The following is a 112,075-nucleotide window of genomic DNA, read 5'->3' on the forward strand; positions in this document are numbered from 1 at the left end:
ACCGACCTGGTGGTGGGCGAGGGGCACGTCTTCCGCCCGCCGACCGGCGGGCACGCCCACCACGGCGCGGCGGCCGGGGCGTCCGGCTGGACCCTGCACCAGGGGTTCCGGGACTACGCCTACCCGCTGGACCAGCCGGCCGCCACGCTCTGGTACCACGACCACCGGATGGACTTCACCGCGCCGCAGGTCTGGCGGGGCCTGGCCGGGTTCGCGATCGTCGAGGACGACGAGGAGGACGCCCTCCCGCTGCCCGGGGGCGAGCGGGACGTGCCGCTGATGATCTGCGACCGGGCCTTCGCCGAGGACGGCTCCTTCCGCTACCCGTCCAAGGACCCCGGCCTGCTGGAGAGCCCCGGGGTCGAGGACGCCTACATGGAGGGCGTCGAGGGCGACGTGATCCTGGTCAACGGGGCCCCCTGGCCGGTGCTGGAGGTCTCGGCCACCCGCTACCGGCTGCGGCTGCTCAACGCCTCCAACGCCCGCCGCTACCGGCTGCGGCTGACGCCCGGCGGCCGGTTCACCCAGATCGGCAGCGACGCCGGCCTGCTGGCCGCGCCGGTGACGCACGAGGCGATCACGATCGCCCCGGGCGAGCGCTTCGACGTGGTGGTGGACTTCTCCGCCCACCCCGTCGGCACCGACGTGACGATGGTCAACACGCTCGGCTCCGGCCGCACCCGCGACGTGATGCGCTTCCGCGTGGCGCGCCGGGCCCGCGAGGACGCCACGGTGCCCGCCCGGCTCGCCGGGTCCGCACCGGCCGGACCGGCCCTTCGCCCCGCGTCCGCGACCACGCGCCGCTTCGACTTCCGGCGGACCGGGCAGGGGGCCGGGGCCGCCTGGACGATCAACGGGGTGCCGTTCCGCCCCGGCACGCCGCTGGCCCGGCCCCGCCTCGGCAGCACCGAGGTCTGGCGCCTGACCAGCGACTTCCACCATCCGGTGCACGTCCACCTGGCCCACTTCCAGGTGCTCTCGCGCAACGGCCGCGCCCCGGCGGCGACCGACGGCGGCTGGAAGGACACCGTCGACGTCCGGCCGTACGAGACGGTGGACGTGCTGGTGCGCTTCGAGGGGTTCCGCGGGCGCTACATGATGCACTGCCACAACCTCGAGCACGAGGACATGGCGATGATGGCCGACTTCGAGGTGGTCTAGGGGCGGTACGGGGAGTCGTTCGAACACCTCCGGACGGGGAAGCCGTACCATCGGCGGTCTGCGGCGGAGGCGGGGGACGATGACGGAACGACTGGTGGTGATCGGCGGCGACGCCGCGGGGATGAGCGCGGCCTCCCAGGCCCGCAGGAGGCGAGGGCCGGACGACCTGCGGATCGTCGCCTTCGAGAAGGGCGCGCACGCCTCCTACTCGGCCTGCGGGATCCCCTACCTGGTGGGCGGCGAGGTGGCCGATCCCGAGGAGCTGGTCAGCCGCCGCCCGGAGGTGTTCCGCGACGAGTTCGACATCGACCTGCGGCTGCACAGCGAGGTCGTCGAGATCGACCTGGACCGGCGCGCCGTGGCCGTCCGCGACACCGACACCGGGGCCGGGGGCGGGGGCGGGGGTGCTCCCCGGTGGGAGCCGTTCGACCGGCTCGTGGTGGCCACCGGCGCCGTCCCGAACCGCCCGGACGTGCCCGGCGTCGAGACGGAGGGCGTGTACGGCGTGCAGACCCTGGACGACGGCACCGCGCTGCTGGACGCGGTGGCGGAGAAGCCGGAGCGGGCGGTGGTGGTCGGCGGCGGCTACATCGGCCTGGAGATGGCCGAGGCCCTGGTCCGGCGCGGCATCCGGGTCTCGCTCGTGGACCTGGCCGGGCAGCCCATGAGCACCCTGGACCCGGACATGGGCGCCCTGGTCGCCGACGCCCTGCGCGACCTGGGCGTGGAGCTGCACCTGGGCGAGCGCCTGGAGGGGTTCGAGGAGTCCGGCGGCCGGGTCTCCGCGGTCCGCACCGAGAACCGGACCCTGCCCGCGGACCTGGTGGTCCTCGGTCTCGGGACCCGGCCGAACAGCGCGCTGGCCGAGGCCGCGGGCATCCCGGTGGGCGAGACCTCGGGCATCAGGACCGACCGCAGGATGCGGACGGCGGCGGAGGGCGTCTGGGCCGCCGGTGACTGCGTGGAGACCTTCCACCTGGTCTCCCGGCGGCCGGTCGCGATCGCGCTCGGCACCCACGCCAACAAGCAGGGCCGCGTGGCGGGCATCAACATCGGCGGCGGGTACGCCGCCTTCCCCGGCGTCATCGGCACCGCGATCTCCAAGGTCTGCGAGTACGAGGTGGCGCGCACCGGCCTGTCGACCACCGAGGCGCTCAGGGCCGGGTTCGAGCCGGTCGGCGTGGTCGTGGAGTCGACCACGCGGGCCGGCTACTACCCCGGAGCCCTCCCGATGAAGACCAAGATGATCGCCGACCGGGCCACGGGCCGCCTGCTGGGCGCGCAGATCGTCGGGCGGGAGGGATCGGCCAAGCGCATCGACACCCTGGCGATCGCCGTCTGGCACGAGATGACGGTGGAGGAGATGACCGGGCTCGACCTGTCGTACGCTCCCCCGTTCTCGCCCGTCTGGGACCCGGTGCTGATCACCGCGCGCAAGACCGCCCAGCGCCTGGAGGAACTGCGCGGGCGGGACTGACCCGGGGGCCGGACCGGCGGGACCGGGACGGCCGCCAAGCAGGGGTCGTTCTCACGGGGCCGTTCTCACGGGAGCGGGGACGGCAGGGGCAGGGCACGGTCGGGGCACGGTCGGGGCACGACCAAGGCACGGTTGGGGCCGGTGAGAGCGGGCAAGGGCGGAGAACAGCGCCGACCCGACAGGGAGGAACAATGCTCACATTGACGGACACCGCAGCCCAGGTAATCCGGGATCTCAGCGCGCAGGTGCCGGACGCTCCCGAGACCGGCGTGCGCATCTCGTCCGAGAGCGACGGCACCGGCTCGCTGGTGCTCTCCATCGCCGAACGCCCCGAGTCGGCCGACCGGGTGGTGGAGTCGGACGGGGCACGGATCTTCCTCGACCCGCAGGTGGTGGACATGCTGGACGACAAGTCCCTGGACGCCGACGTCGACGAGGAGGGCGGCGTGGAGTTCCTGGTCACCGATCGGCCCGGATGACCGGCCGGACCGAGCGAACGACCGACACGAGCGAACCGGCCCGGGTCACCGGCCCGGATGACCGGACGGACGCGGCCGGTCCGGAACGCCGGCGGCCCCGGCCCCCGTGGGGGGCCGGGGCCCGTCCGTCTGCGGCCCGAGCCTCCGCGGGCCCGCCCGGCTCGCCCGCCGTCCGGACCGCGGGCCGCGCGGGCCGCCGTACCGGGACCGTGGGGTCCGGGCGGAGGCGTCACGCCTTCGCGCTGCTCAGCGCGAGCGGGTCACGCGGCGCGTCGGCCTTGGCCTTGGCCATCTGCTCGCCCAGCTCCTGGAGCCTCTTGCGTCCCATGGCCTCGCGCACCTGCGGGAACCACTCCTCTTCCTCCTCCTCGACGTGGTGACGGACGTTCTCCATCAGCACGCTGACCTTGGCGTCGAAGCGCTCGTCCTTGGGGTCGAGGCGGGTCAGCTCCGAGAGCATCCAGACCACCACGTGGTGCTCCTCGACGCTCTCCAGGATGTGGTCGGAGGTGTCCGGGGCGCCCTCGCGGGCGGCCGGGTAGAAGATCTGCTCCTCGATGTAGGCGTGCGTGGTGAGCTCCTCGACGATCTTGGCGACGATCTCCTGCTTCGTCTTGTACGCCTGCTCGCCCGCCTTCTCGAACTCCTTGAACAGCTTCTCCACCGTCTTGTGGTCGTCCTTCAGCAGCACGATCGCGTCCATTGTCGTCCTCTCGTCGTCTGTTCCGTGGGTCAAGGGTTGAGCAGGACCTTGACGGCCCCGTCCCGTTTCTTCTGGAAGATCTCGTAACCGTGCGGGGCCTGGTCCAGCGGAAGGCGGTGGGTGGCCAGGTCCATGACACCGAGCGGGTCGGCGTCGTCGGTCACCAGCGGCATCAGGTCGTCGATCCAGCGCTTGACGTGGGCCTGGCCCATCCGGATCGTGATGCCCTTGTCGAACATCCTCAGCATCGGCATCGGGTCGGCCATGCCGCCGTAGACGCCGCTGATGGAGACCGTGCCACCCCGGCGTACCGTGTCGATCGCCTGGTTGAGCGCGGCGAGCCGGTCGACGCCCGCGCTGGTCATCAGCGGGGCGGCGAGCGCGTCCGGCAGCAGGCCGGTGACGGCGTGCGCGAACTTGGCCACCGGGGAGCCGTGCGCCTCCATGCCGACCGCGTCGATCACCGAGTCGGTGCCGCGTCCGCCGGTCATGTCCCTGACCGCCTGGGGGATCCCGCCGGTCACCGCCGCGTCGAGGACCTCGATCCCGTGCCTGCGGGCCATGGCCAGCCGCTCCTGGACGCCGTCGACGCCGATGACCCGGTACCCGAGGTGCTTGGCGATGCGGCAGCACATCTGCCCGATCGGCCCGAGGCCGAAGACCGTGACGCTCCCGCCCTCGGGCACGTCGGCGTAGGCCACCGCCTGCCAGGAGGTGGGGAGCACGTCGGACAGGTAGACGAACCGCTCGTCCGGCGGCCCCTCGGGGACCTTGATCGGGCCGAACTGCGCCTGCGGGACGCGCAGGTACTCCGCCTGCCCGCCCGGCACCTCGCCGTACAACTTGGTGTAGCCGAACAGGGCCGCTCCCATGCCCTGGTCGCGGACCTGGGTGGTCTCGCACTGGGCGTACAGCTGCATGCCGCACATGTGGCAATGGCCGCAGGAGATGTTGAACGGGATGACGACCCGGTCCCCCGGCACGAGGCCGGTGACGTCCGGGCCGACCTCCTGCACCACGCCCATGGACTCGTGGCCCAGGATGTCGCCCTCGCCCAGGAACGGCCCCAGCACCTCGTACAGGTGCAGGTCCGAACCGCAGATCGCGGTGGTGGTGACCTTGATGATCGCGTCGTTCGGTTCCTTGATCACTGGATCGGGGACCTCGTCGACGCGCACGTCGCGCTTGCCGTGCCAGGTGAGGGCCTTCATCGCGTACCTCCGTGTGGAGTTCCGGGGCGTAGGCCCCGGAGAGGTGTCCGGGTGTTCCTCCTGTTCGACCTGCCGCGGGGTACGGCGGGGGGCGGGCCCGCCCGGCGGGACCGGGCGGGCCCGTCGGTCAGCGGAGCCGGGGCAGGACCTTCTCGGCGTAGAAGTCGAAGAAGGCGTCCTGGTCCTGGCCGATCTGGCTGATGTAGACCTCGTCGAATCCGGCGTCCACGTACTCCTGGATCGCCTTGATGTGGACCTCGGGGTCGGGACCGCAGGGCGAGCCGACCTCGTCCTCGCTCACCATCTCGGCGAGCTCCTCGAAGTGGCGGGGCAGCGGCAGGAGCTGCGACGCCTCGCCCTGGATGCCCTGGGTCGGCCACAGCTTGTGCACGGTCTTGCGGGCCTCGGCCTCGTCGAGGGCGTAGCAGACCTTCATGCCGGCCTGCGAGGGCTTGCCCGCGCCACCGGCCTTGTGGAACTTGTCCACCAGCTCGGCGCTGGGAGAGGTGCAGATGAAGCCGTCGGCGATCTTCCCGGCCAGCGTCACCGCCTTCTCCCCGAACGCGGACATGTACACCGGCGGCGGCTCGTCGGGCAGGGTGTACAGCCGCGCGGTGTCGACCCGGTAGTGGGTGCCCCGGTGGGTGACCAGCCGGCCGCTCCACAGGTCCCGCATGAGCTCGACCGCCTCCTCGAGCATCTCCAGCCGCTCCGCGGCCGGGGGCCAGCGCGAGTCGAGGATGTGCTCGTTGAGCGCCTCACCGGTTCCCACGCCCAGCGTGAACCGCCCGCCGGTCAGCGCCGCGGTGGTCGCGGCGGCCTGCGCGATGATCGCCGGGTGGGTGCGGACCAGCGGGCAGGTGACGGCCGTGGTGATCGGCAGCGAGGTCGCCTGGGCCACCGCGCCGATCACCGTCCAGACGAAGGGGCTCTGCCCCTGCACGTCCAGCCAGGGATGGAAGTGGTCGGAGATCCACAATCCCTCGAAACCCGCCCGCTCGGCGAGCTTGGCCTGCCGTACGAGCTCGGCAGGGCCGTGTTCTTCACTCGACAGAAAATATCCGAATCTCGTCATGTTCGTCCTAACTCCATCCCCTGAGCTGCGGCAACGACCTCCTACCCCGTGCGCGGAGGTCAAACGACCCCGTCGCGGCCCGGCCGGGCCGCGGCACAGCAGGGGTCAGTACGGCCAGGTCCAGTCGCGGATCCCGGCGGGGTCCTCGCCGAACGCGCGGGTGTGCGCGCGGGCCGCGAGCCGGGAGTCGACCATGTGCTGGCGCAGGTACGCCGCCCGCTCGGCCAGGCCGGGCACCCGGTCGATGACGTCGATCACCAGGTGGAAGCGGTCGATGTCGTTGAGCATGGCCATGTCGAACGGCGTGGTGGTGGTGCCCTCCTCCTTGTAGCCGCGCACGTGGATGTTGGCGTGCCCGGTACGGCGGTAGGTCAGGCGGTGGATCAGCCAGGGGTAGCCGTGGAAGTTGAAGATGACCGGCTTGTCGACGGTGAACAGCGTGTCGAACTCCGCATCCGACATGCCGTGCGGGTGCTCGCCGGCCGGCTGCAGCCGCATCAGGTCCACCACGTTGACCACCCGGACCTTCAACTCGGGCAGGTGCTCGCGCAGCAGCGCGACCGCGGCCAGCGTCTCCAGCGTGGGCACGTCTCCCGCGCAGGCCATGACCACGTCGGGTTCGGTGCCGGCGTCGTTGCCCGCCCACGGCACGATGCCCAGGCCGCGGGTGCAGTGCGCGATCGCCTCGTCCATGGTGAACAGGTCAAGGATCGGCTGCTTGCCCGCCACGATCACGTTGACGTAGTCGCGCGAGCGCAGGCAGTGATCCGCCGTCGACAGCAGCGTGTTGGCGTCCGGCGGCAGGTAGACCCGCACCACCTCGGCCTTCTTGTTCATCACCACGTCCAAAAAGCCCGGGTCCTGGTGGGAGAAGCCGTTGTGGTCCTGGCGCCACACATGGGAGGACAGCAGGTAGTTCAGGGACGCCACCGGGCGCCGCCAGGGAATCTTGCGGGAGGACTCCATCCACTTGGCGTGCTGGTTGAACATGGCGTCGATGATGTGGATGAACGCCTCGTAGCAGTTGAACAGGCCGTGGCGGCCGGTCAGCAGGTAGCCCTCCAGCCAGCCCTGGCACAGGTGCTCGCTCAGCACCTCCATGACCCGCCCGCCCGCGCCCAGATGATCGTCGCCGTCCAGGAGCTCGGCGTTCCAGGCGCGGTCGGTGGCCTCGAACACCGCCTGCAGCCGGTTGGAGGCGGTCTCGTCGGGGCCCATCAGCCGGAAGGTCTCGGGGTTGGCGGCGATGACGTCGCGCAGGAACGTGCCCAGCACCCGGGTCGGCTCGCTGGAGTGCGCGGCCGGGGACTTGGTCTCGACCGCGTAGGTGCGGAAGTCGGGCAGCACCAGCGGCCGCAGTAGTTCCCCGCCGTTGGCGTGCGGGCTGGCGCTCATCCGCCGCGTCCCCGCCGGCACCGTCGCCAGCACCTCGGCCACCGGGCGGCCTTCGGCGTCGAAGAGTTCCTCGGGGCGGTAGGAGCGCATCCACTCCTCCAGCATCGCCAGGTGCTCGGGGTTGTCACGCATCCCCGACAAGGGCACCTGGTGGGCGCGCCAGGTGCCCTCCACCGGCACGCCGTCGACCTCCTTGGGGCCGGTCCACCCCTTCGGGGTCCGCAGCACGATCATCGGCAGCCGGTCGGCGCGCCCGGCCCGGTAGTCGGCGATCTGCTCGAACACGACATCCAGGGTGCGGGCCATCAGCGGGTGCATGACCTGTGGGTCGTCGCCGGAGACGATGTGCGGACGGTAGCCGTAGCCCTCCATGAGCTTGACCAGCTCTTCTTCGGGGATGCGGGCCAGCACCGTCGGGTTGGCGATCTTGTAGCCGTTCAGGTGCAGGATCGGCAGCACCACCCCGTCCCGCTCCCGGTCGAGGAACTTGTTGGAATGCCAGCTGGCCGCCAGCGGACCGGTCTCGGCCTCACCGTCGCCGATGACGCACGCCACCACCAGGTGAGGGTTGTCGAACGCCGCCCCGTAGGCGTGCGCCAGCGCGTACCCCAGCTCGCCGCCCTCGTGGATCGAGCCGGGCGTCTCCGGCGCCACATGGCTGGGGATGCCGCCGGGGAAGGAGAACTGCCTGAACAGCCGCCGCATCCCCTCGGCGTCCTGGGAGATCGCCGGGTAGCGCTCGGTGTAGGAGCCCTCCAGCCAGGCGTGCGCCACCGCCGCCGGACCGCCGTGGCCCGGACCCGCGATGTAGATCATGTCCTGGTCGCGTTCGGCGATGATCCGGTTCAGGTGCGCGAAACAGAAGTTCAGCCCCGGCGTGGTCCCCCAGTGGCCCAGCAGGCGCGGCTTGATGTGCTCGGGCTTGAGCGGCTCGGCCGGCAGCGGGTTGTCCAGCAGATAGATCTGTCCCACCGACAGGTAATTGGCCGCCCGCCAGTACGCATCGATTCTTTGAAGTTCATCCATACCCCGACAGTTCCCCCCTGGGGCGTTCGAATCGGAACCCGGCGTAAAACCCCGGGGAACTCGGCGGACACGGGCCCCACCGGGCGCGCCGCCGGACGCGCCGCCAGGCGTGCCGGGGCCGTGCCGGGGCCGCGCCGGGGTCGCGCCACGCGGTCGTGGCCATCCGGCTCCCGCGCCCGGGACGCCGTCCCAGGCGGATCACCGGTCCCAATCACCCCTCTACCGTTATGGAGGGCGATATAGGAAGATCTCCGGATGATCCGGCGAACGATCTGATGACGCCGTGATGATTCGAGGCGCGGTGGGCCCCATCGCGGGAACGTCGGGAGTGAGCGATGAGGTTCGTCGGGTTCCGGGACGGCCGCCAGGTTCGGATCGGGGTGCTGACCGGCGGTGGCCGGGTGGCACCGCTGGCCGAGGTGGGCGAGTTCTACGAGGACCTGCCCGGCTGGAGCGCACGGGCGCGCGAACTCGCCGACAGTGCCGCCGGTGCCGCCGGTGCCGCCGGTGGGCTCGTGCCGGGCGAGCTGGAGGCGGCCCCGGCCGTGCCGGACGCGGCGCGGGTGGTGTGCGTCGGGCTGAACTACCGGGCGCACGCCGCCGAAGGCGGGTTCCCGATCCCGGAGACCCCCGCGATCTTCGGTCGCTGGACGGCGTCGCTCGCGGTGGACGGCACACCGGTGCCGGTGCCGCCGGACGAGGCCGGCCTGGACTGGGAGGTCGAGCTGGCCGCGGTGGTCGGGACGACCCTGCGGTGCGCGGACGAGGAGACCGCCCTCGCGGGGGTGTTCGGCTACGCCACCTTCAACGACCTGAGCGCCCGGCGGGCGCAGCGGCTGACCGCCCAGTGGACGCTCGGCAAGAACTCCGACCACAGCGGGCCCATCGGGCCGATCGTGACCGCCGACGAGGTGGGCGACCCCGCGGACGGGCTGCGCCTGGTCACCCGGGTCAACGGCGAGATCGTCCAGGACGGCGACACCAAGGACATGATCTTCTCGGTGGGGCGGGTGCTGGCGCACCTGAGCCGGACCATGACGCTGCGTCCCGGGGACGTGGTGGCGACCGGCACCCCCGCCGGGGTGGGTCACGCCAGGACCCCGGCGTGGTTTTTGCGGCCCGGTGACGTGGTCGAGGTGGAGATCGACCGGCTGGGCACGGTGCGCAACCCGATCGTGGCCTGGCCGGAGGACTGAACGATGCCGCAGGCGGATCACGCGCACTCTTCCTCCCCGGGTCCGGGTCCGGAGCCGGGCCCGGGATCGGTCCCGGGTCTGGGATCAGGTCCGGGTCCGGGATCAGGGCCGGGATCAGGGCCGCCCCTGCCGGGGCACGGGTCCGGGGAGACCGGCCGTCCGGGCGTCCACCACCACGACCGGGACCACGACCGGGGCCACGACCACGGCCGGGTGCCGCGTTCCGGGCTGGAGGAGCGGCCCGGCGACTTCAACGTCACGCTGATCACCTTCGCGGCGATGGCCCTGTTCGACGCCCTGGACGGCGAGCAGCGCTCCCGGGTGCTGCTGCCCTTCACCGACGCCGACCGGTCGAACTGGAACTTCCTGCCCGCCTCGGGACGCGCCGGGCTGCCGCTGCGGGACCTGACCTTCGACCAGGGCATCCTGGCGCACCGCCTGATCGCCCAGTGCTGCTCGGAACGGGCGTACGCGCAGGTGGTGCAGGTGATCTCGCTGGAGCACGTGCTGCGCGAGCTGAACCTGGAGCGGTTCGGGCACGTGGCCCGGGAGTTCCGCAACCCGGGCATGTACTTCCTGACCTTCTTCGGCCAGCCCAATCCCGACTCCGTGTGGGGGTGGCGCCTGGTCGGCCACCACCTGTCGGTGAACTTCACCGTCGTCAACCAGGACCACCTGTCGGTCACCCCGTTCCTGCTGGGGTCGGAGCCGGCGCGCTTCGGCCCGTACCGGGTGCTGGGCGAGGAGGAGGACCTGGGGTTCGCGCTGCTGCGCTCGCTGGACGACGCGCGGCGGGCGAAGGCGATCATCCATCCGGTGCCGCCGGCGGACTTCGTCACCCGTACGGTGCCGAGGATCGGCGAGGTGGAGCTGCCCGACCTGCACGGGGTCGGGCGCAGGGACGCGATGATCACCGAGGCCGACCGGCAGGCCCTGCGCTACATCAGGTCCCACCCGCGCGGGATCGGCGCCGCCGAGCTGACCTCCCCGCAGCGGCGCGCCCTCGACGAGCTGCTGGAGTGCTACCTGCAGCGGGCCAGGCCCGGCCAGGTCGCCGCCGAGATGGACCGGATACGCGCCGCGGGCGACGACGGGCTGCACTTCGCCTGGGCCGGCGCCGACGATTACGGCCTCGGGCACTACTACCGGATCCAGGGCCCGGTCACGCTGATCGAGTTCGACAACACCGAGGACGAGGCCAACCACGCCCACAGCGTGTGGCGCGACCCTGCGGGCGACTTCGGCGAGGACCTCCTGATGAGGCACCTCGTGGACGAGCACCGCGGCGCGGCGCGGACGCCCTTCGAGGAAGGAACCCCCGAGTGAGGATCGCCATCGTCGGCGGAGGTCTGGGCGGGCTGACCACCGCGCTGCTGCTGAGACAGGCCGGTGTCGAGGCCGTCGTGTACGAGCAGGCCGCCGAGCTGCGCGAGGTCGGGGCCGGGATCGTGGTGGGCCCCAACATGGCCCGGCCGCTGGTGCGGGCCGGGCTCGGTGAGCGGCTGGCCTCCTTCGCCGTCGCGCTGGAGACCGCCTGGGAGTTCCGGCGCTGGCAGGACGGCCGGGTGCTGTCCTCCCAGCGGATGGGCGAGGAGTGCCGCCGGCTGTACGGCACCGACTGCTACGTCGCGCACCGGGCCGACCTGCTGGACATGCTGCGGGACGCGCTGCCGGACGAGGTGGTCGGGACCGACCGGCGGCTGCGGGAACTGCGGCAGGACGGCGACGGGGTCGAGCTGGTCCTGACCGACTCCGGCGGGCGGAGCACGACGGTGACCGCGGACGCGGTGATCGGCGCGGACGGCATCCACTCGGCCGTACGGCAGGCGGTCGTCCAGGAGGAGCCGCCGCGCTTCTCCGGCCTGTGCGCCTACCGCTGCCTGGTCGACGCCCGGCGGGCGCCGGAGCTGGCGCTGCGGCGGGTGCAGACGCTCTGGCTGGGTCCGGGCCGTCACTTCGTGCACTACCCCATCCGGGACAGGGAACTGATCAACATCGTCGCGATCGTCCCGGCCGGCGAGTGGCGCGTCGAGTCGTGGACGGCCGACGGCCGGCTGGAGGACCTGGCCGCCGAGTTCGAGACGTGGGACCCGCGCCTGGGAGGGCTGATCGCCGCGGCCACCGAGACCAAGCGCTGGGCCCTGTACGACCGCGGCCCCCTGGAACGCTGGACGTCCGGGCGGGTGGCCCTGCTCGGCGACGCCGCCCACTCGATGCTGCCCTTCTTCGGCCAGGGGGCCGCCCAGGCGGTCGAGGACGCGGTGGTCCTGGCCGGGTGCCTTCGCGAGGCCACGGCCGGGACCGTGGCCGGGGCGCTGGCCCGCTACGAGGAGATCCGCAGGCCCCGGGCCTCGCAGGTGCAGCTGATGAGCCGCGGGCGCGAGGTGCAGAACCACCTGCCCGACGGGCCCGCCCAGGTGGAGCGCGACGCCGCGCTGGCCGCGGGCGACCCGCTGCGGCAGAGCGCCTGGCTCTACGGCCACGACGCCGAGGCCGCCCTGACCGGCCGGGCGGTGCCGGAGCGGAGATAGGCTGCCGGGGTGGAGGCGTCGTTCACGCCCGTCCCGCGGTGAACGGCACGCCCGGCCCGCGGGGTCCGATCCGCACACCCGCACAGCAGGGAGATGTCGTACGTTGTCCGAGGAACGCGAGCACGCGGGCCCCGTCCCGGTCAGGGAACGCCGGGATCTGCGGGCCGACTGCGCCGACTGCTTCGGCCTGTGCTGCGTGGTGCCGGCCTTCGCGGCCTCGGCGGACTTCGCCATCGACAAGGGGGCCGGGCACGCCTGCCCCAACCTGGGGCAGGACTTCCGCTGCGGCATCCACACGCGCCTGCGGGAGAGCGGCTTCCGGGGCTGCACGGTCTACGACTGCTTCGGCGCGGGACAGAAGGTCTCGCAGGTCACCTTCGGCGGACGGGACTGGCGCCGGGCGCCGGACACCGCGAAGCGGATGTTCGAGGTGTTCCCGATCATGCGGGACCTGCACGAGCTGCTGTGGTACCTGACCGAGGCGCTGGCGCTGCCGGCGGCCCGCTCGCTCCGCGACGAGCTCGGCGCCGCGCTGGAGGAGACCGAGCGGCTCACCCGGGACGAGCCCGAGGCCCTCGTCGCGCTGGACGTGGAGGCGCACCGGCGGAAGGTCAACGCCCTGCTGCTGCGCGCGAGCGAGCTCGCGCGGGCCGGTGCCGGCAGGCGCAGGAAGGACCACCGCGGCGCCGTCCTCATCGGGGCCAGGCTCAAGGGCGCCGACCTGAGGGGGGCCAGCCTGCGGGGCGCCCAGCTCATCGGCGCCGACCTGCGGGACGCGGACCTGAGAGGGGCCGATCTCATCGGGGCCGACCTGAGGGGAGCCGACCTGCGAGGGGCCGACCTCACCGGGACGATCTTCCTGATCCAGTCCCAGCTGGACGCGGCCAAGGGCGACGCCTCGACCAGGCTCCCGGCCTCGCTCGTCCATCCGGCGCACTGGTGACCCGCCGGTCCCCCTTGTACCGCGGGCCCGTGCTCCGGTGACGTGCCGTCGGCGCCTGCTCCGGTGAGGTACCGGCGAGGACGCGTGAGGCTAGCCGCGTGCCTCGGCGCGCAGCTCGGCGAGCAGTTCTCCCTGCCCGGCCAGCAGCTCGGTCAGGATCGACCGCGCCGCGAACATCAGGTCGGCCACGTCCGGGGTGGACAGGGCGTACACGACGGTGGCGCCTTCCCGGGTGGCGGTCACGATCCCCGCGCGGCGGAGCACCGCCAGCTGCTGGGAGAGGTTGGAGGCCTCGACGCCGATGGCGCTCAGCAGGTCCCGCACCGGCAGGGGGCCGTCCTGCAGCAGCTCCAGCACCCGCACCCGTACGGGATGACCGAGGGTGCGGAAGAGCTCGGCCTTGGCCTGGTGCAGCGGCACCGGCATGTCACACCGCTCCGCCGCCGGGCCCGCCGCCCGCGTGGCGCACGTCGATGCCGTGCCGCTCGGCGATGCGCAGCAGGTTCTCCAGCCGCCCGGACAGCACCTCGATCGAGTGATCGTCGAAGGCCTGGCGCATGAGCTCCAGCTCGCCGTCGACGTCGGCGATGCGCGCTCGTAGCTCGGCCGCGAACTCGCTCATGCCCCCACCCCCCTGGTCGGACCGTCCCGTACTGACCGGTTTACCGATACACCGGTCCTCATCATGTGTCAAATTGCTTAATTCTTCAAATCATAATGACGTTGGCTATGATGGCGACGGCCGTTTTCCAACAGGACCCGCGACCGATTTGATCCCGACCGATGACGGATCAGCCGGGAAGCGGGATACTTGGTGCGGCTACCGCGGGCTGACCTGCGGCGTCAGAGCACGCCAGCCGGCGATGCGACAGTGACGAGAGGCCGAGCACGGCCTGCGCGAGGGAGTACAGCCAATGGGACGGGGCCGAGCCAAGGCGAAGCAGACGAAGGTTGCTCGCGAGCTGAAGTACAGCAGCCACGACATGGATCTTGACCGGTTGCGCAAGGAACTGGGCGCCGGTGACGATCCCGCGCCGGAGAGCGAGGCCGACGACATCGGCGAGCCCACCGGCAGGTAGCGCGCGGCCCCCGGCACGGCCGAGGGTCCGCACCACCGGTCGCGGGTTCGCGGCACCGGCCGGTCACCGTGCCCCGACCGGCCCCCGCGGCCCGGCCCCTCGTCAGGAGGGGACGTCCTTCCGCGGAGGGACGTCAGGAGGCCAGTGCCAGGGCGGCCAGCATGCCGCACCAGGCCGCTCCCAGTCCGGTGGCGATGCTCCCGGCGACGTTGAGGAACGCCGCCAGGCGGGCACCGGAGCCGGCCAGGCGCACCGTCTCGTAGCCGAAGGTGGAGTAGGTGGTCAGCGCTCCGCAGAACCCGGTCCCGGCCAGGGCCATCGTCGCGTCCCCGGCCGGAAGCGCGACCAGGAACCCCAGCAGCGCCGACCCGGCCACGTTGACGGCGAAGGTCCCCCACGGGAACCTCGTGCCGTACCTGGCCTGGAGCGCCCGGTCGACGAGGTAACGCAGCGGGGCGCCCACGGCGGCGCCCAGCGCGACCAGCAGCACGCTCACCGCTCGCCCGCCGCGCCGTCATCGCCGTCATCGCCGTCATCTTCGCCGCCCTCGCCCTCGCCCTCGCCCTCGCCGCCGTCACCGTCACCGTCGCTGTCGCCGGAGCCGGAGTCCGGGCCGGGACCGGGGCGGGGGCGGAGGACGAGTCGGCCCAGTGCGATGCCGGTCCAGGTCGCCGCGAGCGCCGCCGTCACCGTGCCGAACAGGTACCCGAGCGCGACCTGCGGGGCGCCCGCGGCCACCAGCCGCCCGATGTCGATCACGTAGGCGGAAAAGGTGGTGAAGCCGCCCAGCACCCCAACTCCCAGGAACGGGCGAACAAGCGGGTGGACCCCTCGGGTCTCGGTGACGAACACCATCAGCAGGCCGATGAGCAGGCACCCGGACACGTTGATCGCGAACGTCGCCCAAGGAGGGCCGTCCGGTGGGTGCGGGAAGGCGAGGACGAGCCCGTGACGGGCCAGCGCGCCGGCCGCCCCACCGGCCGCGATCACCCCCAGCGTCGCCCACGGGACCCGGCCGGGCCCGGACTCCGGCCCGGGGACGGCGGAATCGACGTCACGGTCGGGGGGCATGGCCGGACCAGAGGCGCGGACGGCCGGGCCCGAGGTTCCGGTGGGGCGACGGGCGGGCGGCTCGGACACGCTCTCCCCCTCCCCTCCGCACTCTGCCGACGCGGCGGAGGACACCCGGCGGGCCGGCTCGTTCACGATCACCGGCGGAGGATCCGCGGACCGGCGGACCTCGCCCGGCGAGGGCGACCTTCAGCATATCGACCGGCCGGCGGGGAACACCGTGCCCGTCCCCTCGCGCCCTTGGTCTTCGTGCCCGCCACCCCGGCCGCGTGTGACACGGCGGCGGGTTCCGCGCAACATCGTGCAACATCGTTGAAGGCGCCGCGGGCGGCTGTCTACCGTCACGACTAGTGCGCGCTCGGCCGGACGGCGGAACCGCGCGCTCCCAGCGCACGACGGAGAGCTCTGGCGGGTCCCACATCGTCTCACGGTGACCGGCTCCCATCCCTTCCCGCCGGCCACCGGGATCCGCCGGTCCACACGCCGTGGCCCCGGGACGAATGGCCGGTCCCGCGCGAGGCAGGGTCGTCTCGCCCGGACGGAAGGTCTCCCTGGGTCACGGCCACCATCCCGGCCCTCGTGCCCTTCGGCCTGTCACGCCCGGCGGCTCCCGGACGGGGATCAGCCGGATCGACGCGGATCAGCAGGGATCAGCGGGGATCAGCGGGGTCGACGCGGGTCGGGGGTCGTTGGGGCCCCCTGAGCGGCCGCTGCCGCGCGGTGATCCCCGGAAGGGCTACCTGGCCCTGGGGCGGTTTCCCCACCTGGGCTTGCGGAACAGGTCGCGCCGCTCCAGCAGGTAGACGAGCCTGGCGGCGGCGGTCCTGACGGCCTCCTCGTGCCGATGCCGCTTCTGCGGGACCGTGGCGCTCCAGCGTTCGAGCAGCAGGGCGATCTCCTCGGCGAGCTCGCCGATCACCCGATAGCGGGTGCTGAAAGCGTAGAGGTCGCCGTGCACCTCCTCCACCAGGTCCTCCTCGACCCGGTGGGCGAGCGGCCTGACCCTTCTGAGGATCCCGGCCTCCATCGCCGGGGTGACCGGTGCCCTGCGGGCGTCGCCCTCGGGAACCATGATCAGGGCGCGTACCCGTGCCACGGCCAGGGTGCGCTCGGCCTGCGGGGTCGAGGGATGCTCGGCGAGATCCAGCAGACGGCGCAGGGTCTCCTGCGTCTTGTCGTCGAACATGGAATCCCGTTCCGCCTTCGCGTCCGCGTCCCGCCGGGCCGGGAGGGGCCACGGCACCGGCACCCGCGCGCACCGCGCACGTGCCGTCACATGGTATTCGACCGCCGGGACGCGGCAGGTCCGGCCGAAGATGGTAAAGGGTGAGGAGCCGCGTTTCACCTGTTTCTTCGGATCCGGTATCCCACGGCCGTCCAGCCCGGCTTTTTACGCCAATAGCCTCACTTGGCCGTTTTTCTCCGAATACAGTCCGTCTTTGTCGGACGGCGCCCCTCCTTCGCGGCAGGGCGGAGGAGATGGACGGGGTGGCTCACGGCCATGGATCCGATCGGTGACGATCTGCTCAGGACCATCAAGACCGAGATCGGGTACCGGGAGGGACCGGGCCGGCAGAGCAAGTTCGGCGAGTGGTACTCGGTCAACGTGGTCAAGGACCCGCAGTACAGGACGGCCCCCTGGTGCGGGATGTTCATCGCCTGGGCCGCGGAGAAGGCGGGCGTGCAGCAGTACGTCGGGCAGTTCGCCTGGACCCCCTCGCACGGGCGCTGGTTCGAGACGAACGGCGCCTGGTCGCGTACGCCGGAGCCGGGGGCGCTGGTCTTCTTCGACTGGTCGGGCGGCAAGGACATCGGGGGGATCGATCATGTCGGCGTGGTGGAGCGGGTCGAGGGTGGAACGATCCACACGATCGAGGGCAACGTCGACCGGGTGTGGCTCAAGCGCAAGAAGCGCGACCAGGACAAGGTCGTCGGTTACGGCCTGCCGCGCAAGGTCAAGGAGCACCTGGCCGGCGCCGTACCCGGCGACGACGGCGCTCCCGGGCAGGTCGCGGATCGCATCGAGGTCCGCCCGGCGCTCGTCCGGGACGCGGTCGCCCTGACCGAGGTGCCCGGGGCCGCCTCCCCGGTCCCGGTGGAGACGGCCGTGATCGCCGGGCTGCTGACCCTCGTCCTGGGCATGACGTTCGTGCTGTCCAGGCGGCGTCCGCGGGTCTCGGCGGGGCGGCACCGCAGGAGGGACGGGCGCCGGAAGGCCGCGGACGCGCCGATCGAGGCCGCGGGCCCGCGCGAGCGAACCCCGGCCCGCGGGACCGGCCCGTACGAGACCCCGGCCCGCAGGACCGGCCCGTACGAAAGGGACTCGGCCGATGGGACCGGGTCGCGCGAGCGGGTGGCCCTGGCGCGACAGACGCCGCCCCTGGACCGGTCCGAGGGTCCGGCCGTACCGGCGCACCTGTACGAGGCGGTCCGCGTGACCAGGCCCGGCTGGGCCCACGACCCGTACCGGCCCGGAGCCCCCGTCGCGCCACGGGAACCGGCACGGAGAGCAGCGGCACGGAACCCAAGACGGAAAGCGGCACAGGAACCGGCGCAGAGATCGGCACCGAAGCCGATGCCGATGCCGGCGCCGGTGCCGGTGCCGGTGCCCGCGGGAACGGTGACGACCCCGCTCGCGGAGGGTCCTCACGAGGTGGAGGGTGCCCGGACGGCACGGGAGGCGCGGCGCGCAGCGTGACGATCGCGACATTCGAGACAGCCGAGAAGTTGATAATTAAGGTTAGGCAAAGCTAAGTTGCTGGGGACGACATCCCTCGGCGAAGGCGGCACGATGACAGCGGGCAGCGAGCAGACCCTTGAGCGCGCGGCGGAGGTCCCGGCCTACCGCTGCCACGATGTGAGGGTCGTGCGCGTCGCGCGGCTCAGCCCGAGCTTCCTGCGGATCACCTTCGGCGGCGAGGACCTGGCGGGCTTCGCCGACCACGGCTTCGACCAGCGGATCAAGGTGATCCTCCCGCTGCCGGACGGCGGCCTGACCCCCCTGGGCGACGACGCCGACTGGTACCGGCGCTGGAGGGCGCTGCCCGACGAGCTGCGCAACCCGATCCGTACCTACACCGCGCGCGCGGTACGGCCGCACCTGCGGGAGCTGGACGTCGACTTCGTCCTGCACGGCGAGAGCGGCCCGGCCTCGCGGTGGGCGACCCGTGCCGCGCCCGGCGACCGGGTCCTGGTGGTCGGCCCCAACGCCGCCCACCCCGGCCCCACCGGCGGCCAGGAGTGGGCACAGCCGGCCGGTGCCACGCACCTGCTGCTGGCCGGGGACGAGACGGCCGTGCCCGCCATCACCTCGATCGTCGAGTCGCTCTCCGGCGCGGTACCGGCCACGGCGCTGCTCGAGGTCCCCGAGGCCGCCGACGAGCTCCCGCTCGACCTCCCGCCGGGCGTGCGGGTCGTCTGGCTGCCGCGCGAGGGGGCCCGCCACGGCGACCTGCTCGTCCCCGCCGTCCACGAGGTCCTGCGGACGCTCGTCCCGCCGGTAGCCGCGCCGACCGGGCCCGCCGGGCCCGCCACCGGTGGCCTGGAGGACGTCGACGTGGACGCGGAGATCCTCTGGGAGGTGCCGGAGTCCTCGCCGGGTGAGGGCCTGTACGCCTGGCTGGCCGGTGAGGCCGCGGTGGTCAAGCTGCTGCGCCGGCACCTGGTCCAGGAGGCCGGGATCGACCGCTCCTCGGTGGCGTTCATGGGCTACTGGCGGCTGGGCCGCTCCGAGAACAACTGACCGTTCCGTCGCCGCCGGGCCGCTCCATCGGAGCGGCCCGGCGGGACCGGATCAGGCGCCGTCCTCCAGGTCCCCCTCGGACTTGAGGTAGACCTCCTGCAGGTCGCGCAGGACGTCCGGGTCGGGGTGTTCCCACATGCCCCGGTTCGCGGCCTCCAGCAGCCGCTCGGCGATCCCGTGCAGCGCCCAGGGGTTGGACCGGGCCATGAACTCCTGGTTCTCCGGGTCCAGCACGTAGGTCGCGGCCAGCTTGTCGTACATCCAGTCGGCGACGACGCCGGTGGTGGCGTCGTAACCGAACAGGTAGTCGACGGTCGCGGCCAGCTCGAAGGCGCCCTTGTACCCGTGCCTGCGCATGGCGGCCAGCCAGCGCGGGTTGACCACCCGGGCGCGGAAGATCCTGGAGGTCTCCTCCGACAGGGTGCGGGTGCGGACGGCCTCGGGCCTGGTGCTGTCGCCGATGTAGGCGGCCGGGGCCTTGCCGGTGAGCGCCCGGACCGTGGCGATCATGCCGCCGTGGTACTGGAAGTAGTCGTCGGAGTCGGCGATGTCGTGCTCGCGGGTGTCGACGTTCTTGGCCGCCACCGCGATCCTGCGGTAGGCGGTCTCCATGTCCTGCCTGGCCGGTACCCCGTCCACGCCCCGGCCGTAGGCGAAACCGCCCCAGACCGCGTACACCTCGGCGAGGTCGGCGTCGTCGCGCCAGTTGCGGCTGTCGATCAGCGGCAGCAGCCCGGCCCCGTAGGCGCCGGGACGCGAGCCGAAGATGCGCATGGTGGCCCTGCGCTCGTCGCCGTGCACGGCGTGGTCGGCGAGCACGTGCGCGCGCACGTAGTTGAGCTCCTCGGGCTCCTCCAGGCCGGCCGCCAGCCGTACCGCGTCGTCCAGCATGGCCACCACGTGCGGGAAGGCGTCGCGGAAGAACCCGCTGATCCTGACCGTGACGTCCACCCGGGGCCGGCCCAGCTCGACGGCCGGGATCGGCTCCAGGCCGGTGACGCGGCGCGAGGCCTCGTCCCAGACCGGCCGCACGCCCAGCAGCGCCAGCACCTCGGCCACGTCGTCCCCGGCGGTGCGCATGGCGCTGGTGCCCCAGACCGACAGCCCCACCGAGCGCGGCCAGTCACCGGTGTCGGCGCGGTAGCGCTCCAGCAGGGAGTCGGCCATCGCCTGCCCGGTCTCCCAGGCCAGCCTGCTCGGCACGGCCTTGGGGTCGACCGAGTAGAAGTTGCGGCCGGTGGGCAGCACGTTGATCAGCCCGCGCAGCGGTGACCCGCTCGGCCCGGCGGGGACGTAACCGCCGTCGAGGGCGTGCAGGATCGCGTCGATCTCGTCGGTGGTACGCGCCAGCCTCGGCACGACCTCCAGCGCGGCGAACCGCAGGATCTCCTCCACCGTCCGGGGGTCGGCGGCGCGGGCGCCGCCTGCTCCGGAGACACCCGCCGTACCGTCCACGCCGACGGGACCGGCAGGGTCGGCGGGGCCGGGGAGGGCCGTCGCCGGGTGCAGGACCGCGGCGGTCACCTCGGCGGCGGCGGACACCTCCCAGCCGCGTTCCTCCATGCCCTCGACCAGGGCGCGGGCCAGGGTCTCGGCCTCGTCGACGCCGATCCGCGCCGCGCTGCCGTCCTCGGCCAGGCCCAGGGCCTCGCGCAGGCCGACGAGCGCCTGGCCGCCGGCCCATATCTGCCGGGCGCGCAGCATGGCCAGCACCAGGTCCACGCGGGCCGCTCCCTCGGGGGCGGCGCCCAGCACGTGCAGGCCGTCGCGGATCTGGACGTCCTTGACCTCGCACAGCCAGCCGTCGATGTGCAGCAGGAAGTCGTCGAACTCGGCGTCGTGCGGCCGGTCGGCGACGCCGAGGTCGTGGTCCAGCCGGGCGGCCTGGATCAGCGTCCAGATCTGGGCGCGGATCGCGGGCAGCTTGGCCGGGTCCATCGCCGCGATGGAGGCGTGCTCGTCGAGGAGCTGCTCCAGCCGGGCCATGTCGCCGTAGCTGTCGGCGCGGGCCATCGGCGGCACCAGGTGGTCGACCAGGGTGGCGTGCGCGCGGCGCTTGGCCTGGGTGCCCTCGCCGGGGTCGTTGACCAGGAACGGGTAGACCAGCGGCAGGTCGCCGAGCGCGGCGTCCGGCCCGCAGGAGGCCGACAGGCCTGCGGACTTGCCGGGCAGCCACTCCAGGTTGCCGTGCTTGCCCACGTGGACCACGGCGTGGGCGCCGAAGCCGTCGGCCAGCCAGCGGTAGGCGGCCAGGTAGTGGTGGCTGGGCGGCAGGTCGGGGTCGTGGTAGATGGCGATGGGGTTCTCCCCGAAGCCGCGCGGCGGCTGCACCATCACCACCACGTTGCCGGCGCGCAGCGCGGCCAGCACGATCTCGCCCTCCGGGTCGGCCGACCTGTCGACGAACAGCTCCCCGGGGGGCGGCCCCCAGTGCCGCTCTATCCTCTCCCGCAGGTCCGCGGGCAGCGTGGCGTACCACTCGGCGTAGCGGGTCGCCGCGATGCGCACCGGGTTGCCGGCGAGTTGTTCCTCGGTGAGCCAGTCCCGGTCCTGACCGCCCGCGGCGATCAGCGCGTGGATGAGCGCGTCGCCGTCCTGCTCGGTCACCCCGGGCAGCTCGCCCTCGGCGCCGATGTCGTAGCCGCGCTCGCGCAGCGCCGCCAGCAGGCGCACCAGGCTGGCGGGGGTGTCCAGGCCGACGGCGTTGCCGATGCGGGCGTGCTTGGTGGGGTAGGCCGACAGCATCAGCACCAGCCGCCGCTCGGCGGGCGGCACGTGCCGCAGCGCGGCGTGGCGCACCGCGATGCCCGCCACCCGCGAGGCGCGTTCGGGGTCGGCCACGTAGACGGTCAGCCCGTCCTCGTCGATCTCCTTGAAGGAGAACGGCACCGTGATGATGCGCCCGTCGAACTCGGGGATGGCGACCTGGGTGGCGGCGTCCAGCGGGGAGAGGCCGTCGTCGTTCTCCTCCCAGGAGGCGCGGCTGCTCGTCAGGCACAGGCCCTGCAGGATCGGCACGTCCAGCTCGGCCAGCGCGCCGACGTCCCACGCCTCGTCGTCCCCGCCGGCCGACGCGGTCGCCGGGCGGGTGCCGCCCGCGGCCAGCACCGTCACCACCAGGGCGTCCACCGTGCGCAGCGCCTCCAGCAGGCCCGGCTCGGCGGTGCGCAGGGACGCGCAGTACAGCGGCAGCGCCCGTCCCCCGGCGTCCTCGATCGCCGAGCAGAGCGCCTCGACGAAGGCGGTGTTGCCGGCCACGTGGTGGGCCCGGTAGTACAGCACGCCGACGACCGGCCCGTCCTGGCCGCGCGCCTCGCGCTCCAGCGTCCCCCAGGTCGGGGTGGGGGCGGGTGCGGCGAACCCGTGCCCGGTGAGCAGCAGCGTGTCGGACAGGAAGCGGTACAGCTCGGTCAGGTTGGCCGGGCCGCCGTGCGCGAGGTAGGCGTGCGTCTCGGCGCACACCCCTCCGGGCACGGTGGACAGCTCCATCAGCTCGGCGTCCGGCGCCTGCTCGCCGCCGAGCACGACGACGGGACGGGGACCGGCGAGCAGGGCGTCCAGCCCCTCCTCCCAGGCGCGGCGCCCGCCGAGCAGCCGTACCACGACCACCTCGGCGCCCTCCAGCAGCGGTGGCAGGTCGGCGACGCCCAGGCGGGCGGGGTTTCCCAGGCGGTAGTCGGCGCCGCTCGCGCGGGCGCTCAGCAGGTCGGTGTCAGAGGTCGAGAGCAGCAGGATCACGCGCCACACTCCATCGGCGGGGTCGCACTGCGGTGGGGGAACGGCGAAAAGCGCACGGAGCATCCTCCCTCGGGGTCCTCGCCCCGGGTCGTCGTCGGCCGCGACGGCTGGAGTCTCCTGGCTCCCGGATCGGTGCTCGCCCCGGCCTTCCCGCCCGTCGCCGGGCAGTGGCCCGGTTGAGGTTCGCTCCCCGGTCACAGTGGCGGGACCGCGCCGGAATCACACCGGCTTCCTCCCAACGCCATCGCCACCGATGACACTACGGCAGTCCGGCTCCCCGCAAGAAACTGGCACTAGCATCCCGTGAGTGGACATTGCCGACTTTCACGGACGATCACGGCCTGACGCATGTCCCGGAGCGCTTCAGGTCCACGCCGCCGCCGACGGCGGCCTGGCCCGCGTCCGCGTGCCCGGGGGCCGGCTCACCCCCGCCCAGCTGCGCGAACTCGCCGCGGCGGCGCGCCGTCACGGTGACGGCGCCGTCGAGCTCACCTCCCGGGCCAACGTGCAGGTACGCGGCCTCGCCCACGACGACCGGACGCGGGACGTCTCCGGAGACGACCCGGCGACCGGCGCCGACGACGAGGGTCCCGGCGGTGACGACGGTGCCGGGAACGGCGTCCCGGAGGACGGGTTCGCCGCGCGGATGGCGCGGGCGGGACTGCTGCCCTCGGCCACCCACGAGCGGGTCCGCAACATCCTCGCCTCCCCGCTGACCGGCCTGGACGGTCCCGGTGGCGGCGGGGTCACCGACGTCACCCCGCTGATCGGCGAGCTGGACCGGCGACTGTGCGCCCGGCCCGCACTGGCCGCCCTGCCCGGCCGGTTCATGTTCGCCCTCGACGACGGACGCGGCGACGTGGCCGGGCTCGGCGCCGACGCGGCGGTCCTGGCCGCCGGGCCGGACCGGTTCGCGCTGCTCCTCGCCGGGACCGACACCGGCCTGCGCGTCGGGACGGACGAGGCCGTGACCGCCCTGCTCGCCGCCGCCGAGGCGTTCCTCGACGAGCTGGCCGCCCGGGACGTCACCGCCTGGCGGATCTCCGAGCTCCCCGACGGGCCCGCGCTGGTCGCCGCCCGCGTATCGGCCGCCCTCGGCCCGGACCCCACCGCGGATCGCACCGTGCAGGCGCCCCCCTCCGAGCCGGTACGGCCGCGGCCCGTGGCGCTCGGGCCCGTGGGGCTCATCGGCGCCGCCGCACCCCCCGGCACCGCCCGGAGCGATCCCGCGCGGGTCGCGCTCGGGGTGGCGGTGCCCCTGGGACGGCTGACCTCCGCCCAGGCGGAGGTGCTGGCCGACGTCGCCTCCGGCGGGGACATCCGCCTGACCCCCTGGAGAGGCGTGGTCCTGCCCGGCCTGACCCGTACCGAGGCCGTGGACGCGGCCGGCCGGTTGCGGGCCGCCGGCCTGGTCGTCGACCCCGGCTCGCCGTGGATCGGCGTCACGGCCTGCGCCGGACGTCCCGGCTGCGCCAAGTCCCTGGCCGACGTGCGGGCCGACGCGACCGCCGTCGTCGCCCTGGCCCCGCCCGCCCGGCACGCGTCCCGCACCGATACGCTCCCGGTGCACTGGGCGGGGTGCGCCAGACGCTGCGGCCGCCCGAAGGGGCGGGTCGCCGACGTGGTCGCCACCGGCCACGGCTACCGCCTGGAGCTGGACGGCACCGGCCTGACCTGCTCGGGCATCGAGGAGACCGCGGCCGCGGTGACGGCCGCCAGAGGGGAACTGTGATCGACTACGTCCGCGACGGCGCGGAGATCTACCGCCGCTCCTTCGCCACCATCCGCGCCGAGGCCGACCTGGAGGCGCTCCCCGCGGACGTCGCCCGGGTGGCGGTCCGCATGATCCACGCCTGCGGGATGGTCGACCTGGTGGACGACCTGCGCTGGTCGGCCGGGGTGGTGCCGGCGGCCCGCGAGGCGCTCCGCGCGGGCGCGCCGGTGCTCTGCGACGCCATGATGGTCGCCTCCGGGGTGACCCGTCGCCGCCTGCCCGCCGGCAACGAGGTGATCTGCACGCTCGGTGACCCCCGGGTGCCGGAGCTCGCCGCGGAGCTGGGCACCACCCGCAGCGCCGCCGCCCTGGAGCTCTGGCGCGACCGGCTCCAGGGGTCCGTGGTCGCGATCGGCAACGCGCCCACCGCGCTGTTCCGGCTGCTGGAGATGGTCGAGCAGGGTGCCGGGCGCCCGGCCGCCGTCCTCGGCGTCCCGGTCGGCTTCATCGGCGCCGCCGAGTCCAAGCAGGCCCTCGCCGAGCATCCGGCGAACCTGGAGTACCTGGTCGTGAGCGGACGCCGGGGTGGAAGCGCGATGACCGCCGCCGCGGTCAACGCGATCGCGAGCGAGGAAGAGTGAGCGACGACGTGACCGTACGCGCGACCGGACGGCTGTGGGGAGTGGGACTGGGGCCGGGTGACCCCGAGCTGGTGACCGTCAAGGCCGCCCGCCTGATCGGTGAGGCGGACGTGATCGCCTTCCACAGCGCCCGCCACGGCCGGAGCATCGCCCGCTCGGTGGCCGCCCCCTACCTGCGCGAGGGCCGGATCGAGGAACCCCTCATCTACCCGCTCACCACCGAGACCACCGACCATCCGGGCGGCTACCAGGGGGCGATCGACGACTTCTACGCCGACTGCGCCGAGCGCCTCGCGGCCCACCTGGACGCCGGTCGCGACGTGGTGGTGCTGTGCGAGGGCGACCCGCTCTTCTACGGCTCGTACATGCACATGCACAAGCGCCTGTCGCACCGCTACACCACCGAGGTGGTGCCGGGCGTGACCTCGGTGAGCGGTGCCTCGGCCGTGCTGGGACGCCCGCTGGTCGAGCGCGACGAGGTGCTGACCGTGCTGCCCGGGACGCTCCCGGCCGAGGTGCTCGCCGAGCGTCTCGCCGCCACCGACTCGGCCGCGGTGCTGAAGCTCGGCCGTACCTTCACCAAGGTCCGCGACGCCCTCGCCGAGGCCGGGCGCCTGGACGAGGCGTGGTACGTCGAGCGCGCCACCACCGGGCAGCAGCGCATCGCCCCGCTGGCCGAGGTCGACCCGGACGGCGTCCCGTACTTCTCGCTGGCGCTGATCCCCAGCCCGGTCAACGCGGCCCCTCCCGCTCCCGTCCCCGCCCCCGGGGCCGTCGCCGCGTCCCCGATCCCGATCCCGACGCCGTCCGTGGACACGGCACCGGTCGCGGGCCGGGCGCGCGGCGAGGTGGTGGTGGTCGGGCTCGGCCCGGCCGGGCGGCCCTGGCTGACCCCCGAGGCGCAGGAGGCACTGGCCGCCGTCGACGAGCTCGTCGGGTACGGCCCCTACCTCGACCGCGTCCCACCCAACCCGCGCCAGCGCCGCCACCCCACCGACAACCGGGTGGAGGCCGAGCGGGCCGCGCACGCGCTGGAGCTGGCCGCGGCCGGGTCGCGGGTGGCGGTGGTTTCCTCGGGCGATCCCGGGGTCTTCGCGATGGCCAGCGCGGTGCTGGAGGTGGCGTGCGAGCCGAGGTTCACCGGCGTGCCGGTCCGGGTGCTCCCCGGCCTGACCGCGGCGCACGCGGTCGCCAGCAGGGCCGGGGCTCCCCTGGGCCACGACTACTGCGTGCTGTCGCTGTCGGACCTGCTCAAGCCGTGGGAGGTGGTCGCCGGGCGGATCAGCGCCGCCGCGCGGGCCGATCTCGTCCTGGCGATCTACAACCCGGCCTCCCGGAGCCGTACCTGGCAGGTGGCCGCGGCCCGCGACCTGCTGCTGGAGCACCGCGCGCCGCACACGCCCGTGGTCATCGGCCGTGACGTCGGCGGCGCCGCCGAGAGCGTGACCGTCACCACCCTCGGCGACCTGGACCCGGACGCGGTCGACATGCGCTGCCTGCTGCTGGTGGGCTCCTCCACCACCCGGGTCACCGAACGGGACGGCGGCCGGGTGGTCTTCACCCCCCGGCGCTACCCGGCATGACCTCTTCCTCCGGTTCCTCCGGTTCCTCCGGTTCCTCCGGGAACGGCCGCGCCGTCCAGCCAGGCGAGCGCGGCCGGCACGTCCCCCACCGCGGGCACCCCCGCGGGCGCGGGCGGGCGGTCCACGACCACGACCGGCAGGCCGAGCTCGCGGGCGGCCCGCAGCTTCGCCGTGGTCATCTCACCGCCGCTGTCCTTGGTCACCAGCACGTCTGTCCGGTGGGTGCGCATCAGGGCCGTCTCCCCCTCCACGGTGAACGGCCCCCGGCTGAGCAGCACCTCCGTGCGGCGCGGCATCGGCGGCTCGGGCGGGTCCACCGACCGGGCCAGGAACCAGTGGTCGTCGAGGCCGGCGAAGACCGGCAGGCTCCTGCGGCCGGTCGTCAGGAAGACCCGCTCCCCCAGCGAGGGCAGCAGCGCGGCGGCGGCCTCCAGCGACGGCACCCGGCGCCAGTCGTCACCGGGCCCGGCCTGCCAGCCCGGCCTGCGCAGGATCAGCAACGGCAGGCCGGTCCGGGCCGTCGCCTCGACCGCGGAGGCGGTCATCCGGGCCGCGAACGGGTGCGTGGCGTCCACCACCGTGTCGATCCCCCGCTCCACCAGCCAGGTCGCGAGCCCGCCGGGGCCGCCGAAGCCGCCCTCGTGCACCTCGCCCACCGGCAGCCGCGGATCGCGCACCCGGCCCGCCAGCGACGACACCACGTGCGTGCCGTCGCGTCCGGCCAGCGCGGCGGCCAGCCTCCTGGCCTCGTCCGTGCCGCCCAGGATCAGGATGTTCGCCACCCCGCCCCCTCTCCCCGCCCGTACCGTCGGATGCTTGGACAATGAGCACTTCCCTGCGGCACGGCTGGACCACCGGCGCCTGCGCGACCGCGGCCACCGCGGCCGCCTACACCGCCCTGCTGACCGGCGAGTTCCCCGACCCGGTGCGGATCACCCTGCCCGGCGGGCGGCAACCGTCCTTCGCGCTGGCCACCGAGGAGCTCACCGGCGCCGTCGCGACGGCCGCGGTGGTCAAGGACGCCGGTGACGATCCCGACGTGACGCACGGCGCGCTGATCTCCTCGACCGTACGGCACGGAGTCCCCGGCACCGGGGTGGTCTTCGGCGCGGGCCCGGGGGTCGGCACCATCACCAAGCCCGGCCTGCCGCTGCCGGTGGGCGAGCCCGCGATCAACCCCGTCCCCCGCGCGATGATGCGCGAGCACGTGGCCCGGGTCGCGGCCCGGCACGGCGGGAGCGGCGACGTGTTCGTGGAGATCGCCGTGGAGGGCGGCGCGGAACTGGCGAAGAGAACCTGGAACCCGCGCCTGGGGATCCTGGGCGGCCTGTCGATCCTCGGCACGACCGGGATCGTGGTGCCCTACTCGTGCTCGGCCTGGATCGACAGCATCCGCCGCGGCATCGACGTGGCCAGGGCCGCGGGCCGTACCCATGTCGCCGGTTGCACCGGCAGCACCTCCGAGAGGGTCGCGGCCGAGCTGTACGGGCTTCCCGAGGACGCGCTGCTGGACATGGGCGACTTCGCCGGGGCGGTGCTGAAGTACCTGCGGCGGCACCCCGTTCCCCGGCTGACCATCGCCGGGGGTGTCGGCAAGCTCTCCAAGCTCGCCGACGGTCACCTCGACCTTCACTCCGGGCGCTCCCAGGTCGATCCCGCGATGCTGGCCGGGCTGGTGCGCTCCGCGGGCGGGGACGAGGACCTGGCCGGTCGCGTCCTGGAGGCCAACACGGCGCTGCACGCGCTGCACCTGTGCCAGGAGGCGGGCCTGCCGCTGGGCGACCTGGTCGCCGAGGGGGCCCGCCGCACCGCCGCGGGCGTGCTGCGCGAGGCGCCGGTGGCCGTGGACGTGGTGGTCATCGACCGTGCCGGCACCGTCGTCGGCCGCGCGGGCTGACCCTGCCCGCCTTCCGGCCCGCGTCCGCGTGGCCGCGATCGGTCCGGCCCCGTCCCGCACGACCGGGTCCCGCACGACCGGGTCCCGCCCGGTCCGCGCGGCCGTGATCCGTCCGGTCTCGTCCCGCACGGCCGGGTCCCGCCCGGCCCGCGCGGCCGGGCGGTCTGGAGCGGGTCAGTCACGGCGGCGCGCGGCCGAGTACAGGTGGCTGTCGGGGAACTCCGAGGCGGTCAGCACCCGGCCCACCACGATCACCGCCGTCCGCAGGATCCCGGCCCGGCGGACCTGGGCGGCGATGTCGTCCAGGGTCCCGCGCAGGATCACCTCGTCGTCGCGGCTGGCGCGGGCCACCACCGCCACCGGGCAGTCGGCGCCGTAGTTGGGCACGAGCTCGGCCGCCACCTCCTCGATGTGCTGCACCGCGAGGTGCAGCACCATCGTGGCCCGGCTCCGGCCCAGCGTGCCGAGATCCTCCCCCTCGGGCATCGGGGTGGCCCGCACCGACGTGCGGGTCAGCACGATCGTCTGCCCCACCCCGGGCACGGTGAGCTCGCGCCGCAGCGACGCCGCGGCGGCCGCGAACGCGGGAACCCCGGGCACCACCTCGTACGGCACCCCCTCGGCGTCCAGCCGCCGCATCTGCTCGGCCATCGCGCTGAACACCGACGGGTCGCCGGAGTGCAGCCGGGCCACGTCGTGCCCGGCCCGGTGCGCGGCGACCATCTCCGCGACGATCTCCCCCAGCGCCAGCCTGGCCGTGTCGACCAGCCGCGCGCCCGGCGGGCAGGACTCCAGCAGCTCCCGGGGGACCAGCGACCCGGCGTACAGGCAGACCGGCGCGGCCTCGATGGCCCGCTGTCCCCGTACGGTGACCAGGTCCGCGGCACCGGGCCCGGCACCGATGAAACGCACCGTCATCGCTCTTCCCCACTCCGCGAGCACGTCCAGATCGTGACCGGCATCATCGGCCGCCAGCCGGTGAACCCTCCCACCGGGGCGGCCCTGCTGACCGCCAGCCGCACCAGTTCCCCTCCCAGCTCGCCGTGCCGGGAGGCCAGCACCGCCTCCGACTCGACGGTCACCGCGTTGGCCACCAGCCTTCCTCCCGGCCGCAGCGCCTCCCAGCACGCCTCCACCACTCCCGGCAGGGTCACCCCGCCGCCGATGAAGACGGCGTCGGGCCGCTCCAGGCCGGCCAGTGCGGCGGGGGCGGCGCCGGTCACCACCTCCAGGCCGGGTACGCCCAGCGCCGCGGCGTTGCGGGCGATCGCCGCCGCGCGGCCGGGGTGGGACTCCACCGCGACGGCGCGGTTGTCCGGGTGCGCGCGCATCCACTCCACGCCGATGCTGCCCGCCCCCGCGCCGACGTCCCAGAGCAGCTCCCCGGGGGCCGGTGCCAGCCGGGAAAGGGTGACCGCCCGCACCTCCCGCTTGGTGAGCTGGCCGTCGTGCTCGAACGCCTCGTCCGGCAGGCCCGGCAGCCGCGGCAGCGCCACCGTCCCGGTATCCGCCCGGCACTCCACGGCCACCACGTTGAGGTCGTGGGCCGCCGGCAGGGACCATCCGGCGGCCGTGCCGGTGACCACCCGCTCCTCGGCGGCGCCGAGCCGCTCCAGGACCGTCACCGAGCTGGCCCCGTACCCGCGGGCGACGAGCAGGGCGGCGACCGTGGCCGGGGTGCGCCCGTCGGCGCCGAGGACCAGGACGCGCAGGCCGTCGTGGACGGCGGGGTGCAGCACCTCGGCCGGGCGCGCCACCAGGCTGACCACCTCGACCCGGTCGAGCGCCCAGCCCAGCCGGGCACAGGCCAGCGAGGCCGACGACGGGTGCGGCAGCACCCGGACCCGGTCGGCGCCGAGCAGCCGTACCAGGGTCGTGCCGATCCCGTGGAACATGGGGTCGCCGCTGGCCAGCACGCAGATCCTGCGGCCCCGGTGGGAGGCGATCAGGCCGGGCAGTGCCGGAAGCAGCGGCGAGGGCCACGTCACCCGTTCGGCACCGGATTCGGGAACGAGCGCGAGCTGCCGCGCGCCGCCCATCAGCACCTCGGCGGCGTGCAGCTCCCGGCGCGCCGCCTCCGGCAGGCCGGCCCAGCCGTCCGCCCCGATCCCGACCACGGTCACCGGGCCGGTCGCGGGGTCGGTGACGGCCTCGGTCACCGGGCCGGTGAGACCGGTCGCGGGGCCGGACACGGGACCGGTCGCAGGGCCGGTCACCGGGTCAGACATTGCCCAGCACCCGGGTGACACGGATCTCCACCACCACGCGGGCGGGGTTCTCCCTCGGCACCCGGTAACGCTCGGCATAGCGACGCTCGGCGTCCGCGACCGACTCCGGGTCGGTACGGATCACCGCCCGCCCCTGCAGCGTCGACCAGCGCCGCCCGTCCACCTGGCAGACCGCGACGGCCGCGCCTTCCTCACCCGCCGCCAGCACGTGCCGGACCTTGTGCGACCCGCCCGACGTGATCACCCTGGCGATCCCGGAGTCGGCGTCCAGCGTCACCCCCACCGGGACCACGTGCGGCGTGCCGTCGGCGCGCACGGTGCTCAGCGTGCACAGGTGACGCTCCCGCCAGAAGGCGCGGAGCTCCTCTCCGAGATCCTTCAACGCCCCGCCCCTCCCGACGCCGTTCCATCGGGCGACATGCTAGCCCTGCCCCCGCGGCATCCGTGGACCGCACCGGCCGACGCGCGGTCCACCGGCCCGTCGAGGACTCCCGTGACACCGGCGGACCGGCGTTCCGGCCGGTGCCCGGCTCACGGGCACTCCCGTGACGCCGACCGGACCGGCCCTCGGCCGGCGTACGGTTCACCGGTCCGTCAGGCACTCCCGCAGCGCCGCGACGAGCCGTGCGGCCCGGCCGTCGCCGTGGCCGATCATCCGGTTGGCGACATAGCCGAAGCCGACACCGTACTCGTCGTCGCCGAAGGCGAATTGGCCGCCCGCGCCGTCGTTGCCGAAGCTGCGCCGGCCGAGCATCGGCCGGAACCGGGGCGCGTGGAGCAGGAAGCCCGATCCCCACCGGGCGCCCAGGTCCGGGAACCCCGACCACGACGTCCCGGCCGACAGTTCCCGTACGGCGTCGGTGACGGTGTCCCGGGTGAGCAGCCGCCCCGCTCCGCCGACCCCGGTCGCGGCCGCGGCGTACAGCGCGGCCAGGCCGCCCGCCGAGGAGACCGCACCGGCCCCGGGGAACTCCGCGCCGAGCATCGCGGGGTCGTTCCAGCCGTGCGGCTCGTCCAGGCCCGGGAAGACGAGTGCCCCGTTCATCGTCACCGTGCGCATGATCAGCGTCTCCGGGCCGGGCATGGCGGGGCGCCCTTCGGCCTCGACGAGGCGGGCCAGGCTTCCTGTCTCGTCCCGCGGCAGGCCGATCCAGGTCCTCAGGCCCAGCTCGTCGCCGACGGCCTCGCGGAAGTACGCGCCCGGGGTGAGGCCGGTGATCCGCCGGATCACCTCGCCCAGGAGGAAGCCGAAGACGTGCCCGTGGTACTCGTGGGCGCCTCCTGGCTCCCACAGCGGCTCCTGCTCCTCGATCGCACGGATCACCGGTGTCCACCCGGCGATCTCCTCGAAGCTCAGCACGCGGTCCAGGACGGGGAGCCCGGCGCGGTGCCCGAGCACCATGCGCGAGGTGATCGCCTCCTTGCCGCCCCGCGCGAACTCCGGCCAGTACCGGCTCACCGGGGCGTCCAGGTCGAGCAGTCCCCGCTGGGCGAGAAGGTGCGCGCAGACGGCGACGACGCCCTTGGCGCAGGAGAAGACCGGGACGACCGTGTCCCGCTCCCACGGCCGGCCGTCGCGCTCGTCGGCGACGCCGCCCCACAGGTCGACGACCGCGCGCCCGCCGACGAACACGGTGACGGCCGCGCCCAGCTCGCCGTGGTCGTCGAAGTTCCGGCGGAACGCGTCCGCGACGGCCCCGAACCGTTCGTCGGCTCCCCCGTCGTGCTCCATGGTGTCTCCCCTCTCGCCGGGAGCGACCCGGCCTCCGGCCCGGACGCCGCCCGGACGCCGCCCGTCACGCCGTCCGTCACAGCCCTGTCACGCCGCTCGCACGGCGCGGAACGCTACAGTTCCTAGATATATTAAGCAAATACCTATACATCCTAGGAAAGCAGGAGCGGCGCATGGCGCGTGCGGGGCTGACGTCGGAGCGGGTGACACGGGCGGCCGCCGAGCTGGCGGACGCCGTCGGGTTCGAGAACATCACCGTGTCCGCGCTGGCGCGGAGTTTCGGGGTCAGGGATGCGAGCCTGTACTCGCACGTCCGCAACCTCCAGGACCTGCGGGAACGCATCGCCCTGCTGGCCGCGGGCGAGCTGGCCGACCGCATCGCCGCGGCGGTCGCGGGCCGCTCGGGGAAGGAGGCCATGGTCGCGTTCGCCGACGCGTACCGGGAGTACGCCCTGGCCCACCCCGGCCGCTACGCGGCGACCCAGGTCCGGCTGGACCCCGCCGTCCTCGCCCGATCCCCGGCCCACGCCCGCAACGTCGAGCTCACGTACGCGATGCTGCGCGCGTACCGGCTGGTCGAACCGGACCTGACCGACGCGGGCCGCCTGCTGCGCAGCACCTTCCACGGATACGTCACCCTCGAGGCCGGCGGCGGGTTCGGCCACTCCCGCGAGGTGCGGGCCTCGTGGGAACGGGGCCTGGACGCCCTGCACCTGCTGCTGGAGAACTGGCCCGCGGACCCGTCCGGCCGGCAGGCGGGAGCATCCCCGCCAGGCGGCATCCTTGAGGCATGAGCTATCACATATGCCTGGTGTGCCTGGGGAACATCTGCCGCTCCCCCATGGCCGAGATCGTGCTGAGGAAGACCCTGGCCGACCACGGGCTGGGGGATCTCGTCACGGTCGACAGCGCGGGCACCGGCGACTGGCACAGCGGCGGCCCGATGGACGCGCGGGCGGCCGCCATGCTCGCCGACCACGGCTACGACGGCTCGCAGCACCGTGCCCGGCAGTTCCTGCCCGACTGGTGGGAGCGGATCGACCTGGTGCTGGCCATGGACGCCCGCAACCTGAGCACGCTGCGCCACCTCGCCCCGGCGGGTGCGGACATTCGCCTGTTCCGCTCCTTCGACCCCGCGGCCCCGCAGGACGCCGAGGTGCCCGACCCGTACAACGGCGAGCGCGAGGACTTCGCCGAGGTGCTGCGGATGGTCCAGGCCGCCTCCACCGGTCTGGCCGAGCACCTGACCCGTACTCTCAGGTGATCCCCGGCCCCCTCGTCTCATGATCATGTGAACCCGGGCACCCGCCTTTACAAAGTAAGTCGCGTGGGGGTCGGCCCGGAGGATGACGTCCCGCGGGTGGAGGCGGGAGCGCGAGCCCGGAGGATACGGTTCCACCGTGGACCTCACCGGGGGCGACTCGCTCTTCCTGCGCCGCTGGAGCCGGAAACGGCTCGTCCGCCTCGACGCCCTCGCCGCCACCGGGTACGCGGCCGTCCTGCTGCTGATCAACGGCGGGCCCCCGGACCCGTCCGTGCCCGCGTGGGCCTGGATCCCGGCGCTGGCGGCGTTCACGCTGCCGCTGGCGGTGCGGCGGCTGTGGCCGCTCACCGTCTTCTGCGCCGTCCTCACCGCCTCGCTGACCTGCGTCGTCCTCGACCTGACGCACGACGGTTTCGTGGCGGCGGCCTTCGCGGCCTACATCGTGGCGCTCACCCGGCCGCGGCTCCGCCGGGACCCCACCCTCGCGATCGGCGCCTGCGGCGCGGTGGCCGTCCTGCTGCTCTCGGCGGTGGGCACCCCCGGCCCGTCCCCGGCGGCGCGCCTGCCCGGCCTGCTGCTGGGAGGGGTGGTGCTCCTGGGCGGCGCCTGGATCGCCGGCCGTGCCGTGCGCGAGCGGCGCGCCCACGCGGCACGGTCGGCCGAGCAGCTGGCCGGCCGGGCGGTCGCCGAGGAACGGCTCAGGATCGCCCGCGAGCTGCACGACGTGGTGGCGCACAGCATGAGCCTGATCGCCGTCAAGGCGGGCATCGCCAACCACGTCGCCGCGGCCCGCCCGGAGGAGGCCGCGGACGCGCTGCGCGTCATCGAGACCACCAGCCGGAGCGCGCTGACCGAGATGCGCCGCCTGCTGGGCGTGCTCCGCTCCGACCTCGACGCCGCGCCCGACCTTCTCCCCTCCCCCGGCCTGGCGGATCTGACCGCCCTGGCCGGCCGGGCGGAGACGGCCGGGGTCCGGGTGGAGCTGGAGGTGCGGGCCCGCGGGCTGCCCGAGGGGGTGGAGCTGTCGGTCTACCGGATCGTCCAGGAGGCGCTGACCAACGTCGTCCGGCACGCCGCCCCCGCCCGGTGCCGGGTCTCGGTCACGACGTCGCGCGGCGAGGCCGGGGACGAGGTCGCGATCGAGGTCGTCGACGACGGCCCGGGCGGGCCGGTGCCGCCCGCGGGCCCCGGGCACGGGCTGATCGGGATGCGCGAGCGGGTGGCCGTGTACGGCGGGAGCTTCACCGCCGGGCGCCGCCCGAGGGGCGGCTTCGGCGTCCTCGCCCGCATACCGTACGGGGAGGCGCCGTGATCCGGGTGCTCGTCGCAGACGACCAGGCGCTGGTCCGCGGCAGCTTCCGGCTGCTGGTGGACACCGCGCCCGACCTGGTGGCGGTGGGTGAGGCCGGGACCGGGGCCGAGGCGGTGGAGCTGGCCCGCGCCGAGTCGCCGGACGTGGTGCTGATGGACGTGCGGATGCCGGAGATGGACGGCATCGAGGCGACCCGGCGCATCTGCGGCCCGGCGGGCGTGCCCGGGGCGCACGTGCTGATGCTCACCACGTTCGACCTGGACGAGTACGTCTACGCGGCGCTGCGGGCCGGGGCCGGGGGTTTCCTGCTCAAGGACACCCCGCCGGCCGACCTGCTCGCCGCGATCCGGGTGATCGCCTCCGGTGAGGCCCTGCTCGCCCCCACGGTGACGCGCCGGCTCATCGCCGAGTTCTGCCGGCGCCCGGAACCCGCGCGACCCGCCGCGCACGGGCTGGAGGGGATCACCGGCCGGGAGCGCGACGTGCTGGAGCTGATCGCGCGCGGGCTGTCCAACACCGAGATCGCCGGCCACCTGACTTTGAGCCTGGCGACCGTGAAGACGCACGTGGGCCGCCTGCTCGGCAAGCTCGCCGCGCGCGACCGGGCCCAGCTCGTCATCGTCGCCTACGAGACGGGCCTGGTCACGGCGGCCCGGCCGCCCCGCTGAGGACCTCCCCGCGCCGTCGCCGCGTCGCCCGGGGGGCCGGCGCCGGTGGCCCGGGGCGGGCGGGGCGAGACCGGGCCGTGCTCGGCGGCGGCGGCCACGTTGCGCAGCATCCGGCCGAAGATCAGGGTGTGGAAGGGCGAGACCGACCACCAGTACAGGTGCCCGGACAGGCCGCGGGGATGGAAGACGGCCCGCTGCCCGTAGACGGTCGCGCCCTCGTGCTCGAGCACCCGCAGCTCCAGCCAGGCCAGGCCGGGCAGCCGCATCTCCGCGCGCAGCCGCAGCAGGCGGCCGGGCCTGACCTCCTCGACCCGCCAGAAGTCGACCGAGTCGCCCACCCGCAGGCGCCGGGGGTCGCGGCGTCCCCTGCGCAGCCCCACCCCGCCGACCGCGCGGTCCATGAGGCCGCGAAGGTGCCAGGCGATGGGCAGGGAGTACCAGCCGGCCTCGCCGCCGATCGCCTCGACGACCTCCCAGAGCTGCTGCGGGGAGGCGTTCACCCGGCGGGCCCGCGCGTCGAGGTAGAGACTGCCGCCCGCCCAGCCGGGGTCGGTGGGCAGCGGGTCGCTGGGCGCGCCCGGGGTGGAGGCCGAGGACCAGCGGGTGGCGACGTCGGCCTCCTTGATCTTCACCAGGGCCAGCTCGACCGCGCGCCTCAGCCCGATCAGGCCGCCGGGCGGGTCGGGGACGTAGCGGGCGACGTCGTGCTCGCCGCAGACCGCCTCGTTGCGCAGCGACTCCACCAGCGGGCGGGCGAGCCCGGCCGGCACGGGGGTCACCAGCCCCACCCAGTGGCTGGACAGGCCGGGGCTGAGCAGCGGGACCGGGATGATCAGGCGGCGGGTCAGCCCGGCGACGTCGGCGTAGACGCGCATCATGTCGGCGTAGGTGAGCACGTCCGGGCCGCCGATGTCGAAGGAGCGGTTCACCTCCTCCGTCACGCTCGCCCAGGCCACCAGGTAGCGCAGGACGTCGCGGATGGCGATGGGCTGGGTCCTGGTGGAGACCCAGCGCGGCGTGGTCATCACCGGCAGCCGCTCGGTGAGGTAGCGCAGCATCTCGAAGGAGGCGGACCCGGAACCGATGATCATCGCCGCCCGCAGCACCACCGCGGGCACCGCGCTGTCCAGGAAGATCTGCCCCACCTCGGTACGAGAGCTCATGTGCGGCGAGAGCTTCCCGTCGGGTGCCAGGCCGCCGAGGTAGACGACGCGGCGGATCCCGGCCCGCTCGCACGCGGCGGCGAAGGTGGTGGCCGCCTCGCGGTCGGCCGCGGCGAAGTCCCTGCCGCCGCCCATCGTGTGGATCAGGTAGTAGACCACGTCGACGCCGTCGAGGGCCCTGTCCACCTGCGCGGCGTCGGTCGCGTCGGCCTCGGCGACCTCGACCTGGGAGGCCCACGGCTGGTCGCGTACGCGGCCGGACGAGCGGACCATGCAGCGGACCTCATGACCCGCGTCCAGCAGTTCGGGGACCAGCCGCCCCCCGATGTACCCGGCCGCGCCGGTCACGAGACATCTCATTCATTCATCTTCGTACGGCTCCCCCCGCTGGTTGCGGCCGGACTCGCCGGGAGCCTTCAGGATCACCCGGGGACACCCGGGGGCACCGCGCCCGTCGGGACCGGCGGGGGGGCGTCCTCACCGGGAGCGGCGGTAGTCCTCGCGGATGCCCAGCAGGATCTCCCGGGTGCGCGTGACCGGCTCGGCCTCGATGCACAGCCGCTCCATGACCTCCAGGTAGCGGTCGACGTCGTCGCGCTTCTCCAGGTAGACGGCGCTGGTGAGCTGCTCCATGTAGACCACGTCGGGCAGGTCGGGCTGGGAGAACCGCAGGATGCTGAAGGGCCCGCCGGCCGCGGCGTGGCCGCCGACGCTGAAGGGCACGACCTGGACGGTCACGTTGGGCAGCTCGATCGCCCGCAGGATGTGGTCGATCTGCTCGCACATCGCCTCGGCCCCGCCGAGCGGGCGGCGCAGCACGGCCTCGTCCAGCACGGCCCACAGGTGGGGCGGGTCGGGGCGGTGCAGGAGCCGCTGGCGCGCCAGGCGCAGCCGTACCCGCCGGTCGACCTCGGCAGGGGAGGCGGAGGAGAAGCCGAGCTGGACGACGGCCCGCGCGTACCCCTCGCTCTGCAGCAGGCCCGGCACGAACTGGACCTCGTAGTTCCGGATGCCGGTGGCCGCCTCCTCCAGGCCCACGTACGTCTCGAACCAGGCGGGCAGTACGTCACCGTAGTTGTGCCACCAGCCTGCGAGGTTGGCCTTCTCCACCAGGGACAGCAGCGGCTCGCGCTCGGCCTCGTCGCTCACCCCGTACAGGGTGAGCAGGTCGGCCACGTCCCTGAGCCGGAAGCCGACCCTGCCGAGTTCCATGCGGCTGACCTTCGAGTGCGAGGCGCGGATGGCGTACCCGGCGTCCTCCAGCGTGATGCCGCGCTGTTCCCGCAGGCGGCGCAGCTGCGCGCCCAGAACGATCCGCAGCACGGTGGAACTGTCCCTCGGCGCGGTCATCGGGCGGGGCCCGGCCGGCCTGCCGGCGGCGTGAGGTGTGGTCATCTGCAGTCCTTCGGGCGCGGATACGAACCGTCGCCCTTCGTTCACGGCGATCGCGATCCTTCACGGTACTCCGCGGGTGACGCACAGACCATAGATGAGTTCATTCTTCAACCATGTCGCCCGCCGGTCAGGCGATCAGCCCGCCGGTCAGGCGATCAGGTCGTCGAACTCCCCGCCCTTCACCGCGCGGACGAAGGCGTCCGTGTCGCGGCGGCTGTAGACGAGCGCCGGTCCCTCGGGGTCGCGGGAGTTGCGCATCGCGACCCTGCCGTCGGGAAGCTCCGCGAGTTCCACGCAGTTGCCGCTCGGGTTGCTGAAGTGGCTCTTGCGCCATACGACGCCGTCCATCTGGGCGGCCGACATGCCGTTGTACGGCTGGTTCATCCTCGCCTCTCACCGATCAGGCAGGGTCATAACATCATGAGCATAGGGCTTTTGTGCAAATGCACGTGCATCTGTACTTGCCTATGCACATAACGGCGTGCAAGATGGCTAAAGGATCTCTCTCGTCCCCCGATCACCCACCTCCCCAAGGTCTCCGATGACTGGTTACCGAAGACACGAAGCCACACCCGTCCGATCCCGGATCGGAGGGTGGGAACGGTGGTTGTCGATGCTCGATCACGTACTCCCCCCGGGCGGCCTGCCCTTCTGGTCCGACGGCGAGGGCCACGCCGGCCAGATGCAGATGGCCGTGCGCAGCCTGCGTCACGACCCGCGCGCCGCGCGGACCGCCCGCGAGTTCGCCGTCCGCTCCCTGCGCGCCTGGGAGCTGGAGCCGCTGATCGACGACACCGGTGTCGTGGTCTCCGAGCTGGTGACCAACGCGCTGCGCCACGGTACGCGAGGGGTGACGCACCCCCTCCCCCTCCCCGAGGTCAAGGTCATCCTCTGCCACACCGAGCACGCGATGCTCTGCGCGGTCACCGACCCCAGCGACCAGGGCCCGCGCCTGCGCGAACCCGACTACGAGGCCGAGTGCGGCCGGGGGCTCCAGCTGATCGACGGTGTCAGCCAGACCTGGGGGTGGGCTCCGCTGGAGGACCGCGGCAAGGCGGTGTGGGCGGCCTTCGCGCTGCCCCCGAGGAACGGGCGGCACCGGGAGAACTGCCACTGACCGTGTCCGGCGGGTGCACCGCCGGTGACGGGCGGACGGTCCGGTGACGAGAGATATGACATTTCACGGTACAGATGGGGGACGACCGACAGAAAAGAGGTCACGCTGCGGGTGAAAGGCCGATAATGTCCGCTGCAGGCCGTATCGCTGGACGGAGGACATGATGGCGTCGCCACAGCCCGAACGCCTCCGGTTCGATCCCGCGACCCCGAACACGAGCCGGATGGCCGACTACTACCTGGGCGGCAAGGACAACTTCGCCGCCGACCGCGAGGTCGCGCAGATCGCGCTGTCGCTGGCCCCCGAGCTCCCCGCCATGGCGAGGGAGGGCCGCGCGTTCCTCGGCCGCGTCGTACGGTTCCTCGCCGGGTGCGGCATCCGCCAGTTCGTCGACATCGGCTGCGGCCTGCCGCTCCCGGGCGGCACGCACCAGGTCCTGCGCGACCTCGTGCCCGACGCGCGGGTCGTCTACGTCGACAACGACCCGATGGTGGTCGTGCACACCCAGGCCGTGCTGAAGGAGGGCGACGCGGCCACGGTCATCGAGGCGGACCTGCGCGACCCCGAAGGGCTGCTGGCCCATCCCGGCCTCACCGCCACGATCGACCTGGACAGGCCCGTGGCCGTCCTGCTGCTGTCGGTGCTGAGCCACCTCCCGGACGACCTCGAGGCCGCCCAGGTGGTGGCCGCGCTGCACAAGGCCGTGACGCCCGGCAGTCATCTGGCCTTCTCGCACGCGGTCTCGGACCTGCGCCCGGAGACGACGGCCAGGCTGGCCGCCCTCTACCAGGAGCGCGGGTCGATCACCGGCCCGTACCGGGCCAACCTGCGCACCAGGGCGGAGGTGGAGTGCTTCTTCGACGGGCTGAGACTCGTCGAGCCGGGCCTGGTCTACATCCCCGAGTGGCGGCCGGACCGGGCCGCGCTCCACTCGACGGAGTCCATCTGGACGGTCGGCGGGGTCGGTGTCAAGGAATAGGCCGCACCGCATGCGGGCAGGGGACCGGTCCCGGCACGGGGCTTGACATCTCTTCACCGGTCGTGCGGTTCTTCAGTGTCACAGGTAGCGGAGGGACGACGTATGAGCGACGCGGTTCGGCGGCCGGGGCCCGCGGCCCTGAACACCAGCGTGCCCAACGCCGCCCGGATGGCCGACTACTTCCTCGGCGGCAAGGACAACTTCGCCGCCGACCGTGAGGCGGCCGAGCGGGTGCTCGCCGTCGCGCCGGAGATCAGGACCATGGCCCAGGAGGCGCACGCCTTCCTGGGCCGGGTGGTGCGCTACCTCGTCGAGCAGGACATGAGGCAGTTCGTCGTCCTCGGGTCGGGGCTGCCCACCCGCAGGAACGTCCACCAGGTGGCCCAGGAGATCGCGCCGGAGACCCGGGTGGCCTACGTCGCCACCGACCCGGTCGTGCTCTCCCACGCCCGCGCCATGCTCGCCACCGACGCGCGCACCACCGTCGTCGAGGGCGACGTGCTGCACCCCCGGGAGCTGCTCACCGACCCCGGGCTGCGGAGCCTGATCGATCTGGAGGAGCCGGTGGCCGTCCTGATCCTGTCGGCCCTGCAGTTCATCCCCGACGAGGACGACCCCCACAAGAACGTGGCCGTGCTGCGCGAGGCCGTGCCGGTCGGCAGCCACTTCGCCATCGGCCACGTCGTCTTCGACACGCGCCCGGAGGCGGCCGGCCCCCTGGTCGACATCTACCGGCAGGTCCTCGGCCGCCACGAGGACGCCTCGCGCACCAGCGACCAGGTCCTGCGGTTCTTCGACGGGCTGGAGCTCGTCGAGCCGGGCCTGGTCTACATCCGTCACTGGCGCCCCGACAACCCGCTCACGACGCAGGGCCGCGACAGGACCTGGTCGATGGGCGGGATCGGCCGCAAGACCGAGGGCTGACCCCGCACCCGAGCGGAGGACCGGACCGCGCGGAACCGGACCGGACCCGCGCGCCCGGGACCGGCCGGGGACGCGCGGAGCGGGGCCTGTGGTGGACCGGTGGGGACGAGGCCGGGCCGGTCACCCGGCGACGAGAAGGTCCTCGCGCTCGACGGCCTCCAGCGAGAGCGTCTTGTAGCCGACCTCGTCGAACAGCACGGTGATCCGGTCGCTCTCCCTGCTCATCACCATTCCCGCCCCCCAGGCGCTGTGCCGCACCCGGGCGTGCATCGCGAACGGCCCCTCGGCCTCGGCCGCGGTCTCCTCGGGAAGGCCCGCCCGGCAGGTGTCGCAGGAGTCGCAGGTACGGTCGCGCGGCTCGCCGAAGTACTCCAGCAGGAACCGGCGCCGGCAGCCGGTGGTCTCGGCGTACCCGCGCATCATGTCGATCCGCGAGTCGTCGATGCGGCGGCGGGTCTCGTCCAGCTCGACGGCGCGGGCGGTGGCCGACTCGGGCTCGGGCGCGCCGGGCACCCGGCGCAGGTCGCCCTTGCGGGTGACCTGGACGCTGCCGGCCCGTTCCAGCAGGTTGACCACCCGGGTCAGCCGGGTGGCGCCGATGTCGAGCACGCTCCGCAGCTCACCGGTGGGCACGGTGCCGCCGTGCTCGCTCACCAGCGTGGCGACCCGCAGCAGCAGCTCCTCGTCGGCGCGTCCCCCGGCGAAGAACCTGCGCAGCCCGAGGTCCTCCGGGCGGTAGAACAGCACCGCGGCGGCCGGCTTCCCGTCCCGTCCGGCGCGGCCGATCTCCTGGTAGTAGGAGTCCGGCGACTCCGGCGGGGAGGCGTGCAGCACGAACCGCACGTCCGGCTTGTCGATGCCCATGCCGAACGCCGACGTGGCCACGACCACGTCCAGCTCGTCGTCGCGGAACATCTCGTGGATCCGGTGGCGCTCGGCCGCCTTCATGCCCGCGTGGTACGGCTCGGCCCTGCGACCGGCCTCGCGCAGCGCGGCGGCGTACTCCTCGGCGGCCTTGCGGGTGGCCACGTAGACGAGGCCGAGACCCTCGCGGGAGACGGCGTCCTCCACCAGCGCCCTGCGCAGGTCCTCCTGGGTGATGAAGCGCCGCACCTCCAGGTCGATGTTGGGGCGGTCGAAGCCCCGCACGATCTGGCGGACGTTCCTCAGGCCGAGCGCGGCGACGATCTCCTCGCGCACCGAGGGGGTGGCCGTGGCGGTCAGCGCCACCACCGGGGGGTGGCCGAGCCGCTCGATGACCTGTCCCAGCCGCAGGTAGTCGGGCCGGAAGTCGTGACCCCACGCCGACACGCAGTGCGCCTCGTCGATGGCGATCAGCGAGGGACGCGCGGCGCGCAGCCGCTCGACCGTCTCGGGCTTGGCGAGCTGCTCGGGCGAGAGGAAGACGAACTCGGTGGTCCCGGCGCGTACCTCCTCCAGCGAGGCGTCCCCCCCGGACTGGGCGGAGTTGACCGCGACCGCTCCCCCGGCGTCGGTCTCGGCCAGCCCGGCCACCTGGTCGCGCTGCAGGGCGATCAGCGGTGACACGACCACGGTCGGGCCGTCGAGCAGCAGCGCGGGCACCTGGTAGACGGCCGACTTGCCGCTGCCGGTGGGCATGACGACGAGGGCGTCACCGCCGTCGAGCAGGTGACGCATGGCGTCGAGCTGGCCGGGACGCAGTTCCTTCCAGCCGAAGACCTTGCGGGCAACCGTCCGCAGCCGCCGCGCCCGCGGCCCGAACCTGTCCTTGATGCTCATGCCTCCGCCTTCCGTGTCCCGCCCCCGTTACCCCATGATCGGCGCGATAGTCCCCGCCCTTCGGCGTGCGGGCCGGGGTCGCGGGCGTGAGCCGGGCATGAGCTGGGCGGGAACGGCGACATCGGGACGCGGGACGAGCGAGGCGGACGGGACGGGCGGGGCGAGCGGGATCGGGGACGGCCGGGATCGGGGACGGCCGGGAAGGGCTCGGACATGGGTGAGGGGCGCCTCCCGTGGGCACCCCTCCGTCGGATCGCGGGCCCGGCCGGTCGGATCGGGATCCGGCCGGCGTCGCGGCCCGGCCGGTCAGGCCGCGGCCGCCTCGGACGTCGTGGTCACTTGGGCATGAGCACCGTGTCCACCAGGTAGACGACGGCGTTGGAGGTCTGGACGTTGCCACAGACGATCTTGGCGTCGTTGACCGTGTACTCCTGACCGGATCCCTGGACGGCGAGCGTGCCGCCCTGCATGGTGGTCAGCTCGCCGTCGGCGAGGTCCTGCTGGGTCTTCTTCCCTTCGACGACGTGGTAGGTCAGGAGCTTGGTGAGCTGCTCCTTGTCGGCCAGGACCTTGTCGAGCGTGTCCTTCGGGATCTTGTCGAACGCGTCGTTGGTCGGCGCGAAGACCGTGATGTCCTTGGCGGAGTTGAGCGTCTCGGTCAGGCCGGCCTGCTCGATCGCCTGCGAGAGCGTGGACAGTTCGGGGTTGGACGCGGCCGCGGTGGCGACCGGCTGGGTGGCCATCTCGGCCGGGCTGCCCGGCCCGCTGGTGGGCAGGGACGCGCAGGCGGGGCCGAACGGTTCGCCCGCTGCGCCCGCCGACGGCGAGGCGCCGTCCGTGGGCATGACGGAATCCGTGGGCGAGGGGCTCTCCACCGGCGGGGAGGCCATGTCCGTGGGAACCGGCGTCGGCGAGAGCGTGCGGGCGAAGGCGCCGGTCCCGGCCTCGGCGGCGACGGGGGCGGCGGTCAGCGCGAGCACGGTCAGGGCCGATGCCAGAAGAGACTTCTGCTTCACGGTTATCTCCTTGTTCGGGCGGATGAGCCGTCGGGCCCGGAGGGGTCCCGAACCGCTCATGTGCTGTATTGGAGATCAATTCCCTGAAATTTGATGACAAATGCCCCATTAGAACACTCTTGACCACATATCTCCCAAGAAAGATAGCTATTTTCCATTCGTCGGGGCGTGAATACGGGTTCGTCCCACCCACGTACAGTGGGAACATGAGCCCCAGGATCGCCACGAACGACGTCGTCTCCCGTGACCGCCTGCTGGAGTTCCTCCGCGACCGCCACCGCGCGCTGGTCATCACGTCACGGCGCGACGGCAGGCCGCAGGCGTCCCCGGTGACCTGCGGTCTCGACGCCGAGGGCCGCGTCGTGGTGTCCACCTACCCCGAGCGCGCCAAGGTCGTCAACGTGCGCCGCGACCCCCGGGTGAGCGTCGTGGTCCTGTCGGACGACTTCGACGGCCCGTGGGTGCAGGTGGACGGCACGGCCGAGATCCTCGACCTGCCCGAGGCGCTCGAACCGCTGGTCGAGTACTACCGGTCGATCTCCGGTGAGCACCCCGACTGGGCGGAGTACCGCGAGGCCATGACCCGGCAGGGCAAGTCGCTGCTGCGCGTCACCCCGGAGCGCTGGGGCCCGATCGCCACCGGTGGTTTCCCGGCCCGTCTGGCCTGAGCCCCGCGCTCACCCCCGCCCGGCGTTCACCCCCGCCTCGCGTTCGCCACAGCCCGGTGTTCACCACCACCCCGCGTTCACCACCGCTCGGCGTTCACCACAGCGCCGCGTTCACCACTGCTCGGCCAGTACGGCGTCCGCCGCCCTTCGCCCGGAGACCAGGGCGCCCTGCTGCGAGCCGGTGTCGCGGTGGTCACCGCACACGTAGCGGCCCGGCCCGAGGCGGACCGGGTGGCGCATCGAGAACGGCGGCGTCATCGCGGGCAGCGCCCCCTCGACCGCGTACGTCGCCAGGTGCTCCCAGCCCGAGGCGTCGGCGTCGTAGATCTGCGACAGCCGCTCCCGTACCCGGGGCTCGTCGGCGTCGGAGAGGATCCCCAGCACCGACGTGGAGATCAGCGCGCGGCCCGGCGGGGCGTACGCGGGCGCGGTGTTGCTGATGACCAGGGTGTCGGTGATCTCCCCCTGCACGTCCACGAACTGGGTGGCGTCGTCCGTGGGCGGGCGGAAGGCGGCGTGGTAGAAGGTCGTCACCGAGCGCATCCGCGGGATCTCCAGCCCCGGGCAGAGCGCGGCGGCCATGGCGGGGTCGGTCGCCACCACCACGGCGCGGGCCGGGATCGTGCCGCCCCCGGCCGTCTCCACCCCCTCCTCGGTCACCGCGATGACCGGGGTCTCCAGGGTGATCGCCTCCTCGGGCAGGCGCGAGGCGAGCTGACGGGTGATCTCGCCCATGCCGAGCGCGGGCACCGCGATCGTGCCGCGCGCGAAGGAGCGCCAGATCAGGTGGAAGAAGCGGCTGGAGGTCTCCAGCTCGCGCTCCAGCACCACGCCCGCGAGGAAGGGACGGAGCAGCTTCTCCACCATCTTGGGCGAGACGCCCCAGTGCTTCAGCTCCTCCAGCGTGGTGCGCTCGCGCCCGGCGCGCAGCCTGCTCGGCGGCAGCACGATGTCGCGGGTGGTCAGCGCGGCCAGGACGGCCTTGTCCACCGGGGTGCCCACGTCGGCCAGCACCCCGCTGAACGCCTGGCTCGGGTGGCGCCAGGGCAGCATGAGCCGCTCCCGCCGTCCCCCGGTCGAAGGAGATCACCCCCGACGGGATGGCGCGCAGGTCCAGGGCACCGAGGTCGAGAACCCGGGCGGCCTCGGGGTAGGCGGTGTTGAACACCTGGAAGCCGCGGTCCAGCCGGAAGCCGTCCACGACGTCGGTGCGCACCCGGCCGCCCACCTCGGCCGCCGCGTCCACGACGCGCACGTCCACCCCGGCCGCGCGCAGCCGAAGGGCGCACGCGAGACCGGCCAGGCCCGCGCCGACGACGATCACCGTGTCCGGCATGACAATCCCCCTGAGTCCGCGACCTCACGGCTCCGGCGGATCCGGGAACCGTCGCCTGTGTCTTCGGACGGCGGGCGTCCGGGGTTGCGCCCGCCGCCCGTTCTTCACGGGCTTCCCCGGGCCCTACCCCAGCTTCACGGTGATCTCTCCCCCGAGCCGGAACCCGCCGGTCAGCTCCAGGTCGTCACCGCTCCAGAACCGGCCCGGGTCGTACCAGTTCGGGCGACGCCCTCCGGGCAGCAGGCCCATCGCCTCGTAGGTGACCGCGACGACCTCGGCGCAGTACGCGCTCTCCAGGGCACTGTCCTGCGCGGACCGCCGGAGGAGCGTGGGCACCCGCCCCCTCAGCCAGCGGCCGGCGAGCCTGCTGGTGGACGGGAAGGGGGTGCCGTCCAGGCGCGCGACCGTGCGCAGGACGGCGTCCTCCATCTCCCGGGGAGGCTCCGGTGACAGCTGCCGCAGCCAGCCGCGCTGGCCGTAGCGGGTGGCCCAGACCGTGACGGCGTCGCGCAGGTCGTGCAGCTGGACGCCGCGCTGGTGGGTCCCCGACCACAGGTCGGGCAGCGACCGCCCCAGCTCGGCGTGCCACATCAGCGGGGGCATGTCGTCGATGACGACCGACATGCCGACGTGGTTCACCGGGCTGTTGGTCACGGTCTGGATGGCGCGATCGGGCACCGTTCGGCCGCGGAACAGCCACACGTCGCCGGTGCGGGTCAGGTTGACGGCCTCATCGAGGCTGATGCTCTTGCCGGACATTCCGATAGCGTAGGCACATGCGATGGTGGAAGGTACTGGGTCTGGCCGGTGTCGCGGGGGTCGCGGCCACGGGCGTGGTGATCGCGCGGGCGGAGCGCCGCCGCCAGGCCTACACTCCCGACGAGATCCGCACCCGTCTGCGCGCCCGGCTGGAGGAGCCGCCCGAGGACGACCTCAAGCCCGCCGACGCCCCCGCCGGCCTCTCCGCCGGCGCCTTCTCCGACATGCCCGCGGCCCCGGGGGACCGCCGGTCGCTCAGCGGACGTCTGCGGGACCGTGCGGACCGGCTGCGGTCCCTGCTGCGGCGGGAGGGCGGGTGACCGGTCCGGGCACGCTGCCCGCGGGCTCGTGCGGGACGTCCCCGGGCCCGCGGTGCGGCACGGGTCCGGGCGCGCTCTCCCCGGTCTCCCCCGCGCCGTCCCGCAACGGGCGGTAGAGCGCCGAGCGAGGGTCGTGCAGCCCGGCGTACGCCTGGTAGACGTTCATGATCACCAGCATCAGGACCGAGAAGATCGCGTACTGCGCGCCGCCCAGCCCGACGGCCAGGTCGATCGGGAGGGTCAGGGCGACCACCGCCCGGACGGCCGCGTCGGCCAGTGCCCCGATCCCCCAGACGCACGTGGAGACGCGCCATATACGCCGGAAACGCGGCGAGGTCTCCCACAGCTCGTCCCAGGACGCGCGCCTGTCGCCGGTCCGGCCCTCCAGCAGCGGCCGGGAGAACCGCAGCGCCAGCGGGCTCGGCCCCCGCGCGGTGGCCAGGAACCAGCCACCGGCCACGACCATCAGCAGGGCGCCCTTGAGGAGCAGCAGCCTCGGGTCGTTCCCGACGAACGACAGCGCCGCGCTCAGCAGCATCAGGCCCGTCATGAACAATCCGACGGAGTCCAGGCGGCGCTCCCTGACGAGGGTGACCACCATCCCGGTCCCGGGCACGAGGGAGCTGACCACCAGGGAGGCGACGTAGCCGACGCCCGCCGCGCGCAGGCCGTAGTAGAGCCCGATGGGCAGCACGAAGTCCACCAGCATCAGCACGGCCGCGGTGCGACGGCGGCTCGCGCTCATCTCCCGCTCCGGGTGGCCAGGTCGAAGATGGTCACCAGCTCGGCGGCGTAGCGGGCGGTGTCGACGTCCGCGCCGCTCTCCAGCAGGAAGGGCAGCCCGTCCACGGACCGCTGGATGCTCATCGCCATCACCCTGGGCTCGAAGTCGCGGAACTCGCCCTCCCGCTGCCCCCAGCGCAGGATCTCCTCGATGTGCGACAGGACGCCCAGGTCGACGGCGACGTCGTAGGAACTCCCGCCGTTCCCGGGACGGTGGTTGACGAAGATCTCGTACAGCGCCCTCATCCGGGCGCGGTGGGTCGCGATGAACTCGACGGTCCCGGTGATGTAGGCCCTGATCGTCCCGGCGGCCGTCGTCTCCGCCCGGAGCCGCGCGGACATGAAGTCCCCTATCTCGCCGTGGATCTGGGCGACGATGCGGGCCATCAGCTCGTCCTTGCCGCGGAAGTGGTACGAGATCAGGCGGGTGCTGCTGAGCCCGGCCCGCTCGGCGATGCGGGTGAAGGACGCGTGCCCGTAGCCCAGCTCGGCGATGGTCTCGACGGCCGCCTCCACGATCTGCGCGCGCCGGGCGACGGCCGCGGGACTCGGAGGCCTTGTTACTTGCATGAGTAAAAAGTAACTCAAGTGAGTAACGGCCGCAACGGCGCGCGGCACGGGCCGGGCCCCGTCCTGTGGATCGGCGAGGCCCGGCGTCCGCGCGTCCGGGGTCAGCCGAACCGGATCGCGGCCGGGTCCCACCCCCGCGGCAGCGGTTCCGGCACCGGGCAGTCGCTGCCGACCTCCACGAACTCGGCCCGTTCCGCGGACTCGGCGATGGCGATCATCGTGTCCAGGACGTGCAGGCCCAGCTCGCCGGTGGCGCGGTGCGGCCGTTTCCGGCGGACGGCCTCGGCCATGTCGAGCACGCCGAGACCGCGACCGGCCTCGGTGCCCTCGGTGGGCACCGGCGTCCAGTCGTCGTCGCCCGCCCGGCGCAGCAGGACCTCACCGCCGAAGGTGTTGGGGTCGGGCACCCGCATGGTGGCCTCGGTGCCGGTGATCTCGATGAACCCGGTCCGGTGGAGCGGCGAGTCGAAGGTGAACACCATCGTGGCGGCCTGCCCCCCGGCGAACTCCACGAGCGTGGTCACATGGGTCGGGACCTCGACGGGGAACCGCGTCCCGGCCCTGGGGCCCGAGCCGACGACCCTCTCGTCCCTGGCCCTGCGGCCGACGGCGGCCACCCTGCGCGCCGGGCCGAACAGGGTCGTCAGCGCGGTCAGGTAGTAGGGGCCCATGTCGAACAGCGGCCCGGCCCCCGGCTGGAACAGGAACTCCGGGCTGGGGTGCCACGACTCGGGCCCCGGTCCCTGGAACAGGGTCAGCGCGCTGAGCGGCGTGCCGATGCCGCCCTCGGCGACGACGCGGGCCGCGGTCTGCAGCCCGGCGCCCAGGAAGGTGTCGGGCGCGCTGCCCAGCAGCACCCCGGCCGACGCCGCGGCCTCGACCAGCACCGCGCCGGACTCCCGGTCCGCCGTGAACGGCTTCTCGTTGTAGACGTGGCGCCCGACCCGGACCGCGGCCAGCGCCACCCGCGCGTGCGCGGACGGGATCGTGAGGTTGACGACCAGCTCCACGTCGGGGTGGGAGATCACCTCCGACGAGGTGGCGGCCACCGGCACGCCGTACCGCGCGGCGACCTCGCGGGCGCGCTCCAGGTCGAGGTCGGCGCAGGCCACCACCCGCACGCCCGGGAAGGAGACGAGGTTGGCCAGGTACTGGTGGCTGATGGTGCCGCAGCCGACGATCGCCACGCCGAGGGGTCCGGTCACCGGCTCACCCGTCCGGTCGCGACCAGGTCCGTCAGGTAGGCGTGGCTGTCGGCGAGCGCGCGCAGCATGTCACCGGCGCAGTGGTCGAGCTCCACGATCCGCACCGCGTCCGGCGCGGCCCTCAGGGCCTCGACGACGGGCACCCGGCCCGCCCCGACCGCCGTCATCGGCCCCTCCCGGGTGGCGGGGCCGTCCTTGACGTGCAGGTGGCTCACCCGGGTGCCCAGCCGGGCCAGCAGCTCCGCCGGGTCGACCCCGCCGGTCGCCGCCCAGTAGATGTCGACCTCCAGCAGCACCGAGGGGTCCAGCAGGTCGGCCAGCACCTCCAGGGCGGGGCGGCCGTCCACCCGCTGCTCCAGCTCCCACCAGTGGTTGTGGTAGCCGAGGCGCAGGCCGTGGTCGGCGGCCTCGCGGGCCGCCTCGCCGATGCGCGCGGCCGCCAGCTCCACCCCCTCCCGGTCGGCGAACCACTCGCCGGGCGCCGCGGGCACGATGACGGTGTCCGCGCCGACGGTGACCGCCGCGGCCAGCGCCGCCGCGCGCCCCTCGTCGAGCAGCGGGGCGTGCACGCTGCACACGGTGAGCCCGGCCTCGGCGAGCTCGTCCCGCAGCCCCTCGGGGTCGAGGTGGGCGTCGTAGGGCTCGACCGCGCCGTACCCCATCTCTGCGATCGCGCGCAGCACGGCGGGGCGGCCGGTGGCCGCCTCCTCCCGTACGGAGTAGAGCTGGACGGCGAGTGGGCTCATGGGCACGGTCCCTTCGGCGTTCTGGATCCTGGATCCGACCTGCGTCGGTGGTCTTCTCCTTCGGAGACGTCCGGCCCGCCCGCGGGGTTCACTGCTCCGCGGGGGTCCGGTCCGCGGGCGGGGTCCTCGCCGCGGCGGGCAGGACCAGGGCGGCGGCCCCGTACAGCCCGGCGTCGCGTCCCAGCGAGGTGCCGGCGACGGTCATGCGGCGCAGGAAGCCGAGGCCCGCCTGCTTGGCGACCGCCTGGCGCAGCGGGGCGAGCAGGGTCTCGCCGGCCCCGGACACACCGCCGCCGATGACGACGTCGTCGATGTCGAAGAGCGCGCCGGTGGTGAGGATGCCGACGGCCAGCGCGTCGGCGGCCCGCTGGAAGGCCGTCCGCGCGACCGGGACGCCGCGCTCGGCGTCCCGCGCGAGCGCCCGCGCGTCCGGGGCCGGTCCGGCCGGGCTCCAGCCGTTCGCCAGCGCCCAGCGGACCATGCCGGGGCCGCTGGCGACCACCTCCAGGCAGCCGAACGCGCCGCACGGGCACGGCTCGCCGTCGCGGTCCACGCAGATGTGCCCGATGTGCCCGGCGTTCCCGGTCGGTCCCAGGTACGGCACGCCGTCGAGGACGAGCCCGCCCCCCACGCCGGTGGAGACCACGATGCCCAGCAGGGCCCGGGAGCGTGAGCCGTGCCCGCCCCGCCACCACTCCCCCAGCGCCATGCACTGCCCGTCCCCGGCCAGCGCGACGGGGACGCCGGGAAGGAGCGCGCTCACCGCCCCGACCAGCGGGAACTCCCGCCAGGAGGGGATGTTGACCGGGCTCACCGTGCCCGCGACGGCGTCGAGGGGCCCCGCGGAACCGATGCCCACCCCGATCAGGCCCGCGGCGGGACCGGCGAGGCCGCCGGGTCCGTCCGGCCGCCCGGGTCCACCGGGTCCGCCGGGTCCGCTGGAGCCACCGGGTCCGTCCGGGTCCCGCAGGCCCGCCACCTCGCGGACCAGCGCGGCCAGGGTCGCCGAGGGGTCGGGGCCGACCGGCGTCTCCAGCCTGCGCGTCATGGTCCCGTCCGGCCCGACCAGCGCCGCGGCGAACTTGGTGCCCCCGATGTCGATCGCGAGGGCGGTCATCCCCGGCCCCCCGGGACGCTCGGCACGGTGGTAAGGCGGGCGGCCGGGGCGGGCGCGTGACTGGGCAAGGGAATCCTCCGGCTGCCGAGGGTCGTGAGACGTTCTCCTGCCCGACGAGCGGGCAAACAGGCTGACGGTACGACGGCGATGACAACGTTGTCAACGATGTGCCGGAGGGACGGTGGGGACACCCGCCTGCAGGAGGGCAGGGACAACGAAAGAATGCGGTGGGTTGCCGAGACCTGTCCGGATTCAACGTGGATACGGTTAGCTCAGGAGCGATGTGAGGAGATTGCGATGACGCACGAACGCGCGGGGCGGCCCGCCGAACCGTCCGACCTGGTCGACGTTGCCCGCCTGGTGACCTCCTACTACTCCCTGCACCCGGACCCGGGCGAGGTCGGCCAGCGGGTCGCCTTCGGGACGTCGGGGCACCGGGGCTCCGCGCTGAACGTGGCGTTCAACGAGGACCACATCCTCGCGACCAGCCAGGCCATCGTGGAGTACCGGGCGGCGCAGGGCGTCGACGGCCCGCTGTTCCTGGGCGCCGACAGCCACGCGCTCTCGGAACCGGCCCGGGTGTCGGCGCTGGAGGTCTTCGCCGCCAACGGCGTGACGGTCATGATCGACGACCGGGACGGCTACACCCCGACCCCGGCGGTCTCGCACGCGATCCTGGCGTACAACCGCGACCGGACGACCGGGCGGGCCGACGGGGTGGTGGTGACGCCCTCGCACAACCCGCCGGGCGACGGCGGCTTCAAGTACAACCCGCCGCACGGCGGCCCGGCCGACACCGACGCCACCTCCTGGATCCAGGACCGGGCCAACGCGCTGATCGCCGGCGGCCTGAAGGAGGTGCGGCGGATCCCCTACGCCAGGGCACTGGCCGCCGACACCACCGATCGCTACGACTTCCTCGGCCGCTACGTCGACGACCTGCCCTCGGTGGTCGACCTGGACGCCGTCCGGGGGGCGGGGGTGCGCATCGGCGCCGACCCGCTGGGCGGGGCGAGCGTCGCCTACTGGGGCGAGATCGCCGAGCGGCACCGGCTCGACCTAACGGTGATCAACCCGCTGACCGACCCGACCTGGCGGTTCATGACCCTCGACTGGGACGGCAAGATCCGGATGGACTGCTCGTCGCCGTACGCGATGGCGTCGCTGATCTCCAACCGGGACGCCTTCGCCGTCTCCACGGGCAACGACGCCGACGCCGACCGGCACGGCATCGTCACCCCCGACGGCGGGCTGATGAACCCCAACCACTACCTCGCCGTGGCCATCTCCTACCTGTACTCCCACCGGCCCGGCTGGCCCGCGGACGCCGGGGTCGGCAAGACGCTGGTCAGCAGCGGCATGATCGACCGGGTGGCCGCCGACCTGGGCCGCCGGCTGATGGAGGTACCCGTCGGGTTCAAGTGGTTCGTACCGGGACTGCTGGACGGCTCGCTCGGCTTCGGCGGCGAGGAGAGCGCGGGGGCGTCGTTCCTGCGGCGGGACGGCTCGGTGTGGACCACCGACAAGGACGGCCTGATCCTGGCGCTGCTCGCCGCGGAGATCATCGGCACCACCGGCCGCTCGCCGAGCGAGCACTACGGCGACCTGACGGCCAGGTTCGGCGACCCGGCCTACGCCCGCGTCGACGCCCCCGCCACCCGGGAGGAGAAGGCGGTGCTCGCCAAGCTCTCGGCCGAGCAGGTCACCGCGGACACCCTCGCCGGGGAGCCGATCACGCAGGTGCTCACCTCCGCCCCCGGCAACGGGGCCGCCCTGGGCGGGCTCAAGGTCTCCACCGGGAGCGCCTGGTTCGCGGCCCGTCCCTCCGGCACCGAGGACGTGTACAAGATCTACGCGGAGTCCTTCAAGGGGCCCGAGCACCTGGCCCGCGTGCAGCAGGAGGCCCGCGACCTGGTCTCGGCCTCGCTGGGCTGATCCCGGAGCCGCCCCCGGGCCGGTGACCGGCCCGGGCGGCCCTCGGGCTCAGGCGAACATGCGCCAGGCCCCGGGCACGACCGTCCAGCGGCGCCGGCCGACATGGCCGGTCAGCTCGCCGTCGGCGTTCACCGGGACGGGCTCGCCCTGCACGGTCACCTCCCTGCCGCGTACGGTCACCACGTCGCGCAGCGTGGGATGGGTGCCGCGGCGCAGGTGGAGGGCGTAGACGAGCCTGTTCAGCGGGCCGGTCGCCAGCGAGACGACGACGTCGGCCATGCCGTCGTCCGGCCTGGCCCGGGGGGTCAGCGGGGTGCCGCCGCCGATGGTGATGCCGTTGCCGAGGCCGACCATGAGCACCTTGCGCCCGCCGTCCAGGCGCCTGCCGTCCACGGTGACGCGCAGCCTCCAGCCGGGGCTGCGCACACCGGCCAGCAGCGCGCCCACCGAGTACGCGATCCGCCCGAGCACCGGCTTGAGCGGCGTGGCCTGCTCCGACGCCTCGGCGCCGATGCCGAGGTGGACCACGTTGACCACGACGCCGCCCTCGTCGTCCACCATCAGGTCGAGCGGGCGGGGCCGTCCGGCGAGCACGATGCGGGCGGCCTCGGCGGGGTCGAGCGGGGTCTTCGTGCCGCGGGCGAAGTCGTTGCCGGTGCCCAGCGGGACGAGGCCCACGGTGCGCTCGCCCAGCTCGCCCCTGCGGTGCAGGGTGGCGACCACCACGTGCAGCGTGCCGTCGCCGCCCAGGACGACCACGTCCCTGCCGGGGCAGGCGTCGAGCATCTCGTCCAGGTCCTTCTGTCCGGCGGGCGCCTCGACCACGTCGGCGCCGCCGTCGCGGAGCGTCCGCAGGGCCGCGTTCCTGGCGTCGTCGCCGGCGCTCCCCGCGTGCTCGTTGTAGATCGCCAGCAACTCGGCCATGTCGCTCCTGTCACTCCTCAGCGTGATCGTCGCTACGGTCCTGCCCACGCGGGCCCCGATCACGCCGGTTCCGGTCCAGCCGCCACCGGCGCAGGGCCACCCAGGCGCCGCACACGACGCCGATCAGCACGGCGATGACGTGGACGACGCCGACACTCGTGTCGGAGGTGTAGCCGTTCCCCGCGACGAGGATCGCCATGAGCAGCGCGGCCAGCAGTGCCGCGCCCACCCCGCTCACGAGGCCGAGCCATCCGGCCCTCAGCGCGAGCGACAGGGCGCTCAGCGAGCGGGGCGCCGGTGTCAGGACGCCCATCAGGCGGCCCACCACCAGCTCGGGGTCGTCGTCGACCGTACCGGCGACGAGCTGCACGGTCGTCCCGCCCCGTTCCGGCTCGCTCAGGCAGATCCAGCGGCGGCCGTCCAGGAAGACGGTGGCGCCTCCCATGCCCGGGACGGTCAGCCAGATGAACGGGCTGCCCTCGGGGAACGCCCTGACACCGTGCCTGGCCATCGGCGCGTGCAGGTCGATCGCCGCGCCCAGGGCCCGCAGCGCCATCTCCTGGCCGGATATCCCCATGGCCGCCTCCCCTCCCTCGTCCACTTCGTAACGTGTGACGCGACGGTTGCCGGGGGAGGGGCCTGCCCGTCGCGGGGCCCGGCCGGCAGGTTCACCGGCCGGGCGACGGCCCGTGGGGGGCCGGGACCCGCGGGTCCCGGCGGACGGCGGGGCCGGGTCTCACCCGGGGGATCCGCTGAGGGAGGGGCGGCTCGCGGACCGGGCCTGCGAGCAGACCTCGTCGAGCATCCGGCGGAGCCGCTCGCGGTGGTCGCGGTCGGTGAGCCTGCCCTCGGTGTCGAACGGCTCGGGCGGCGGGCCCGACGGTGAGATCAGCAGCTCCGCGCCGTGCACCACGGCTCCGGCCGCGCCCAGGGCGCGTCCGAGCTGGATCTGCGTCCACATCGCCTCGTGCGCGCGCGGGCAGGCGGTCACCACGCCCACGGGCTTGCCCACCAGCACCGCCCCGCCGCGCGCGGACGCCACCCAGTCCAGGGTGTGCCCGAGCTGGGCCGGGAGGGTGCTGTGCGCCGGGGCGGCGATCAGCACACCGTCCGCGGCGGAGAGACGGTGCCACAGGTCGCTCACCGGCCGTGGGAGCTCGCCGTCCTCGAAGGGAGGAACCTGCTCCAGGCCGGACCAGATCTCGAAGTCAACCGTCGCGGGCAGCTCCCGGGCCGCCGCCTCCAGAAGCCTCCACACGTAGGCCCCCGGCAGGAGGCTTCCCGCGATCCCGACGATCCTCATCCCAGGCCCCATCTCTGTCGCGTCATCGCGACGTCATGAGCGAGGGAGATCCGACTCCGGCCGAGCGGCCGCGCGCCCGCGGCCGTCCGGCCCGGACCCCCTCCGAACTCGTTGAAAACCGCTGCACGGCGCCACCGTGCCGTGATGGCGCGAGTCCGTCCGGGCCGCCCTGGAGATCGCGGCCACCGAGGCCCCCGGGACGGCGGCCACGCCCTCCCGGGCCGGTGCCGCGAGAGCGGTGCCGGCGAACCTCACACTCCATCACATCCGAGCCCTGCCCCCGGTGAGGGAGGACGAACATGATCGGTCACATCCTTCGCGAAAAATATGGTCATCGCTCCGCCAAGGACGGCGTGGCCGGTCGGCCCCCGGGCCGCGCCCGCGCTAACGGGCCGGGCCGCGCTGCGTGGATCGGGCTCCGGTACGGACCCCCGGCCCCCGGCGGCCACGGAGATCACCACCGGATCCGGGATCGTCCGGAAAGCCCGAGGGAGAGCGCTCTCCAAGCGTGCTATAAAGCTTCCATGAGCAGCGAGGATCCCCAGCCGGCCCCGGCGTCGCCCACCCTGGAGGACGTGGCCCGGGTGGCGGGGGTCTCCCGCGCGACCGTCTCGCGCGTGATCAACGGGATCCGCAACGTCGACCCGGAGATCCAGGAGAAGGTACGCCAGGCCGTCGCCACCACCGGGTACGTCCCCAACAGGGCGGCCCGCTCGCTCGTCACCCGCAGGACCGGCTCGATCGCCCTGGTGGTCTCCGGGGCGGGGGGCGAGGGCGGGGCGGAGGACCCCTTCCCCAGCCGGGTCTTCGGCGACCCGTTCTTCGGCCGGGTGGCGAGCGGCGTGCTCGGCTTCCTGCGGCCCAGAGGCATGCACCCGGTCCTGATGCTCGCCGAGACCGCCGAGGCCCGCGAGCAGGTGATCTCCTACCTGCGGCAGGGCAACGCCGACGGCGCGCTCCTGGTCTCCACCCACCCCGCCGACCCGATGCCGAAGCTGCTCGTCGACGCGGGGGCGCCCGCGGTGCTGTTCGCCAGGCCGTCCAGGCCGACCCCGATCAGCTACGTCGACCTCGCGCACCGGACGGGCGGGGCACTGGCCGCCGACCACCTCGTCTCCCTGGGCCGCCGCCGCGTCGCGACGATCACCGGCCCCCTCGCGCTGCCCGCGGGCCAGGACCGGATGGCCGGCTTCCAGGAGGCGATGGCCAGGCACGGCCATCCCTACGTCCCCGTGGTGGAGGGCAACTTCACCCACGACAGCGGGGAGGCGTCGATGCAGCGACTGCTGGCCGAGCACCCGGACGTCGACGGGGTGTTCGTCGCCAACGACCTGATGGCGCAGGGCGCCCTGGTGGCCCTGCGCGAGGGGGGACGCCGGATCCCCGAGGACGTGGCCGTGATCGGTTTCGACGACAGCAGCGTCGCCCTCGCCTGCCGCCCCCAGCTGACCACGGTCCGCCAGCCGATGGAGGACATGGCCGCGGAGATGGCGCGCCTGCTCCTCGCCCACATCGAGGAACCCGACCGGCGCGCGACCTCGGTCATCTTCGAACCCGTCCTGGTGGTACGCCAGTCCGCCTGACGACGACCGCTCCCCCGCTCCCCCGCTCCCCCGTTTCCCCGCTTCTCCCGCGCCCGGCGGCGCCTCCCGCGCGCCCGGCGGGTCAGCACCGGTCACAGGTCGCGGCTCGCGACGGCAAAGACGGCAGAAAGCTACTGGACCGACATTTGGCGTGAAGGAAAATACCCTTGACGGACGGTGGTCCTGAGGCGCGTCGCGCGACGGAGAGGGGGACCGGATGTCCCACCGCAGCTCCGGCCTGGCGCGATCGGCCATGACCGTCCTGCAGCCCGGTTTCGCGGGCACCGAGCCTCCCACCTGGCTGCGCCGGGCCCTCGCCGACGAGGGTCTCGGCGGCACCGTACTGTTCGCGCGCAACCTGCCCGACCCCGCCCGGACGGCCGGCCTGGTCGCCCGGCTGCGCGCGGAGAACCCGGCCGTGGTGATCGCGGTGGACGAGGAGGGCGGGGCGGTCACCCGCCTGCAGGCCACGACCGGGAGCTCCTGGCCCGGCAACCGGGCGCTGGGCGTGGGGGACGACGTCGAGCTGACCCGGCTGGTCGCCCGGGAGATCGGGCACCTCCTTCGCACGGCCGGGATCACCCTGGACTACGCCCCGGTGGCGGACGTGGACGCGGGCCCGCACAACCCGGTGATCGGGGTGCGCTCCTTCGGTTCCGATCCCGGTCTCGTGGCCCGGCACACCGCGGCCTGGGTCTCCGGGCTCCAGGGGACCGGGGTGGCCGCCTGCGCCAAGCACTTCCCGGGCCACGGCGGCACCGTCACCGACTCCCACCTGGCCCTGCCCACCGTGCACGCCTCCCTGCGGCTCCTCGCCGAGCGCGACCTGCCGCCCTTCCGCGCCGCGGTGGCCGCCGGGGTACGGGCGATCATGTGCGGGCACCTGCTGGTACCGGCGCTCGACCCGGACCGTCCCGCGACGTCGAGCCGGCGGATCATGACCGGGCTGCTCCGCGAGGAGCTGGGCTTCGACGGCATGATCGTCACCGACGCCATCGAGATGCGCGCCGTCGCGGCCCGCCATCCACCCGGTGAGATCGCGGTCCGTGCCCTGGTGGCCGGTGCGGACGCGATCTGCGCCGGTGTCTCCTCACCGGACGGCCGGAGCGTGTACGCGCTGCGCGACGCGATCATGGACGCCGTACAGGAGGGAAGGCTGCCCGAGGAACGGCTGGCCGAGGCGGCCGCGCGGGTGCTCGCCCTGTCCGCCTGGCACGCCGGGAACACCGGGAACGGCGGGAACGGCGGGAACGGCGGGAACGGCGATGACACCGTCGCGCGGGCGGGGGCCGGTACCGGGTGGGGCGCGGGAGACCCGGAGGGGGAGGAACTCGGCCTGAGAACGGCCCGCGCGGCCATGCGGGTGACCGTCAGGGACACCTCGCCGGAACCGTCCGCGCAGGGACCGTCCGGCTCGCGTCCCTCCGGACCGGGGCCGGAAGCGGCGTCCGGGGTGGAGGTGCGACCGGGGCGGGAACCGGTGCTGTCCGCTCCCCCGCTGGTCGTCGCCATCGCCCTGCGCGGCGATCGGACGGCCGCCCCGGCCCCGGTGGACCCGGCGGAGCAAGCGGAAGCGAACCCGGCGGAGCGAGCGGGACCGGAGGAGCCGACGGAGCGAGCAGGACCGGATCCGGCGGAACGAGCGGGAGCGGAGGACCCGGCCGGACCCCCCGCCCTCGCCGGGCTCCTCGCCGAACCGGCCGCGCCCACCGAGGCGATCAGGCTCACCGCGATCGCCGACGCCCTCGCGGAGGTGCTGCCCGGGACCGTGGGGCACACCGTCACCGCGCGATCACCACGGCTGCCCGACCTCGGCGGCCCGGAGCGTCCCCTCGTGCTGGTGGTGCACGACGTCCGGCTGCACCCCTGGGCCGGGGAGCTGCTGGCGCGGGCCCTGGCGCTCCGTCCCGACGCCGTGGTGGTCGAGACGGGACTGCCCGGGGAGCCCGCCGGAGCGGTGTACGTGACCACGAACGGCTTCTCGCGTGCCTCGGCCCGCGTCCTCGCCCGCCGGTTGACCGGTGGCGAATAGGCTGGCCCCGACGCGAAAGGTGTTCCATGAACGTCCCCGACGAGTCCGCGCCGGCGAACCCGGTGGCAACGGTGAGGGCCGTCCTGCCCTCGCTGACCCCGGCCGCCCAGGCCATCGCCCGCCTCATCCTCGACGATCCCGGCATGGTGGCGCGGAGCACCATCACCGAGTTCAGCGCGGCCTCGGGGACCAGTGAGGCCACGATCGTGCGCACCGCCAGGGCCCTGGGCTTCGCCGGTTACTCCCAGCTCCGCTTCGCGCTGGCCGCCGCGGTGGCCAGGCACGAGCCCGAGCGGCTGATCCCCGGCGACCTCGGCCCCGACGACCCGCTGACCGACGTGATCGCGAAGGTGGCCAGGGCCGAGTCGCAGGCGCTGGCCGACACCGCGGCGCAGCTCGATCCCGTCCGGCTGGGCGCGGTGGTGGAGGCCGTGGCCGGGGCACGCAGGGTCGACGTCTACGGGGTCGGCGCGTCCGGGCTGGTCGCGGCCGACATGGCGCAGAAGCTGATGCGGATCGGCCTGCCCGCCCACGCGTTCGCCGACGCGCACCTGGCGCTGACCAGTGCGGCGCTGGCGCGCCCGGAGGACGTCGCGGTGGCGATGAGCTGTACCGGGGAGACCCCCGACGTGCTGGCGCCCGTGCGCGTCGCGCGCAAGGCGGGCGCGACGACGGTGGCGATCACCAACAACCCGCGCTCGACGCTGGCCGAGCTGGCCGACCACGTCCTGGTCTCGGCGGGCCGGGAGACGGCCTTCCGCCCGGGGGCGCTGGCCAGCAGGATCAGCCAGCTCCTGATCGTCGACTGCATCTTCGTCGGCATCGCCCAGCGGACGTTCGAGACCTCGGACGCGGCGTTGCGGGCCACCCGGGAGGCGATCGAGGGCTTCAGGGCCGACCCGCGCCGCAGGAGCAGGCCGTCCTGAGGCCGCTCTCCCGCCCTTCCCGGGAGGGGCCGAAAACAACCACGGAAGCGTCCTGGATCCCCGGAAAGGGCGGCCGAGCCGGGGTTCCCGGGAGAATAGGGCAGGCCGGAAGAACCGATTTCTGGCGCCGCCATGGGCTTTTGGGTACCCTCGATGACGAAGTCGAGAGGCGCTGCAACGGGTCCGTGACCCGCCACGCTCGACCTCCATGTTCACCAAGGGCGCCTCCCGATCATGGGAGGTGGTCCAATGAACGATTCTTCGAACCATGACGCCGGGCAGGTCCTCACCGAGGGCGGTCACACCGGTGCCGCGACGGCCTCCGAGCGCGTACGGGCCCTGCGGGAGCTCCTCGACCGGCGGATCGCGGTGCTCGACGGGGCCTGGGGCACGATGCTGCAGGGCGCCTCGCTCACCCCGGACGACTACCGCGGCGACCGTTTCCTTGATCACCCGCGCGACGTGACCGGTGACCCGGACCTGCTGAACCTGACGCGTCCCGACGTCATCCTCGACATCCACCGCCAGTACCTCGCGGCGGGCGCGGACATCACCACCACGAACACCTTCACCGCGACCTCCATCGGCCAGGCCGACTACGGGCTGGAGTCGCTGGTCCACGAGATGAACCTGCGCGCCGCCCAGCTGGCGCGCCAGGCCGCGGACGAGGCGGGCGGGCGCTTCGTGGCCGGTTCGATCGGCCCGCTGAACGTCACGCTCTCGCTCTCCCCCCGCGTCGAGGACCCGGCCTACCGGGCGGTCTCGTTCGACGAGGTCCGCGCCGCCTACGCCGAGCAGATCCGGGCGCTGGACGAGGGCGGGGTCGACCTGCTGCTGATCGAGACGATCTTCGACACGCTCAACGCCAAGGCAGCGGTCGCCGCCGCCCGCGAGGTCGCCCCGCACCTGCCGCTGTGGATCTCGGTGACGATCGTCGACCTGAGCGGGCGCACGCTGTCCGGGCAGACCGTCGAGGCGTTCTGGAGCGCGATCAGGCACGCCGACCCGCTGGTGGTCGGGGTGAACTGCTCGCTGGGCGCGGAGCAGATGCGCCCGCACGTCGCCGAGCTGGCGCGCTTCGCCGACACCTACACGGCCAGCCACCCCAACGCGGGCCTGCCCAACGCGTTCGGCGGGTACGACGAGAAGCCCGAGGAGACCGCGGCGCTGCTGGGCGAGTTCGCCACCTCGGGGATGGTCAACATCGTCGGCGGGTGCTGCGGCACCTCCCCCGCCCACATCGCGAAGATCGCCGCCGCGGTGTCCGGCCTGCCGCCCCGGCAGATCGCGCAGCCGCCGGCCCGTACCCGCTTCAGCGGCCTGGAGCCCTTCGAGATCGGCCCGGACACCGGGTTCGTCATGATCGGGGAGCGCACCAACGTCACCGGATCGGCGCGTTTCCGCCGCCTGATCGAGGGGGGCGACCACCAGGGCGCCGTCGACGTCGCGCTGGAGCAGGTACGCGGCGGGGCCAACCTGCTCGACGTCAACATGGACGCCGACCTGCTCGACAGCGTGCAGGCGATGACGACCTTCCTGAACCTGATCGCGACCGAGCCTGAGGTCGCCCGCATCCCCGTCATGATCGACAGCTCGCGGTGGAGCGTGCTGGAGGCCGGGCTCAAGTGCGTGCAGGGCAAGGGCGTCGTCAACTCGATCAGCCTCAAGGAGGGCGAGGGCCCGTTCCTGGAGCAGGCGCGGATCATCCGGGACTACGGCGCCGGCGTGGTCGTCATGGCCTTCGACGAGGAGGGCCAGGCCGACACCGTCGAGCGCAAGGTCTCGATCTGCGCGCGCGCCTACGACCTGCTGACGCAGAAGGTCGGGTTCCCGGCCGAGGACATCGTGTTCGACCCCAACGTGCTCGCGGTCGCCACCGGCATCAGCGAGCACAACGGGTACGCCAAGGCGTTCATCGAGGCGTTGCCGCTGATCAAGGAGCGCTGCCCGGGGGCGCGGACCAGCGGGGGCATCTCCAACCTGTCGTTCTCCTTCCGCGGCAACGACGTCGTGCGCGAGGCCATGCACTCGGCGTTCCTCCTGCACGCCGTGCGGGCCGGCCTCGACATGGGCATCGTCAACGCCGGGCAGCTCACGGTCTACCAGGACATCCCCGCGGACCTGCTGGAACTCGTCGAGGACGTGATCTTCGACCGGCGTGAGGACGCCACCGACCGGCTCGTCTCCTTCGCCGAGACGGTGAGCGGCTCGGCCACGCGCCGGGTCGTGGACCTGGCCTGGCGGGACGCGCCGGTGGAGGAGCGCCTGTCGTACGCGCTCGTGCACGGCATCGTCGACTTCATCGAGGCCGACACCGAGGAGGCCCGCCAGAGCAGGGCGCGTCCCCTGGAGGTGATCGAGGGCCCGCTGATGGACGGCATGAAGATCGTGGGCGACCTGTTCGGGGCGGGCAAGATGTTCCTGCCGCAGGTGGTCAAGAGCGCGCGGGTGATGAAGCGCTCGGTCGCCTACCTGGAGCCGTACATGGAGGCGGAGAAGGAGCTGGCGCGGCAGGAGGGGCGCGCCGAGACCGAACGCGGCCAGGGCAAGGTGGTGCTCGCGACCGTCAAGGGCGACGTGCACGACATCGGCAAGAACATCGTGGGCGTCGTCCTGGGCTGCAACAACTACGAGGTCATCGACCTGGGGGTGATGGTCCCGGCCTCGGTCATCCTGGACACCGCGATCGCCGAGGGCGCCGACGTCGTCGGGCTCTCCGGGCTGATCACCCCGTCGCTGGACGAGATGGTCACCGTCGCCGCGGAGATGCAGCGCCGCGGGATGAAGCTGCCGCTGCTGGTCGGCGGCGCCACGACCTCGCGCCAGCACACCGCGGTCCGCATCGCCCCCCGCCTACGACAACACCACGGTGCACGTGCTCGACGCCTCCCGCGTCGTCGGCGTGGTCTCCGACCTGCTGGACGGCGACCGGGCCCAGGAGCTGGACGCGAGCAACCGCACCGACCAGGAACGCCTGCGCGACCAGTACGCGAGCAAGCAGCGCACCGCCCTGCTGACCGTCGAGCAGGCCCGCGCGAACCGCGAGCGGGTCCCGTTCGACGAGCTGCCGGTCCCCGACTTCACCGGCGTGCGCGTCGTGGAGCCGGACCTGAACGACCTCCGCGCGATGATCGACTGGCAGTTCCTCTTCCTGGCCTGGGAGCTGAAGGGCAAGTACCCGGCGATCCTGGACCAGCCGGTGGCGCGCGAGCTCTTCGACGACGCCAACACCATGCTCGACCAGATCATCGCCGAGGGGAGCTTCCAGGCCCGGGGAGCGTACGGGTACTGGTCCGCCCGCTCCGAGGGCGACGACATCGTGATCGACGACCCGGCGGCCGGTCCGGACGGCCTGCGGCTGCCGATGCTGCGCCAGCAGACGGTCAAGCCCGAGGGCCGGCCCAACCGGTCCCTGGCCGACTACGTGGCCCCGGCCGGGGACCACCTGGGCGGGTTCGCCGTGGCCGTGCACGGCGCCGAGGAGCTCGCGGCCGTCCACGAGGCCCGGCAGGACGACTACCGGGCGATCATGGTGAAGGCCCTGGCCGACCGGCTGGCCGAGGCGTTCGCCGAGTACATCCACCTCGAGGCGCGGCGGGCCTGGTACGAGCCGGACGCCGATCCCAGGATCGAGGACCTGCACGCCGAGCGGTTCCGCGGCATCCGTCCCGCGCTCGGCTACCCGGCGAGCCCGGACCACAGCCAGAAGCAGGACCTGTTCGACCTGTTGGAGGCCGAGAAGCTCGGCATGGGGCTGACCGAGTCGTTCGCGATGACCCCGGCGGCCAGCGTCAGCGGGCTGCTGTTCGCCCACCCGGCGTCGCGGTACTTCACCGTGGGGCGCATCGGCAGGGACCAGGTGGAGGACTACGCGCGGCGGCGGAACATGAAGCTCTCCGAGATCGAGCGCTGGCTGCGTCCCAACCTCGCCTACGAGCCCGAGTAGTCCGGACGCGGACGCCCCGGGAACGCACACCCGGGGCGTTCCGTGACGACGTCAGGCGCCGTCGCGGCCGGCGGCCTCCATGGCCGCCTCCAGCCGGTCGCCGTGCCGCTCCAGCAGCAGCCGGGCCCCGGCCGCGTCGAGACCGTGCTCGATCATGAGCACCGCGGTCTTCACGTGCCACCCGGTGGCCTCCAGGGTGGCACGCGCCACCGCCGAGGCCGCGCCGGTGAGGTCGCCGACCATCCGGGCGGCCCGGTCGGCCAGCTTGGAGTTCATCGCGGACACCTCGATCATGGTGTTGCCGTGGGTCCTGCCGAGCCGGACCATCGTGATCGTCGAGATCATGTTGAGGACGAGTTTCTGCGCGGTCCCGGCCTTGAGCCTGGTGGAGCCGGTCACCACCTCGGGGCCGACGATCACCTCGATGGGGTGCAGCGCGGCCTCCGACAGCGGGGTGCCGGGGTTGCAGGAGATCGCGGCGGTCAGGGCGCCGCGCCGGCTCGCCTCGGCGAGCGCGCCGAGCACGAAAGGCGCCCGCCCGCTCGCGGAGACGCCCACCACGGTGTCGAGCGCGCCCACCCCCCCGCTCCGCCAGGACGGCGGCGCCTGCGGCGTGGTCGTCCTCGGCCCCCTCGACCGAGCGGGTCAGCGCCGGCGGGCCGCCCGCGATGACGCCCTGGACGAGCCCGGGGTCGGTGCCGAAGGTGGGCGGGCACTCGGAGGCGTCCAGCACGGCCAGCCGTCCCGACGTGCCCGCGCCCACGTAGAACAGGCGGCCTCCCGAGCGCATCCGGTCCACGATCGCGTCGATCGCGGCCGAGATGGCCGGGACCGCCTCGCCCACCGCGACGGGCACCGCGGCGTCCGCGGCGTTCATCAGCCGGGCCACCTGCTCGGTCGGGAGCCGGTCGATGTGGTCGTAGCGGGGGTCGCTCCGCTCGGTCGGCAACGCCGACAGGACGTCCCCGGCCGCCTGCGGGACACCGGTCGCCCGGGGGACACCGGTCGCCCGGGAAACGCCGGTCGCCGGCGGTGACCCGGGATCCGGGAGACCCGGGGTCGCCGAGGAGGCCGACGGGGCCGACGAGGTCGGGGAAAGGGCCGATGGATCAGTCATGACATCCCATGTCGCTGGTTCTGCCGTTCCGCCACGCTCGGGCAGGTGGTCGTCCTTCACGGGGCGCGTCACGGCCGCCTCCCCCGCCGCAGTCCCGTCCGTGGGTCCGTCGCCCTCGGGTCCGTCGTTCTTGGATCCGCCCTTCTTGGATCCGCTGGGTCCGTCCCGGTGGCCGTGCCCTCCGGCGTCAGGTCCCGGCGATAGAGCCAGAAGACCCGTTCGGCGTACGCGCCGAACGCGCGGGCGTAGAAGCCGAGCGGTCCGGCCCAGCCGATCTGGGCGCTCGCCAGGCCCGCCGCGCGCTGCTCGGCCAGGCAGCGGCGCGCGAGCACCCGGCCCACGCCCAGGCCGCGCGCGGCCGGCGCGGTACCCATCGGGCCGAACCAGGCGGGCCGCGTCCCCCAGGCGGCGAAGCCGAGGATCTCCCCGTCCCTGACGGCGTAGTGGCAGCCGGTGGCCCGCTCGGCCTCCCAGGCCCAGCCGTCGTGCCACTGCTCGGCGACGAAGGCGCGGACGGCGGCACGGTCACCGGGGGCCGCGGTGTGCACGGTGATCCCCCGATCCGCCAGTGACGCGAGGTCGGCCTCGGCGGACGGACCGGCGGACGGGTCGTCGGCGAGGTCGGCGGTCATGTTCCAGGCGACGTGGTAGCGCCGGTAGCCCAGGCTCTCGGCCAGGCAGGCGGCCGGGGTGTAGCGCACGTCGATGCCGGGCCAGGCGTAGCAGGGCGGGTTCCCGGCCAGCCGGACCTCGGCGGCCCCCCGGTCGCGCAGCCAGTCCTCGGCCGCGACGAGCAGCGCCCGGCCGAGCCCCGCGCCCTGGGCGGCGGGGCGCACGGCCAGCAGGTCGACATGGCCGACGCGCGGGTCGCGCCCGGACAGGGAGGCGAACACCGCTCCGTCGAGGTCGCGCGTCACCAGCGCCGTCCAGCGCCGGTCCGCGGGCGGCTCGGCGAGCCGGGCGACCAGGTCCGCCGCCTCGGCGACGTCGTGGACGAGCGCGTCCCGGGCGATCCCGGCGAGGGCCGCCGTGTCGTCCGTGCCGACCGTGTCGGCCGTGTCGGCCGCACCGGTCGCGCCTGCCAGGACGGCCTCGCGGACGGCGGGCGCCGCAGCGGCGCCTCGCGCACCGGAAGCGTTCCCGGACGGCATCCGCCCGCCGGAAGGACGCGTCTGCGGAGCGTTGCCCGCCGGGGTCACGACCGGCCCGCCGGGACGGCGACGACGTCGCGGGCGGCGGGGTGGAAGCAGGCGTGCTCCTGGGGCGTACCGCCGTCGTGGCCCAGTACGGGGTGTTCCGACTCGCAGCGCCCGGTGCGGAACGGGCAGCGTCCGGCGAACAGGCATCCGGCGTCGGTGCGGCTCTCGTCGTGCGGTCCGGTCGGCGTCACCACCTCCTCGCCGGGCCGCTCCAGGCCGTGCAGCACCGGGATGGCCGACAGCAGCGACTGGGTGTACGGGTGCACCGGGCCGGAGATGATCGTCTCGACGTGGCCGCGCTCGACGACCTGTCCCCGGTAGATGACGTACAGCTCGCCGTCGTCGCCGATGTAGCGGGCGGTGGCCACGTCGTGGGTGATGAAGAGCACGCTCACCCCCAGGCGCTCGCGCAGGTCCTTCAGCAGGGCCAGGATGCCCAGCCGCAGCGACACGTCGATCATGGAGACGGCCTCGTCGGCGACGAGCATCTCGGGGTCGACGGTGAGGGCGCGGGCGATGACCACCCGCTGGCGCATGCCCCCGGAGAGCTGGTGGGGGTAGCGGGACAGCACGTAGCCGGGGTCGAGCCCGACCAGCTCCAGCAGTTCCCGGGCGCGCCCGTCCGTCCACGCCCGTGACCGGCCGGTCTGCCCGGCCCGCAGCGAGAGCGGCGCGTCCAGCGTCTGGTGCACCGTCCGGGTCGGGTTGAGCGCGGAGTAGGGGTCCTGGTGGATGAGCTGGATGCGGCGGAAGTACGGCTGCCGCTGCTTCGGGCGCAGCGACGACATGGGGGTGCCGTCGATGGTGATCTCGCCGGAGTCGTGGGTCTCCAGCCCGGCGATGATCCGCCCGAGCGTCGTCTTGCCGCAGCCCGACTCGCCGATGAAGGAGGCCGCCCCGCCCTTGGGGATGGCGAAGTCGACGCCGCGCAGCGCCGGCACCTCCCGCCCGGCGAGCATGCTCCCCCGCTGCCTGAAGGTCTTCGTCACGCCCTGTCCGGTGATCACGCCTTCTCCTCCCCGTACCCGTACGCCCCGCCGTTCCGTCCGGCTCCCGCCGGGACCGCGGCGCGCTCTGAGCCCATGGAACTCGCGGAGCTCGTGTCGTCGGTCACGTCGAGCACGGCGCTGCGGCACCCGCTCCCCTCCGCGGCCCGCGCGGCGCTCCGGCCTGCGTCCCGGCCACCGGTGACACCGGTGCCCGTCCCCTCGGCCACGCCCGCGCCCGTCCCGTTCACAGAACCGTTCACGGGACCGTTCGCAGGGCCGGTCATCGCACCGTTGACCGGGCGGCCCGTCACCGCACCCGCGTCCGTCTCGGCGTCGCGGGCGGCGACGGCGTGGCAGGCCACGACCGATGCGCCGCGGGTGACCGCGGGCGGCTCCTCGGTCTCGCAGACGTCCATGCGCCACTCGCACCGTTCCCTGAAGACGCATCCCGTCGCCGGGACGGTGCCGAGCGTCGGCGGGCGGCCGGGCAGGGCCCTGGCTTCGCCGATGTCGCCGACCAGGCGCGGGATGGCCCGGATCAGGCCCTGGGTGTAGGGGTGGCGGGGGGCGCCGAGCACCTCGGCGGTCGGTCCCTGCTCCACCACCCGGCCGCCGTACATGACGGCCAGCCGGTCGGCGATCTCGGCGACCACGCCGAGGTCGTGGGTGATGACGAGCGTGGTCAGGCCGCGCTCCTCGTGGACCTCCCGGATGATCCGCAGGATCGTGGCCTGGGTGATCATGTCGAGGGCGGTCGTGGGCTCGTCCAGCACGACGAGGTGGGCGTTGAGGACCAGCGCGAGCATGATGCCGACCCGCTGGCGCATCCCGCCCGACAGCTCGTGCTGGTGGGAGTCGAGCACGCGCGCGCCGTCCATGCCCATCCGGCCGAGCAGGTCCCTGGCGTCCGCGACCAGCGCGCGCAGGTCCTCGATCCCGTGCGAGCGGCCCAGGTCGAGAAGCTGCTTGCCGACGGTCTTGAGCGGGTTGAGGGAGTTCTGGGCGGCCTGGAAGACGTACCCGATGTGGCGGCCCCTGGCGCTGCGCAGCGCGTCGCCCCGCAGCGCGGTGACGTCGCCGAGCCCGTCGATCTCCACGCCGCCCGAGCTGATCCTGCCGGGCGGCTGGACCGCGTTGAGCAGCGAGAGCGCCAGCGTCGACTTGCCCGACCCCGACTCGCCGACCACCCCGGTGATCGTGCCGGGGAGAAGCTCCAGGTCGACCCCGGAGACGGCGGGCAGCTCGCCCGCGCCCGTGCGGTAGACGACGGACAGGCCCCCGACGCGCACCCCGGGAGGCCCGTCCCTGCCCGCGTCCACGCCGGTCGCGCCGGTCGCGCCGGGGGACGGCCGCCCGCCCGGTGTCGCGGCCACCTTCTTCTCGGTACGTGCGAACATCGTCACTCCTCCCGCAGGCGGGGGTTGAAGATCTCGTCCATGGCGTCGACGACGAGGACGATGCCCAGGGTGAGCAGCAGGATCGCCAGCAGCGGCGCCAGCATGTACGGCAGCGCGGCGGTCGTCGTCAGCGCGCCGCCGCCGAACACGGCGAGGTTGAGCATGACGCCCCAGTTGTTGGCGTCGAACGGCAGGACGCCCAGGAAGAACAGGCCCACCTGCGCGTAGACCGCGCCGGTCACCGCGATGAGCATGTTCATCGCGATGAACGGGGCCATGCTGGGCAGCAGTTCCCTGCCGATGATGTGCCGGGTGGACAGCCCGAGCCCGCGGGCCGCCTCGATGAAGCCGCGCTCGCGCAGCGAGAGGGTCTGCGCCCGTACGGCGCGCGCCACCCCGCCCCAGCCGAGGAGTCCCAGCACCAGGCCCATCTGGAGCGGGCCGGTGAACTTCCACACGGTCGAGAGCACCAGCAGCAGCGGCAGCGCGGGGATGGTCAGCTTCATGTCGGTGATGCGCATCAGCACGCTGTCCCAGCGTCCGCGCCGGAACCCGGCGAACAGCCCGACCGAGGTGCCCACCGCGACCGTGATGACCGCGGTGACCAGGGCGGTCAGCAGGACGTACCGGGCCCCGGTGACCACCAGCGCGAGCACGTCGGTGCCCTCGAAGTCGGTGCCGAACGGGTGGGCCCAGCTCGGTGCCGCGTAGAGGGCGTCGTCGTCGCGGGGCAGCCGCGCGGGGTACAGCAGCGGCCCGAAGACGCCCATGAACGCGAACACGGCCAGGATGGCCACGCCCACGATGCGGCTGGGCTTGCGCCGCAGGACCCGCAGGACGCCGCGCCGGAAGTTGCGCCGCTGCGTGGCGCGGGCGCCCGGGGTGCCGGGGACACCGGGGCCCGGGACCTCGGCGGTGCCCGGCGCCTCGGGTGTGCCGGACGCGCCGGGGATCACGGTCGGTGCGGTCATGAGGCCCCCTGTCCCGAGCGGACGCGCGGGTCGATCGCGGTGTAGAGCATGTCCGCCACGATGTTGGCGATGACGATCGCCACCGTGATCAGCAGGAAGGCCCCGCCCATCAGCGCGTAGTCGCGGTCGGTGACGCTGTTGAGCAGCAGCAGGCCCAGCCCCGGATAGGTGAAGATCCGTTCGATGAAGATGGCGCCGCCGAAGAGCAGGCCCAGCGAGAGCGCCAGGATGGTGAAGAGCGGCAGGATGGCGTTGCGCGCCACGTAGCGGAAGATGACGCCGCGCCGCATGCCGCGCAATTCGGCGGCAAGGATGAAGTCGTCGCCCAGCACGGTGACCACGCTCGACTTCATGGCCAGGATCCAGCCGCCGTATCCGGCCAGCGCGTACGTCAGTACCGGCAGCGTGGCGTACTGGATCAGCGAGCCGACGTAGGCGGCGTTGAGCCCCGGCTCCAGCGTGACGTCGGCCGTCCCGCTCGCGGGGAAGATCGGCAGCAGGGTGGTGAAGGCCGCGCTGAGCAGCAGCGCCAGGACGTACTGCGGCAGGCCGTGCAGGAGCGAGCCGGAGACGGCCAGCGCGTCGCCCAGCCTGCTGGAGCGCTTGATCGCCGCGTAGACGCCCAGGATGATCCCGACCGTGAAGCTGAGCAGCGTGCCGACGAGCACCGGCAGGATCGTCCAGGCGGCGGCCGAGGCGAGCAGGGTGGTGACCTCGGCGCCGGGGACGCTCAGCGACCGGCCGAGGTCGAGGTGGAGCAGCCCCCTCATGTAGTCGGTGTACTGCTCCCACATGGTGCCCCGGGGCATGAAGCCGTACATCACCGCGGTGGCGCGCTCGGCCTGCTCGGGCGACATGCCCTGCTCGACGAGCTTTTCGTAGCGGGCCCGCATGGGGTCGCCGGGAATGCTCCTGATGATCACGAAGCTGATCGTGGCGACCACCAGGATCATGGCGAGCCCGCGGACGAGGTGGCCCGCGAGGCGGCGTGCGATGACCGTCATGTGCGGCTACTTCCTCTTGATCATGCCGAGTTGGAGCCAGACCCCCGAGGTGAGGCGCAGCGCGTCGCTCTCGTCGCCGGGGAAGCCGCCGAACCGCGTGGTGTTGACCACCTGCGTGTTGACGTAGTCCCACAGCTGGATCACCGGCAGGTCCTGGTTGGCGGCCCTGGCCAGGATCGAGACGATCCTGCGCTGCTCGGCCTCGGGCGCGGAGTTCAGCCTGACGGCCAGCGCGCCGGGGTCGATCCTGCCCTCGCCCGCGACCTCGACGGTCTCGGCGCCGCCCATCCAGTTGCCCTCGGTACCGGCGGGGACGTGGCGGAGCCTGCCGCCGAAGAGCTTCCAGCCGTTCTGGGCGCCGTACAGGCGCTGGAAGATGTTGTACGGCGCGGGCCCGAGCGCCACCAGCCAGAAGCCCACGTCGTACTTGCCGGCCGCCATCTCCTCCAGGTAGAGGGGGTAGTCGGCGGTGGTGACGACCTCGGCGTCGATGCCGGCGTCGTTGAGCTGGCTGGTGACGGCCTTGGCCCCGGCCAGCCAGTCGGAGAAGGACGCGGGCACGTTGATGGTCATCTTCCACGGGGAGCCGTCGGGCAGCGTCCACCTGCCCTCGGTCTTGCGCATGCCCGCGGCCCGCAGCTCGGCCTCGGCCCTGGCCGGGTCGTGCCGGTAGGGCTCCAGGGCGCCCACGCCGCCACCGCCGACAGCGTCGCCGCCGTCGCCGTCGCCGTCGCCCAGCCAGGCCTGCGCAGCCCGCTGGTGCAGGCCGGAGGTGGTGACCGAGGCGGTGCCGCCCTCGGGGGAGGCGACCTTGGTGACCTGGGCGCGGTCGATCAGGTGGGCCAGCGCGCGGCGGACGTGCACGTTGTCGTAGGGCTTCCTGGACTGGTTGAACGCCAGCCCCTCGCTGACCGGCGAGTAACCCCTGACCACGACGTTGCCGGGCGTGCGGGCGATCCTGCGCATCACCCCGGCCGGGACGGCGGTGAAGGGCGCGTGGTCCAGCCTGCCGGCGACGAGGTAGTTCCAGACCTGCTCGTTGCCGGTGTAGTTGAGGATGCGCACCTGGTCGGCGGCCACGGCGGCGGCGTTGTGGAAGTACCTGTTCTTGACGAGCAGGGCCTCGCCGGGGTTGACGCGCTTGAGGACGAACGGCCCGGCCGAGACGTCCCGGGGCGGGGCGAAGGTGATGACCTTCTCGGCGAGGGCGGTGATCCCGGCCCGCGCGGCCCCGGCCCCGGGGGCGTCACTCTGGGCGACCTTGAGCCGCTGCCAGAAGTCGGCGGGCAGCACGGACCCCCAGACGTGCTTCGGGACGATGACGGTCTCCATCACGCTGCGGACGAACGTGGCGCTCGGGTTCGCGGCCGCCTGGGTGATCTTGATCGTCCGCTCGTCCAGGATCGTGATGTCGGAGGCGGTGCCGGCCGCGGAGGGGTCGAGGGCGTAGGCGGTGCCGCCCTGGGTGTAGGCCACCCCGATGGAGAACCTCACGTCCTCGGCGGTGATCGGCCTGCCGTCGGACCAGCGGCCGTCCGGCTGGAGGTTCAGCGTGATCGAGGACTGGTCGGGAGCGATCTGCCAGCTCCGCGCGACCCCCGGGTAGAACAGGTTCGGATCGGTCAGGTGGTTCTTGGTCCACCCGAGCCACTCGGCGTTGTACCCGCGGAACGCGTTGCCCTTGGGGTTGTACGGGTTGATCGGCGCGTTCGCGTCGATGCCCGGCTTGAGCGCGTCGATCGTGGTGAAGACCGCACCGGCGGGGTTTCCGGCGCCCCCGGCGGCTCCCGGGGTGTTCCCGGCACCGCCACCGCACGCGGCGGTGACGGCGGCGAGACACAGGGAGGCCGCGGCCGCTGCTGTTCGCTTCATGAACCGCTCCGTGGGGTGTTCGTCGAGGTCAGAGGCATGGAGAGGGGGGCGGGGGTGTTGTCTCGGACCCTACGTTCGACCTGGCGGCCCCGTCAATTATCTCCACTTCGATGGCAAAGCTTGTAACTTTCCTTCATAATCGCCCGCCGGTGCCCGGCGCCTCCACGGCCCCGGCGGGCACGGGCCTGCGGGCGGATCGCGCGACCCGGGACCGGCCTCCGGCGGGCTCCGGCCCGGCACCCCACCGGCCGGTGGGCAGGGAGCCGCCCGGACGGGTGCCGCGGCCCCGCTCGCCCCGAAGGGGATCTGATGGGGTGCGCCGCCCCGGCCTGTCGTACGGTCGTGGTGAGCGCCGAACCGGAGGACTGGCACGTGTCCGTTGAGCCCCGCCCGCACCACCCCCGTCGCCCCGCCCCACCGGACCCGCCGAGCCCCTGGAGCCCGCGGAGCCCGCGGAGCTCGGAGGACCCGCCGGACCTGGACGTCATGCTGGAGGACCTGCGGGAACTCGTCCTGTGCGAGTCCTTCTCCGCCGACCACGGGGCGGTGGCCGCCGGCGCCGAGGTCGTCGCCGGGCAGGGACACGGCCGCCTCGGCGCGCGGCCCGAGACGATCGTGATCGACGGGGTCACCCACCTGCGGTGGACGTTCGGCACGCCCAGGGTGCTGCTGCTGGGCCACCACGACACGGTCTGGCCGGTCGGCACGCTGCGGACCCACCCCTGGTCGGTCACCGGCGGGATCGCCAGGGGGCCGGGCGTGTTCGACATGAAGGCCGGGCTGGTCCAGATGTTCCACGCGCTGGCCTCGCTGCCGTCCCTGGAGGGGGTGTGCGTGCTGGTGACCGGGGACGAGGAGGTCGGATCGCCGTCCTCCCGCGCGCTGGTGGAGGAGTCGGCGCGCGCCTGCGCGGCCACGTTCGTGCTGGAGGGCAGCGCCGACGGCGGCGCGCTCAAGATCGCGCGTAAGGGCACGTCGATGTACGAGGTCGTGGTGCACGGCCGGGGCGCGCACGCCGGGCTCGATCCGGAGAGGGGCGCGAACGCGGGCGTCGAGCTCGCCCACCAGATCCTCGCCGTCGCCGGGATCGCCGGCCGGGTGAACGGCGACCCGCCGGGGACGGCGGGCGGCCCGGAGCCGGGCACGCCTGACAGCCTGGAGCCGGGGACGGCCGGCGGCCCGGGGCTCGGGAGGACGACCGGCCTGGGACCGGTGACCGTGACGCCCACCCTGCTGTCGGGCGGGACCACGACCAACACCGTGCCCGCGCTGGCCCGGTTCGCGGTGGACGCCCGCGTGCCGACCCTGGACGCGCAGCGGCGGGTGGACGAGCTGATGAGGGCGCTCCGCCCGCACGTCCCCGGCACCCGGCTGGAGGTCCGGGGAGGCCCGAACCGCCCCCCGATGGAGCCCGCCTCCTCGGCCGGGCTGTTCGACCTCGCCCGGCGGATCGCCGCCGGGATCGGGCTCGCCCCGCTCTCCGGTACCGGCGTGGGCGGGGCCTCCGACGGCAACTTCACCGCCGGGGCGGGGTGCCCCACCCTCGACGGACTGGGCGCGGTCGGCGGCGGCGCCCACGCCGACGACGAGCACGTGATCGTGGCCGAGATGCCCGTACGGGCGAGGCTGCTGGCCGGGCTGATCGGGACGGTGCTCCGGTGAACGCCACCCCCGGCACCCCCGGCACTTCCGACATCCCCGGCGGCTCCGAGGGCTCCGGCGGCACTGGTTCCCCCGGCCTTCCCGTCCCCTCCGGCGGCCCCGGGGACCTGACGCTGCGCGAGCTCCACTCGATCGAGGAGTTCGAGGACGCCTTCCGGCTGTTCGACGCCATCTGGCGTCCCGACCCCGGCGCCGCCCCCGTCAGCGTGGAGATGATGCGGGCGCTGTCGCACGCGGGCAACTACGTGGCCGGGGCCTACGCCGGCGACCGGCTGGCCGGCGCGTCGGTCGGCTTCCTCGCGGCCCCGGCCGGGCAGGTGCTGCACTCCCACGTCACCGGCGCCGCGACCGGGCGCGGGATCGGCCTGGCCCTCAAGCTGCACCAGCGCGCCTGGGCGCTGGAGCGCGGCCTGGACCGGATCACCTGGACCTACGACCCGCTGGTGCGCCGAAACGCCCACTTCAACCTGGTCAAGCTCGGCGCCCTGCCCGAGGAGTACCTGCCGTCCTTCTACGGCGTCATGGACGACGCGATCAACGCCGGGGACGAGTCCGACCGGGTGCTCGCGGTCTGGCGGCTGACCGAGCCGCACGTCCTGGCCGCCGCCGGCGGACGGCCGCACCTGCCGCGGGTCCCGGCGGACGCGGTGGTCGGGCTGGGCGAGCGGGACGGCCGCCCGGTCGCGGGCCGGACCGATGCCGCGACGGTGCTGGTCACGGTGCCCGGGGACGTGGAGGCGCTGCGCCGCAGCGACCCCGGCGCCGCCGCGTCCTGGCGCCACGCGGTGCGCGACGTGCTCGGCGGCCTGCTGGCCGGGGGCGCCTGGGTGACCGGTTTCCATGACAGGTCCTGCTACGTCCTATCGTGTCGCCCGGACGGCGACGGCACCGAAGGGAGACGCGGCGCGGGCCGCAGACCATGAGAATCACCGGAATCGAGCTCAGGCGGGTCGCGATGCCGCTGGTCGCGCCGTTCCGCACCTCGTTCGGCACCGAGACCGAACGCGACGTGCTGCTGCTGCGGGTCGTCACGCCGGAGGCCGAGGGCTGGGGCGAGTGCGTGGCCATGTCCGATCCGCTCTACTCCCCCGAGTACGTCGACGCCGCCGCCGACGTGCTGCGCCGCTTCCTCATCCCGGCGCTGCCCGGCCACGTCGACGCCCACGGCGTGGGCCGCGCGCTGGAGCCCTTCAAGGGACACCGGATGGCCAAGGCCGCCCTGGAGAGCGCCGTGCTCGACGCCGAGCTGCGCGCCGCGGGCCGGTCCATGGCCTCCTTCCTGGGCGCCACCGCCGACCGGGTCCCGGCCGGGGTCTCGGTCGGCATCATGGACTCCGTCCCCGAGCTCCTGGACACCGTCGCCGGTTACCTCGACGAGGGCTACCTGCGGATCAAGCTCAAGATCCAGCCCGGCTGGGACGTGGCCCCGGTCCGTGCCGTGCGCGAGCGCTTCGGCGACGACGTGCCGCTGCAGGTGGACGCCAACGCCGCCTACACCCTCGGCGACGCCGCGCACCTGGCCCGGTTGGACGAGTTCGGCCTGCTGCTCATCGAGCAGCCCCTGGCCCACGACGACATCGTCCAGCACGCGCGGCTGGCCCGGAAGATCACCACCGCGATCTGCCTGGACGAGTCCATCGAGTCGGCCGCGCACGCCGCCGCCGCGATCTCCCTGGACGCCTGCTCGGTGGTCAACGTCAAACCGGGCCGGGTCGGCGGCTACCTGGAGGCCCGGCGCATCCACGACCTGTGCCGGGCCCACGGGATCGCCGTCTGGTGCGGCGGCATGCTGGAGACCGGCATCGGCCGGGCCGCCAACGTGGCCCTGGCGGCGCTGCCCGGCTTCACGCTGCCCGGCGACACCTCGGCCTCGCGCCGCTACTTCACCACCGACCTCACCGAGCCGTTCGAGCTGCGCGAGGGCCACCTGGACGTGCCCGTCGGTCCCGGCATCGGTGTCGAGCCGATCCCCGCCGTCCTGGACCGGGTCACCGTCTCCACCGAGTGGATCACCCTCTGAGATCGCCCGGGTGAGGCCGGCCGGGCCCGGGGCGGCGGCTCAGGCGACCCTGGGCGTGGCGCGTACGCCCATGTGCAGGTAGGGGGTGCCGTCGGCGAGCTCGTAGAAGACGACCGACTGCCACTGGGGGTCGCCCTCGAGGCGGCCGACGAAGGTGGTGCCGTCCACCGGGACCAGGTCGAGCTCCATGGGCGGGCGCAGCCCGGCGAGGCCCCCGGTGACCTCCCCGCGCAGGAGGAGCCCGCCGTCGCGGGCCGTCAGCGTCATCCGCATGCCCGTCCGCCGGTAGACGCCGGCGTGGCGCTCGACGTCGGCCGCGAACGGCTCGGCGGGCGGTCCCAGCACGGGCGGCACCGCCAGGCCGAGCAGCTCGCCGAAGAGCTCGGCGGCCACGGCCTGCCGGAAGGCGGCGGAGTGGCCGCCGTTGGCCAGCACGCACGCCACGACGTCCTCCTCGGGGATCACCCAGAGCATGGCGCCCTGGCCGATGGTGTTGCCGCCGTGGGACAGGACCCGCCGGCCCTGCCACTCGTCCAGCACCCAGCCGAGCCCCCACTGCCTGCCCAGCGTGTACGGGTTGGGGATGTCCACCTGCGGTTCCCACATGGCCCGGGGGTCGGCGAGCAGGCCGGTGCCCAGGTGAGCGCGGGCGAAGGCGACGACGTCGGCGGGACGCGCGCAGATCAGTCCGGCCGGGCCGCAGGAGCGCATCAGTCCCCAGGCCGGGGCGGGCGTGCCGTCCAGGTGGCCCATGGCGCCGCGGAAGCGCAGCACGTCCTCGGGCAGGGTCCAGGTGTGGGTCAGGCCGAGCGGCTCGATGATCTGCTCGCGCAGCGCGGTGTCCCACACCGTGCCGGTGAGGCGCTCGACGACGCGGCCGGCGATGACGAAGCCGGAGTTGCAGTAGGACTGGGTGGCACCCACCGGGTGGTTCTGCGCCAGGTCCGCGCAGGCCGCCACGTACCTCTCCACGCAGTCGTCGCCGCGGCCGGTGTCGAGGAACAGGTCCCCGTCGATGCCGGAGGTGTGCGAGAGCAGGTGCCTGATCGTGACGGCCGCGGTCGCCTCCGGGTCGGCGACCCGGAACTCCGGCAGGACCTGCGAGACGGGGGTGTCCAGCGTCAGCTCGCCGCGTTCGGCGAGGAGCATGATCTGGGTGGTGGTCCACAGCTTGGTGACCGAGCCGATCTGGAAGAGCGAGTCGGTGGTCGTCTCCACGCCGGTGGCCACGTTGAGCACGCCCGCGGCGAACTCGTGGACCTCCCCCTCGTGCAGGAAGGCCAGGCTCGCGCCGGGGACCTCGTACTCGGCGATCAGCTCGCCGAGCCTGGCGTGCCATCGGGCGGGGTCCGCCGTCTCTGCCATGGGGAGGGTCCTCGTCGGTTCCGGGAGCGGGCCGTCCTGCGGGTTCCCGGTGGCGGTGGGCGCTCCGGGTTCCTGGACGTCGGGTCCTGACGAGAACCTACCCCGCCGACCGGCCGGGAGGATCGATCGCTCCCGTCCCGTCCCGGCCCGGCCGCGGAAAGGGATCCGGCCGTTGAAAGTTACACCTCCGGCGGTGATCGCGTCGCAGGTCGGCCCGGCCCCCCGGGCGGCCCGCTTCCCGTCCCCACCAGGGGCCGCCTAGCATCGGCCCCCCATCGAGGCGGGAGCGGGAGATGCGAAGAACGACACGCGGAGGGAACGCGATTCTGGCGGTCACCACGGCCGTGGTGTCAGCGGTGGCGGCCCTGGGCCTTGTGCTGGCGGGCACCGCGACGCCCGCCGACGCGGCGGCCGTCAGGATCATGGCGCTCGGGGACTCCATCACCGGCTCACCCGGCTGCTGGCGGGCCACGCTCTGGAACAAGCTGGTGAACGCCGGTCACACGGGCCTCGACTTCGTCGGCACGCTGCCGTCGCAGGGCTGCGGCGTCGCGCACGACGGGGAGAACGAGGGGCACGGCGGGGCGCTGGTCACCAACGTGGCCGACCAGAACCAGCTTCCCGGCTGGCTCTCGGCGACCCGTCCCGACATCGTGCTGATGCACTTCGGCACCAACGACGTCTGGAGCAACCGCCCGACCGCCACGATCCTGGCCGCCTACGGCAAGCTGGTGGACCAGATGCGGGCCCAGAACCCCGCCATGAAGGTGCTGGTCGCCCAGATCATCCCGATGAACCCGAGCACCTGCGGCGAGTGCGCGCAGCGGGTCACCGCGCTCAACGCCGCGATCCCCGGCTGGGCCGCGTCCAAGAGCACCGCCGCCTCTCCGGTGGTGGTGGTCGACCAGTGGACGGGCTTCAGCACCGCGTCCGACACCTATGACGGGGTGCACCCCAACGCCTCCGGTGACCAGAAGATGGTCGACCGGTGGTTCCCCGCCCTGACGGCGCTGCTCGGTCCCACCCCCACCCCCACCCCCACCCCGACGCCGACTCCCACACCGACCCCCACCGTCACGCCGACGCCGACGCCCCGCGCGTGCTCGGCCGCGTACCGGACCATCGGGCAGTGGTCGGGCGGCTTCCAGGGTGAGGTGGCCGTCAGCAACACCGGCTCGGTGCCCATCACCGGCTGGACGGCGAGCTGGGCCTTCCCCGACCGGCAGATCAGCCAGTCGTGGAACGCCACGGTGACCCGGTCCGGGACCGACGTCTCGGCGAAGAACGTCGCCTGGAACGGTTCCCTGGCCCCGGGCGCCACCGCGACCTTCGGCTTCATCGCCTCGGGGACGGGCGCGCCGGTGTCCCAGGTGTCCTGCACGGCCGGCTGATCGCTCCGGCCACCGTCCGGCCACCGTCCGGCCACCGTGCGGCCGGGTCCCGCGACGTCACCGATCCCGCGGTGGCGTCGCGATCCCGGCCTGCGGGGACCGCGACCTCAGCCCTCGGAGGACAGCGCGCCGGGAAGGCGCTCCAGCAGGCTCTTCAGGTCGTCGGCGTGCTCCTCCTCCTGCGCCAGCAGGTCCTCGAAGACGCGCCGGGTGGTCACGTCGTCGTTGCCGAGCCAGTTGACGATCTCGGTGTAGGAGGCGATCGCGATCCGCTCGGCGATCAGGTCCTCCTTGACCATCTCGATCAGGTCGAGGCTGTCGTTGTACTCGGCGTGCGAGCGGGCGGTCAGCGTGTCGGGGTTGAAGTCGGGCTCCCCGCCGAGCTGGACGATGCGCTGGGCCAGCCGGTCGGCGTGCTCCTGTTCCTCGGCCGCGTGCTCCAGGAACTCGGCCGCCACCAGCCCGGCGTGCAGGCCCGAGGCGGTGTAGTAGTGCCGCTTGTAGCGCAGGACGCAGACCAGCTCGGTCGCCAGCGCCTCGTTGCACACCTGGATGACCCTGGGAAGGTCGGCGCCGTAGGCGGACGTGATAGGACCCTTGTCGATCTCCTGACGCGCACGCGCCCGGATCTCCTTGATATCTGTGAGGAATTCAGCCATGGGTCTGCCTTACCCAGATACGGGCTTTTATCAAGTGTTCTTGGCCACATCAAGAGGCAGACCCGTTCGTGGCCTCACTTTTCGGGTAGCGAGCGGTCCGAGATGGGAACAGCGACGAAGGTCCCGCAGACGCGGACCATGAACGGCGAGGAACTCTCCGCCGACCACGCCCTGACCGCCCTGCGCATGTACGGACGCTGGCACCTGGTCCGCGACTCCTTCGCCCGGTTCCGGTACGGCGAGGGCCTGACCAACTCCAGGGCTCTCGCCTTCCAGATCTGCCTGTCGATCATCCCCGGCGCCATCGCGATGGTCGGGCTGAGCTCGGTGATCAACCAGGAGGAGCTGGGCAAGGTGCTCGAGCTGGCCCTGAGCAGGATCGCCCCGGGCGCGGGGGTGGAGGCCGTCCAGGACGTGCTCTCCGACAGCCACCGGCAGGCGGGCCGCACCGGGGGCGCCCTGGCGCTCTGGTTCGGGCTCGTCACCGCCCTGGTCTCGCTGACCAGTGCCATGGCCCAGGTGGAGCGGGGGGCGAACCGCATCTACGGCGTCGAGCGGGACCGGCCGTTCCTGCGCAAGTACGCCAGGGCCCTGCTGATGGCGCTGACCGCGGGCGCCTTCATGACCGTCGGCTTCGTGGTGATGGTCGGCGGCGGCGCCATCAGCAGGGCCCTGGCGCAGGTCTACGACTGGGGCGACGGGACCGTCGACGCGTTCAACCTGGTGCGCTGGCCGCTGGGTTTCCTGCTCGCGCTGATGTCCAGCTCGGTGCTGTTCCGGGCCGCGCCGCGCCGCAGGCAGCCGGGTCACACCTGGCTCGCGTTCGGCGCCCTGGTCTCGCTCGTGCTGTGGACGGTCTTCACCCTGCTGCTGGCCCTCTACACCGAGAGCAGCGGCACCTTCGGCGCCACCTACGGCCCGCTCACCGCCGTGATGGCGCTGCTGCTGTGGTCGTTCCTCAGCTCGATGGCCCTGTTCCTCGGGCTGGCGTTCGCGGCGCAGCTGGAGGCCGTCCGCGCCGGGCTGTCCGCGCCCGTCGAGCCCGATCCCGGTCCGACCGCCGAGGAGGAGAGGGAGCCCCTGGTCGGCGCTGCGGGCGCGGCCGTCGTCGGCGTCACCAGGACGCTCGTGACGTCGCTGCGCGGGCTCCGGCCCGGCTCGCCGTCCGGACGCCGGTCGGACCCCGGCGACGGACCGGCCACCTGACGGGGCGGCGGACCGGCACCGGACGGGCCGTGTGACGGGTCGCGTGACCGCTCCGGCGAGGGCCCTGCTCCGGGCGCCTTCGGCGGGGGCGGTCGCGAGGGTCGGCCGAACGGCCGAGGCGTGGGGCCCGATCCGGGCGAAGGTCGGCCGAACGGCGGATACGCCTCCCCGGCCCGCCCGGCGATCATCGGTGCATGACGCGTAGAACCCCTTTTCTCCTGGCCGCCGGCCTGCTCGCCGTGACGACCACCGGTTGTGGCATGAAAGCCTCCTCGAACGCCCGCGACGAGGAGCGGCTCTTCCCGTACTCCGCGTCCACCCTGGTCATCGAGGCCAGGGGGACGCGCGTGCGGCTGGAACCCGGCACCGCGGGGACGGTCCGGGTGAAGCGGACGTTGAAGGGCACCCCCGCAAAGGAGGGGAACGCCTCCTGGACGATGGAGGGCGGCAGGCTCAAGGTGAGCGTCACCTGTTCCGGCATCGTGCTCGACAACTGCGAGTCCCGGCACACGGTGATGGTCCCGCCGGGCGTGGCGGTCGAGGTCGACAGCGACCAGAACGTCAGCGCGGTCCGGCTCGCCCAGTCCCTGAAGGTCAGGGCCGGCGACGGCGACGTGCACACCCGCGCGGTCTCCGGCCCGCTCGACGTGGTCACGACCAGCGGGAAGGTCGACCTGGAGGCGATCCGGTCGCCGAAGGTCACCGCGCGTTCCTCCGACGGGAAGCTCAACCTGGGCTTCGCCGCACCCCCCACCGAGGTCGAGGCGGTCTCCGGCAGCGGGACCGTGAACATCGTGCTGCCGAAGACCGCCGACACCTACCGCGTGCGGGTCTCTAGCCGGAACGGGCAGGCGACGACGCGGGTCCCGGAGAGCCGGGACGCGAAGCGGTCCCTCGTCGCCCGCTCCGACCACGGGAACGTCCGCGTCCGCCACGCCACCTGACGGCGTACCGGGCCCGGCGTCGGGTCCGCGCTCACAGGTGCGCGTGCGCGCCGGGTGCGGGACCGGCCAGGTCGAGGAAGGCCCGGACGGCGGGCCCGCATTCGGCCGGCGACGGGACGGCCAGGGCCAGCGTCCGGGTGAGGCGTGGTTCGAGCGGCCTGGTGACGGCCGCTCCGAGCTCGGCGGGCAGGCCGAGGGTGGGCACGATGCTGACGCCCAGACCCGCGGCCACCATCTCGAGGATGGCCGACTGGCCGCCGGCCTCATGGGCGACCTCCAGCCGGGCGCCGGCCTGGCGAGCCGCCCCGGTGATGAGCGGGCGGCACCCCGCCGTGGTGAGGATGAACGGCTGCCCGGTCAGGTCCGCGATGTGGACGTTCTCCCGTCCGGCCAGACGATGACCGCCCGGCCCTCGGCCGGTGAACGTTTCTGCCGATGGCAAAAATCTTTCCGTACGGTGATCGACGAGGCGTCCCGGGGGTGATCGCGGAAGGCGTTCTCCGTCCGGGGCGGGTGCCTCCCAGGGCTGAACGCCACTCCGAAAGATTTCGGATATGCTGCCGGACATGGCAGGGAAGCCCCGTGTGACGATAGCCCGCATCGCCGAGGAGGCGGGCGTGTCCGCGCCGACCGTCTCCAAGGTGATCAACGGCAGGCCCGAGGTCGCGCCGGAGACGCGCAGGCGGGTCGAGCGGCTCCTGCACGAGCACGGCTACATCCGGCGGACGGGCGGCGCCGACGGGCCGGTCGGCCTGATCGACCTGATCTTCGCCGAGCTGGAGAGCCCCTGGGCGATGGAGCTCATCCGCGGGGCCGAGAGCGCGGCCTCCGAGGCCGAGGCCAGCATCGTCATCTCCGTCCTGCACACCCACGCGGGCCCGGGCCGCGACTGGCTCGACCGGCTGGCCGCCCGCCGCACCGACGGTGTGATCATCGTCGGCTCCCGCCTCTCGGCGCAGCAGTACGGCCAGCTCAACGCCCGTTCCATCCCCTTCGTGGTCGTCGACCCCGAAGGGGAGCCCGCCGCCGGCGTGGCGTCGGTGGGCGCGACCAACTGGCACGGCGGCCTGAACGCGACCAGGCACCTCCTGGAGCTCGGCCACCGGCGGATCGGCATGATCGGCGGCCCGCCCGACGTGCTGTGCAGCCGGGCCCGCATCGACGGCTACCGGGCCGCGCTGGAGACCGCGGGCGTGCAGGTGGACCCGGCGCTGATCCTGCACGGTGACTTCCTCGTCGGTTCCGGTCACGACCACGGCCACGCCCTGCTGTCGCTGTCCGACCGGCCCACCGCCATCTTCGCCGGGAGCGACCTTCAGGCGTTCGGGGTGTTCGAGGCGGCCAGGCAGCGCGGGCTGCGCGTCCCCGACGACCTGAGCGTCGTCGGGTTCGACGACCTGCCGCTGTCCCGGTCGGCCTGGCCGCCGCTGACCACGGTGCGTCAGCCCCTGGAGGAGATGGCCTCCCTCGCCACCCGCATGGCCCTGAGCATCTCCCGCGGCGAGACCCCCGAGCCCCGCCGCGTGGAGCTCTCCACCGACCTCGTCATCCGCGAGAGCTCCGCCGCCCCGGCATATCCGGCCGGCTGACCGGCGGGGCCGCGGACCGTCCCCGGACGCCTCGCCCGGCGCGCCTCATCCGGCCTGGGGGACGCCGCTCTCCTCGCGCGCCGGTGCGGACGGGACGGCCGTGGCGGAGACTCGCCTGCCCGGCATGCCGAGGGCGATGAGCATGCCGGTGAACGCGTACGCGGCGACCGTGATCATCGCCGCGGTGAAGCCCGCGCTGAACTCCTCGGCCGACCCGTACCCCCCGGTGCCCGCGAAGACCGCGACCGTGACCGCGACACCGAACACCCCGCCCAGGATCCGCAACATCATGAACGCGCCGGACGCCTGGCCGATCTCCTGGGGGCTCACCGACCCGACCACCGCCTTCTGTGCCGCGGGCATGGCCATGGTCAGCCCGGCCCCGCCGATGATCAGTGCGGGCAGCAGTTCGAGATAGCCGGTGTCGGTGTCGGCGACCAGGGCGATCCAGCCCATGCCGACGGTCTGGAGCAGCAACCCGCCGACCACGAGGTTCCGCTCGCCGACCCTGTCGGTCAGCCTGCCGGCGATCGGCGCGCACACCATCAGCGTCGCGGTCCACGGCATCAGCCGCAGTCCCGCGCCGAGCGGCCCCTCCCCCAGGACGGTCTGGAAGTACTGCGCGAGGAAGAACAGCGTTCCGTACAGCGAGGCGAACACGAGGAAGTTCGCCGGGTTGGCCGTGGCGAACGCCCTGGCCCGGAAGAAGCGCATCGGCAGCATCGGCGCCTTCGCGCGCCGCTCCCAGAGCACGAAGGCGACCACCAGCGCGGCACCGAGCACCAGCGCGCCCACCACCTCCGCGCTCCCCCAGCCCGCCGCGTTCCCGCGGACCAGGCCCCAGACGACGCCGAACGCGCCCAGGGTCACCAGTACGACCCCCGGCAGGTCGAACCGGACGTTCGGGCCGGTGCTCTCGTCGACGCGCCGCAGCACGAGCACGATCGCGACCACCCCGACCGGCAGGTTCAGCCAGAAGATCCACTGCCAGGCCAGCCCCTCGGCGATGAGGCCGCCGATGAACGGGCCGCCGAACGTCGCCAGGCCGGTGAGGCCCAGGTACAGCCCCATGGCCCTGCCCCGCCGCTCCGGCGGGAAGATCGCGCCGATCAGGGTGAGCGACAGCGGCAGCACCATCGCCGCGCCGGCCCCCTGCAGCGTCCGGGCCGCGATCAGGGTGCCGATGTCCGCGGAGAGCGCGCAGGCCACCGACGCGACGGTGAACACCGCCAGGCCGGTGACGAACGTGCGGCGGCGGCCGAACCGGTCGCCCAGCGCCGATCCGGTCAGCAGCAGCACCGCGAACGTCAGGTTGTACGCGTTGACCGTCCACTCCAGCGACTCGATCGACGCCGTCAGGTCCCTGCGGATCGTGCTCAGCGCCGTCGTCACGACCAGGCTGTCCAGCGCCATCATGAACGACGCCAGCGACGCGAGCCCCAGCACCCACGCCTGCTTGGAGGTCATCCGTCCCCCGCCTGTACCCACGGTCTCTCCCCCTGCTCGAACATCTCGAATGTCTTGAATGATTTGAATGTCTCGGTCATCTCGGTCATCTCGGGTGTCGCGGATCGTCGGTGAACGCCCGGGTGGGCGACGCCCGCCGGAGTCCCCGCGGCCCCGCCCGCCCCCGGGCGCGGCTCCCCGCACACGCCGCTCCCCGGGGTGCCGCTCCCCGGGGATGCCGTCGGCGCCCGCGCCGGACCCCCGTCCGGTACGCGGCCGGTCAGTCACGCAGCGACCGCGGAAGCCCGAACGCCGCCAGGAGCGAGTTGTCCACGAACCGCGTCAGCGCGGCGATCCGGTCGCCGGCGAGGGTCAGGACGAACACCCCGTGCGCGTGCAGGATCGGCGTCCCGGGATCGCGCCGGTAGCAGCCGAACGCCGGTTGCCCGTTCGCCCGTGTCGGGATCATCACGTGCCGGCGACCGGCGCGCAGCGCGATCGTGGCCAGGAAGTTCCCGATCGCGTCCGGGCCCCGGTACTCCAGCGGAAGCGGGGGCATGCTCAGCGACGCGTCGTCGGTCAGCATGGCCACGATCGCGCCGACGTCCCCGGCCTCGAACGCGCGGCTGAAATCGTCCATGATCCGGCGTTCCAGCGGGGAGTCCGGCAGCGGAGCGCTCTCCCGGCCGGAATCGGGCAGTTCGTGCGCCAGTGCGCTCCGTGCCCGTCTCAGCGCGCTGGTCACCGCGTTCTCGGTGGTGTCGAGCATGCCCGCCACCTCGCCGGCCCGGAACTCCAGGACGTCCCGCAGCACCAGCACGGCACGCTGCCTGGGCGGCAGCTGCTGCAGCGCCGCCAGGAACGCCAGGGAGATCGACTCCCTGACCTCGTACCGCGCCTCCGGCCCTGGCGTGCGGTCGGCGATCTCGTCGAGCAGCACGTCCGGGTACGGCTCCAGCCAGCTCGGTTCCTCCCGGCGGTACGACGGCTCGGGCAACGGGATCCGGGGCTGGTAGGCCGCGTACTCGTGCGGGCGGCGGGCACCGGCCCGCAGCAGGTTGAGACAGCGGTTGGTCGCGATCCGGTAGAGCCACGTCCGCACGGACGCGCGTTCCTCGTAGCCGCCGATGCCGCGCCATGCCGCCAGCAGCGTCTCCTGCAGCAGGTCCTCGGCGTCCTGCACCGAGCCGAGGATGCGGTAGCAGTGCACCTGGAGCTCACGCCGGTAGGGCTCGACGAGATCGCGGAACGCCTCACCGTCCCCTCCGCGCGCCAGCGCCAGCAGCTCGTCGGCCGAGCGCCGGGCATGGGCCGGGGAGTCGGTTCCCCCGGCCGGCGGGATCCCTCGCATGGTGGCTCCTTCTTTCCTGTGGTCCCTCTCATATGGTCGGACACCGCCGGAGACCGAAACTGGTCGGTCCGCCCGGATTTCTCCGTTCTCCCTGCTGGACGCCACCGGCGCCTGGGTCCGGCGGGTGCCGAAGAGGTCCGACGAGGTGCCGAAGAGGTCCGACGAGGTGCCGCCGATGTGCGGTGAGGTGCCGGGACGGCCCCGTGGGGCCCGGGGGACGGGTGGGACCGTGCGGCGTGCCGCCCACGCCCGCCCGGGGAAGGTTAGGGTGACCCGGTGTCAGACACCTCGCCGCGCGACGCCCGGCTGCGCCGGTACTGGGACCGGCAGGCCGGCTCCTACGACCGGCGGATGGCGCTCGCCGAACGCCGCTTCTTCGCCGACACCCGCCCCTGGCTGTGCGGGCAGGCCACCGGCGAGACACTGGAGGTGGCCGTCGGCACCGGCCTCAACCTCGCCCACTACCCCGGCGACGTGCGGCTCACCGGCGTGGAGTGGAGCGTCCCGATGCTGGCGGTGGCCAGGCGCCGCGCCGACGACCTCGGCCGGGAGGCCGACCTGCGGCACGGTGACGCGCGGTCGCTGTCCTTCGGCGACGAAAGCTTCGACACGGTCGTGTGCACGTTCGCGCTGTGCGGCATTCCCGACGAGCGGGTGGCGCTCGCCGAGATGGCGCGGGTCCTGCGGCCGGGCGGGACGCTGCTCCTGGCCGATCATGTGGCGTCGTCGTCCTGGCCGGTCCGGGTGCTGCAGGGGCTGCTGGACGCGGTCAGCGTGCCGACGGCCGGGGAGCACTACCGCCGCCGGCCGATACGCGAGGTGCGCGCGATGGGGTTCACCGTCGAGCGCCACGAACGCTTCAAGGCCGGCGTCATCGAACGGTTCTCGGCCCGGAAACCCGGATTCGCCGACCGCTGACCGTGAACAGCCGGACCTCTGCCCCTGGGCGGCCGCGCCGCTGACCGTGAACGGCCGGGCCGCGCCGTATCGAGCGGCCGGGACGCGCCGGACCCCCTTCCACGCCATCGGCCCGGATCAGCGGTCGCCGGACCGTGCGGCACGGCCGCCGTACCGGCTCGGAAAGACCGGTCCCGGTGATTCTCCGGCGCGTGTACGCCATTGAGGCGGCGATTACCACTGTCGCGCAGCGCACTTTTTCGTGCGCATTACTTTGTCATACGATGCCCCTGCCGTTGAGGCTCCGCACCGACGAGGCGCCGCGCGTCATCCCGATGGCCGCCGGTGACAGGGGAGGCCATGGTCGCGTCACGACGGGGAATCGCTCGTCTCATGTGCGTCGCGTTGGTGGTGGGCCTGCTGGTGGCGATCCCGGCCGAGGTCACCGCGGCCGAAGGGAGCGGGAAAGCCCCGGCGTCCGTTTCCGCCGCGACGCGTATGGACGACATGTACGAGGACATCGGCAGCGCCCAATACGTCATCGACCGTTTCTGGGAAACGCACTGGTCGGAATTCTTTCCCGGCCGTTATTCCTCCCCGCGCGTTCTCGGCACCTACGACGGGGCCCGCGGGAACGGCGCCTACGAGGACGGCGTCTACGGGGACGAGGGCTACGAGGAGGGGTACGGGGACGGGGGGTACGGCGAGGGCTATGACGGCATGTACGGCGACGGGGTCTACGGCGGTGGCGGCTACGACGCCGGACGGGGCAGCACGCCGACGTGCCACGGATACCCGCTCCCCGACGACAACGCCCTGTACTGCTGGCCGCCCTACGACTTCGTGGCGTGGGACGTGGACCTCATGAACATGGGATACCGGCAGGGGGACGCCTGGATCTACCTGATCGTCGCGCACGAGTGGAGCCACGCCGTCCAGGCCCGCATCCCGGAGCGGCTGGTGTCCCGGCAGATCGAGCTGCAGGCCGACTGCCTGGCCGGCGCGACGCTGTGGGGGGCCGGTGAGGACGGCACCCTCCACTTCGAGGAGGGTGACACCCGGGAGATCGCCGCCGCGCTGCGGCAGCACGCCGACGACACCCCCTGGACGGACGTGAACGACCACGGCACCGCCGCGCAGCGCCTGAGCGCCTTCAACCGGGGCGCGCTCCAGGGAGTCGGGGGCTGCCTCACCTGACGGCCCCTCCCCGGGCGCCCGTCACGAACGGCTCCTCGCTCCCCGCCCTCCCGCGGTACGCCTCACCGATGCGGGGCTCCACGGCGATGCCCGGGGTGCGGGACTCGGCTCAGACACGGCTTCCTCCCGGGCGTTCCGGCAGGGTGGCCGGCCGCTCCGCTCGTTCGACGTCCCCCGCGCTCAGGCAGGCCGTCCTGGCGATCTCCAGTGCCTCCACGGCCTCGACGAGGCGTCCGGCCTCCACGAGGAGGTCCGCCCACTCCCCGGCCACGGCGGCCAGATGGTCGTGATCCGCGGGCCGGGCGTCGGGGGACCCGGCCAGCCCCTGGCGGATGGTCACCGCCTCGGCGTAGGCGTCGGCGGCCTCCTCGCGGCGTCCCAGCGCGGCCAGCCGGCAGCCGAGGACGTGCAGCGCGGTGGCGAGGGTCGCCGAGCAGGCCGAGGGGTCCTCCTCGGCGAGCCGCCTGCGGATCGAGACCGCGCGGGCGCTGTGGGTCACGGCCTCCTCCAGCCGCTCCAGGGACGCGGTCCGCTGCGCCAGGGTGTGCAGCGCCATGGCGAGCTCCGGCTCGTACGCCGGGTCCCCCGCGGCGAGTTCCCGGTAGAGGTCCACCGCCTCGCGGGCGGCGTCCAGGGCCGGTTCGGGCATGCCGATCCGGCTCAGGTCGCAGGCCAGGGCGTTCAGCGAGCCCGCGAGGTGCGGAAGGTGCTCACCGGGACGCGTCACCGCCAGCTCGCGCCTGAGGGCCACGGCCTCGCGTCCCGCGTCGACCGCTTCGTGCCTGCGGCCCAGGCGGACGTACCGCGCCGCCGCGTTCGCCAGGCACAGGGCCAGGTCGGGCAGGTACGTCTCACGGTCGTCGTGGGTCAGCCGCCGGGCGATCCGCACGGCCTCCTCGCTCGCGGTGAGCGCCCCCCGGTGGCGTTCCGCGGCGCCGAGCAGGTCGGACCTGCCGAGCGCCAGGGCGAGACGGCGTTCCCGGTCGGCCCGCCGGGCCGCGTCGTCCGGCATCGCCTCGGGGTCGGTGTCACCGGGACGCTCCGGTCCCCAGACCGGAAAGGGGTCGTGTTCCATCGGGTCCGTCTCACTTCCTCTCACCCCACCGAACTCACCGCACCGGCCCAGCGCACCGGCTCACCGCATCAGTTCACCGCACCGGCACAGCGCTCCGAACTCACCGCTCCGGACCCGGGCTGCGGACCGGCGCCCCGGGCTCACCGGCCCGTCTCACCGAGCCGGACGGAGCTGCGCACCGGGATCCACCGCGCCTCGGCGGCCCGCCTCCTGCCGGGACGTTCCCCGGCCAGGGCGCTCCTGCCGTCGGGGACCGTCCCGGCGGCCCGCCGGTCGTCGGGCAGCACCTGCCAGACGGAGTCGCGCCGGATCAGCGGCCCGTCCGGGTCGGATCCCCCCTCGGACGACGGCGTCCAGAGCGTGCGGACACCGTGGTCGTTGACGAACCGCAGGTGGGTGCCGCACCCGGGACAGCGGACGCCCGCCGGGCCGAGCTCCTCGCGCCGGACGGTGAAGTGGCCGTAGTGGTCCACCCCGCTCCCCCACCCCAGGTCCATGTGCCGTCCCCAGTCCACCGTGGCCGCGTTCCCGCCGGTGGGGGCGCAGACCGGGCAGGGCACCCGCAGCTCGTCCCAGAACCCCGGGCCGTCCAGTTCCGGATCGTGGTGCCCGAGGTGCTTGACCGTCCCGGTGACGATCCCGTGCGGCTCCTGGGGAAGGCGCCGGACCCGTGGCACGGTGGTGATCGGGTCGGAGTTGTTGATGAGCCGGGCGAAGCGGTCGGCGTGGGCGTCGCTCAGGCGGGGGACGCCCAGCACGGAGCGGACGGTCAGGTGCTCGAACCGCCGGATGGCGCCCGAGGAGCGGGCGACGTGCGCCGAAGTGATCATGGGGGGTGTGGAGCCGCGGGGCAGCAGCCAGAGCGTGGCGAGCAGCTCGCTCACCGGCCAGAAGGACGAGAAGTGGTCCGGCCCGGGAAGGACGATGACCCGGCCGGTTCCGATGATCTCGTACATCAGCCGCGCCACGCCCTCCCACATCTGCTGGCGGGTGACCACCTCGCCGGGATAGGAGTACTCGCGGGGCGGCACCGTCCGTACGGTGACCGAGTGGGCCTGCTCGAACGCGGCCCGCCACTCCTCCGCCTCCCGCCGCATCGCGGGGTGGAAGCTGAGGAAGTAGTCGGCCGGACGGTCGAACATCCAGTAGTGCCCCGGGGACCGGGAGGGGCCCGGTGCGGGGGGCGAGGGGATGCCCAGCGCGCGGCGCAGCCGTCGTTCCAGCCACTCCGCCAGCTCCGCGTTCTCCATGGTCTCCCCGTGGACCGGGGCGTGAGCGGCGCGGGTCAGCACGTTGCGGGGCAGCGGGGTACGGCTCAGCACGATGCTGCCGGGGTCGAGCTTGGCGCGCATGTCGAAGGCGGCGTAGACGTCCTCGGGACCCTCCACCGAGCAGTCCCACACCACGAACGCCGAGGCCCGCCGGGCCGCGAGGACGGCGGCCGTGCCGGCGCCCGGGAGCGCGGCCAGCAGCCGTATCCCCAGCCGCGCGCAGATCGGCCGTACCCAGGTGTCCAGCAGGTCGTGGCCGTCGTCGGTCGGCGGTACGAAGATCGTCAGGGTGGCGTTCATCGGGCCGCCCTCCCGGGGCGGGACGTGGTGCCCATCGGATGTCTTCCCCTCGTCGTGGCGCTCCGTGAACGGCGCTCTCCGTCACCGCCGGGCGCGGCCGGGCCGTCCGCCGGGACGGCGCGGATCCGGCCGCGGTCCGCGCTCACCCGTCCAGGTGGTTCTCCAGGAGGGTGACCAGTTCGATGACACCGTGGAAGGGCAGGGGCCGTTCCGCCTCGTCCTGCACCGTCCCGGCGAGGTGACCGCCCGCGGTCCTGTGGACGTCTATGGTCAACCGCATTCCGGCCTCCTGTCGGGGCGTCCGTCTCCCTGCGCTCTGGCAGGCGCCCACGGTAGTGGCCCCCGATCCCGGACGCGTCCGGGGAACACCCCTACGGATCACCGGGAGAACCCCGACGCCGCCCGTGCACCGTCCGTAAGCGGTCCGTGCGCGGCCCGTACGCAGCTCGTACGCGGTCCGTGCGCGGCCCGTGCACCGTCCGGGGCCGGTTCAGTCGCCGGGCTCCGACAGCACGGCGCGCAGTTCGATCCGGTTGGTGACGTTCAGCTTGGCGTAGATCCGGTTGAGCTGGGTCTCCACGGTGCTGATGGCCACCGAGCGCCGCTCCGCGATCCGGCGGGTGGTCAGGCCCTCGCAGACCATCGCCACGACCTCGCGCTCGGCTCCGGTGAGGGTGCCGAAGGCGGCGTTGGGGCCGTCCACCGAGAGCCTGAGCTCCCCGGCCGTGGTCAGCGCGAGAGCGGCGTAGGCGGCGGCACCGGTGCGGTTGAAGGCCACCAGCGCCCGTCGCAGCAGCCGTTCCGCCTCGGCGTGCCGGCCGCGGGCGTGCAGGGAGCGCGTGGCCACCAGGTCGATCCTGCCCGCCTCGATCGGCAGCCCCACCTGCCGGGCCAGGTCGCGGGCCTCCTCGCAGTCGCCGGTGGCGCGCGCGTGGTCGCCGCGGGCGGCGGCGATCTGGGCCCGCACCCTGGCGATGGTCATCAGCGCGGAACGGCGCCCGCTCGGCGCGGCCCGGCCGGCGAAGGCGGCCAGCGACTCCTCGGCCTCGTCGGGCCTGCCGAGCCGGGAGAGCGCGTCGGCGCCCACCGGCCCGAACAGGTGGGTGCCGGGTTCCAGCGAGTCGTAGTGCGCCTCGATGGTCGAGGCCGCCTCCAGCAGCCGCCGGGCGTCGTCCCGGGCCTGGGCGATCGCGGCCCGCGCGCCGGCCGCGTAGACGATGCTCACCCTGCTGTCCACGATCGGCGCCCACTCGGCGGCCTGCCGGGCGTGCTCGCGCGCGGGCTCCCACTCGCCCCGGGCCGCGCGGGGGTAGCAGGCCAGCGCGTGCAGCAGGGCGTAGTCCCAGACCCGTTCGTTCTCCTCGGCGTCGCCGACGGCGAGCCGGGTGAAGCGGACGGCGTCGTCCAGCCTGCCGCGCCGGTACTCGGCCTCGCCGAGGAAACCGAGGGCCTGGCCGACCCGCAGCGCCTCGCCCCGGGTGGCGCGGGCGACGCCCTCCCGCAGGTCGGCGCAGGCGCCTTCGAGGTCGTCGGTCCACAGCCGGATCATCCCGCGGGCCACCAGGCCGTCCAGTCCCGCCGCGGAACCGGGCAGGTCGGCGTCGGCCAGCGAGGCGAGGGCCTCCTCGGCGCGCCCGGCCAGCGCCCAGCCCAGCGACCGGGCGAACCAGGCGAACGCCCCCACCCAGGGCTCGCGGCTGCCGGCCGCGACGGCCGCGGTGCCGTACTCGACCATCTCCGGGTACGAGATCTCGACCACGCCGATGATCGCGAGCTGGGCCGCGATGCGCGCCCGCAGGTCGGCCGGGGCGTGCGGGCTCTCCGCGCCGTTCCCGGCCTCCTCCAGCGCCCGGCCGAACAGCCGCCTGGCCTCGGCGACGCGTCCCGCGATCAGGGCCTGGTAGCCGGCGACGTAGTCGCGCCAGGGACCGGGCGGCGCGGCGAGGATCTCGCTCTCGTAGCGGCGGGCGACGGTGGCGTCCCCGGAGACCAGGAGCGTCTCGGCGGCCGTCAGCAGGCGCGCCAGCCGGTCCGGGCCCGGCGGGGTGAGCTCGGCGGCGTGCCGGGCGTAGACCGCCGCCAGGGGGAGCCTGCCCCGGGACAGGTGGGACCGGGCCTCGCGCTCGGCCAGCGCGGCGAGCTCGCCGTCCGTGCCGCCGCCGGACGCGGCGATCCCGTGCCAGAGGGCGCCGGGGCCGCCGAGCCGGGCGGCGTCACGGTGCAGAGCGCGGCGCCGCTCGACACCGGAGTCGTAGTAGATGCGGTCCCAGACGAGCAGGGTGGTGAACGCGAACTCCTGCCCGGCCGTCCCGGGGATCTCCTTGATCAGTCCCGCGCCCACGGCCTCGGCGACGGGCGCGGTGACGTCGGCGACACCGGAGAGCGCGCGCAGGTCGGCCAGGCCGAACCGGCGGCCGAGCACCGCCGCCGCGCCGACGACCTCGCGGGTACGGCGGCCGCACGAGGCCAGCCGCGACACGACCGCCTGGGTCATGCCGCGGGGGGCGGGCAGCGGGCCGTTGCCGAAGTTGATCGAGTGCATCTCCACCTGGTCCAGCAGCAGGACCGCGTGCAGCACGTTGCCGTCGGTGTGCTCGTGCAGCCTCCTGGCGCCGGAGGGGGTGAGGCCGTCGTGACCGGTCGCGACGGCGAGTCTCACCAGGTCGTCGGGGCCGAGCCCGTCGACCTGGATCAGGCGTCCCTGCGCCGAGTCGAACAGGCGCGTCCAGCCCTCGTGCAGCTCCAGGCGGGGCGTGCCCGGATCGGCCCCCTCGGGGTGGGCGGCGGCCTGGTGGACGACCAGGAGCAGGACCTGGGCGTTGCGCAGGCGCCTGGCCGCCAGGCGGAGCGCGGTCATCGACTGCCGGTCGCCGCAGTGCGCGTCGTCGACGACCACGATCAGTTCTCCCGCCGCGGCCAGCTCGGCCGCGAGGGCCTGCCCGACGAAGGCGGCCTCGCCCTGGCCCGCCAGCGTCCGGGCCAGCACCGGCGTCGGCAGCTGCTCGGCGATCTGGTTCAGCACCCCCCAGGGATGGGCGGACGCCTCCTCGTCGCCGAAGGCACGCACGACCGGCACGCCGGGGACGGTGTGCAGGAAACGCTCGACCAGCTCGGTCTTGCCGATTCCCGGCACGCCGCGGACGCCCACGATCCGCGTGTCACGACGCCTCGCCGCCTGCCACGCCTCCCCGAGGAACTCCAGCTCCCGTTTCCTGCCGACGAACAGCGGAGAGGTTCTGCCGTGCAACGCAGCACTCCCTTTTCATGTTTCGCGTGTTCCTCACGGTGATTATGGGTCAGCGGTGAACGCGCCCGCACCGGTTCACCGCGAAGACCCTTCATGAAACGGGGACGGAGAAAACGCACGTCCTCCGTGGCGCGGGTGATGTCCCGGACCGGCTTTTCCGGATCCGCTTTTCCGCGCCCGCGTTTCCTGGCCGCCGTTCCCGGGGCGATGTCCCCGGGCGGGAGGAACGGACCGGAAACGTGGCCCCCGGCGCCCGGAACGGACGTCCGCACATACGGCCGGCCGTAAATCGGCCTTTCCCGCGTCGATTCTCGGCGGACGCGAAAAAGGCACGGTCCATTCTCATGTCCGTCACGTGCCCGGTGCACGGGCGGTGACACGGCGTGTTCCCCGGTTCCTCTCCGGTTCCTCTCCGGAGACGAACCGGGGACGAACCGGGGACTCCCCGGCGCGGGAGGTCGCGTGCTCCGCCGTCCCGCCCTCGGGGCGGGCCGGTCAGCCCGCGTGCCCCGCGAGCTCGTCCCTGAGCAGGCGCCTGAGGACCTTGCCGAGGGGGCCGCGGGGCAGCACGGCCCGCAACTCCAGGCGTTCGGGCAGCTTGTACGAGGCGATGCGGCCGGCACGCAGGTGCGCGGTCAGCTCCTCCAGGGTCGGGGCACTCCCCTCACGCGGCACGACCACCGCGCACACCCGCTCCCCCATCACCTCGTCCGGGTAGCCGACGACCGCCACGTCCCGGACCGCGGGATGGGTGGCGATCAGTCCCTCCAGCTCCTCCGGGGAGATGTTCACACCACCCCTGACGATCAGGTCCCCGGTCCGGCCGACGTAGCGCAGGAACTCCCCGTGCTCCCCGGCGATCTCGAAGACGTCACCGGTCCTCAGACAGCCGTGCTCGTCGAAGGGGTCGGGCATCCGGTCGCCCCCCAGGTAGCCGGGGAAAACCGTCGGCCCCTTGATCCGCAGTTCCCCCGGGCGGCCGGAGTCGGTGATCTCCTCACCGGTGCCGCGGTCGACCAGCCGTACCGACACCTGCCGGGAGACCCGGGAGCTCCAGGTGTGGCCCGGCGCGCCGTACCGGGGGAAGTACCTGGCCCGCTGTTCGGGGTCGGGCACGTCGTCCGGGGCGCTGAGCAGCGCGATGCCCTCGTTGGAGCCGAAGAAGTTGACGATGCCGATCCCGTGGTCGTCCTGCCAGCCCTTGACCATGGCGGGGGACAGCGGCGCCGAGCCGGACCCGACGAGCCGCAGCGAGGACAGGTCGGCCGCGGCGAGCAGCTCGGTGTCGTGCAGGAGCAGGGTCAGCAGGGCGGGCGGGGCGAGGGTGTAGGTGACGCGCTCCCCGGCGATCTGCCGCAGGAACGTCGCCAGGTCGAAGGGGTGGTGCTGGACCAGGAGGCCGCCGGTGCGCAGCCAGGGCAGGAACACGCCGCCGATCCCGGCCATGTTGACCATGGGAAAGGGGTTGAGCAGCACGTCGTCGCCGGTCAGCCCGGCCGCGTCGAGCGTGGCGAGGCTGATGGCCAGCCAGTCGTAGTGGGTGCGGAGCACCCCCTTGGGGGCGCTCTCCGTGCCGGAGGTCCAGCAGATCGTCACGAGGTCGCCGGGGTCGGCGGGGTGGGCCCCGGCGTAGGCGCGGACGGCGGCGGCCTCCCGCGCCGTGACCGCGGCCGACTCGGCGTCCAGGCCGCCGGGCCCAGAGTGGTGGGCCGGCAGGACCGGCAGCCCGGGCAGGGCCGCGCGGACCTCCGAGACCGGACGGCGGGAGCCGACGCGCCCGGCGGTGAGCACGGCGGCGACGCCGGCCCTGCGGCCCAGGGCGGCCAGCTCGTGCTCGCGGTACTGCACCGGCAGCGGGCAGAGCACCAGGCGCAGCCGCCAGCAGGCCAGGTAGGCGACGACCAGCTCGACCGTGTTGGGCAGCTGCACGGCCAGCACGTCACCCGCGGCCAGGCCGTGCCGCAGCAGCACGGCCGCCAGCCGGGTGACCTCCTCGTCGAGCTCGTGCCAGGTCAGGCGGCGCGGCGCGGCGTCCATCAGGTCCTGCTTGCCGGGCGGGTCCACCACGGCGAGACGGCCGGGCGTGGCGGCCACCCGGGCGGTGAAGATCCCGTCCACGGTCTCGTCCGTCCACCAGCCCCTGGCCCGGTACTCCGCGACCCTGCGGGGCGGGTGCAGCCCGGTCACCGCGGGTCCGCCCCGGGCCGGCGGCGAGGAGCCGGGGCGGAGGACGGCACACGGGGTGGGGCCGGGGGCAGCGGTGCCGGGGCCGGTCGCAGCCCGTCGACGAGCAGCGCGAGGTAGCGCCTGGGACCGGCGCCCTCCGGGTCGCCGGGATGCGCGGTGGCCAGCGCCATCACGACGACGGCGGCCAGGTCCCGCCCCTGGAGCTCCGGCCGTACGAGACCGGCGGCGGCGGCGCGGCGCAGCAGCCGGTCCATCGAGCGGACGTAACGGTGCACGCTCTCGACGTCGACCGCGTCCGTCTCGCGGGCGAGCGCGAGGATCACCCGCCGTCCGGCGAGCACCCCGACGGTGGCCTCCAGGGAGCCGACGAGATCGCGCCACGGGTCACCGGTCTCCACCGCGACGGCCGGTTCGATCTCGGTGGTGAGCAGGTGCGCGAAGACGGCGCGCACCAGCTGGTCGCGGGAGCGGAAACGCCGGTAGACCGTGGCGACGCCGACCCCGGCGCGCCGGGCGACCTCCTCCAGCGTCACCTCCGGCCCCGCCTCCTCGAAGGCGTGCCCGGCCGCGACGACGATCCGCTCGTGGTTACGCGCGGCGTCGGAGCGCAGGCCCCGCCCTCGCGTTGCCGTCATTCGCCCACGTTAACAGCCGTGTCCGGCTCACCGTCCGGCTCACTGTCCGGCCTGGAGCCTCGGCGGCCGGATCGCCCCGGAGGGGCAGAGCGTGACGGCCCGCCGCACGGCGGCCTCGTCCCCGGGAGCGATCTCCTCGGTCAGGACGACGACGATGCCGTCGTCGTCCTGGTCGAAGACCGCGGGCGCGGTCAGCACGCACATCCCGGCCCCGATGCAGATGTCCCGCTCGACGTCGGCCCTCATCCCGATCCCTTCCGCCTCACCAGGTGACCGGGAGCTCGCGCACCCCGTACACGACGTGGAAGGCCTTGAACTCGATCTCCTCGTACGGCACGGCGAGCGCGAGGCCGGGGAAGCGGCGCAGCAGCGCGGGGAAGGCGATCCGCATCTCCATCCGGGCCAGCGGCGCCCCGAGGCAGTGGTGCACGCCGTGCCCGAACGCGAGGTGGCCGGCGGCTCCCCGGGTGACGTCGAGCCGTTCGGGGTCGTCGACGAAGTCCGGGTCGCGGTTGGCCGCCGGGAGGGCCAGGATCAGCTGCGAGCCCTCGGGGACGGTCTGCCCGGCGATCTCCACCTCGGTCGTGGTGGTGCGCGGCACCCCGGAGTGCACGATGGACAGCCACCGCAGCAGCTCCTCCACCGCGGGTTCGACCTGCTCGGGGTCGTCGCGGACCAGGGCGAGCTGGTCGGGGTGGCGCAGCAGGGCCAGGGTGCCGAGGCCGAGCATGTTCGAGGTCGTCTCGTGCCCGGCGAGCAGCAGCAGCGAGGAGACGCCCGCCAGCTCGGCGTCGGTCAGGTCGTCGCCGTGCTCGCGCACCAGCATGCCCAGCATGTCCTCGCCCGGCTCCACCCGGGCCCGTTCGACCAGGTGGCCCATGTACTCGCGGTTCTCCAGCTGCGCGGCCGTCCGCTGTTCGAGGGGCAGCGACGCGTCGAGCAGCCGGCCGGTGCGCCGCTGGAACGCCTCCCGGTCGGAGTACGGGACGCCCAGCAGCTCGCAGATCACCAGCGAGGGGACCGGAAGCGCGAAGTGCGAGACCAGGTCGGCGGGCTTCCCGGCCCGTTCGAGGTCGTCGAGGGCCGCGTCGACGATCTCGACGATGCGCGGCTCCAGCCTGCGCATCCGGCGCACGGTGAACTCGGGCGTGAGCATCCTGCGCAGCCGGGTGTGCTCGGGCGGGTCGTAGGCGAGCAGCTGCCCGGCCTGCAGGCGGGCGCGCTCCTCCTTGCTCAGGGTGTCGGAGTGCAGCACCGGCTGCGAGCCGGCGTTGCTGAACCGGGTCGCGTCCGAGAGCACCTCGCGGACGTCCTCGTACCGGCTCACCAGGTAGGCCGGCGTGCCGAAGATCGTCATGATGCGGGTGACGCCCTCGCCCTCCCGGGCCCGGGCGAGCTCCTCGACCGGATCGAACCGCTCCCGCCGCATGTGCAGGGGCATCACCGGGGTCTCGGTCATCGCGCGGTCCTCCGTCGTGCCGGATCGGTTGGACGTCGTCGACGCTACCACCGAAACGAAAGCCGTCTATCACTTCCAAGAAGGATCTACCCGGCGATCGGGACGGACGGCCCATCCGGGTGTCACGGGGACGGCGCCAGCGCGTGAAATTTTCAGGATCCCGGAATCGAGGGGTGCGGGCATCCGGCCAGTTCGGGACGGATGATCCGCTCCAGGATGACAAAAACGATTCAATCGCGTCAAGGAGACGCGTTGACGGGCCGTTGCGACGCTGTGAGACTCCTCGCCACACCGGCAGGCGCGTGACACCGCTCCCCCGCCGCCCGCTCGCGACCGGGCCGGCGGGCCGAGCACGACGGAGCACGACGGAGCACGACAGGCGCGACGGAGCACGACGGGGCGCGGCGCGACCGCCCCGTCGCATTCCGGGACGCGGCACGCGGCTGTTCCCCCCTGTGAAGGAGCCGAACATGAACAAGGACGGCAGCGACGGCAACGACGGCAGAGCACCGGCCCGCCACCGGCGATCCGGCCCGATCGCGGCGGCCCTCACCGGCATGGTCCTGGTGGCGACGGCGCTGACCGCCCCCGCCCCCGCCATGGCGGGCACGGCCGGGACCACCGCCCCGGCGCACGCGGCGAGCACGACCCGTACGACGGCCACGGCCGGCACCACCACGGGCACGGCGGGCATCACGAGCACGGCGGGCACGGTCGGCATCACAGGCACGGCGGGCAGGGCCCGGATGGCCTGCGGCGACGGCTCGTACAACGCCGAGGCCGTGCTGAGCGGCAGCACCTGGACGGCGCGCAACGGCTCCCGGACCGTCTACACCGGCACCAGCATGCTCTCGGCCATGCAGGCGGCCGTGGGCAGCCTGACCTCGGGCCGGACCTCCAAGCAGCGGGTCGTGGTGCGGGGCTCGGGTTCGATGAGCGCCGGATCCCGGCTCTCGCTGCCGAGCTACACCGCGCTCGACGTCTGCGGCACGGTGAACGTGACCGGCTCCGGCAGCGGTGACCAGGCCGTGGTGTACGCGCGCGGCGTGCGGGACGTCGAGGTGCAGAACCTCAGGATCACCGGCGCCCCGCTGTACGGGATCTTCGTCAGGAACGGCACGAACATCACGCTCGGGCAGATCGACATCCGGGTCTCGCGCGGCCTCGGCATCCGCATCGACAACCACGGAGACCGCAGCGTCCGGACCCGGAACGTGCGGATCGACAACGTGTACGTCTCCGGGACGAGCGCGCACGGCGTGGAGACCTACGGCCTGGACGGCCTGACCGTCGGCACGGTGACGGCCCGCAACACCGGCGAGTCCGGGCTGCTGCTGAACGACACGATCAACGCCACGGTCGGCCTGGTCGACGCCCAGGGCGCCGGGACCGGCACCGGCTACGCGGCGTTCCGGATGGCGAACCGCAACGGCCGGATCGGCGGCTCGTACCCGACGAACGTCCGGGTCGGCCAGGTGATCGCGCGCGGTGGCGGGCGTGGGATCTTCTGCGTCTCCGAGAGCGGCGGCGCGGTCATCGACCGGGTGGACATCGCCCAGACCGGGAGCAACTCCATCCTGGTCGAGAACTGCTACAACGTCACCATCGCGCAGAGCGGCGGGAGCGTGACCGGCCCCGGTGACATCCGGCTCGCCTCCCGGACCGAGTTCCCGGTGAACGCGAACGTCACGATCCAGAACCTGCGGGTGACCGACTCGGCGATCATCGAGAACCCGTGCGGCAACGGCACCGTGGTGCGGAACAACACCCTGGTCAACAGCAGGATCGGCGTCTGCTGACCTGCTGACGATGCCGCACGACCGCGGCCGTCTCCCGGTCCCCCCGCGGGAGGCGGCCGCCCCGGTCAATGGGGCCCGCGCGAGGCGCCGTGCCCGTCAGGGGGAGGGCGGCAGGCCCCCCGAGAGCATGTCGAAGCGGCGGTCGCCCTCGTACAGCGGCACCGGCGCGACCGTCGCCATCGGGTCGTACGGCGAGACCTGCCCATTGCCGGGCAGGGGGTCGTACAGCGGTGTCGGGATCGGCTGCGGCGCGGGCGGCAGGGGGACCGGGACCGGTGTCCTGTCGCCGCTCTCGTACAGCACCGCGTACAACCCGCTGACCAGGCGCCGCACGTCCCCTTCAGGGCGGACCGCCAGGCGCACGAACTGGCCGGTCATGCCCAGCTTGTTGCCGCACTCGCGGACGAACAGGCCGTGCTCGTCGAGCAGCCGGTCGCGCAGGGTGACGCCGTCCCTGCCCATGGGGAGCCGTACCAGCAGGAAGTTGCCCTGGGAGGGGAAGACCGTCAGGCCCGGGACCCGGGTCAGCTGGTAGTGCATCGACTCGCGGTCCAGGGCGAGAAGCCGCAGGCTGTCCAGGTACTCGGGCAGGTAGCGGCGGATCATGAAGACCACGGTCTCGGCGAAGGAGTTCAGGTTCCACGTCGGCAGCGCCCCGCGCACCCGGGCGGCCAGCGCGGGATTGGCCACCATGTAGCCGAAGCGGACGCCGTGCAGCCCGAAGTTCTTGCCCAGGCTCTTCAGCACGACCACGTTCGGCCGGATGGTGGCCTCGCCCGCGACGCTCGCGTACGGCTCGGCGTCGACGAAGTCGATGAACGACTCGTCCACCACGACCAGGTCCAGGTCGACGAGCCGGTCCAGCAGGGCGATGACCTCGTGACGGCGCAGGTAGCCGCCGTCGGGGTTGTTGGGGTTGCAGACGACCGCCACCCGGGAGCCGCGCTGCCGGACGAAGTTGACGAAGGCGTCCACGTCCAGCGCGAAGCCCTGGCTCTCCTGCAGCGGGTACATGTCCACCCGCTTGCCCGTCTCCAGCGGCTGGTCGGTCCATCGGCCGAAGGTGGGGATGGGGATCGCCAGGCTCTCCCTGACCAGCAGGTGGTCGATCCAGGTGATCAGCTCCGTCGACCCGTTGCCCATGACGACGGTCTGCGGGTTCAGTCCCAGCACCCCGCAGAGCTCGGCCGCGATCGTGTCCGCGTCGCTGGGACGGAACCTCAGGAGCGCGGCGAGGTCGCGCTCCAGGATGCCGAAGACCTCGGGAGGCGGGAAGTACGGGTTGCCCGGGACGCAGAAGTCGATCAGGTCGGCCCCCCGCTCCGGCGCGGCCCGCGTCAGCGAGAAGACCGACGGGCTGTGCGCGGCGGCGTGCATCCGGCCGCGGTCGATGGAACCGGCCAACGGGGGTCTCCTTCGTGACGGGCGTTCGCGTCTGTGACACCCCCAGCTACGCGCCCCGCCCCCGGCCGGTTCAGCCCGGCCCTCCACCGGCCCCGCGTGCCTTCTCCGCGCTCCCGGCCGGCCGCCGTGCCCTGCAGCCGCAGCCGCCCGCCGGCCGATCCGGTGGCGACGCCCGGGCCCGCGTCCCTCAGGGGTGGGCTGCGAGCAGGAGGAACGCGCCGAGCAGGATGAGGTGGACGAGCCCCTGCAGGCGGGTGGCCCGGCCAGGGACGACGGTCAGCGTGGCGACGACGACGGTGATCGCGAGCAGGACGATCTGGTTCGCGCCGAGGCCCAGGGCCAGGGGGCCGGGGAGCCAGATCGTCGCGATGGCGATCACGGGGATGGTCAGGCCGATGCTGGCCATGGCCGAGCCCAGCGCGAGGTTGAGGCTGACCTGGACACGGTTGCGGCGGGCGGCGTTGACCGCGGCGAGGGTCTCGGGGAGCAGGACGAGCAGCGCGATGACCACTCCGACGAACGAGTGCGGCAGGCCCAGGGAGGCGACGGTCTCCTCGATGGCCGGGGACAGCACCTTGGCCAGGCCGACGACCGCGACCAGGGCGACGAGCAGCAGTACCAGGCTGGTGACGGCGGCGCGGGCGGTGGGCGGGTCGGCGTGGTCGTCCCCGTCGTCGTCGTTGATCACCTTGCCCTCGCTGGTGACGGGCAGGAAGAAGTCGCGGTGGCGGACGGTCTGGGTGCTGACGAACGCGGCGTAGAGGGCGACGGACGCCACGGCGGCGAAGACGAGCTGCGTCGGGGAGAACTCCGGCCCGGAGCGGGCGGTGGTGAAGGTCGGCAGCACGAGGCAGACGACGGCGAGGGCCGCGACGGTGGCCAGGGCGGCACCGGTCCCCTCGGCGTTGAACACCGCGAGGCGGTAGCGGACGGCGCCGATGAACAGCGACAGCCCGAGGATCCCGTTGCAGGTGATCATCAGGGCGGCGAAGACGGTGTCGCGGGCCAGTGACGCGGTCCCCGGCCCCCCGGAGATCATGAGGGTCACGATCAGGCCGACCTCGATGACGGTGACGGCCACGGCCAGCAGCAGCGACCCGAGAGGCTCGCCGACACGGTGGGCGACGACCTCCGCGTGGTGCACCGCGGTCAGCACCGCGGCGCCCAGCACCACGGCGATGACCAGCAGCAGCGGTGCGGGCAGGTCCCGGCCCCAGGAGGCGGCCAGCACGACGATGGCGAGCGGTGGCGCCACGAACCGCCAGTCGGTGACCAGCCGGCGAGGCCGTCCGGGTGCGTCCGGCGCACCGGCCTTGCCGGGAGGAACACCGGCCGCTCCGGAAGAAGCATCGGCCGCTCCGGGAGAGGTACCGGCGACTCCGGAAGAGGCACCGGCCGCTTCGAGAGGGCCGGGACGCTCGGAGGGGCCGGGACGCTCGGACGCGTTCATGCCGGCCTTCCGGTGACGGCGGGGCCGAGGTGGCCGTACGCCGTCGGCACGCCGGACGCGCCGAACGCGCCGGACATGCCGGGCACGGCCCGGCCGGCGCCGGCGCGGACCGGTGCGCCGGCCGGATGACGGGGATTCCGCTCCACGGCCGCCACCTGCGCGTATTCCACAATCATGCCTCGACGGTATCGAACCGGGACATCATCCGGCGTCGACACCCGGCGCGGTCTCCCGGTCACCCGGCCCGTGCGGAGCCGCCCCGTGAGTCCGCGGCCTCGACCCGTCCGAGGGCCCGGCGTCCGTACGGGCATCGGAGAATTCCGTACGGGCATCAGAAAACGATCTCCTTGAAGGCGCGTACCTGCTCGGTGATGGCGCGCTCGGTCGGCAGGCGCTCGACCGACGACGCGCCGAAGAAGCCCACCACGCCCTCGGTACGGGCCAGCACGTGGCTCGCGTCCTCCGGTTCGGCGATCGGCCCGCCGTGGCAGAGCACCAGCACGTCGGGGCGTACGGCCACCGCGGCGTCGCGCATCGCCTGGACCCGCTCGACGGCCTCGTCCAGGGTCAGGGCGGTGCCGGCGCCGATGCTGCCCTTGGTGGTCAGCCCGACGTGCGGGACGAGGACGTCGGCGCCCGCCTCGGTCATGGCCCGCGCCTGGTCGGGGTCGAAGACGTAGGGGGCGGTGACCAGGTCGCGCTCGCGCGCCAGCCGGATCATCTCGACCTCCAGGTCGTACCCCATCCCGGTCTCCTCCAGGTTCTGCCGGAAGACCCCGTCGTACAGGCCGACGGTCGGGAAGTTCTGCACCCCGGCGAAGCCCATGGCCGCGAGCTGGTCCAGGAACCTGGGCATCAGCCGGAACGGGTCGGTCCCGCACACCCCCGCCAGCACCGGGGTGTCGGTGACGACCGGGAGCACCTCGGCCGCCATCTCGACGACGATCTGGTTGGCGTCGCCGTACGGCAGCAGCCCGGCGAGCGAGCCCCGGCCCGCCATCCGGAAGCGGCCCGAGTTGTAGATGATGATCAGATCGACGCCGCCGGCCTCGGCGCACTTGGCCGACAGCCCGGTGCCGGCACCGGCGCCGATGACGGGCCTGCCCTCGGCGACGGTACGGCGCAGCCGGGCGAGAACGTCCTCGCGCCTCACCCGGCTCCTCCCGCCCGGCTGATCATCTCGTGCAGCCGGTCGGCCATGGCCCGGCCGAAGGCCGGATCGTTGACGTGCAGGTCCAGCTCCTCGACCTCGACGGCCGACCCCCGCGCCCCCTCGGCCAGGGCCTCGAAGCACACCTGGTCGGCCTTGGGGTCCCAGAAGGGCAGGCCCGGCGCGTCGAGAGCGGAGACGCCGCCGCGCGGGACGAACAGCGCGGCCGGTCCGGTGGCCGCGCGGAGCTTGCCCGCGACCCTGCGGCCGAGCTCGGCCATCTCCTCGGCCGTGGTGCGCATCAGCGTCACGGTCGGATTGTGCACGTAGAACAGCCGGTCGGCGAAGCGTTCGGGAACCGTCTCCAGGGGACCGAAGTTGACCATGTCCAGCGCGCCGGGGGCGACCACCTGCGGCAGGCCGCGCTCACCTGCGGCGGTCAGCCGGTCGGGCCCGGCCGTCAGCACGCCGCCGACCAGGTCGTCGGCGAGCTCGGTGGTGGTGAGGTCGAGCACGCCCGCGATCAGGCCGCTGCCGGCCAGCGTCTCCAGGGCCTGCCCGCCGGAGCCGGTGGCGTGGAAGACCAGCACCTCGTAGCCGAGCTCGTCCAGCCGCTCCCTGGCCGCGTCGACCGCGGGCGTGGTCACGCCGAACATGGAGGCGGCCACCAGCGGGCGGTCACCCTCCACGGCGGGGGCCGGCACGCTCGCCATCCCGGCGATCGCCGCCGCGGCGTTGCCGAGGATGCGCGCGGAGACCCGGTTGATCCCCGCCACGTCGACCACGCTGTACATGATCGTGACGTCCTTGGCCCCCACGTACGGGGAGACGTCGCCGGAGGCCATGGTCGAGACGATGAGCTTGGGCAGCCCGATCGGCAGGTCCCTGACGGCGCGCGCCGCGATCGAGGACCCCCCGCTCCCGCCCACGGCGAGCACGCCGTCGAGGCGTCCCTGCGCGTACAGCTCCGCCAGGACGGCCGCGGCGCCCTCCCCCATCGTCGTGACGGCCGCCCCGCGGTCGGCGGCGGCGCGCAGCGCGGCCAGGTCGCCCCCGGCCGCCAGCGCGACCCGGTCGGCTGTGACGTCGGCGGGCAGCCGGGACTCCCCCACGCCCGCGTCGATCAGGACGACCTCGCAGCCCAGGCTGCGCAGCCGGTCGTGGAGCCAGGCGTACTCCGGCCCCTTCGTGTCGAACGTTCCCACCAGGCCTATCGTCGGCATCTGCGCCACACCTCTCCGCTCAGGACCCCCCACCACCGCGCCGGCGCCGTCGGCCGTCCTCGGGGGACCCGGTGAGCCGGGCCCGCCGGGCGGCCACATCGACGATCCCGGCCGGCGAGAGGCCCGCATCGAACCCTGTCTTCACATGCCCCGTGAGCTGCGGATCGCACCCTCCGGCACCGGCCGGTACGGATCACCCCCGGACACGGGGCCGGGTCCGGGGGCGAGTGCGGCCGGCGGGCGGACGCCCTCCGGAACCGGTCGATGACCGACTCCGGACCGGTCGATGGCCGACTCCGGACCGGTCGATGGCCGACTCCGGACCGGTCGATGGCCGACTCCGGACCGGTCGGTGACCGACTCCGGATCGGTGGATGGCCGACTCCGGACCGGTCGGTGACCGACTCCGGATCGGTGGATGGCCGACTCCGGACCGGTCGGTGACCGACTCCGGATCGGTGGATGGCCGACTCCGGATCGGTCGGCGGCCGGCTCCGGTCACCGCGGGGTGGAGAAGCGCCGGTCACCGCGAGGTGGAGAACCTGCCGTAGTAGCCGCCCAGCTCCTGGCGGTAGACGGCCTGCCGGTAGGTCGCGGCGTCGTACTCGGGCGCGTCCTGGATCTCCTGCCGGGTGCGGTCGACGTAGACCTTGCGCTCGTCACGGTCGATCCGGGTTACCGTGCTGGCCGGAAGCACGACCTTCCTGCCGGAGAGCCAGGAGCCGACGTCGGCGACGACGTAGCTGTCGTCGGTCACGTTGCTCTCCTCCTCCACCAGGCCGACCTTGCCGTCGACGGCCTCCACGTCGAAACCGATGACGCTCAGTGTCTCGTCGGGACCGTACACACCCTCGCGGTAGTTCCACAGTCCTTCGATCGTCATGCGGTGGCTCTCCTCATCGGCCGGGTGTCAGGGATCTTCCGCCTACCCGCGGTGGCGCGGGTAAACGGCCGTTTTCCTGGGACGGCGGACGTTCTCGCCCGGCGGCTCCGCGGACGCGACAGGCGGCCGCGAATGCTACTAGAATGTGATTCTAGGATTGGCCGGCCTCCCGGCCCCCGACCGCGAGGAGCCCACGTGCACGTCCCACCGGAATCGCCGGACCTCCCGGGCTCCCCGGCCTCCCCCGCTTCCCCCGACTCCCCTGCTTCCCCCGGCTCCCCGCAGGTCCCGGCGCTCCGGGGACTCGGCGCGGTCTTCGACCACACCGCCGTCGCGGCACCGCGGGTCAGGGACCTGCTGCCGATCTACCTGGACCTGCTCGGCGGGACGTTCCTCGGCGGCGGCGACCACCCCGGCGGGTACCGGGTGATGCAGCTCGCCTACCCGGGCGGCGGCAAGATCGAGCTGATGGAACCGCTGGCGGGCTCCCCCTTCTTCGACACCTTCTTCGAGCTCACCCGGGGACGGGGCGGCGTCCACCACCTCAACTTCCACGTGCCCGACCTCGATCTCGCCGTCTCCCGGCTCACCGACCGCGGGTACCGGCTGCACGGCCTGAACACGGGCGACCCGAGGTGGCGCGAGGTGTTCCTGCACCCCAAGGAGGCCCACGGCGTGCTGATCCAGCTCGCCCAGCGCGGGCCGCGCGACGACGAGCCCGTACCCCTCCTGGAGGACGTGCTCGCCGGGCGCGGGCGCGGCGGGAACGGGATCCCCAGCCCGGCCTGACCGCGGGACCGGGACACGACCGGCCGAGCCCACCGCCGAACCCGCCGCCGTCCCTGCAGCCGGCTGCAGCCGGGCACCGGCGCGACCGACGGCCTTTCCGTCCCGGACGGACGGCGCACGACAGAGCCTGAGAGGAACACATGACGCGCAAGCCCGGAGCCTGGGAGTGGAGCCGTACCGCACAGACCCGGACGAGCATGCTGGAGGCGGCCCGGCAGGTCTTCACCGAGCACGGTTTCGCCGACGCCGGGGTCGCCGACGTCGTCGAACGGGCCGGGCTGAGCGTGGGCAGCCTCTACCACCACTTCGGCGGCAAGACCGAGCTGTTCCTCGCGCTGTGGGAGAGGCACCAGGCCGAGCACGAGGAGAACGCCGCCTCCGCGGTGTCACAGGCGCGCCGCTCGGGCGTCCGCGATCCGCTGGAGTTGTTCGTGGCCGGGGCGCGGGCCTTCCTGGAGGGCTCCTGGGAACGGCGCGACCTGGCCCGGCTGTTCATGGACGGGGACGGGCCGCCCGGGTTCGAGCTGCTGCGCCGCACCCGCGGCCGCGAGTGGGTACGGCAGAACGCCGTCCTGCTCGGCGCGGGCAGCACCCCGCTGGACCGGCTCACCGTGGCGGTCCTGACGTCGGTCATCGGCGAGGCCGGCCGCGAGGTGGCCACCTGCGACTCCGCGGAGGAGGCCGGGCGGATCACCGAGGCGGCGATCGAGCTGATCCGCCGCCTGGACCCGCTGCGCGGCCCCCGGTCCGGGGGGCCGGACGAGGCAGGTTGAGGCCGGGTGAGGCAGGGTGAGGCCGGTCAGTCCTCGCGGCCGGGGATCGTGCCGTTCTGGAGCGCGTTGGGAGCCGCCCGCGCGACCAGGCCGGGGATCACCGCGCCGAGCTCGGCCGGGTCCCAGCGGGTGCCCTTGTCGACCTCGGGCCCGGCGTGCCAGCCCTCGGCGACGCTGATCACACCGCCCCTGACGTTGAAGACCCGGCCGGTGACGTCCCTGGCCTCCTCGCTGGCCAGCCAGACGGCCAGCGGCGCGACGTTCTCGGCCTGGAAGGCGTTGAAGTCGGTGGAGACCGGGCGCGGCCTGCCCGAGACCAGGTTCTCGGTCATCCGGGTGAGCGCGGTGGGGGCGAGGGCGTTGACGGTGACGCCGTACCGGGCCAGTTCCTGGGAGGCGATCACGGTGAGCGCGGCGATGCCGGCCTTGGCCGCGCCGTAGTTGCCCTGCCCGGGGTTGCCGTAGATGCCCGACGAGGAGGTGGTGTTGATGATGCGCGCGTCGACGGCGTCACCGCTCTTGAAGCGTTCGCGCCAGTAGGCGGCGGCGTGCCGGAGCGGCGCGAAGGTGCCGCGCAGATGGACCCGGACCACCGCGTCCCACTCGTCGATCGTCATGTTGACGAGCATCCGGTCGCGCAGGATGCCGGCGTTGTTGACCAGCACGTCGAGCGTGCCGTAGTGGTCGATCGCGGCCCGGACGAGCCGGCCCGCGCCGTCGAAGTCGGAGACGTCCTCGCCGTTGGCGACGGCCTCCCCGCCCATGGCCCGGATCTCCTCGACGACCTCCCCGGCCGGGCCCTCGGAGGAGCCCGTGCCGTCCACCTCGGCGCCGAGGTCGTTGACCACGACCCTGGCGCCCTGGCGGGCGAACTCCAGGGCGTGGCCGCGGCCGATGCCCCTGGCCGCCCCGGTGACGATCACCACCCGGCCCGACACGATGCCGCTCATCCGGCCTCCAATTTTAGAATCGAATTCTAATCGGAGCGTGTCGGAGAGCGCCGTCGATGTCAACGCCCGCGGGGACGCCGGTCCCGCCTCCGGGCGGCCCACGTCCGGGGCCGGACGGTCCTCGCCCGGGGCCGGACGGTCCTCGCCCGGGGCCGGGCGGTCCTCGCACCGGGGCCGGGCGGGACGGACGCGACGCCCTCCCGCCCGGCCCGGGGCCTCAGGCGCCCCAGCCGGCCTGCGTCCCGCCGACGCGCTCCTCGGCGATCTTCTCGAAGTAGCCCGACCGGGCGTAGGCCGCCATCGGGTCGGGGTCCAGGCCCGCCTCGGTGCGGATCTCGGCCAGCAGCGGCCGTACGTCGGTGTTGTAGGCGTCCATCACCACCGCGTTGGCCCCGAGCACGTCCCCGGCCGCCTGCGCCGCGGCCAGCGCCTCCCGGTCCACCAGCAGTGCCTTGGCCGTGGCCTCCTGCACGTTCATCACCGACCGGATCTGCCCGGCGATCTTCGGCTCGATGTTGTGGCACTGGTCCAGCATGAACGCCACGTCCTCGGTGAAACCGCCCCCGCCGATCACCTCGAACATGATCCGGAACAGCTGGAACGGGTCGGCGGCCCCGGCCATCAGGTCGTCGTCGGCGTAGAAGCGGGAGTTGAAGTCGAACCCGCCCAGCTTGCCCTCGCGCAGCAGGAACGCCACGATGAACTCGATGTTGGTGCCCGGCGCGTGGTGGCCGGTGTCCACCACCACCTGGGCCTTGGGGCCCAGCCTCAGGCAGTGCGCGTACGCCGTCCCCCAGTCGGGCACGTCGGTGGCGTAGAACGCGGGCTCGAACAGCTTGTACTCCAGCAGGAACCGCTGTCCCTCGCCCAGCCGCCCGTAGACCCGGTCCAGCGCCTCGGCCAGCCGGTCCTGCCGGGCACGCAGGTCGTCCTGGCCGGGGTAGTTGATCCCGTCGGAGAACCAGAGCTTCAGCGTGTCCGAGCCGGTGGCGTCCATGATGTCCACGCAGTCCAGCAGGTGCTCCAGCGCCTTGGCCCGCACCTTCGCATCGGGGTTGGTCACGCTGCCCAGCATGTAGTCGTCGTCCTGGAACACGTTGGAGTTGATCGCGCCGATCCGTACCCCCAGGCCGGAGGCGTGCCCGGCCAGCGCGGCGTAGTCGTCGACCCGGTCCCAGGGGATGTGCAGCGCGACCTGGGGTGCCACCCCGGTGAAGGCATGCACCTGGGCGGCGTCGGCCAGCTTCTCGAACGGGTCCCTGGGCACGCCGCGCTGGGCGAACACCTTGAACCGCGTCCCGGAGTTGCCGTACGCCCACGACGGGGTCTCGATGACCTGAGCCCGCAGCGAATCCTTGATCATTAATCGGTCCCCGATCAGTTGAGGTGGAAGACTTCCTCGAGCGAGACCATGCCCTCGTCCGGGCGGCCGTCGAGGCTCTCGAAGAACGGTGCCATCTCGGCCTGCCACCTGGCGTTGACCTCGGTCGCGGCCATGGCCGCGCGGGCCGCCTCGAAGTCCTCGGTCTCCAGGTAGCCGACCAGCAGCCCGTCCTCGCGCAGGAAGAGGGAGTAGTTGCGCCAGCCGGTGGCGCGCAGGGCCTCCAGCATCTCCGGCCAGACGGCCCGGTGGCGCTCGCGGTACTCCTCCAGGCGCTCGGGCCGGACCTTCAGCAGGAAGCAGACGCGCTGCACGACGTGGCCTCTCCTCGATGAGGCCCGCGCCCGGAGGTGCCGGGCGCGGGCGACGGTGGTCTCGGTGGTGGTGCGGTCTCGGTGGTGGCGTCTCGGTGGTGGTCTCGGGTGGTCGCGGGGGCGGTCGCCCGCGGGTCACACCGTGGCGGTGGTGTCAGAAGTCGAACTGGTCGATGTTGGAGGCGTCGAAGGTGAACGGCGGCCCGAGGATGATCTCACCGTCCTTGCCGACGGTCCGCTCGCCGAGCCTGCCGGCCTTGAGCACCTCGCCCTCGGCGCCGGTGATCTGGCCCGAGGCCAGCGCCGCGGCCGCGTAGGAGGCCAGATACCCCAGGTCCTTGGGGTTCCACAGCGCGAACTTCTCGACCGTGCCGTCCTTGACGAACTGGCGCATCTGGTTGGGGGTCCCCAGGCCGGTCAGCACGACCTCGCCCTTGTACTTCGACCCCGAGATGTAGCGCGCCGCCGCCGAGACGCCCACCGTGGTGGGCGAGATGATCCCCTTCAGGTCCGGGTACGCCTGCAGCAGTCCCTGGGTCTCCTGGAAGGACTTCTGGTCGTCGTCGTCCCCGTAGGCGACCTTGACCAGCTTCATGCCCTTGTGCTCGGGCCTGCCGAGCTCGTCCTTCATGAACTCGATCCAGGTGTTCTGGTTGGTGGCGTTCGCCGTCGCCGACAGGATCGCCACCTCGCCCTTGCCTCCGATCAGTTCCGACAGGAGCCTGACCTGGCTGCGCCCGACCTCCTCGGAGGAGGCCTGGTTGATGAACAGGTCACGGCACTCCTTGGAGGCGTCCGAGTCGTAGGTGACGATCTTCGCCCCCCTGGCCCGCGCCTGCTGCAGCGGCCCGCAGACCGCCTTGGCGTCGTTGGCCGCGATCAGGATCGCGTCGTGCCCCTGCTGGGTGAGCGTGTTGATGTACGACACCTGCGAGGAGGCCGAGGCGTCCGAGGGCCCCACCTCCTTGGCCTGCGCCTTGAACTCGGCCGCGGCCTCGATGCCCGCCTTGTCGACGATCGTCTCGTACGGGTTGTTGATCTGCTTGGGCAGGAAGGCGAGCTTGAGCCCTTCCCTGAGGGGCGCGTCCGGGTCGGCCGTGGCCGGGGCCGACGAGGCCGGAGCCGCCGGGGCTGC

The 112,075-nt window shown here is 73.5% G+C and carries 99 protein-coding genes, 4 pseudogenes and 2 riboswitches (2 of these 105 only partly in view); of the genes and pseudogenes, 41 read left to right on the forward strand and 62 right to left on the reverse strand.

From position 1 onward, the window contains the following. The 3 genes from ABD832_RS40030 to ABD832_RS40040 form a co-directional block, all read left to right on the forward strand. Positions 1-1,161, forward strand: the 3' portion of a protein-coding gene (locus ABD832_RS40030) for a multicopper oxidase family protein (protein ID WP_344907460.1). 387 nt of this gene lie to the left of the window's left edge; 1,161 of the gene's 1,548 nt are visible here — the last part of the coding sequence; its start codon lies off the left edge, out of view; its stop codon occupies positions 1,159-1,161. A gap of 79 nt (positions 1,162-1,240) precedes the next feature. After that, positions 1,241-2,638 carry an FAD-dependent oxidoreductase gene (locus ABD832_RS40035; RefSeq protein WP_344907463.1) on the forward strand — a complete coding sequence of 466 codons (1,398 nt, stop codon included), beginning with the start codon at positions 1,241-1,243 and terminating at the stop codon, positions 2,636-2,638. Positions 2,639-2,829: 191 nt separating this feature from the next. Further along, the gene (locus ABD832_RS40040; protein ID WP_344907465.1) at positions 2,830-3,117 is read left to right on the forward strand and encodes a Fe-S cluster assembly protein HesB; all 288 of its coding nucleotides are present in this window, start codon (positions 2,830-2,832) and stop codon (positions 3,115-3,117) included. 229 nt (positions 3,118-3,346) lie between these two features. Here ABD832_RS40040 and ABD832_RS40045 read toward each other — a convergent pair whose 3' ends face one another. The 4 genes from ABD832_RS40045 to ABD832_RS40060 all read right to left on the reverse strand — a co-directional run bounded on the left by ABD832_RS40045 (position 3,347) and on the right by ABD832_RS40060 (position 8,527). After that, complete coding sequence (locus ABD832_RS40045; RefSeq protein ID WP_344907467.1) at positions 3,347-3,820, reverse strand: hemerythrin domain-containing protein; 474 nt, start codon at positions 3,818-3,820, stop codon at positions 3,347-3,349. Between the two features lie 29 nt (positions 3,821-3,849). Then, positions 3,850-5,031, reverse strand: a complete 1,182-nt coding sequence (locus tag ABD832_RS40050; protein ID WP_344907470.1) for a zinc-dependent alcohol dehydrogenase — start codon at positions 5,029-5,031, stop codon at positions 3,850-3,852. A 127-nt stretch (positions 5,032-5,158) separates the two neighbouring features. Then, entirely contained in the window at positions 5,159-6,106 is a 948-nt protein-coding gene (locus tag ABD832_RS40055; protein WP_344907473.1) for a TIGR03557 family F420-dependent LLM class oxidoreductase, read from the reverse strand. A gap of 105 nt (positions 6,107-6,211) precedes the next feature. Next, the gene (locus ABD832_RS40060; RefSeq protein WP_344907476.1) at positions 6,212-8,527 is read right to left on the reverse strand and encodes a phosphoketolase family protein; all 2,316 of its coding nucleotides are present in this window, start codon (positions 8,525-8,527) and stop codon (positions 6,212-6,214) included. Positions 8,528-8,862: 335 nt separating this feature from the next. Here ABD832_RS40060 and ABD832_RS40065 point away from each other — a divergent pair, with 335 nt between their 5' ends. The 4 genes from ABD832_RS40065 to ABD832_RS40080 all read left to right on the forward strand — a co-directional run bounded on the left by ABD832_RS40065 (position 8,863) and on the right by ABD832_RS40080 (position 13,197). Next, positions 8,863-9,723, forward strand: coding sequence for a fumarylacetoacetate hydrolase family protein (locus ABD832_RS40065; protein WP_344907479.1), 861 nt, complete (start codon positions 8,863-8,865; stop codon positions 9,721-9,723). A gap of 213 nt (positions 9,724-9,936) precedes the next feature. Continuing rightward, on the forward strand, positions 9,937-11,049 hold the full coding sequence (locus ABD832_RS40070) for a DUF3500 domain-containing protein (protein ID WP_344907482.1): 1,113 nt from the start codon (positions 9,937-9,939) through the stop codon (positions 11,047-11,049). Then, positions 11,046-12,254, forward strand: coding sequence for an FAD-dependent monooxygenase (locus ABD832_RS40075; protein ID WP_344907484.1), 1,209 nt, complete (start codon positions 11,046-11,048; stop codon positions 12,252-12,254). The genes ABD832_RS40070 and ABD832_RS40075 overlap by 4 nt, the downstream gene beginning before the upstream one ends. A gap of 103 nt (positions 12,255-12,357) precedes the next feature. Continuing rightward, a complete protein-coding gene (locus ABD832_RS40080; protein WP_344907487.1) occupies positions 12,358-13,197 on the forward strand; it encodes a pentapeptide repeat-containing protein in 840 nt (279 codons plus the stop codon). Between the two features lie 90 nt (positions 13,198-13,287). Here the strand turns inward: ABD832_RS40080 and ABD832_RS40085 are convergent, their stop codons facing one another. Both ABD832_RS40085 and ABD832_RS40090 read right to left on the reverse strand, forming a co-directional pair. Next, a complete protein-coding gene (locus ABD832_RS40085) occupies positions 13,288-13,623 on the reverse strand; it encodes an ArsR/SmtB family transcription factor (RefSeq protein WP_344907491.1) in 336 nt (111 codons plus the stop codon). A gap of 1 nt (position 13,624) precedes the next feature. Then, positions 13,625-13,819: a hypothetical protein gene (locus ABD832_RS40090; RefSeq protein ID WP_344907494.1), complete on the reverse strand. Its 195-nt coding sequence runs from the start codon at positions 13,817-13,819 to the stop codon at positions 13,625-13,627. A gap of 292 nt (positions 13,820-14,111) precedes the next feature. On the opposite strand from ABD832_RS40090, the pseudogene ABD832_RS40095 reads away from it, so the two are divergent. After that, positions 14,112-14,264 (forward strand): annotated as a pseudogene (locus tag ABD832_RS40095) (DUF3073 domain-containing protein); the annotation flags it as partial. 145 nt (positions 14,265-14,409) lie between these two features. Here the strand turns inward: ABD832_RS40095 and ABD832_RS40100 are convergent. The 3 genes from ABD832_RS40100 to ABD832_RS40110 form a co-directional block, all read right to left on the reverse strand. Beyond that, the gene (locus ABD832_RS40100; protein ID WP_344907500.1) at positions 14,410-14,772 is read right to left on the reverse strand and encodes a fluoride efflux transporter FluC; all 363 of its coding nucleotides are present in this window, start codon (positions 14,770-14,772) and stop codon (positions 14,410-14,412) included. After that, complete coding sequence (locus ABD832_RS40105; protein ID WP_344907503.1) at positions 14,769-15,347, reverse strand: fluoride efflux transporter FluC; 579 nt, start codon at positions 15,345-15,347, stop codon at positions 14,769-14,771. The genes ABD832_RS40100 and ABD832_RS40105 overlap by 4 nt, the downstream gene beginning before the upstream one ends. Before the next feature lie 736 nt (positions 15,348-16,083). Continuing rightward, a complete protein-coding gene (locus ABD832_RS40110) occupies positions 16,084-16,533 on the reverse strand; it encodes a hypothetical protein (RefSeq protein ID WP_344907505.1) in 450 nt (149 codons plus the stop codon). A 315-nt stretch (positions 16,534-16,848) separates the two neighbouring features. On the opposite strand from ABD832_RS40110, the gene ABD832_RS40115 reads away from it, so the two are divergent. Then, the gene (locus ABD832_RS40115) at positions 16,849-18,045 is read left to right on the forward strand and encodes a CHAP domain-containing protein (RefSeq protein WP_344907508.1); all 1,197 of its coding nucleotides are present in this window, start codon (positions 16,849-16,851) and stop codon (positions 18,043-18,045) included. A 93-nt stretch (positions 18,046-18,138) separates the two neighbouring features. Continuing rightward, on the forward strand, positions 18,139-19,089 hold the full coding sequence (locus ABD832_RS40120) for a siderophore-interacting protein (RefSeq protein WP_344907511.1): 951 nt from the start codon (positions 18,139-18,141) through the stop codon (positions 19,087-19,089). Between the two features lie 51 nt (positions 19,090-19,140). Here the strand turns inward: ABD832_RS40120 and cobN are convergent, their stop codons facing one another. Continuing rightward, on the reverse strand, positions 19,141-22,827 hold the full coding sequence (gene cobN, locus ABD832_RS40125; RefSeq protein WP_413224578.1) for a cobaltochelatase subunit CobN: 3,687 nt from the start codon (positions 22,825-22,827) through the stop codon (positions 19,141-19,143). An 88-nt stretch (positions 22,828-22,915) separates the two neighbouring features. Beyond that, a riboswitch (cobalamin riboswitch) is annotated at positions 22,916-23,088 on the reverse strand. 46 nt (positions 23,089-23,134) lie between these two features. Here cobN and ABD832_RS40130 point away from each other — a divergent pair. Genes ABD832_RS40130 through ABD832_RS40140 form a run of 3 tightly spaced genes read left to right on the forward strand, consistent with a single transcriptional unit; the run spans position 23,135 to position 26,765 of the window. Continuing rightward, positions 23,135-24,559, forward strand: coding sequence for a precorrin-3B synthase (locus ABD832_RS40130; protein ID WP_344907514.1), 1,425 nt, complete (start codon positions 23,135-23,137; stop codon positions 24,557-24,559). Beyond that, positions 24,556-25,182 (forward strand): precorrin-8X methylmutase, encoded by a 627-nt coding sequence (locus tag ABD832_RS40135; RefSeq protein WP_344907517.1) that lies wholly within the window; start codon positions 24,556-24,558, stop codon positions 25,180-25,182. The genes ABD832_RS40130 and ABD832_RS40135 overlap by 4 nt, the downstream gene beginning before the upstream one ends. Then, on the forward strand, positions 25,179-26,765 hold the full coding sequence (locus ABD832_RS40140) for a precorrin-2 C(20)-methyltransferase (RefSeq protein ID WP_344907520.1): 1,587 nt from the start codon (positions 25,179-25,181) through the stop codon (positions 26,763-26,765). The genes ABD832_RS40135 and ABD832_RS40140 overlap by 4 nt, the downstream gene beginning before the upstream one ends. Here ABD832_RS40140 and ABD832_RS40145 read toward each other — a convergent pair. Next, on the reverse strand, positions 26,753-27,547 hold the full coding sequence (locus tag ABD832_RS40145; protein WP_344907523.1) for a cobalt-precorrin-6A reductase: 795 nt from the start codon (positions 27,545-27,547) through the stop codon (positions 26,753-26,755). The genes ABD832_RS40140 and ABD832_RS40145 overlap by 13 nt on opposite strands. Before the next feature lie 41 nt (positions 27,548-27,588). Between ABD832_RS40145 and ABD832_RS40150 the strand changes: the two genes are divergently transcribed. After that, positions 27,589-28,662: a cobalt-precorrin-5B (C(1))-methyltransferase gene (locus ABD832_RS40150; RefSeq protein WP_344907526.1), complete on the forward strand. Its 1,074-nt coding sequence runs from the start codon at positions 27,589-27,591 to the stop codon at positions 28,660-28,662. 174 nt (positions 28,663-28,836) lie between these two features. On the opposite strand, the gene cobM is transcribed toward ABD832_RS40150, so the two are convergent. The 4 genes from cobM to ABD832_RS40170 all read right to left on the reverse strand — a co-directional run bounded on the left by cobM (position 28,837) and on the right by ABD832_RS40170 (position 32,622). Then, on the reverse strand, positions 28,837-29,580 hold the full coding sequence (gene cobM, locus ABD832_RS40155) for a precorrin-4 C(11)-methyltransferase (RefSeq protein ID WP_344907529.1): 744 nt from the start codon (positions 29,578-29,580) through the stop codon (positions 28,837-28,839). Beyond that, a complete protein-coding gene (cbiE, locus tag ABD832_RS40160) occupies positions 29,577-30,890 on the reverse strand; it encodes a precorrin-6y C5,15-methyltransferase (decarboxylating) subunit CbiE (RefSeq protein ID WP_344907532.1) in 1,314 nt (437 codons plus the stop codon). Before cbiE ends, cobM begins: the two co-directional genes overlap by 4 nt. Then, positions 30,883-31,272, reverse strand: coding sequence for a pyridoxamine 5'-phosphate oxidase family protein (locus ABD832_RS40165; protein WP_344907535.1), 390 nt, complete (start codon positions 31,270-31,272; stop codon positions 30,883-30,885). Before ABD832_RS40165 ends, cbiE begins: the two co-directional genes overlap by 8 nt. A 201-nt stretch (positions 31,273-31,473) precedes the next feature. Further along, the gene (locus ABD832_RS40170) at positions 31,474-32,622 is read right to left on the reverse strand and encodes a serine hydrolase domain-containing protein (RefSeq protein ID WP_344907538.1); all 1,149 of its coding nucleotides are present in this window, start codon (positions 32,620-32,622) and stop codon (positions 31,474-31,476) included. A 173-nt stretch (positions 32,623-32,795) separates the two neighbouring features. Here ABD832_RS40170 and ABD832_RS40175 point away from each other — a divergent pair, with 173 nt between their 5' ends. From ABD832_RS40175 to ABD832_RS40190, 4 genes are all read left to right on the forward strand, one after another. After that, positions 32,796-33,416 carry a TetR/AcrR family transcriptional regulator gene (locus ABD832_RS40175; protein ID WP_344907541.1) on the forward strand — a complete coding sequence of 207 codons (621 nt, stop codon included), beginning with the start codon at positions 32,796-32,798 and terminating at the stop codon, positions 33,414-33,416. Then, positions 33,413-33,886, forward strand: coding sequence for a low molecular weight protein-tyrosine-phosphatase (locus tag ABD832_RS40180; protein ID WP_344907544.1), 474 nt, complete (start codon positions 33,413-33,415; stop codon positions 33,884-33,886). Before ABD832_RS40175 ends, ABD832_RS40180 begins: the two co-directional genes overlap by 4 nt. Before the next feature lie 136 nt (positions 33,887-34,022). After that, complete coding sequence (locus ABD832_RS40185) at positions 34,023-35,198, forward strand: sensor histidine kinase (protein WP_344907547.1); 1,176 nt, start codon at positions 34,023-34,025, stop codon at positions 35,196-35,198. Further along, complete coding sequence (locus ABD832_RS40190; protein ID WP_344907550.1) at positions 35,195-35,866, forward strand: response regulator; 672 nt, start codon at positions 35,195-35,197, stop codon at positions 35,864-35,866. The genes ABD832_RS40185 and ABD832_RS40190 overlap by 4 nt, the downstream gene beginning before the upstream one ends. Here the strand turns inward: ABD832_RS40190 and ABD832_RS40195 are convergent. The 3 genes from ABD832_RS40195 to ABD832_RS40205 form a co-directional block, all read right to left on the reverse strand. Next, entirely contained in the window at positions 35,824-37,389 is a 1,566-nt protein-coding gene (locus ABD832_RS40195; RefSeq protein ID WP_344907553.1) for an SDR family oxidoreductase, read from the reverse strand. The genes ABD832_RS40190 and ABD832_RS40195 overlap by 43 nt on opposite strands. Positions 37,390-37,506: 117 nt before the next feature. Continuing rightward, positions 37,507-38,424, reverse strand: a complete 918-nt coding sequence (locus ABD832_RS40200) for a helix-turn-helix domain-containing protein (RefSeq protein ID WP_413224575.1) — start codon at positions 38,422-38,424, stop codon at positions 37,507-37,509. 147 nt (positions 38,425-38,571) lie between these two features. Further along, positions 38,572-38,808, reverse strand: coding sequence for a DUF397 domain-containing protein (locus tag ABD832_RS40205; RefSeq protein ID WP_344907556.1), 237 nt, complete (start codon positions 38,806-38,808; stop codon positions 38,572-38,574). A 229-nt stretch (positions 38,809-39,037) separates the two neighbouring features. Here ABD832_RS40205 and ABD832_RS40210 point away from each other — a divergent pair, with 229 nt between their 5' ends. From ABD832_RS40210 to ABD832_RS40220, 3 genes are all read left to right on the forward strand, one after another. Beyond that, the gene (locus tag ABD832_RS40210) at positions 39,038-39,541 is read left to right on the forward strand and encodes an ATP-binding protein (RefSeq protein ID WP_344907559.1); all 504 of its coding nucleotides are present in this window, start codon (positions 39,038-39,040) and stop codon (positions 39,539-39,541) included. A gap of 160 nt (positions 39,542-39,701) precedes the next feature. Beyond that, positions 39,702-40,520 (forward strand): SAM-dependent methyltransferase, encoded by an 819-nt coding sequence (locus ABD832_RS40215; protein WP_344907562.1) that lies wholly within the window; start codon positions 39,702-39,704, stop codon positions 40,518-40,520. Positions 40,521-40,622: 102 nt separating this feature from the next. Next, positions 40,623-41,444, forward strand: coding sequence for an SAM-dependent methyltransferase (locus tag ABD832_RS40220; protein WP_344907565.1), 822 nt, complete (start codon positions 40,623-40,625; stop codon positions 41,442-41,444). Between the two features lie 120 nt (positions 41,445-41,564). On the opposite strand, the gene ABD832_RS40225 is transcribed toward ABD832_RS40220, so the two are convergent. Together ABD832_RS40225 and ABD832_RS40230 are read right to left on the reverse strand one after the other, a co-directional pair. Continuing rightward, a complete protein-coding gene (locus tag ABD832_RS40225) occupies positions 41,565-43,205 on the reverse strand; it encodes a RecQ family ATP-dependent DNA helicase (RefSeq protein ID WP_344907568.1) in 1,641 nt (546 codons plus the stop codon). 335 nt (positions 43,206-43,540) lie between these two features. Further along, positions 43,541-44,221 (reverse strand): fasciclin domain-containing protein, encoded by a 681-nt coding sequence (locus ABD832_RS40230; protein WP_344907571.1) that lies wholly within the window; start codon positions 44,219-44,221, stop codon positions 43,541-43,543. Positions 44,222-44,427: 206 nt separating this feature from the next. Here ABD832_RS40230 and ABD832_RS40235 point away from each other — a divergent pair, with 206 nt between their 5' ends. Next, complete coding sequence (locus ABD832_RS40235; protein ID WP_344907574.1) at positions 44,428-44,889, forward strand: PPOX class F420-dependent oxidoreductase; 462 nt, start codon at positions 44,428-44,430, stop codon at positions 44,887-44,889. A gap of 111 nt (positions 44,890-45,000) precedes the next feature. Here ABD832_RS40235 and ABD832_RS40240 read toward each other — a convergent pair whose 3' ends face one another. The 3 genes and pseudogenes from ABD832_RS40240 to ABD832_RS40250 form a co-directional block, all read right to left on the reverse strand. Next, on the reverse strand, positions 45,001-45,942 hold the full coding sequence (locus ABD832_RS40240) for an FAD-dependent oxidoreductase (RefSeq protein ID WP_344907577.1): 942 nt from the start codon (positions 45,940-45,942) through the stop codon (positions 45,001-45,003). Positions 45,943-46,045: 103 nt separating this feature from the next. Next, positions 46,046-46,225, reverse strand: a pseudogene (locus ABD832_RS40245) (NAD(P)-binding protein); the annotation flags it as partial. 123 nt (positions 46,226-46,348) lie between these two features. Continuing rightward, positions 46,349-46,984, reverse strand: coding sequence for a hypothetical protein (locus ABD832_RS40250; protein WP_344907580.1), 636 nt, complete (start codon positions 46,982-46,984; stop codon positions 46,349-46,351). 17 nt (positions 46,985-47,001) lie between these two features. Here ABD832_RS40250 and ABD832_RS40255 point away from each other — a divergent pair, with 17 nt between their 5' ends. Further along, positions 47,002-47,304 (forward strand): hypothetical protein, encoded by a 303-nt coding sequence (locus tag ABD832_RS40255; RefSeq protein ID WP_344907583.1) that lies wholly within the window; start codon positions 47,002-47,004, stop codon positions 47,302-47,304. Here ABD832_RS40255 and ABD832_RS40260 read toward each other — a convergent pair. The 5 genes from ABD832_RS40260 to ABD832_RS40280 all read right to left on the reverse strand — a co-directional run bounded on the left by ABD832_RS40260 (position 47,240) and on the right by ABD832_RS40280 (position 51,725). After that, positions 47,240-48,049, reverse strand: a complete 810-nt coding sequence (locus ABD832_RS40260; protein WP_344907586.1) for a VC0807 family protein — start codon at positions 48,047-48,049, stop codon at positions 47,240-47,242. The two genes, ABD832_RS40255 and ABD832_RS40260, sit on opposite strands and share 65 nt — an antisense overlap. After that, entirely contained in the window at positions 48,046-48,657 is a 612-nt protein-coding gene (locus tag ABD832_RS40265; RefSeq protein ID WP_344907589.1) for a TetR/AcrR family transcriptional regulator, read from the reverse strand. Before ABD832_RS40265 ends, ABD832_RS40260 begins: the two co-directional genes overlap by 4 nt. Positions 48,658-48,758: 101 nt before the next feature. Next, positions 48,759-49,862, reverse strand: a complete 1,104-nt coding sequence (locus tag ABD832_RS40270; RefSeq protein WP_344907592.1) for a Gfo/Idh/MocA family protein — start codon at positions 49,860-49,862, stop codon at positions 48,759-48,761. Next, a complete protein-coding gene (locus ABD832_RS40275; RefSeq protein ID WP_344907595.1) occupies positions 49,859-50,608 on the reverse strand; it encodes a sugar phosphate isomerase/epimerase family protein in 750 nt (249 codons plus the stop codon). The genes ABD832_RS40270 and ABD832_RS40275 overlap by 4 nt, the downstream gene beginning before the upstream one ends. Positions 50,609-50,696: 88 nt before the next feature. Next, complete coding sequence (locus tag ABD832_RS40280) at positions 50,697-51,725, reverse strand: ROK family protein (protein ID WP_344907598.1); 1,029 nt, start codon at positions 51,723-51,725, stop codon at positions 50,697-50,699. 297 nt (positions 51,726-52,022) lie between these two features. Here ABD832_RS40280 and pgm point away from each other — a divergent pair, with 297 nt between their 5' ends. Further along, positions 52,023-53,660 carry a phosphoglucomutase (alpha-D-glucose-1,6-bisphosphate-dependent) gene (gene pgm / locus ABD832_RS40285; protein WP_344907601.1) on the forward strand — a complete coding sequence of 546 codons (1,638 nt, stop codon included), beginning with the start codon at positions 52,023-52,025 and terminating at the stop codon, positions 53,658-53,660. A 48-nt stretch (positions 53,661-53,708) separates the two neighbouring features. Here pgm and ABD832_RS40290 read toward each other — a convergent pair whose 3' ends face one another. The 3 genes from ABD832_RS40290 to ABD832_RS40300 form a co-directional block, all read right to left on the reverse strand. Further along, positions 53,709-54,584 carry a diacylglycerol/lipid kinase family protein gene (locus tag ABD832_RS40290; RefSeq protein ID WP_344907605.1) on the reverse strand — a complete coding sequence of 292 codons (876 nt, stop codon included), beginning with the start codon at positions 54,582-54,584 and terminating at the stop codon, positions 53,709-53,711. 10 nt (positions 54,585-54,594) lie between these two features. After that, positions 54,595-55,161: a hypothetical protein gene (locus ABD832_RS40295; RefSeq protein ID WP_344907608.1), complete on the reverse strand. Its 567-nt coding sequence runs from the start codon at positions 55,159-55,161 to the stop codon at positions 54,595-54,597. A gap of 159 nt (positions 55,162-55,320) precedes the next feature. Next, positions 55,321-55,887 (reverse strand): NADPH-dependent FMN reductase, encoded by a 567-nt coding sequence (locus tag ABD832_RS40300; protein WP_344907611.1) that lies wholly within the window; start codon positions 55,885-55,887, stop codon positions 55,321-55,323. A 524-nt stretch (positions 55,888-56,411) separates the two neighbouring features. Here ABD832_RS40300 and ABD832_RS40305 point away from each other — a divergent pair. From ABD832_RS40305 to ABD832_RS40325, 5 genes and pseudogenes are all read left to right on the forward strand, one after another. Then, positions 56,412-57,470, forward strand: coding sequence for a LacI family DNA-binding transcriptional regulator (locus ABD832_RS40305; protein ID WP_344907614.1), 1,059 nt, complete (start codon positions 56,412-56,414; stop codon positions 57,468-57,470). 217 nt (positions 57,471-57,687) lie between these two features. Beyond that, positions 57,688-59,502 (forward strand): glycoside hydrolase family 3 protein, encoded by a 1,815-nt coding sequence (locus ABD832_RS40310; protein ID WP_344907619.1) that lies wholly within the window; start codon positions 57,688-57,690, stop codon positions 59,500-59,502. Positions 59,503-59,528: 26 nt separating this feature from the next. Next, positions 59,529-60,428: a MurR/RpiR family transcriptional regulator gene (locus ABD832_RS40315; protein WP_344907623.1), complete on the forward strand. Its 900-nt coding sequence runs from the start codon at positions 59,529-59,531 to the stop codon at positions 60,426-60,428. 158 nt (positions 60,429-60,586) lie between these two features. Continuing rightward, a riboswitch (S-adenosyl-L-homocysteine riboswitch) is annotated at positions 60,587-60,662 on the forward strand. A 159-nt stretch (positions 60,663-60,821) separates the two neighbouring features. Continuing rightward, positions 60,822-63,230: pseudogene (metH, locus tag ABD832_RS40320) on the forward strand (methionine synthase); the annotation flags it as partial. Between the two features lie 325 nt (positions 63,231-63,555). Beyond that, entirely contained in the window at positions 63,556-64,374 is an 819-nt protein-coding gene (locus ABD832_RS40325; protein ID WP_344907927.1) for a vitamin B12 dependent-methionine synthase activation domain-containing protein, read from the forward strand. Between the two features lie 51 nt (positions 64,375-64,425). On the opposite strand, the gene ABD832_RS40330 is transcribed toward ABD832_RS40325, so the two are convergent. From ABD832_RS40330 to ABD832_RS40360, 8 genes and pseudogenes are all read right to left on the reverse strand, one after another. Next, positions 64,426-64,953 (reverse strand): N-acetylmuramic acid 6-phosphate etherase, encoded by a 528-nt coding sequence (locus tag ABD832_RS40330; protein WP_344907626.1) that lies wholly within the window; start codon positions 64,951-64,953, stop codon positions 64,426-64,428. 67 nt (positions 64,954-65,020) lie between these two features. Next, positions 65,021-65,491: pseudogene (locus tag ABD832_RS42480) on the reverse strand (hypothetical protein); the annotation flags it as partial. A 68-nt stretch (positions 65,492-65,559) separates the two neighbouring features. Further along, positions 65,560-66,642, reverse strand: a complete 1,083-nt coding sequence (locus tag ABD832_RS40335) for a GNAT family N-acetyltransferase (protein WP_344907628.1) — start codon at positions 66,640-66,642, stop codon at positions 65,560-65,562. 44 nt (positions 66,643-66,686) lie between these two features. Next, complete coding sequence (locus ABD832_RS40340; RefSeq protein ID WP_344907630.1) at positions 66,687-67,697, reverse strand: ABC transporter ATP-binding protein; 1,011 nt, start codon at positions 67,695-67,697, stop codon at positions 66,687-66,689. Further along, positions 67,694-69,076, reverse strand: a complete 1,383-nt coding sequence (locus ABD832_RS40345) for an ABC transporter ATP-binding protein (protein WP_344907633.1) — start codon at positions 69,074-69,076, stop codon at positions 67,694-67,696. The genes ABD832_RS40340 and ABD832_RS40345 overlap by 4 nt, the downstream gene beginning before the upstream one ends. Before the next feature lie 2 nt (positions 69,077-69,078). Further along, positions 69,079-70,047 (reverse strand): ABC transporter permease, encoded by a 969-nt coding sequence (locus tag ABD832_RS40350; protein ID WP_344907636.1) that lies wholly within the window; start codon positions 70,045-70,047, stop codon positions 69,079-69,081. Further along, positions 70,044-71,051 carry an ABC transporter permease gene (locus ABD832_RS40355; protein ID WP_344907640.1) on the reverse strand — a complete coding sequence of 336 codons (1,008 nt, stop codon included), beginning with the start codon at positions 71,049-71,051 and terminating at the stop codon, positions 70,044-70,046. Before ABD832_RS40355 ends, ABD832_RS40350 begins: the two co-directional genes overlap by 4 nt. A 6-nt stretch (positions 71,052-71,057) precedes the next feature. Then, the gene (locus ABD832_RS40360) at positions 71,058-72,923 is read right to left on the reverse strand and encodes an ABC transporter substrate-binding protein (protein WP_344907643.1); all 1,866 of its coding nucleotides are present in this window, start codon (positions 72,921-72,923) and stop codon (positions 71,058-71,060) included. 372 nt (positions 72,924-73,295) lie between these two features. Here ABD832_RS40360 and ABD832_RS40365 point away from each other — a divergent pair, with 372 nt between their 5' ends. The 3 genes from ABD832_RS40365 to menC are packed head-to-tail and all read left to right on the forward strand — an operon-like array spanning position 73,296 to position 76,605. After that, positions 73,296-74,585, forward strand: a complete 1,290-nt coding sequence (locus tag ABD832_RS40365) for a M20 family metallopeptidase (protein ID WP_344907646.1) — start codon at positions 73,296-73,298, stop codon at positions 74,583-74,585. Beyond that, on the forward strand, positions 74,582-75,508 hold the full coding sequence (locus ABD832_RS40370; protein ID WP_344907649.1) for a GNAT family N-acetyltransferase: 927 nt from the start codon (positions 74,582-74,584) through the stop codon (positions 75,506-75,508). Before ABD832_RS40365 ends, ABD832_RS40370 begins: the two co-directional genes overlap by 4 nt. Continuing rightward, a complete protein-coding gene (gene menC, locus ABD832_RS40375) occupies positions 75,505-76,605 on the forward strand; it encodes an o-succinylbenzoate synthase (RefSeq protein WP_344907654.1) in 1,101 nt (366 codons plus the stop codon). The genes ABD832_RS40370 and menC overlap by 4 nt, the downstream gene beginning before the upstream one ends. A gap of 39 nt (positions 76,606-76,644) precedes the next feature. Here the strand turns inward: menC and ABD832_RS40380 are convergent, their stop codons facing one another. Next, the gene (locus ABD832_RS40380; protein WP_344907656.1) at positions 76,645-77,970 is read right to left on the reverse strand and encodes a serine hydrolase domain-containing protein; all 1,326 of its coding nucleotides are present in this window, start codon (positions 77,968-77,970) and stop codon (positions 76,645-76,647) included. A gap of 293 nt (positions 77,971-78,263) precedes the next feature. On the opposite strand from ABD832_RS40380, the gene ABD832_RS40385 reads away from it, so the two are divergent. Further along, on the forward strand, positions 78,264-79,361 hold the full coding sequence (locus ABD832_RS40385) for a cellulose binding domain-containing protein (RefSeq protein WP_344907659.1): 1,098 nt from the start codon (positions 78,264-78,266) through the stop codon (positions 79,359-79,361). Positions 79,362-79,468: 107 nt separating this feature from the next. Here ABD832_RS40385 and ABD832_RS40390 read toward each other — a convergent pair whose 3' ends face one another. Then, positions 79,469-80,020 (reverse strand): ferritin-like domain-containing protein, encoded by a 552-nt coding sequence (locus ABD832_RS40390; protein WP_344907661.1) that lies wholly within the window; start codon positions 80,018-80,020, stop codon positions 79,469-79,471. A 102-nt stretch (positions 80,021-80,122) separates the two neighbouring features. Here ABD832_RS40390 and ABD832_RS40395 point away from each other — a divergent pair, with 102 nt between their 5' ends. Next, entirely contained in the window at positions 80,123-81,226 is a 1,104-nt protein-coding gene (locus ABD832_RS40395; protein ID WP_344907664.1) for a YihY/virulence factor BrkB family protein, read from the forward strand. A gap of 194 nt (positions 81,227-81,420) precedes the next feature. Beyond that, on the forward strand, positions 81,421-82,170 hold the full coding sequence (locus ABD832_RS40400) for a DUF4097 family beta strand repeat-containing protein (RefSeq protein WP_344907667.1): 750 nt from the start codon (positions 81,421-81,423) through the stop codon (positions 82,168-82,170). 31 nt (positions 82,171-82,201) lie between these two features. Here ABD832_RS40400 and ABD832_RS40405 read toward each other — a convergent pair whose 3' ends face one another. After that, positions 82,202-82,612, reverse strand: a complete 411-nt coding sequence (locus ABD832_RS40405; RefSeq protein ID WP_344907670.1) for a LysR family transcriptional regulator substrate-binding protein — start codon at positions 82,610-82,612, stop codon at positions 82,202-82,204. A 124-nt stretch (positions 82,613-82,736) separates the two neighbouring features. Here ABD832_RS40405 and ABD832_RS40410 point away from each other — a divergent pair, with 124 nt between their 5' ends. Beyond that, on the forward strand, positions 82,737-83,759 hold the full coding sequence (locus tag ABD832_RS40410; RefSeq protein ID WP_344907675.1) for a LacI family DNA-binding transcriptional regulator: 1,023 nt from the start codon (positions 82,737-82,739) through the stop codon (positions 83,757-83,759). Positions 83,760-83,804: 45 nt separating this feature from the next. Here ABD832_RS40410 and ABD832_RS40415 read toward each other — a convergent pair whose 3' ends face one another. Together ABD832_RS40415 and ABD832_RS40420 are read right to left on the reverse strand one after the other, a co-directional pair. Beyond that, the gene (locus ABD832_RS40415; RefSeq protein WP_344907679.1) at positions 83,805-85,226 is read right to left on the reverse strand and encodes a DHA2 family efflux MFS transporter permease subunit; all 1,422 of its coding nucleotides are present in this window, start codon (positions 85,224-85,226) and stop codon (positions 83,805-83,807) included. A 259-nt stretch (positions 85,227-85,485) separates the two neighbouring features. After that, positions 85,486-86,556: a sigma-70 family RNA polymerase sigma factor gene (locus tag ABD832_RS40420; protein ID WP_344907682.1), complete on the reverse strand. Its 1,071-nt coding sequence runs from the start codon at positions 86,554-86,556 to the stop codon at positions 85,486-85,488. A gap of 276 nt (positions 86,557-86,832) precedes the next feature. Between ABD832_RS40420 and ABD832_RS40425 the strand changes: the two genes are divergently transcribed. Continuing rightward, positions 86,833-87,474 carry a class I SAM-dependent methyltransferase gene (locus ABD832_RS40425; RefSeq protein ID WP_344907684.1) on the forward strand — a complete coding sequence of 214 codons (642 nt, stop codon included), beginning with the start codon at positions 86,833-86,835 and terminating at the stop codon, positions 87,472-87,474. 372 nt (positions 87,475-87,846) lie between these two features. Continuing rightward, positions 87,847-88,650 carry a neutral zinc metallopeptidase gene (locus ABD832_RS40430; RefSeq protein WP_344907686.1) on the forward strand — a complete coding sequence of 268 codons (804 nt, stop codon included), beginning with the start codon at positions 87,847-87,849 and terminating at the stop codon, positions 88,648-88,650. 109 nt (positions 88,651-88,759) lie between these two features. Here ABD832_RS40430 and ABD832_RS40435 read toward each other — a convergent pair whose 3' ends face one another. The 8 genes from ABD832_RS40435 to ABD832_RS40470 all read right to left on the reverse strand — a co-directional run bounded on the left by ABD832_RS40435 (position 88,760) and on the right by ABD832_RS40470 (position 98,824). Next, positions 88,760-89,725, reverse strand: a complete 966-nt coding sequence (locus tag ABD832_RS40435; RefSeq protein WP_344907688.1) for a tetratricopeptide repeat protein — start codon at positions 89,723-89,725, stop codon at positions 88,760-88,762. 140 nt (positions 89,726-89,865) lie between these two features. Continuing rightward, the gene (locus ABD832_RS40440) at positions 89,866-91,296 is read right to left on the reverse strand and encodes a hypothetical protein (RefSeq protein ID WP_344907693.1); all 1,431 of its coding nucleotides are present in this window, start codon (positions 91,294-91,296) and stop codon (positions 89,866-89,868) included. A gap of 142 nt (positions 91,297-91,438) precedes the next feature. Continuing rightward, complete coding sequence (locus ABD832_RS40445; RefSeq protein WP_344907695.1) at positions 91,439-91,576, reverse strand: hypothetical protein; 138 nt, start codon at positions 91,574-91,576, stop codon at positions 91,439-91,441. 210 nt (positions 91,577-91,786) lie between these two features. After that, complete coding sequence (locus tag ABD832_RS40450) at positions 91,787-94,543, reverse strand: AAA family ATPase (protein WP_344907698.1); 2,757 nt, start codon at positions 94,541-94,543, stop codon at positions 91,787-91,789. Between the two features lie 495 nt (positions 94,544-95,038). Next, positions 95,039-96,730 carry a class I adenylate-forming enzyme family protein gene (locus ABD832_RS40455; RefSeq protein ID WP_344907701.1) on the reverse strand — a complete coding sequence of 564 codons (1,692 nt, stop codon included), beginning with the start codon at positions 96,728-96,730 and terminating at the stop codon, positions 95,039-95,041. Further along, a complete protein-coding gene (locus tag ABD832_RS40460) occupies positions 96,727-97,365 on the reverse strand; it encodes a TetR/AcrR family transcriptional regulator (protein ID WP_344907704.1) in 639 nt (212 codons plus the stop codon). Before ABD832_RS40460 ends, ABD832_RS40455 begins: the two co-directional genes overlap by 4 nt. Before the next feature lie 39 nt (positions 97,366-97,404). After that, positions 97,405-97,611, reverse strand: coding sequence for a ferredoxin (locus ABD832_RS40465; protein ID WP_344907707.1), 207 nt, complete (start codon positions 97,609-97,611; stop codon positions 97,405-97,407). Positions 97,612-97,627: 16 nt separating this feature from the next. Next, positions 97,628-98,824 carry a cytochrome P450 gene (locus tag ABD832_RS40470; RefSeq protein WP_344907710.1) on the reverse strand — a complete coding sequence of 399 codons (1,197 nt, stop codon included), beginning with the start codon at positions 98,822-98,824 and terminating at the stop codon, positions 97,628-97,630. A 470-nt stretch (positions 98,825-99,294) separates the two neighbouring features. Between ABD832_RS40470 and ABD832_RS40475 the strand changes: the two genes are divergently transcribed. Further along, positions 99,295-100,623, forward strand: a complete 1,329-nt coding sequence (locus ABD832_RS40475) for a right-handed parallel beta-helix repeat-containing protein (protein ID WP_344907713.1) — start codon at positions 99,295-99,297, stop codon at positions 100,621-100,623. A gap of 96 nt (positions 100,624-100,719) precedes the next feature. Here ABD832_RS40475 and ABD832_RS40480 read toward each other — a convergent pair whose 3' ends face one another. From ABD832_RS40480 to ABD832_RS40505, 6 genes are all read right to left on the reverse strand, one after another. After that, positions 100,720-102,027, reverse strand: coding sequence for a pyridoxal phosphate-dependent aminotransferase (locus ABD832_RS40480; RefSeq protein ID WP_344907716.1), 1,308 nt, complete (start codon positions 102,025-102,027; stop codon positions 100,720-100,722). 187 nt (positions 102,028-102,214) lie between these two features. Beyond that, on the reverse strand, positions 102,215-103,477 hold the full coding sequence (locus ABD832_RS40485) for a calcium:cation antiporter (protein ID WP_344907719.1): 1,263 nt from the start codon (positions 103,475-103,477) through the stop codon (positions 102,215-102,217). Continuing rightward, complete coding sequence (locus tag ABD832_RS40490) at positions 103,474-103,653, reverse strand: hypothetical protein (protein ID WP_344907722.1); 180 nt, start codon at positions 103,651-103,653, stop codon at positions 103,474-103,476. Before ABD832_RS40490 ends, ABD832_RS40485 begins: the two co-directional genes overlap by 4 nt. 155 nt (positions 103,654-103,808) lie before the next feature. Continuing rightward, on the reverse strand, positions 103,809-104,630 hold the full coding sequence (locus tag ABD832_RS40495) for a phosphoenolpyruvate hydrolase family protein (RefSeq protein WP_344907725.1): 822 nt from the start codon (positions 104,628-104,630) through the stop codon (positions 103,809-103,811). Continuing rightward, positions 104,627-105,850: a Tm-1-like ATP-binding domain-containing protein gene (locus ABD832_RS40500; protein ID WP_344907730.1), complete on the reverse strand. Its 1,224-nt coding sequence runs from the start codon at positions 105,848-105,850 to the stop codon at positions 104,627-104,629. The genes ABD832_RS40495 and ABD832_RS40500 overlap by 4 nt, the downstream gene beginning before the upstream one ends. Before the next feature lie 523 nt (positions 105,851-106,373). Beyond that, positions 106,374-106,733, reverse strand: a complete 360-nt coding sequence (locus tag ABD832_RS40505) for a PRC-barrel domain containing protein (RefSeq protein WP_344907733.1) — start codon at positions 106,731-106,733, stop codon at positions 106,374-106,376. Positions 106,734-106,928: 195 nt separating this feature from the next. Here ABD832_RS40505 and ABD832_RS40510 point away from each other — a divergent pair, with 195 nt between their 5' ends. Both ABD832_RS40510 and ABD832_RS40515 read left to right on the forward strand, forming a co-directional pair. Next, positions 106,929-107,522: a VOC family protein gene (locus ABD832_RS40510; RefSeq protein WP_344907738.1), complete on the forward strand. Its 594-nt coding sequence runs from the start codon at positions 106,929-106,931 to the stop codon at positions 107,520-107,522. 140 nt (positions 107,523-107,662) lie between these two features. After that, on the forward strand, positions 107,663-108,295 hold the full coding sequence (locus ABD832_RS40515) for a TetR/AcrR family transcriptional regulator (protein WP_344907743.1): 633 nt from the start codon (positions 107,663-107,665) through the stop codon (positions 108,293-108,295). A gap of 26 nt (positions 108,296-108,321) precedes the next feature. On the opposite strand, the gene ABD832_RS40520 is transcribed toward ABD832_RS40515, so the two are convergent. The 4 genes from ABD832_RS40520 to rhaS form a co-directional block, all read right to left on the reverse strand. After that, the gene (locus ABD832_RS40520) at positions 108,322-109,245 is read right to left on the reverse strand and encodes an SDR family oxidoreductase (RefSeq protein WP_344907746.1); all 924 of its coding nucleotides are present in this window, start codon (positions 109,243-109,245) and stop codon (positions 108,322-108,324) included. Positions 109,246-109,462: 217 nt separating this feature from the next. Then, the gene (gene rhaI, locus ABD832_RS40525; RefSeq protein WP_344907749.1) at positions 109,463-110,608 is read right to left on the reverse strand and encodes an L-rhamnose isomerase; all 1,146 of its coding nucleotides are present in this window, start codon (positions 110,606-110,608) and stop codon (positions 109,463-109,465) included. A gap of 14 nt (positions 110,609-110,622) precedes the next feature. Then, on the reverse strand, positions 110,623-110,940 hold the full coding sequence (locus ABD832_RS40530) for an L-rhamnose mutarotase (protein WP_344907753.1): 318 nt from the start codon (positions 110,938-110,940) through the stop codon (positions 110,623-110,625). A 154-nt stretch (positions 110,941-111,094) separates the two neighbouring features. After that, on the reverse strand, positions 111,095-112,075 hold the 3' portion of the coding sequence (rhaS, locus tag ABD832_RS40535; protein ID WP_344907755.1) for a rhamnose ABC transporter substrate-binding protein. The gene runs 108 nt beyond the window's last position; the window shows 981 of its 1,089 coding nt (coding positions 109-1,089); its start codon lies beyond the right edge, outside the window — the gene reads right to left on this strand; the stop codon is at positions 111,095-111,097.

Source organism: Streptosporangium longisporum (genome assembly GCF_039534895.1).
Taxonomy (GTDB): domain Bacteria; phylum Actinomycetota; class Actinomycetes; order Streptosporangiales; family Streptosporangiaceae; genus Streptosporangium; species Streptosporangium longisporum.

What these genes read in the sequence shown, in the direction of transcription:
- ABD832_RS40035 (WP_344907463.1), top strand. Translation starts at nt 1,241, where the DNA reads ATGACGGAACGACTGGTGGTGATCGGCGGCGACGCCGCGGGGATGAGC.
- ABD832_RS40040 (WP_344907465.1), top strand. Translation starts at nt 2,830, where the DNA reads ATGCTCACATTGACGGACACCGCAGCCCAGGTAATCCGGGATCTCAGC.
- ABD832_RS40045 (WP_344907467.1), bottom strand. Translation starts at nt 3,820, where the DNA reads ATGGACGCGATCGTGCTGCTGAAGGACGACCACAAGACGGTGGAGAAG.
- ABD832_RS40050 (WP_344907470.1), bottom strand. Translation starts at nt 5,031, where the DNA reads ATGAAGGCCCTCACCTGGCACGGCAAGCGCGACGTGCGCGTCGACGAG.
- ABD832_RS40055 (WP_344907473.1), bottom strand. Translation starts at nt 6,106, where the DNA reads ATGACGAGATTCGGATATTTTCTGTCGAGTGAAGAACACGGCCCTGCC.
- ABD832_RS40060 (WP_344907476.1), bottom strand. Translation starts at nt 8,527, where the DNA reads ATGGATGAACTTCAAAGAATCGATGCGTACTGGCGGGCGGCCAATTAC.
- ABD832_RS40065 (WP_344907479.1), top strand. Translation starts at nt 8,863, where the DNA reads ATGAGGTTCGTCGGGTTCCGGGACGGCCGCCAGGTTCGGATCGGGGTG.
- ABD832_RS40085 (WP_344907491.1), bottom strand. Translation starts at nt 13,623, where the DNA reads ATGCCGGTGCCGCTGCACCAGGCCAAGGCCGAGCTCTTCCGCACCCTC.
- ABD832_RS40090 (WP_344907494.1), bottom strand. Translation starts at nt 13,819, where the DNA reads ATGAGCGAGTTCGCGGCCGAGCTACGAGCGCGCATCGCCGACGTCGAC.
- ABD832_RS40105 (WP_344907503.1), bottom strand. Translation starts at nt 15,347, where the DNA reads ATGCCCCCCGACCGTGACGTCGATTCCGCCGTCCCCGGGCCGGAGTCC.
- ABD832_RS40110 (WP_344907505.1), bottom strand. Translation starts at nt 16,533, where the DNA reads ATGTTCGACGACAAGACGCAGGAGACCCTGCGCCGTCTGCTGGATCTC.
- ABD832_RS40115 (WP_344907508.1), top strand. Translation starts at nt 16,849, where the DNA reads ATGGATCCGATCGGTGACGATCTGCTCAGGACCATCAAGACCGAGATC.
- ABD832_RS40120 (WP_344907511.1), top strand. Translation starts at nt 18,139, where the DNA reads ATGACAGCGGGCAGCGAGCAGACCCTTGAGCGCGCGGCGGAGGTCCCG.
- ABD832_RS40150 (WP_344907526.1), top strand. Translation starts at nt 27,589, where the DNA reads ATGAGCACTTCCCTGCGGCACGGCTGGACCACCGGCGCCTGCGCGACC.
- cobM (WP_344907529.1), bottom strand. Translation starts at nt 29,580, where the DNA reads ATGACGGTGCGTTTCATCGGTGCCGGGCCCGGTGCCGCGGACCTGGTC.
- cbiE (WP_344907532.1), bottom strand. Translation starts at nt 30,890, where the DNA reads ATGTCTGACCCGGTGACCGGCCCTGCGACCGGTCCCGTGTCCGGCCCC.
- ABD832_RS40170 (WP_344907538.1), bottom strand. Translation starts at nt 32,622, where the DNA reads ATGGAGCACGACGGGGGAGCCGACGAACGGTTCGGGGCCGTCGCGGAC.
- ABD832_RS40175 (WP_344907541.1), top strand. Translation starts at nt 32,796, where the DNA reads ATGGCGCGTGCGGGGCTGACGTCGGAGCGGGTGACACGGGCGGCCGCC.
- ABD832_RS40180 (WP_344907544.1), top strand. Translation starts at nt 33,413, where the DNA reads ATGAGCTATCACATATGCCTGGTGTGCCTGGGGAACATCTGCCGCTCC.
- ABD832_RS40195 (WP_344907553.1), bottom strand. Translation starts at nt 37,389, where the DNA reads ATGAGATGTCTCGTGACCGGCGCGGCCGGGTACATCGGGGGGCGGCTG.
- ABD832_RS40200 (WP_413224575.1), bottom strand. Translation starts at nt 38,424, where the DNA reads ATGACCACACCTCACGCCGCCGGCAGGCCGGCCGGGCCCCGCCCGATG.
- ABD832_RS40205 (WP_344907556.1), bottom strand. Translation starts at nt 38,808, where the DNA reads ATGAACCAGCCGTACAACGGCATGTCGGCCGCCCAGATGGACGGCGTC.
- ABD832_RS40210 (WP_344907559.1), top strand. Translation starts at nt 39,038, where the DNA reads ATGCTCGATCACGTACTCCCCCCGGGCGGCCTGCCCTTCTGGTCCGAC.
- ABD832_RS40215 (WP_344907562.1), top strand. Translation starts at nt 39,702, where the DNA reads ATGATGGCGTCGCCACAGCCCGAACGCCTCCGGTTCGATCCCGCGACC.
- ABD832_RS40220 (WP_344907565.1), top strand. Translation starts at nt 40,623, where the DNA reads ATGAGCGACGCGGTTCGGCGGCCGGGGCCCGCGGCCCTGAACACCAGC.
- ABD832_RS40225 (WP_344907568.1), bottom strand. Translation starts at nt 43,205, where the DNA reads ATGAGCATCAAGGACAGGTTCGGGCCGCGGGCGCGGCGGCTGCGGACG.
- ABD832_RS40235 (WP_344907574.1), top strand. Translation starts at nt 44,428, where the DNA reads ATGAGCCCCAGGATCGCCACGAACGACGTCGTCTCCCGTGACCGCCTG.
- ABD832_RS40240 (WP_344907577.1), bottom strand. Translation starts at nt 45,942, where the DNA reads ATGCTGCCCTGGCGCCACCCGAGCCAGGCGTTCAGCGGGGTGCTGGCC.
- ABD832_RS40250 (WP_344907580.1), bottom strand. Translation starts at nt 46,984, where the DNA reads ATGTCCGGCAAGAGCATCAGCCTCGATGAGGCCGTCAACCTGACCCGC.
- ABD832_RS40255 (WP_344907583.1), top strand. Translation starts at nt 47,002, where the DNA reads ATGCGATGGTGGAAGGTACTGGGTCTGGCCGGTGTCGCGGGGGTCGCG.
- ABD832_RS40260 (WP_344907586.1), bottom strand. Translation starts at nt 48,049, where the DNA reads ATGAGCGCGAGCCGCCGTCGCACCGCGGCCGTGCTGATGCTGGTGGAC.
- ABD832_RS40265 (WP_344907589.1), bottom strand. Translation starts at nt 48,657, where the DNA reads ATGCAAGTAACAAGGCCTCCGAGTCCCGCGGCCGTCGCCCGGCGCGCG.
- ABD832_RS40275 (WP_344907595.1), bottom strand. Translation starts at nt 50,608, where the DNA reads ATGAGCCCACTCGCCGTCCAGCTCTACTCCGTACGGGAGGAGGCGGCC.
- ABD832_RS40280 (WP_344907598.1), bottom strand. Translation starts at nt 51,725, where the DNA reads ATGACCGCCCTCGCGATCGACATCGGGGGCACCAAGTTCGCCGCGGCG.
- pgm (WP_344907601.1), top strand. Translation starts at nt 52,023, where the DNA reads ATGACGCACGAACGCGCGGGGCGGCCCGCCGAACCGTCCGACCTGGTC.
- ABD832_RS40290 (WP_344907605.1), bottom strand. Translation starts at nt 54,584, where the DNA reads ATGGCCGAGTTGCTGGCGATCTACAACGAGCACGCGGGGAGCGCCGGC.
- ABD832_RS40295 (WP_344907608.1), bottom strand. Translation starts at nt 55,161, where the DNA reads ATGGGGATATCCGGCCAGGAGATGGCGCTGCGGGCCCTGGGCGCGGCG.
- ABD832_RS40300 (WP_344907611.1), bottom strand. Translation starts at nt 55,887, where the DNA reads ATGAGGATCGTCGGGATCGCGGGAAGCCTCCTGCCGGGGGCCTACGTG.
- ABD832_RS40305 (WP_344907614.1), top strand. Translation starts at nt 56,412, where the DNA reads ATGAGCAGCGAGGATCCCCAGCCGGCCCCGGCGTCGCCCACCCTGGAG.
- ABD832_RS40310 (WP_344907619.1), top strand. Translation starts at nt 57,688, where the DNA reads ATGTCCCACCGCAGCTCCGGCCTGGCGCGATCGGCCATGACCGTCCTG.
- ABD832_RS40315 (WP_344907623.1), top strand. Translation starts at nt 59,529, where the DNA reads ATGAACGTCCCCGACGAGTCCGCGCCGGCGAACCCGGTGGCAACGGTG.
- ABD832_RS40325 (WP_344907927.1), top strand. Translation starts at nt 63,556, where the DNA reads ATGATCGACTGGCAGTTCCTCTTCCTGGCCTGGGAGCTGAAGGGCAAG.
- ABD832_RS40335 (WP_344907628.1), bottom strand. Translation starts at nt 66,642, where the DNA reads ATGCCGTCCGGGAACGCTTCCGGTGCGCGAGGCGCCGCTGCGGCGCCC.
- ABD832_RS40345 (WP_344907633.1), bottom strand. Translation starts at nt 69,076, where the DNA reads ATGTTCGCACGTACCGAGAAGAAGGTGGCCGCGACACCGGGCGGGCGG.
- ABD832_RS40350 (WP_344907636.1), bottom strand. Translation starts at nt 70,047, where the DNA reads ATGACCGCACCGACCGTGATCCCCGGCGCGTCCGGCACACCCGAGGCG.
- ABD832_RS40355 (WP_344907640.1), bottom strand. Translation starts at nt 71,051, where the DNA reads ATGACGGTCATCGCACGCCGCCTCGCGGGCCACCTCGTCCGCGGGCTC.
- ABD832_RS40360 (WP_344907643.1), bottom strand. Translation starts at nt 72,923, where the DNA reads ATGAAGCGAACAGCAGCGGCCGCGGCCTCCCTGTGTCTCGCCGCCGTC.
- menC (WP_344907654.1), top strand. Translation starts at nt 75,505, where the DNA reads ATGAGAATCACCGGAATCGAGCTCAGGCGGGTCGCGATGCCGCTGGTC.
- ABD832_RS40380 (WP_344907656.1), bottom strand. Translation starts at nt 77,970, where the DNA reads ATGGCAGAGACGGCGGACCCCGCCCGATGGCACGCCAGGCTCGGCGAG.
- ABD832_RS40385 (WP_344907659.1), top strand. Translation starts at nt 78,264, where the DNA reads ATGCGAAGAACGACACGCGGAGGGAACGCGATTCTGGCGGTCACCACG.
- ABD832_RS40390 (WP_344907661.1), bottom strand. Translation starts at nt 80,020, where the DNA reads ATGGCTGAATTCCTCACAGATATCAAGGAGATCCGGGCGCGTGCGCGT.
- ABD832_RS40395 (WP_344907664.1), top strand. Translation starts at nt 80,123, where the DNA reads ATGGGAACAGCGACGAAGGTCCCGCAGACGCGGACCATGAACGGCGAG.
- ABD832_RS40400 (WP_344907667.1), top strand. Translation starts at nt 81,421, where the DNA reads ATGACGCGTAGAACCCCTTTTCTCCTGGCCGCCGGCCTGCTCGCCGTG.
- ABD832_RS40410 (WP_344907675.1), top strand. Translation starts at nt 82,737, where the DNA reads ATGGCAGGGAAGCCCCGTGTGACGATAGCCCGCATCGCCGAGGAGGCG.
- ABD832_RS40415 (WP_344907679.1), bottom strand. Translation starts at nt 85,226, where the DNA reads ATGACCTCCAAGCAGGCGTGGGTGCTGGGGCTCGCGTCGCTGGCGTCG.
- ABD832_RS40420 (WP_344907682.1), bottom strand. Translation starts at nt 86,556, where the DNA reads ATGCGAGGGATCCCGCCGGCCGGGGGAACCGACTCCCCGGCCCATGCC.
- ABD832_RS40430 (WP_344907686.1), top strand. Translation starts at nt 87,847, where the DNA reads ATGTGCGTCGCGTTGGTGGTGGGCCTGCTGGTGGCGATCCCGGCCGAG.
- ABD832_RS40435 (WP_344907688.1), bottom strand. Translation starts at nt 89,725, where the DNA reads ATGGAACACGACCCCTTTCCGGTCTGGGGACCGGAGCGTCCCGGTGAC.
- ABD832_RS40440 (WP_344907693.1), bottom strand. Translation starts at nt 91,296, where the DNA reads ATGAACGCCACCCTGACGATCTTCGTACCGCCGACCGACGACGGCCAC.
- ABD832_RS40445 (WP_344907695.1), bottom strand. Translation starts at nt 91,576, where the DNA reads ATGCGGTTGACCATAGACGTCCACAGGACCGCGGGCGGTCACCTCGCC.
- ABD832_RS40460 (WP_344907704.1), bottom strand. Translation starts at nt 97,365, where the DNA reads ATGACGGCAACGCGAGGGCGGGGCCTGCGCTCCGACGCCGCGCGTAAC.
- ABD832_RS40465 (WP_344907707.1), bottom strand. Translation starts at nt 97,611, where the DNA reads ATGAGGGCCGACGTCGAGCGGGACATCTGCATCGGGGCCGGGATGTGC.
- ABD832_RS40470 (WP_344907710.1), bottom strand. Translation starts at nt 98,824, where the DNA reads ATGACCGAGACCCCGGTGATGCCCCTGCACATGCGGCGGGAGCGGTTC.
- ABD832_RS40475 (WP_344907713.1), top strand. Translation starts at nt 99,295, where the DNA reads ATGAACAAGGACGGCAGCGACGGCAACGACGGCAGAGCACCGGCCCGC.
- ABD832_RS40485 (WP_344907719.1), bottom strand. Translation starts at nt 103,477, where the DNA reads ATGAACGCGTCCGAGCGTCCCGGCCCCTCCGAGCGTCCCGGCCCTCTC.
- ABD832_RS40490 (WP_344907722.1), bottom strand. Translation starts at nt 103,653, where the DNA reads ATGATTGTGGAATACGCGCAGGTGGCGGCCGTGGAGCGGAATCCCCGT.
- ABD832_RS40500 (WP_344907730.1), bottom strand. Translation starts at nt 105,850, where the DNA reads ATGCCGACGATAGGCCTGGTGGGAACGTTCGACACGAAGGGGCCGGAG.
- ABD832_RS40505 (WP_344907733.1), bottom strand. Translation starts at nt 106,733, where the DNA reads ATGACGATCGAAGGACTGTGGAACTACCGCGAGGGTGTGTACGGTCCC.
- ABD832_RS40515 (WP_344907743.1), top strand. Translation starts at nt 107,663, where the DNA reads ATGACGCGCAAGCCCGGAGCCTGGGAGTGGAGCCGTACCGCACAGACC.
- ABD832_RS40520 (WP_344907746.1), bottom strand. Translation starts at nt 109,245, where the DNA reads ATGAGCGGCATCGTGTCGGGCCGGGTGGTGATCGTCACCGGGGCGGCC.
- rhaI (WP_344907749.1), bottom strand. Translation starts at nt 110,608, where the DNA reads ATGATCAAGGATTCGCTGCGGGCTCAGGTCATCGAGACCCCGTCGTGG.